The organism is aff. Roholtiella sp. LEGE 12411 (assembly GCF_015206995.1).
GTDB lineage: Bacteria > Cyanobacteriota > Cyanobacteriia > Cyanobacteriales > Nostocaceae > Komarekiella.
Window position 1 is genome coordinate 1 of record NZ_JADEXR010000005.1, and the last position, 84,121, is coordinate 84,121.

The window sequence follows — 84,121 nt, forward strand, 5'->3', positions numbered from 1 at the left end:
GGGCATTGGGCATGGGGCATGGGGTATTGGGCATGGGGCATTGGGTTGGGGATTAAAAGAATTCTTTCCCAGTCCCCAGTCTTCAATCCCCATTCCCTAACTAGTGATTGTCCCAGTCAGAGGTGAACTAGCGCTGGCGTAGTCTTTAATGGGCATTCTGCCAGCAAGGTATGCTAGACGGCCAGCAACTGTTGCCAAATTCATGGCACGAGCCATTGCTGCTGGGTTTTGGGCAAGGGCGATCGCACTATTAATCAACAAGGCATCTGCCCCCAATTCCATCGCTTCTGCGGCTTGGGAGGGGGAGGCAATACCAGCGTCTACTACCACTGGCACATTTGCATTTTCGATAATAATCTGGATATTAGCGGTTGTTTTCAGCCCTTGTCCGGAACCAATCGGTGAAGCTAAAGGCATGACGGTAGCACAGCCCACATCTTCTAAACGCTTGGCTAACATGGGATCAGCGTTGATGTAAGGTAATACGGCAAAGCCTTCTTTAACGAGTTGTTCTGCTGCTTGTAGTGTCCCAATCGGATCCGGGAGTAAATACTTAAGGTCTGGTATCACTTCTAACTTGATGAAGTTATTATCTTCCTGCCCCAATAATTTTGCCATTTCTCGCCCTAAACGAGCAACTCGAATTGCTTCTTCCGCAGTTTGACAACCTGCGGTATTGGGCAACATCCAGATTTTAGTCCAATCTAGGGCTTCAGCTAAACCTTCATGTCCCGGCGCTTTGGTTTGTACTCGCCGCACAGCCACAGTGACAATCTGGCAGTCACTGGCGGCGACGCTTTGTTGCATTTCCTCGATACTGCGATATTTGCCAGTTCCCGTTAGCAAGCGAGATTGGAAGGTTTTACCAGCAATAGTTAGTGCTGAGTCCAGAGTAGAAACTCGATTAATCGCGTCTGTACAGGAGAGTGCTGAATTTTGTATAGATCCGGTAGGAAGATGCCCGTTGGAAAAATTGGCAGAGTGAGTGAGCATGGAAGTGCGGGTAAATGGCTTAGCGTGGAAGCGCGAATAGTGGAAATCAGAAAGTAAAGGGTCAGACTTCTGCTGACAGATTAAATCGGTAATCAATGCTGCTGTTATGGGCGCCAGCAGAATCCCATTGCGGTAATGACCAGTGGCAAGGGTTAAATTTTTACAATGGCTAGTACCGAGAATGGGTAATTCATCGGGGGTGGTTGGGCGAAATCCCCACCAGAATTCCTGGATGGGATAATGCTGTAATTGAGGATATAGCCGGATCGCTGCTTGTAGTAGTGCTTGAATACCTTCTGGGGTGTTGTGGGGAGTAAAGCCAACATCTTCAACTGTTGCCCCAATCACCAGCGATCGCTTCTCTTTTAGAGACGCTGCGCGATCGCGTCTCGGTACAATGTAAATATCCTGCCCAAATAAAACCCGCTGCAAGGGTAACTCTGGCACCAATTCTGGTACTTGCACTCTCAGCATTTGTCCTTTTCGAGGACGCACAGCTATTGGTAATAATTCATTTGACCAAGCACCTGCGGCTAAAACATAATGTGCAGCCTGGATTACTCCAGCATTGGTTTGGATACCAGTAACTTGTCCTTGTTGTTGCCTAATTGCTTCTACTGTGATGCCTTGTTTGAGTTCAACACCAAGAGACTCTGCTGCTTTCCATAGCACATGCGCTAAAGCTCGGTTATCAACTTGTGCATCTTCAGGATACCACCAGCCCCCAGTTACTTCTGCTCCCAATCCTGGCTGATATTGATGAATTGTCTGTTTGTCTAACCAGTAAGCCGGGGAAGAGGAGGGGGAGGAAGCATTATTATCTCTGTTTGTCCCCATGTCCTCCTTGTCTTCTTCCCTCGTCTTTGCCTCTTCTTCAAAGACCGGTGCTAGGATACCGCAGGGCCAATAACCTGTATTTAAGTCAGTCAGTTCTTCTATTTTATGTGTCCATTCGGGATATAAAGCACGCGATCGCCAGCACAAGGAGCGCATTGCCTCATTAGAGATATTTTCTGCATCTGGTGCTAACATCCCAGCAGCGGCGTGGGTAGATGCGGCGGAGAAATCACGACAAAGCACGGTGACATGTGTCCCGCGCAGTTTTAGTTCAATGGCGATCGATAAACCAATAATGCCGCCACCAATAATTACAATCTCACTAGTCATTAGTCATTAGTCATTGATCATTAGCCACTTATTATTAGTACATAACTAATAACTCATAACTAACTAACTCACGACTGATAACTCATAACTTGTAACTAATGACTAGTACAGTACAGCAAGAATAACTAGACAGGTAGAAACAGACAAAAAATCAGATTTTATGAACGTTATAGCCTTTTATTTTTGTCTAGTCGCTTTTTGTACTAGTAACCACTACCATAAGGCTCGAATTGGTTCGTTGCTTTGATTTGCATCAGTTGATTGAGTATCTGTAGTGCTGTCTTCAGTTGAGTCATCGGCAGCGTTATTCTGGGCAACGCTAGTCCTGCTTTCATTTCTATCTGATGCAACACTACCCCTGCTTTCATTTGTTTGAGATGCAGCATCATCATTTCTGCTGCCTGCTGTGCTATTAACATTGATATTAGCTGGAAGGACTCTGGCTTTTTTGTCACTGGGAGCGTTAGCGCTTTGTTGTCCGCCCATTGGAAAGTTGATGCCTAGTAACGTACCGAGCAGAATTGCTAAGCCGCCAGCCATCAGAATTAAGGGTGTCCATCTACCCATCTTGTTTTGCTCCTTTTTAACCTTCTGGTGTCCACACTATTTGAGAACCTTAACCTAAAAATCCATCAAATTTTGTCACTTTCACATCGCCTAAACCTGAATTTGGCAGGCTAAAGGCAGGTCTGCTGTAGGAGAATGAGGAAGAAGCAATCGCATTCATTAGGTTTTGTGGCTTAACCACAGACCATTGCCGCACTTTGCTACGCCAATTTGCGGCTGATACTTTGCTTTCTACTTTAACTACGCAGGTAGCATAACTGTCGATTATGTGACAGTTTATTACCTTAGCACCGCCATTGTAGAGGTTGATACCATTTTGCTGCAAAATTGTTCGTAAATTTGCTCCAATCTCTTTCGTATGTGCCCCAAACCGTCTTTTTCTCAAGTGCAAACTCAAGGCAAGATAGGTGAATACTTGCTTTAAGCAAGTGTGGCTGAGTGGAGGCACTACGCTCTTGCATTCAATCGTTTTACCTTCAGCTAGAACCTTAGGCATTTTTAGATTGCCAAACTGGCTTTTTGTTGTATATTGACACATTGCCTTGAAAGTTGTCTCGTCGGTCCAGTTTTATGACCACAAATTTCTCACCTCAACTTTGGCTTTATGACACTACACTACGGGATGGCACTCAGCGCGAGGGGCTGTCAGTATCGATAGAGGATAAGTTACGCATTGCCCGGAGACTCGATCAACTGGGAATTCCCTTCATTGAAGGTGGTTGGCCGGGTGCTAATCCTAAGGATGTACAATTTTTCTGGGAACTCCAAGAAAATCCGCTTAAACAAGCAGAAATTGTTGCTTTTTGTTCAACTCGACGCCCTAACATGACTGCCGCAGATGAACCGTTGCTACAAGCTATTCTGGCCGCAGGGACTCGCTGGGTGACGATTTTTGGCAAATCTTGGGATTTACATGTCACAACAAGCCTCAAGACAACATTAGAAGAAAATTTGGCAATGATTCGTGACACGATTGAGTATCTCCGTTCTCAAGGGCGTCGCGTTATTTACGATGCCGAACATTGGTTTGATGGCTACAAGCATAATCCAGATTATGCTTTACAGACATTAGAAGCTGCGATCGCATCTGGTGCTGAATGGCTAGTTCTCTGTGATACCAATGGCGGTACTTTGCCTCATGAAATTAGCCAAATCGTTCAAGATGTGGTAGGAGTGACTGGGGAATGGGGAATGGGGCATGGGGCATGGGGAATGGGGAAAGACTCTTCCCAATCACCAATGCCCCAAATTGGCATTCACACTCATAACGATTCGGAAATGGCGGTTGCTAACGCCTTAGCAGCCGTTATGGCAGGGGCAAACATGGTACAAGGCACAATCAACGGTTACGGTGAACGTTGTGGTAATGCTAACCTCTGTTCGTTAATTCCTAATTTACAACTGAAGTTGGGTTACAGTTGTATCACAGAAGACCAGCTAACGCAACTTACAGAAGCTAGTCGTTTTGTTAGCGAAGTAGTGAACCTTGCCCCCGATGAACATGCTCCCTTCGTAGGACGTTCGGCTTTTGCTCATAAAGGCGGTATTCATGTATCAGCCGTGGAACGTAATCCTCTGACTTACGAACACATTCAGCCAGAACAAGTTGGAAATCGTCGCCGCATTGTGATTTCTGAACAGTCTGGACTCAGCAATGTTTTAGCTAAAGCTCGCAGTTTTGGAATTGAACTCGATCAGCAAAAGGCAGAGGCTAGGGAAATTCTTCAGCGCCTCAAAGATCTCGAAAGTGAAGGATTTCAATTTGAGGCAGCAGAGGCAAGTTTTGTACTGTTAATGCACGAAGCTTTGGGAGATCGCCAGCAGTTCTTTGAAATTAAAGGGTTTCAAGTCCACTGTGACTTGATTGAGGGAAAAGAAACTAGCAACGCTCTAGCCACAGTTAAAGTAGCTGTTGACAGTAAAAATATTCTGGAGGCAGCAGAAGGCAACGGCCCGGTGGCAGCTTTGGATGCAGCTTTACGCAAGGCTTTAGTGAACTTTTACCCTCAGATAGCGACTTTTGAATTGACAGATTACAAAGTGCGGATTCTCAACGGACATACAGGGACGGCGGCGAAAACCCGTGTGTTGGTAGAATCAGGCAATGGTTATCAACGCTGGACTACGGTAGGGGTTTCTACCAATATTTTGGAGGCTTCCTATCAAGCGGTAGTCGAGGGTTTGGAATATGGTTTGTTATTGCATTCCCAAGCAGAAGCTGCGGTGAAAACTTCTAGTTGACAAAAATCACCATATACTCATGGGTCATCTACGCTCTATTTTCTATGAGAATGGGAAGCGATCGCCAGCCAACAGCAGTTTCTAGACTCAATTGCTAAAAACGAGGCAGGAACATGAGGGAAACACTAACTCAAAAGATACAGACTGACTTTGACCGAATTGCATTACTAGAGCAGCCAACATGGAATCACAACAGTCACTATCACAGTTTCCTGCTGAAACAACTACCAACCCACTGTACAAACATTCTTGAAATCGGTTGCGGTACTGGAACATTCTCTGGTTTGTTGGCTCAACGCTCTAACAAGGTTATTGCGATAGACTTATCTGCCAAAATGATAGAAGTAGCTAAGCGCCAGTGTGAGTGTTATACGAATATCGATTTTCAAGTAGCTGACATCTTGCAGTGGGAGTTTCCAGTTGATCATTTTGATGCGATCGCTTCTATTGCAACTTTCCACCATTTGCCACTTGAGAGCTTACTGCCCAGTTTGAAGACTACATTAAAACTGGGTGGCAAATTATTAGTTTTAGACTTACTAGAACATGAGATTGTAAGGGACAGCTTGAGTGATGTGATTGCTGTCCCACTTAGCTGGATATTCCAAGTGTTTAGAAATAAGCGTATCAGACCAACACTGGAAGAAGTGGAAGCATGGAGAGAGCATGGTCGTACAGACAAGTACCTAACTCAATCACAAGCACAGCAAATTTATACAAAAGTGCTAACGGGAGCAATCGTCAGGAAGCACTTGTTCTGGCGTTATTCAGTTTTATGGGAAAAAGAGCGTATTGTAGGCAACCGAGAAACGCTATAATTTCAACCTCAGCTTTTTTTAAGCGTTTTAAACCCGTCGGACTCACCTTATAAGAGGTAAAAGTAATTCCTTTTGCTTTTTTCTTGACTAGTGCCTAGTACTGATATGGTTAAATTAGTGGCTTGTTTACTGTGAATGCAAAAATAGCAGTACAGTGTCCAATTCCAGACAAACAATAATTGTTACTCCCACACCGAAAACGCAACCGACAATATAGGCACAGATATAAAAAGCTAATGCTGCAAATACGTGGTCGATGCCTGCGACAAGGACTTGATTTTACCAACGTTCTAGGAGAAATTTTCCCAGGCTTGGGCAAGCAATTTGCTCAGCCAGCGTCGTTGTTGCCGATCCAGCATTGAGTCATCCGCTAGTACCTGAGCGGTTAATTCTTCCAAGGATTGACCCTGAGCGCGGACAATTTTAACGACTCCAGCGATCGCAGCGGCAACTAATTCTTCATCAACAGGCTTTTGTCGCAGGGCAACAATTTCTTGGGGACTGTCTGGAATGGGATAATTCATGGCGTGGGTTAACAGAAATAAAAAATGAACAATAAACTTGACAAACTCTTAAAATTTCTTTACTGAATCTTTATGCAACTAATAGGGCGGAGTGTAGCGTACTTTCTGCCTTTGTAAAATCTGTCTTAGTGAGTAGATTGATCGGAGATGTCAGGGAAAGATGAGAGAAATCCTTTATTTAGAAATTCCGACTCCGGATACGGCGTCTGTACGTAACTGGTTGCAAACAGATTTCAAACCAGCAAATGGGGAAAAGGTGCTGACCCCGGAAGGCTTTCGCCTGAGAACACCTGCTGGAACTACAAATGCTAGTGAGGCTATTCCCGAAAAATTACCTAGTGAACTTTCTGTATTTGTCTGGTCGGTGCAACGAACTACCTATCTGAAAGTGTTTCGTTGGGCAGATCAACCCTTTCCTGGAGAGGGACAAATCCTCCAACGTTTGGCCACAGAAATCAGGAGCCGTTTTCCGCATCACTACCCAGAACCGCCAGCGATTGATTTATCCCAACAATCAATTTTTGCAGCACTAAGCTCTGTCTATCCCCTCACCGTCAAGTATTTTCAGAAAATGCCCAATGGGGAATATGACCTCAAGCGTGCCTACTGGTGGGAACAAAGATGGCGTGAAGGGGTACGCAATCCCCAGCAGCCGCGACAGGTTGTGTTCTCACACAACAGAAGTACAGAGAAAAATTTCCCACCCTCCCCCTCTTCATCACCAACCTACGACATCATCTATATTGGCGGCGCGTTAGGCGTGATTCATGCAGCAGTGATGGCAAAACTGGGATACAAAGTCTTGCTACTAGAGCGAATGCCATTTGGGCGGATGAATCGAGAATGGAATATTTCCCGCGATGAGATTCAAAGCTTAGTTAACCTGGGTTTGGCAACGCCCGCTGAGTTAGAAACTATTATTGCTAGGGAGTACAAAGACGGATTCAATAAATTTTTTGATGCCAATAATCCGTCTAAACTGCGATCGCCTGTCTTACACACACCCACAGTGCTAAATTTAGGCTTAGATTCCGAGAAATGGCTACAGATGTGTGGACAAAAGTTACAAGCAGCAGGTGGTGAAATCTCGGATGAAACAGAGTTTATCCGCGCAAATATTGATAAATCACAAGTAATAGTTACAGTCAAGCATTTACCCAGCCAAACAGAGAAGCAAGTAAGTGGACGACTGCTAGTAGATGCAATGGGATCTGCCTCTCCAATTGCTTGGCAATTAAATGGTGGTCGTGCCTTTGACAGTGTATGTCCAACAGTAGGAGCAGTAATTGAGGGCGGATTTGAGTCAGGAGTGTGGGATTCTCAGTATGGAGATGTTCTTTATAGTCACGGAGATATCTCGCGGGGAAGACAGTTGATTTGGGAATTGTTTCCTGGAGCAGATGAAGAACTGACAATTTATTTATTTCATTACCACGAAGTTAATCTTGAAAATCCTGGTTCATTGTTGGAGATGTACGAAGACTTCTTCACAATTTTGCCAGAGTATCGCAGGTGCGATATGGACAAATTAGTGTGGAAAAAGCCGACATTTGGCTATATACCCGGACATTTTAGTATAGACAGTAGCGATCGCACAGTTGCTTTTGATAGATTGATTGCGATCGGCGATGCTGCATCACTCCAGTCTCCCCTAGTTTTTACCGGGTTTGGTTCTCTAGTTCGCAACTTAGAGCGCCTAACGACACTGTTGGATACCGCGCTCAAACATGACCTGTTGAGTTTCCAACACTTGAACCAAATTCGCGCTTATCAAAGCAATGTTTCTGTAACTTGGTTATTTTCCAAAGGCATGATGGTTCCGACGGGTAAATTTTTACCACCCCAGCGGATTAACGCCATGCTCAATACCTTCTTTGGGTTGTTAGTAGACGAACCCCTAGAAGTGGCAGATAATTTCATCAAAGATAGATGTGATTGGTTAACCTTTAATCGCCTAGCACTGAAAGCAGCTCGCAAAAATCCTACCTTGTTGCTATGGATTTGGGAACTTGCTGGGCCAAGAGATTTGCTCAGGTGGCTAGGTAATTATTTTAACTTCGGTCGTCATGCATTGATCAGTGCCTTGCTGAGTAAATGGTTCCCGCGCCTTCTAAACCGGATTAAACCTTGGCTGGAACCCCGCTATCCAGGATTGTGGTTGCGACTGCTGACTATTAATTATGCGATCGCAAGTGGTAAACCGCGATCGCGTAATCAGGTAGTAAAAGCTACTCCACCAACACTAATTCAAAAGTCAGAAGCGAGAATTTTGAATTAATCCAGAGTCAAGAGTCCGAAGTCAAGAGTCAATAGTCCAGAATCTAGAGTTTTTTGACCCTTGACCCTTGACCTTTGACTACTGACTATTTGGACGAAAATTCGGCAGTTCCACAGATGCTAACGACTTGCGCCCCTTGGGTGGACGTTGGGGATAAACCACTGGTGAAGGCGAATTAGCATCATTGGTGTTGTCATCTGATGAATTTTCAGATAAATTGATTGCGGATAGTTCCAACTGTGACCAGTAATCTTCAGTTTCTTCAGCATTCGTCTCGGTATGAGGTGAAGTCGCAGAAACTGGTAAGTTATTGGCTGGTGAGATTGCAACATCTGCTGTCCAGGAAATAGAGGTAGTTGCAGGAGGATTTATTTGTTCTGCAACTGGCTCCTCAAATTCCTGTTGTGGTGCAGTTTCTGGTTCTTCATCTTCCAAAATTGATGCTAAAGATTCCCAAGTAGGTGCACTAGCCTGACTGCTATCTACTGGAGTTTGAGCAATAGGCGGTGGCGGTGAGACAGATGCAGACTGAGAGGCAAAAAACATTTGGATCAGACTATCTAATTGCTGATCTAGGTTTGATGACCCTAAAGGTGAAACTTCAGGTGTCTCTGGAGAATCATCAAGTTCTGGGGAAGGGTCTGGTTGTGCTGGTGTTGGCGTGTCTCTCTTGACTGACCAGTTCCAAGATGATGGAGGAGTCGAAGCGGGTTCATTTATTTGATATGGCGGTGATGTTGACGATTCTCGCCAAGAACTATCTAAGTTGTCACTCAAGGATTCTGATTCTGCTGACCAAGGTTTGATTGGCTGTACGTCTGGAAATAAAGACCGAGCTTTTCTTGAAAATCTGCCTTGTCCGCTAGTTATGTCTTTGGGATGTTTTGCAGCATCGTCTAAAGAGTCATAGCTAGGAATGGGTGTCTCTAAACATTTTTCCAGAGCTGCTTTAAATTGCAGAGTCTGGCGTTGTTGTCGCATAAGTCTAGTACGTAACTCCCGACCAGTATTTTCTGCTTGCAATAGCTGCTGAGACTGTTCACTGTAGTTAGTTTGCAGCAACGCACATTCTCGCTCTAATTGAGCAAGGCGTTGTTGGCTAATTTGTAGCTGTGCTTTATAAGTTTCAATGAAAATCTCTTGGTGTTGAACAGTTTGTACCGCAGTCTCTAACTGTTGGAAAAGCGATTTTATTTGTTCTTGGGCGGCGGACAGTTCCTGAGTGTGTTGGTTGAGCATAGACTCAGTGACACTGGAGCGGGTTTTCTGCCACTGCAAAACCTTTTCAGACTCAGCTAAGTCGTCTTTTAGCTGCTCCACTTGCTCATATAAGCCATTATTAGCAGCACGTAATTCTTCATTCAACGCCAGCAGCTTCTGAAATTCCGAGTCAATAAGTACTTGTTTGTCTTTTTCAGGCTCTGCAACCCAGTCTTGTTGAGTGGTATCTTGTGAGAACTGTGGAACTTCAGTCTCGTAATGTCTATCTTCGGCTGGCTTGAGGAGTGGCAATTTTGTAACTGCCATATTTTCATTAGGCACAACTGAGTAAAAAGGACAACTCGCCTGCTCCAGTTGTGGCGAATTAGCAGAATTTAGGGATTCTATCACAGCCCTTTGGTTTAAGGTGTCAGCTTCATTCATTACTCTTGACCCACCTGCTTAAAAATATTCAGCAGTGCTGGCGTTAGCATTGCTGATCAACTGTGTCCGTTTAGGGTTTACTCTAGATGCCAAGTTTAACTCTCCCCAAGCATGAGTAATTAGTCATTAATTTAGAGTTTCCCATTTTGCATCTAGAACTGATGCCGTTATAACACTATGAGGCTCTGCCCCGTCAAGCTTCGGTACGAGAGGGCTTCTAGTTTAAATGCCGATGAAGGGTCTGATACTGCTTGACTTTAGTAAATAATTATGGTATTAATTAGCCGACAAATATTTACACGCTATATAAACTTTAGCGCTGTACATAATTTAGCAAACACTCTTACATCACTATCAATAAATTTGGGAGCAGAGGGGCAGTGTTTCCACTACACTTCGGCTACGCTCAGCGCTAGCGCTCAACAATCGGGGCAGAGGAGGAGGGAAGCACAAGAATAAATACTGACCCTTGACCCTTGACTCAGCACTATTTTCAAGATAGCCAACGAGGACGAAATCCAACTAAGGGCAATTGTTCTGGTCTAATTTCAACAGTTGCGGCGGCGTCGGCGATGGGTAATAAAGGCATTAACCACAGGCTACTGGTAGCGATCGCATCTCCATCATCAGTTTTCAAAGTGTTCTCAGGTAATGAGCCTGTAGAGTTTGTCTGTGGTACTACTTGGTCAAATATCAAACCCAAACCGTCGGGAGATAAACTCATTTGCACATTCCGTTGTTCGGGAGGGAGTACTAGCAGTGGTTTCTGTTGTTCAGTTTTCAGGTCAATTGCTACTACATAAGGCTGTTCTATGTATTGTTCCTTTGACACTAGCTGTGTCAGCAAACAGTAGAGGGTAGATGAAGCCGTATCAAATTGGCAGTTGATAATTGAGCCTGTTGTTTTTAATAATTGTTTCTGCACGCCTTGGTTTGTCACCAAAAATAAATCTCGCGTGTAATCTGTATTAAACTTTACCATTGCAGCTTGAGAGCCATCTTTGGAGAAAGCCTGTACTAAGCCAAACTGCGGCAGAAAATCCAGAGGTTTATTAGCATCTCCTTGCAGCGGTAGAATTGCTGCTCCCTGTCCTTGAGCAACTGCTACGGCTTTACTATCTGGCGTGATCATAAAGTCTCCCCCCGGTTGGCTTTGCAGGCGTTTAAGGGTAGGTTTTTCTCCTGAACCGTTGTTGGTTGCTGGCATAAACCATAGTCCAAAGTCACCGGGATTAGCTTTGTTTCCCCGCTGGACGACAATAGTTTCGCCATCGGGGGACAAATCAAATTTTAGATTTTGATAGTCTTTACTGTCTAAAATCAGGTCAACTTTAGCAGATGGTTCTGCTTGTTCTCCAGATTTTCCAGAAATGCCTGTTGTCGCTGTGTACAACTGAGCCGAAAGTAAATCTTGGTTCTTTGTGGTGCGAGCAGAAAATAAAATTTTCTCCCCATTGGGAAATGGCTCGAAGTCCATTACAACTAGGTCTTTGGGGGTAAGTACCCTTTTTTGCTCTTGGGTTAAGTTGTAGAGAACTAATTGCCCTCGTTCTTCTTGATTGGCTCCGATGTAAAGGATGACGCGATCGCGTGTGCGGAAGCTACCTGTAAAGGGCTGTATCACCCTATTTTTGCCTTCTTGTTGGACAAACTTATCTTTCGCTCCCTGCAACTTCACTTGATAATTGGTGCCATAGGGCGCTGGTGTCAACAATGTATATACCATTCGCCGCCCTGCCCAACTTACTTTACCTGCTAGAGGCGGATCAATCTTTAAGTTATCCTCTACGCTTTTTGTGTCCATTGGGCGGCTAAAGTTTAGGGTGAAGGAAATATCTTCTGCCCCGATTTGTTGGTTTTGCCAGCTAAAATTTCGGACGCGAGCTGTGACAACATCACCTTGTAATATCATGAACCCAATCAGCAAACTCAGCAGTAGCATCAGTAGGATTGCTATACGGTCTAGTGGTTGGGTAAATACTTTGGATTTGGTCATTGGTCATTGGGCATGGGGCATGGGGCATGGGGCATTGGGCATTGGGCATTGGGCATTGGGCATGGGGCATTGGTTCTCAGCAAAGGACAAGGGACAAATGACTAATGACTAATGACTAATAACTATAAGGATTTTTAGGTTGAGGAATTTTTTTTAGGGAGGTAGCAGCAATGGTTAGTTGGCGTTTACCTGCCAGATTTTCTGTCACCATTTGTCCTTCTACTTCTAGCCAATTATCAGCAGAGAAACGCTCTTGGTTATCTTGTAGTTTGACTGGCAATCCTATGGGGTAAGCGTCTGCTGCACAGCAAGTTAGAACAAATCGCGCCAAGAAGAAATATTCTTTTCCTATGTCTGGTGGGTACATGACAAATCCTTGCACTTTGACTTTTTGTCCTGTGTATGCATCTGGTTCAGGATAGACGTTGACAGTGCGTACCCAATCTACGAGCGATCGCTCCTCTGGACGAACAGTAGCTCGAAATGCTTGGGGTTTGATGCGTGCTGTTCCCAATAAATCGGTAACATCGCGTTGGAGTGCCTTATCACTGGCAAAGACTTGCGGTGTGATCATGAAACCCAAAATCGCTGTTGTCAACAATAGAGTACTACCCCAACCAGGAGGAAATAGAGTATTATGCTGGGCGCTTGGTGGCAAATCACGCCGCCGCCGTTGCCAAAGTTCCTGTGCTTTAAAAAAGCCAATAATGATTAAGCCAATGCTACCCACTATTGTCAACCCAAAGTAATTTGGGTGAATCAACAAATTCAGCTTGCCAGTCAGCCAGTATTTCAACATCAAAATACCCCAGGCTGTGATTGCTACTACATCCAGCCACGGGAGTAATTTATTGGGTATTTTAGATTTGCTGTTTTGGTTAGTCATTAGACAAGGGTCAAGAGTCAAAAGTCAAGAGTCAAAAGTCAATATTTGGACATTAGACTTTTGATTATTGACGAATTTTTTAAATTACGTGTAAGTTAATGAAAAGTGTGAACAAAAATGTCAGCTGGGCTGCTAAAGCAAAAAGATAAAAGATAGCTCTAGGCTTAAAAATTGATAGCATCAAGCCTACAGATTTGATATCAATCATTGGCCCAAATACCAGAAACGCTAATAAAGAACCACTACTAAAGGTCGAGGCAAAAGATAGGGCAAAAAATGAATCTACTGTAGAACAAATTGACACTACTGCTGCTAATATCAGCATGGCAACAATTGAGCTAATGGGCCCCGCACCTAGACTGAGGATCAGTTCGCGAGGAGCTAGCACTTGAATAGCCGCAGCGATCGCACTTCCGATAACCATCACTGCTCCCAGTTCCCGCAGTTCTTGAATGCTATTATCTACTAATAGGCGCAGTTTATCTGCAAGTGGTTTACTGGGGCTATAAGGCGAGGCATTTGTCTGGATGAAATCATTGTCTATTCGCGTGGGTATACCCGCTTTTTCTCCAATAAAATAAGTTCCCGATTGTAATAAACTGGGTGCTGTTGCTTCATGTTCTACCTGATAACGTCCCTTGCGGTGTTTGGGTTCAGGTTTTGAGGGTGGATTAAACTTCAAATAACGAGCGATCGCAGGTTGAACGATAGGACTTAAGTCTTTTTGAAAACTGAAAATAAAACCGATAATTGTGGCGATTAATAAGGAAAATACGACTCGTAACACCACTATTTCCGGCTGATCTCGAAATGCCGTCCAAGTTGACCAAATTACAATTGGGTTAATTGTCGGTGCTGCTAATAAAAAGCCAATTGCTACTGGTGTGGGTACTCCCTGCATCAACAACCGCCGCGCCACTGGCACATTGCCGCACTCACACACCGGAAAGAAAATGCCGATCATACTGCCGAATAAAGCACCTAGTAGCGGATTTTTGGGCATTTTTTCCACCAATTTGCGCTCATCCACAAAAAATAATAGCAAACTGGAGAATAAAACCCCAAGAAGCAAAAACGGCATCGCCTCGACTAGCAGACTTAAAAATAACGTAAAACCATTGTTCAGTTGATTCATGAGCGTCGCAGTCAAAAGCGATTTTGAGTTTTAGGGTTCTGCCTAGTCATTCTATCGAAATGGGGATCAAAAGCATGTAGGGACAATTAAACAACATTTGAACAGATCATTGCTCTTTATTTTCAAGTAACGCTTAAGCGCTATAAACCTTTCTTCTTCCTAAATATGGATTTTACCTGAGTGTATTTACTGTCGATGACTAGTCCTAAGATTGTCTAACTTCCGAAATTGTTCCGATGCTAAACCGCAAGTAGCTAGCTACTCATACAACATTTAATCACTTATGTTTATATTTACCGTAATTTGTTTGATAGTATGTTAGCCTAGGCGCATTTTCATCAAGGATTTACACTTATTCAATATTTTGGGATCGTTGGTACTACCATCATTGACTCTGCTTATTTCAAGCAAAATCTCCTCTGAGCTTTAGTTGATTTGCTACTACAAAAATCCTAAAACTGCAACAACAAAGTTTAGCCGGTACAATAACTGCTAATAAGTCTTTTGTCCAAAAATCGCTCAGTTGGGGTTATGGCAAATTCCATAATTTTCATTTGAATACCACTACCCCAATGCCCAATGCCCAATGCCCAATGCCCAATGCCCAATCCCCAACCCCCAATCCCTTTTACCTGTCTTTGTAAAAACCAGGGTGTCTAGTGTCAGAAGAATTCAGTTGCAAAATCTTACCACCATTTTTGTCTGAGGGTAGCGATCGCGATCTCGGTTTAGAGTCAACCCTCCAAGAATTATCAATGTACAATTTCCAAGTGGAAATCAACTGTACTGGTGCAGAGATCGCTAATTTTTTTGAAAGATATCCCTTGCTACCAGGAGCAATCTTGGTAGAACAGGGAAAGTTCACTGGGATGATTTCCCGGCGGCGACTGCTAGAGTTTTTGATTCGCCCGCATGGACAAGAGGTGTTTTTTCAGAAATCGTTAAGTGTTATCTACAGCTATACACGGACAACGATTTTGCTACTTCCTGATACAACATCTATTTTGACTGCGATGCAACTTAGCTTAAAGCGATCGCCTGAACTATTAGCAGAACCAATTGTAGTCAAGACGGCATCTGGTGTCTACAGATTATTAGATGTACAGGAGTTGAATATTACTTCTTGGCAAATTCAAGGAATCGAAAATTTGGTGCGGTATGAACGTAGCCAAGTTCAGATAATTCAAAATGATAAAATGGCTAATTTGGGGCGTTTAGTTGATGGGGTAGCACACGAAATTTTAGACCCCGTGGGTTTTATTTGGGGTAACTTAACTTATGTTTCAAACTACAGCCAAGATTTACTCAAGTTAATAGCAGCTTACGACCAAGAATTACCATCAGCTTCTGAAGAAATTCTTCAGATTAAAGAAGAGATTGAATTTGATTTTTTAGAACAAGATTTATCGCGATCGCTTGCTAGTATCCGCACTGGAGCAGAAAGATTAAAAAAACTCGTCACCAGCTTGCAAAATTTCTGTCATATTGATGAAATTTATCCAAAACCAGTAGATTTACATGCTTGTATAGATAGTATTATTTTATTAATTAATAGCCGTCTCCAAGGAGAAATTGAAATAATAAAATATTATGGTAAACTGCCACCATTGTATTGCTTTATAGGTCAGCTAAACCAGGTTTTTATGAATATTTTAAGCGAAGCTGTAGATACTTTACTGAATGAAGCAGTACGCCAACAATTGCATGTAGAGGACACAAAAACTGTTCCAAAGCCTCGAATTGAGATTACTACAGAAGTTATTTCACAGAAAGCAAACAATCCAAATGCACCAGATTCTCGCTGGGTGTTAATTCGCATTGCTGACAATGGCCCTGGAATGTCTCAGGAGTTACAACAACAAATTATTGAGTCTTTCTCTATAGAAAAAAGGGCTGGTAAAGAGACTAGTCTAACAGTAAGTTATCGGATTATTCTGGCAAAACATGGTGGTAAATTGAATTTTCGTTCCCAACTAGGTTTAGGTACTGAATTTGAAATACTTTTGCCTTTGGTATAGCAATATAGTAATCCGATTTGATTCGTGAACTGACTCGTAGAGATAGGGAATGGGGGATAGGAAAAAAGGGAGTTGCGCGATCGCTCCTGACTGGAAGCTTTGTCGAAAAGACTTTTAAAATCAGTCAGGAGATTCAAATCTCACGTTTTTTACGATTATTCTTTAAATGTTGATAACAGTAAATTTTCGCCACGTTGGTAGATATCGCGTGCGTAATCAGTCCAAGCGCCTTGTCCCCAATAACGAAAACAGCTTGTTTGCAGCAAAAGATTATGTAGCAGAAGACTGCGGTAGTGAGATTGTCTAGTAACAGATTCTGCTGAGTTAATTTGCGGTAAGGGATCAACCTTTTGATGAAATAAGCTGCTTAATTTATACATGGGAGTCAAAACATTTTCATATCCTTCTACCCAACTAATATGATTCGTCCACGAGGCTCCATCCATGTGAAAATTGGGGTTAATTTGCTTTAATTCTTTAATAGCAATCTCTACAGCTTCGGGTTGGCAATTGTCTGGTGAAACTCGTTCCCAAATATGATGTTGTCCTACTGGCTGACAAGTTGGATAGTCTTCAGGTTTACAACCAGCGGCTTCAATTAGTTCCAAATATTCTGTACCACATACCCCAACAACACCTGATTTTCCTCCCCCGTACTGCACCATATCGCGCCAAGCTTGGTTGAAAGCGCTAGGAAATTCATTCATCATGACGCCACCATTTTCGCCATCACCAATTTGACTAACTATTGGCGGCACAAATACACTTCCTATTTGTTGTTTAGATAGGGTTTTGGCTTCATAATAAGGTTGCATTTGTGCAACTAATTTAGTATCTGAACCTTGGGTTTTAATCAAAGCTGTGATGCTAATTGTTTCACCTTGAGAATTGCGGGCAATTAAACGGTGTGGTAAATGTTTGTGGGTGATAGATTGACCGTTAATTGTTTCGATAGAATGTTCTTGCACAAGTAGCCAGCGATATCCACATTCTTTTAGCGCTTTGACAAATTCAAATAGGGTATCGGGGTGGTTTGGCAAATGCATTTCTGGGGGTGAAAATCCTTTAACTCGCGCCAGTGCTTCCCAGCCAAAAATTGCCGCAAACTGATGTTGCCACGCGATGATATGCAATTTAATATCAGGTATGGGTGTAGAAGGAATAACGGCATGGCTCCACATTGTACCCAACCACTCTACATAAGGTTGATAAGTAGAATCGCAAGTAATTCGTTTGAGGTTATCGAGTACGTCGCTACGTCCCATCTGTCTGAGTCCCCACAGAAGATTACCAGAGTAATCCAACATCACGCGCGGATTGCAACCTTGATTGACGAGTTCGGGAATTAAGTCTCCCATGCGGCTGTAACAATAGGCAAAAGGCCCAGCATTGTGGTTATCCCCTTCATTGGGATGTTCAAACATGTATTGCAGATTGCTGATGAATGCACCATCATGTCCAGCGGGTATAGTTGGCTGGTGCATGTGTAAGGCGATCGCAAACACAGCATTTATATCTTTTAATCGGATATTCGTTGTTGGTAAAAATACAGGCTGATCATGGTTAACAACAGAGAGAACCTCTGTTTCCCAACCAGAAATATTCGGCAAGCCATCAATGATTTCGGGCAAAGTAGTAAGAGTTGTAGGGAAGGAAAGCATTTCTAGTTGCTCCGAAATAAAGGCTATTTAATTATCTAACCAATGCAACAGCCTCACCTGTTTAGTTGAGATATCTTTATTAGGTAGTTAGGAGAGACGCTATTAATCGCGTCTATTACGGACTCTGATAGTTGAAAAGAATACAAGCTTAAAAGTTTGCGTACTGTTTTCTAAAGAATAATCGTCTTATTACTGCTGCAAAGCTAGCGCCACTGCTTTGCTTGCAGCAGTTCCAAGACAACCTCAACCGTCTTGATTTACGAACTGAATCATCAAAACTTACGTGTCTGCACGAAAGTAATCATGTTCTTGACCAGAACAAATCACTGAAACGATGCATTTTCGTCGAAAAATTCAGTTTTGGTATTAGCTTCTTCAGTTTTTCGCCAGGCTGTTGTTTTCTCGGCGGAGTTGCTATTCGTAAAATCAGATCTAGCAACCAAGGAGCAAGGCGTTGACACCATACTGCTAAATGACATTGCCATCCAACTAAAATTTCTGGTGCATCTCTTTGCAGTCCGGTGACGAGTACTTGAGCCACTTGCTGGGGAGTCATGGGGATCACCCAGCGAAATAATTTCAAGTCGCGCACCATGTCTGTGTCTGTGAGAGAAGGCAGTAATGCGATCACTCGGATATTGTGTTCCGCTAATTCTCGACGCAGAGCTTGAGTAAACCCTAAGATTGCGAACTTGGTAGCTGAGTAAGTTGCCATTGTTGGTGCGGCGACTTTCCCCATCAGGCTCGACACATTCACGATTGTCCCTTGCTTTTGGCTGGCCATGCGTCGAGCTATCAGGCTTGTCAAGGTGTACATTCCTAATAAGTTCACAGAGAGTTCTTCTTGAACTTGGGGTAGTTTAGATTGCAAGAACGAGTTTTGGTATGCGACTCCCGCACAATTAACCAGTAGATGTATTGGGCCATAACTGCGCCAAAGCTGGGCAATGGCAATATTCACAGCTACTGACTGAGTTAAATCTAACGCTACGATCGCAGTCTCTACACCCATCGCCTCGATTTCGCTGGCTACCTCGACTAACTTTTGGCGATCGCGTGCTACTAATATCAGCCGCTGTATGCCTTGTTGGGCTAGTTGCAGAGCGATCGCTCTCCCAATACCACGGGAAGCCCCAGTAATTAGAGCAGCCTTACCTTGAATATTCATGGTTTTTAACCTCCAAAATCTAAGTCTTACCGCACTCTTTATTCTTCATTGCCTACAGACACAGTTAGAACTACTCGCATCCGGGCACAGGGTAAGACAAATAATTAGTTGTAATTGAAATCAAAAGGGCACTTAGCCTTGAGAAGCAAGATATTTCTGGGTTAATCTGCAATACCTCATCATTCATCCATACGAGGTAGAAATTTCTCGCTTTTAACCCCACAATCAGTTCTTAACACAGTTGGCTGAATGGATGTAGCTCATAGGTTTTACCTCTTTTAGATTCAGAGCGTTCATCAGCATCGTTGACATACACACGTTAGCAACTAAATCAAGGTATTGCAATATTTTTTAAATCAGCATTACTTAATACTTGTTAACATCCAGTATATATATAGAAAATTTTTTGTTATATAAGTTTTTATAAACACTGCTTGATAAATGTCTTAATTCCCTGACAAAAACTCTGATCATCCTCTATAACTGCAACAAACTTGGTTGCATTACAAAATTTTTATCAGAAAACCGTAGCCTTAGATACAAAAAAAGCATTTTATTTATACCCTCATTTCAAATTGCCAGTAATCTTCTTCGGTATAACTAGACGGGGATCATTGCCTAGTCTGCGGTGCAAAGATTTCAGTATTCCAAGTGCACACATATAGTAATCCGATTTGATTCGTGAACTGATTCGTAGAGATGGGGGAATGGGGGATGGGGAGTTAGAGGTGTAGGCAGTTTTTTCAAAAATCAAATAGGAATCCTATATATCAGGACTTACGCAACTGGCATATTATTTTAAGTTCGTGGTAAGGACTTTAGTCCTCACTACAAACAAAAAATTGAGATTTTTGTGACACTTGCGTAAGTCCTGTATATATATAGATATATCTAACTTCTAAGGCTATCTAAAGAAAACTTGCGATCGCAGGTTTTGATAAATTAAAGTCCGCTTATGCGGACTTCTTTTTTGTAGCCACGAATTCAGTCATCAGGCACTTTTGCTATTTATTTTCCCTAACCTAATATAACTAAGGCGGGACAGAGACAGGTTGAGAATTTGATGGCTCAAGTGATTGGGGAGTTGACCCATTCAAGATTTGATTTAACTGAAGTGTTGGAACCGATTGAAAAATACTAAGATTAAGAGGTTCTTTGCTGATGAATTGGGCGTAGGATTGCTGCAAATAAGAGCTGTATTCTGGGCGGTTAAGAAGATAGCTTTCTAAGAAAGCCACACTTAAGGCGTTGAGATAAGAATAAGCCGCAGTCCGGTCGGGGCCGAGCAAGGCTTGTGGCACAGGTAACACATTATTCTCAGCAGTAGGTTCGTCAATAGCAGTGAAGTGAGTGGCATTTTCAATCAAGACTAGGTACTTGTTGAGACTGGAAAGCCAGGTGAAGGGGCGAATCTGTTCTGATACGGCTGGGGCGAAAATATCTTGACTACCTGTCACCAACATTACAGGAACTTTAATTTGACTTATCCCACTTTCACCAAAAATAGCACTGCCAACAGGATTAATAGCAATAACAACCTTAATGCGATCGTCTTTGAGTTGATAACTTGCTGGAGGTAACTCAATTGCTTGACACTGCAAAACCAGGGACACATTTAAGGATGAATTATTGGAATTACAATCCCTGCGGAGTTGGTCAAAGTTAATTTTTGCTCCTGCCAAACTCAAAACAGTATAACCACCAAACGAATGACCGATCGCACCGACTTGCTGAAAATTGAGTTTCCCTTGGACGTTAGGATCAACCTTTTCCAAACGCTGGAGTTCATCAAGTAGAAATTTGATATCCAAGGGTCGGTTAATAAATTCTTGGGCTTCTGGTGGGCCTGCTAAACCTGCAAAATATTGCTCAAAGCGTTCTGCATTACTACCAGGGTGTTCCAGCACCGCAACAGCAAAGCCATAGGATGCTAGATGTTTAGCCAAGTAGACAAAGGTAGAGCGGTCTGAGGCGACGCCATGAGAAATTACCATTAGGGGAAAGGGCGGCGAGGATGTAGCTGGTGTGTTTTGTGGGGTTGCTACAGGTAAATAGAGATCCACCGGCATTCGGCGGTTGCGAGAAATGTCATTTAGCTCCAGGCTTTTGATATCCCAGCGGAATTTTCCGGGCGATCGCAAATCAAGTTTTTGCGAAAAGTCAACAGTTTGGCCGTTACGCGAAGCGGTACCAAGCGAAGTGCGAAGCGCTTCTTTTTTCAGAAAAGCCACAACCTGATCTCTTCTTTTAAGCAATTGTGACAAGTCATCGACTATCCTTAGTCCCTCTGCGAAATTCACCCGTATAGTATCGCTGGGAAACAGACGCAGCAAATTCACAACTGTTAAGCCTTCTTTATCAGCAGCAGCCAAAATTAAAGCAGCACGTATGGCATAGAAGCCATTTTTTCGAGACTCAGTGAGTAATAGCTCTCCTAAACGCTTCATAAGCTGCTCACCTACAGGTGAGTAGGTAACTTGAGATACTAAAGTAGGAGTGACATTGAAGCGTTGTTGGAGTAAATCCCGCAGTTGAGCGAGTTGTTCGGGAGTTGCACGACTGGCATAAAATGAAAGGTCTTCATCGATTTTGCCTTCTTTGGCAAAAGTTTCCAGCGAGTTAACTGACAAAGAAAATTCTCCAAAAGGAGGGTAATAAAAGCTGATGCGATCGGCTCCCAGTCCAGGAGTTGCCGTACAAACAGTAGATAGCAGCCCTAAACTCAGGTATTTCAGAAATTTTTTCATAGGAACAATCCGCTGTTTAACCCTACCAAATAAGTTTAGGCTGGGAGGAAAGCGGGGCGGGAGATGTACCACTTTCCGGTTTACCGAAAAACTGGGTCTAAAGCCTCGTCCTTATTAATACCTTCGCCAATTTACGAGGCTTAATTACAGGACAAACCTAAGATTTTACACGCTTGTTTTTGCCATCCGGCAAAAAACTGAGCCAATTCCTGTATGGTTTGTGTGGAAGTAATTTTGACTGCGTATACGTCTGGACTGGGGTTTGACGTTCTGCCTAATAATCAAGCATGGTCTTGTGTTGGGCTATTTCGGCAAAAACTAGACTACTTCTTTTTTTGGCTAAGATATTGCCTTATAGGACGGCTTTTTATTGTATTTTAAGGTATTGGGCGATTAAAACTCAAAGGTACTCGTGATTTGTACGTGGCTTCAGCCCGGAGAGTGTCAAAAAATAGGATTTGCAAATTTTTCAGCAAAATGATATTGGCAGCGCGATAATTAATATAGATATCAAAATACCTTTTATGTCAGTCAGTTCCTGCCCCTGTTGTGTCGTTGTCCTTAACCAACAACAGGAGCAAAATAACTTTCACCAAAACCAGTGCCAGGATGTGCCGGTCAACTACAGCAAAAGCAGGGTTAAAAATTGCACTGTGGTTGAAAATGGTCGGGTTGTTGTTAAACCATTACCAACACTGCTCAATGAAACTTCTGATACTCAAGAGCAGTCCTAACCGTAATTCATTACTTAATCTAACGAACGAATTTCGTTCGTTGGCAGATCACGTTAATCTAAAGGCAAAATATCGTGGAATTCATTGTAGTCGATGTAGCGATGTCCTTCGTCTGTGTAATGAATGATATCGACAAACCGATAGTTCCACAAAATATCATTAGCACTATAGTGATGACGAGCATGGACAACCTGTGCAACTGTTTCATCAATGCCACTTAGCGAGATTACAAGAGTAGTTTTTGTTTGAATTAGCGACTCAGGTGTCATCCCATATAGAGGACTATACTCATCAATTGGGTGCATCGCCGACCAACTTAACATGAAACTAGGGGTTTGGCTTCTCAGCAGTTTGAGATCGTGGAAGCGACGCATGAACTGCCCTTCTACCGTCACTTCGTCGCGCATCAAATAGACGCGCATCTGCGCCTCCAGAATCTGGTTGCGGCGCTCATTAGCGGCGCGAAACATCAAAGTCGGCACTCCCTCGTGAGGTGTAATCACTGCTACATGGCTAAATAGAACCCTGGCAGTTGGTCGAGAAAATCGGGCGAAAGCTAGTCCAGTCATCACAGCAATTCCCACCAAACCTGCCATCGCTTCAATCGTCACAATGGTATTGGCATAAGTTGTTTTCGGATACATCGCACCATAGCCAATAGATGCCAGCGTCTGCACACTAAAGAAAAAGGCATCTAAAAAATAGCCAGGTCGAGCGTTCTCAATACAATCGCCTCCTGCCAGGTAAGCTAAAGCAAATAGCGTATTAGTAGCCACATACAGAACAGCTATTAAAGCCAGAAAGGCAGTCCAAGGAATCGTTAGTAACAGATGGTAAGGGTCACGCCAGTAGGAATACCATACACCCATACCCATAATCTCAAATTGTCCATCTTGGATTTTGATATGAATTCGTGGGATCAAGCGCTGTCGTTGCTTCTGTGAAAGTCGCTTCAGTCGAAATTTCATTGGGAGTAGCCAAAAGAACGGCGAGTGGTAGTATGACTATTGAAAAGTCGCTGTTTTCAGTTGCAGTGCGAGCGATCGCAAAGTTACAACCTGGTGGTTATATATCGCTGATGAATCGAAATTTTTGGATTACTGCTTTAATTGCCTTTATTAATTCTCTTAGTTTTACAGTTTTAATTCCCATTATCTATCTTTATGGGAAACAATTTGGGCTTAACGATTTCCAGACTAGTTTGTTATTTTCGATTTACTCTATAGCTCAGTTTTTTGCGACTCCTGTCATTGGTAAACTCTCAGATCGCTTTGGACGCAAGCCCTTACTGATTATCAGTTTAGCTGGAACTGTCATTGCTAACTTAATAGCTGGAACAGCGACAACGGCAGTTGTTCTTTTTCTAGCTCGACTCTTAGATGGCATCACTGGAGGCAATACTTCCGTGGCTCAAGCGGTTATTTCAGATATTACCACTCCAGAAAATCGCGCTCGAGGATTTGGGATTTATGGAGCAGCATTAGGATTAGGCTTTGTATTGGGGCCAGTTACAAGTTTATTAGCACAGCAGATTTCTTTGGGTACTGCATTTTTAGTTTCGAGTGCAGTTGCATTTATAGCGGTTTTAATTACAGTCTTTTATTTACCTGAAACTATACAAAATAAAGCAGAGAAAGCACACAACATCTTTGATTTGGGTTTAGGGAATTTAATTAAGGGCTTCGCTATACCTAGAGTTGGTATTCTGCTAGTAATTAATTTTTTTATTGGCACAACTTTTACTATCTTCACTTATGCTTTTCAACCCTACTTTCTTAACGTGTTGGGTCAAAATAGCCAGTCTTTGACACTGATGTTTCTCACATTTGGAGTACTAAGTGTAATCATGCAAACTTGGGGAGTCTCAATTCTCAGCCGGAAATTTAATCTAGTTAGTATATTATTCTTAGGCTTATTTATCCGAAGTCTATCATTTGTTCTCATGCCAGTTTGGCCAAACATCGTTTATTTTGTAGGAGTTAGTATACTTTTTTCTCTGTTCAATTCTCTAGTTCAACCCATGATCAACACACTAATTTCTCTCAACGCTAAGCCACAAGACCAAGGAACAGCAATGGGATTGAACGCATCTTATTTAAGCATCGCCAATGGTGTTGGGCCTGTGATTGCTGGAATGCTGATTCATCAATCGAATCCTAAAACTTATAGCTATCCGTTATATTTAGCCGGAATGCTTACTTTTTTAGTATTGTTTTTGGCAATAGTTACTCGCAAAGGATACGCACAGCAAGTAAAATAGAAATTATTAAATTTCTACTAAAAAATGTAGGGTAAGCATTGCTCACCCTACTGCTAATTAATTTGCGAGATGCTTATTTTTCCGGTTTCGGTTGTTGACCTTTAGAACAGCGATCAAACCACTCCTGGTACTTTTTCTGACGTGACTCATCTTCAACAGCAATGGTTACTCGCACTTGCTTACATCCATGATTTCGCTCTAGGGCGATCGCATTTAATAGTAAACTAGCGATTTTAGGCGAATTAAATTCGCCACTCACTGTTAAACCACCAAAATTTGTAATTTCAAGTCTTTCCGCTTCAGTCAACTCAATACTAGAAATTTCCTCTTGTCCTAAATCAATTTCTGCAAGTTGTTTGTGTTCTGGGCTGATTTGTTCTACAATCAATTTCTCACGCCGGATTGGAACTTGTATCATCCGGGTTTCAATTTCTTTGCGAACAATAACCTCACCAACTTTTCGCTTACCAGTTTCAACGGTTAACCGTTCCTCTAGTAAACGAATAATCTTTTCTTCTCCGATATCTGCTAAATTTACTGGCTCAACCTGGTTATCTATAGTTTGACTATACAGTGTTTGCGTTTGCTCAGCTGAGTTTCCTGATAGTTTCTGTTCACCTGGTGTTTCTGTACCTAAATATTCAGGCATAAGCTCTATTTCTAAGTGGTCTAGATCTATGAAAACAGATTTAGTGGGCTTATCAATTTTTTTTATTCTCTGGCTATGTAATCGGAATAAAAAATGTTGATCTCCCAACTTGTGACTGTATTCTAAAGTCGATTGATTTGCCTGTTTAGATATAATTAAATTTAGCTGATGATTAACATCTACAACTAAATTCTGAACTTCGCCTACTCGCTGACCATGCCTGTCGAATACGGTAAAGTTTTTTACTTTGTTTTTCAGGTCTGCCAGCAAGTTGTTAACGCGAGATTTTAAGTTTGCCTGTCCAACGTTGTTTGCCATCGTTAGCTATTCACATATATACAAAATCTATGAATTAATTTTTACTCAGATATCTTAATTATTTACCATATTGAGTTATTACAAATACAGGTAAAGCTAATCAAACAGCCTCACCTGTACTATATTTAATTAGTAATTAGTAATTAGTTATTTGCTAAAAACTAATTACTATGTCGGTTATCGTTCTTCAATCGGAAGACCAGAAGCATCCACATCTAACTCTTCGCGACGCACGGTTTCTTGAGTCTCAACTGTGTCTTGATCCACAACTTTTCTAACTCTGACTTCTTCACGCAAAAATGCTTCTTTGCGAATCTCAGGAGTTTCTTCATGAATTTCCATACGAGCAACTTCGCCTTCCCGGAAGTCAGCTTCGCGCGAGGAAACAGTAGTCCCCGCATCTGTTGGAGTTACACGTTCAATTACAACTCGCTCTCTTTCCACTGGTACTGCAACTCGTGCAGTCTCGGTTTCAACGCGTTTGCCAATTGCTACTTCTCCAGCTTTTTGGCGTCTCTTATTGGCAACTAATCTTTCTTCATACAATCTCAGGGTTTGATGATCTCCCTCATTTAAACCGTATAAAGAAGGTTCATGTTCGTAAGTGTAATTATCGCGGTTATAAGTTGGTGTGGGGGTCGTTGTTGGCTGATAGTTTGTACCAATTGGTGCTGATGCTTCCAAGGGTGTTGATGCTTCCAAAGGTCGAGTGTTGTAGTCTCCGGAACCCCGATATACTCCACGCACCCGTTCTTCATAGTCATAATCAAGAGTTTGGCGTTCATCAAACTCAGGTAAAGCTTCTGCCTGTTCTCTAGTCATGCCAACAGCGTAGGCACGATCAGCATTGTAGTCAATACGAGTACGACCAATGGGAAGCAATACTTTCTTACCAAAAATCCAGAAACCTAGGTCAACTACTAGATAGCGAAAATGACCTTCTTCATCTACCAAAACATCACTGATAGAGCCAATCTTTTCATCAGTTCTTTCTGTATAAACACCAAGTCCCTTAATTTCACGACCTTCAAAGGTATCTCGGTAATTAGGCTCAAAATCTTCTAATTTGTAAAGAACCATTATATTATCCCTCATTTTTTTTGTATCTCATAATTACCAAGTTAGACATTTGTTTACTTTTTTACCTCCTTCTAACGAAGGAATTTTATTAAGAAATAAGCATCAAAAGTTATAAGTATTTTTAGCTACATAAATAATAAAAATATTTCAGTATTTATTTTTGAAAATGCAATTATTTTAGTGCATTGTTGCTGACAAAATTAAAAGTGCAGGTAGAGATATTTGACTCTGCCTGCATAATTTTTGAAGAGAAATATGTCAGTCAAACAAATTTTTTCAATAGTTACTTAAATAGCTTGATGTGGAGTCCCACCATTATCATCCACACGTAGCTCACCCGCCGTATGCACATCTAACTCTTCTCGACGAATTGTGTCTTGTGCTTCCACTGTATCTTGCTCTACTACTTTCTTTACTCGGATTTCTTCACGCACAAATGCTTCTTTATGAATGTCAGGCGTTTCTTCGTACACTTCTATGCGTGCTACTTCCCCTGCTTGGAACTTAAGTTCATTGGGATCTACTACCGTCCTTCCTGCTGTAGGCGGAACTCGCTCGATCAAAACACGTTCTTTTTGAATAGGTACTGCAACGCGTGCAGTTTCCGTTTCAATGTGCTTACTAACTGCTACTTCTCCGGTTTTTACACGGTGCTTATTAGCAATTAAGCGTTCTTCATAGAGTCTGAAAGTTTGATTATATTGCTCATTTAAATCATATAAAGCTGGTTCTTGCTGGTAATTATATGTCTCGCGTTCATAAGTCACATTGCTAGTTGATGAACGAAACACACTGCGTACTTTTTCTTCATAATCTTCATCAACGATCGCGTTTTCTGCGTACTCAGGTAAATTCTCTACTTGCTCTTTACTCAGTCCATTGACATAGACGCGTCTTTCAGGATAGTTGATGCGCGAAAGACCAATGGGTAGTAGTATTTTTTTACTAACATAGTCTAAGCTGGTGTCAAGAACTAAATACCGAAAACGACCGTCTTGATCAACTAAAACATCGGCAACTGAGCCAATTCTTTCTCCTCCTTGAGTATAAACGTCCAATGCTTTAACATCATCACCGCTAAAAGTTTCTCGATAGTTTGGATCAAAATGTTCAAGTTTGTGAAGAGGCATATCTGTTCCCAAGTTGTTCGGAATATATATTTACCAGCGTAGAAAATATTATGCTGGTTTTCCTCCTACTGACGACTTAATTCCAGTGAGATATTTCAGAATAGTAATCCGATTTGATTCGTGAACTGACTCGTAGAGATAGGGAATCGGTATGAGGAAGAAGTAATAAAGGTGTACTGAATTTTTTCCAAATCAAATATTAGTTCTATAGTTAATATGAACTTATTGATGCTCCTATAGGCTGTGCAACTTGCAATTTCACCGCGTCAACAATAGCATCGGCGTCAATTTTGGCAGCATGAAGCAATTCTTCTGGTGTGCCGGAACCTGGCAGATCACAAACTGCTAGTTTAATTAATCGCAGTTGGGGGCCATTGTAAGTGAGAGTATTATTATTACCAGCAAAGGCATCAAGCACAGCAGCACCTAATCCGCCTTCACTCCAGTGGTCTTCAACGACTACTAAATTACCATTTGTCTCGCGTGCAGCTTGATGAAGTGTCTGCACATCAATGGGTTTGACAGAATAAGCATCAATGACGCGTATGGTGATACCTTCATTTTTCAGGCGATCGCCAGCCTTAAGCGCTTCATGTAGTGTAATACCAGCAGCAATCACAGTGGCTTGATCTTTCTGCGAACCATAAACTACCTTGCTACCACCAATGGGAAATTCTTCATCAGCACTATAAATAACTGGTGTACTTTCCCGTGTGGTGCGGAGATAGACAACCCCATCGCGATCGCTCATTTGAGCTACTAGTTTAGCAGTCTGATTAGCATCACTAGGATAGAGTACAGTACTACCCCATACTGCCCGGAAGGCAGCTAAATCCTCCAATGCCATCTGGGAAGGGCCATCCTGACCAATCGACACCCCAGCATGAGAACCAACTAATTTGATGTTGGCGCGTGAAATCGCAGCCATCCTTATAAAGTCGTAGGCTCTACTCAAAAAGGCGGCGAAGGTGGAAGCAAAAGGTTTGTATTGTCGCACTTGCAAACCTACCGCAGCTGCTACTAGTTGTTGTTCAGCAATGTACATCTCAAAGTAGCGCTCAGGAAAGGCCTCGGCAAAATCTTCAACATAAGTAGAATTGCTCACCTCCGCATCAAGAGCAACTACATCAGGTTGAGCGGCTCCCAAAGCTTTAAGAGCATCACCATAAGCGCGACGTGTTGCTGTCTTTGCACCTTTCTCATAAGTGGGAAGTTGCAGTGGTTCAGGATTAACGATTGCAGCAGGTTGGCTTTGTTCTTCAGGTTTATCTACTTGGATTGTCATCTGGCGTTCACCACCTAACTCGGCGATCGCCTTTTTTTCCTGTTCTGGTTTCAGCACTTTGCCATGCCAACCACCTAAATCCTCTAAAATAGACACACCTTTGCCTTTTTTCGTCCGTGCAATAATTACTGTGGGGCGATCGTTGACGCTCAAAGCTGCGCTAAATGCTTGATCAATCTCCATCAAGTTGTTACCATCAATCTCAATCGCTTGCCAGCCAAAGACTCTAGCACGATTAGCGTAGGCTTGTGTGTTCCAACCCAGTTCAGTCTGACCACGCTGACCTAGCCGATTGACATCGATAATGGCAATCAGATTGTCTAGGGTGTAGTGTGCGGCATGATCAAAAGCTTCCCATACTGATCCTTCAGCTGTTTCACTATCACCTAGTAGTACCCACACATGGTACGGGAGTTGATCTAAATATTTACCTGCTAGAGCCACTCCTACACCAATAGGCAATCCTTGTCCCAAAGAGCCAGTCGCTACATCAACCCAAGGTAAAACTGGTGTGGGATGACCTTCCAAGCGGCTCCCCAATTTCCGCAGCGACAGCAATTCCTCATCGGTGATTACCCCCGCAGCTTTGTACATAGCATAAAGTAGCGGTGCAGCGTGTCCTTTTGAAAGGATGAAGCGATCGTTATTGGGGTAATGTGGATTGTCAAAGTCGTAGCGCAGATACTTGGATATTAAAACCGCTATCAGATCCGCAGAGGACATTGACGAGGTAGGATGACCCGAACCAGCAATAGTTGTAGCGCGAATACTATCTACACGCAATTGTTGTGCCAGCTCATGCCATTGGTGCAGTTGCTCCTGTGTGGTCATAGTTGTTTTCCTGAATGAAAATACAGGGAATTTATCAACAAGTAATAGTGAAGGAAACTGGGGATTGAGAACTAGGTTAAAAACCGAATAAGTTATGAAGCGTAAAAAGAGATAAAAATATGAGTATGAGCAATTTTGGTCAGAGTATTTTTTCTTTCTTCTTTGGTTAACTTTAGATAGTAGGAAGAAGAATAGCTTCTTTCTAATGGAATAATCGTTGTTTCTCTCTCAAGGCAGACAAAAATTACAACCGATTTTATTATTTTAGATGGATGTATTGATTAATACTAACTGTAATTAATTTCACCTGGAATTTTCTACTTAGTCTTGAGTTGATTACAAAAAACGCCAATAAAATTGATTAAATGCAAATTTAGAAATTAAGAAATAAGTTTTTCCATAACGAAATTGATGAATTTTTGACCATTATGTTCTACCTCTTGCTTTCTAACAACCATAAAATTTTTGCTTTCAAAGAAAGGTTTAGCTGTAATACTGGCTTCTGTAAATAGCTTTTTAATCTCTAAAGCCCTTGCCTTTGATTCAATCTGTTCTAAAATTTGTGTGCCAATTCCTTGCCTTTGAAAATCTTTATGGCAATAAAAGCAGTCAATATGACCAGTCGCTTCTAATTGCCCAAAACCAATAATTTTATTATCCTCCTCTGCCACATAAGTAAACTTATCTCCTAAACGCTTAATCCAAACTTCGGTATCTGTATTTTTTGGTGCCCAAGCATCTACTTGTGCTTTTGTATAATCGTGAATATTAACTTCATGAACGGTATCATAAAATAATTTGATAATTTCTTCAGTATCGTCTATTTTAGATATTCGCAAATGCATGATAAAGGTGATTGATGATCAAGAACTATATGAAAAATATTATCAGCGATCGCAAGTGAGTTCAGAGCTTCTCATCGTCAGCCGGGTATATGCTGATAGTCCTACGTCAGTTTTAGTTTCCACACTTAAGGCGAGGTTTTTATGGCTTTACCAACTGAAGAATTCTCAGTGCCAAAGCGCACACCAAGCACAGTTCAAGAAATTCCCTCTCCCGGTATAACTCCCAAAGATTCACTAATTGCTAAAGGCTGGCAACGTGAACAGTATATCGGCATTACAATTCTTTTGCTAAGCTTGGTCGCCGTTGTAGGGTTTTTTAGTCGCCGATTTGAATATGCGCTGTTGTTTGCTTTTGTCCTCAGCATCATGCTGATTGTGTTCTTTCTGACTGTTTAATGGTAGAAGTTTGCTGAAAGATCACCAAAGACACTGCGCCTCCAGTCAAGAGTTCCCTAACCGCGATACCCAATCTCCAGTCAGAGTCAAAATGCCTAATCAACTTTGGTTATCACAGTTGCAACAACACAGAGCGATAGCAGTTATCCGCGCCCCCAAAATGAAGTTGGGACAGCAAATGGCAATGGCTGTAGCATCTGGCGGAATGCAGCTAATTGAGATTACCTGGAATAGCGATCGCGCAGCGGAATTAATCAATCAATTGCGTTCAGAATTACCAGCCTGTATTATTGGCACTGGTACGCTGTTTAATGTGCAGCAGCTACAAGAAGCGATCGCATCTGGGGCACAATTCCTCTTCACACCCCATGTTGATCCGGCAATGATTCAAGTAGCTGTAGAAAAAGATGTACCCATTATCCCAGGAGCACTGACACCTACAGAAATTGTTACCGCTTGGACTGAGGGTGCTAGTTGTGTGAAAGTGTTTCCCGTGCAAGCGATGGGAGGAGCTAAATATATTAAAAGTTTACAAGGCCCGTTGGGTCAGATTCCCTTAATTCCTACTGGCGGCGTTACTCTAGAAAATGCCAAAGAATTTTTACAAGCAGGAGCGATCGCCGTAGGTTTAAGTGGTGAATTATTTCCCAAAAAGCTTGTCACAGATGGAAATTGGGAAGCGATCGCAACTCAGGCAAAAAACCTGATACAACAGTTAAATTAGATTATGATGCAATCACTGAAAACACATGTCTATTGCAGCAATAGACATGAAAATAAAGGTGAAACCTGACAACTTTCCCAAGGCTCCATTATTTGAGTGTATTTACTATGAAAACCATAAATTATGATCACTGGGCGCGTCGCTTAAAAATACTCCTCGCCAGTACAGCGCTTTCCTTGAGTGTTGTTAGTACTAGTTCAGGCGAAGTTTGGGCAAATTCCAAAAATCAGATGATTGCACAACAAGTCCAGACATTACAACAATCTGATCAGCGCTGGATTCAAATTAGTCTTTCAAAGCAGCGGTTAATAGCTTGGGAAGGTAACAAAGTTGTTTATGGGGCCAAGATTTCTTCTGGTAAAAAATCCACTCCCACACGGATTGGGACTTTTAAGATTCAATCCAAGTTGAGGTCTACCCGTATGCAGGGTAGGAACTACGACGTTTCCAACGTTCCTCATGCAATGTTTTACGAAGGAAATTACGGTATTCATGGTGCTTACTGGCATAAAAGATTTGGCACTCCAGTCAGCCACGGTTGCGTAAATCTTGCACCTAAACATGCTCAATGGCTATTCAAGTGGGCATCGTTAGGGACACCAGTAGTTATCCAGAAGTAGTTAAGTATAGCTAAAAGTCAGTTTTAGCAAAATCATAAATAACTACAAATCAAGACAATTGAGCAATTAAAAGTGAGATTTTCCGCTGTAAAACTCCGGGATCTCGATATTAAACTTGAAATAGAATATAGAAAGGAGCATTAATCCCATTTGCCCCACAGAAATAAGCGTAAATCCTGACATTCATGTGTGAAATTACAAATGCAAATATTAGTTTAGGGAAAGTTTGCATTTGCTGATATTTACAACTGTTCAAAAATACCAATAACGCCAAAATCGAGCTGAATACAACAGAGTTACATACCTCAATGGACGGGTGTAACTAAATCAATAAAAAAGATAAAGGACAAGGGGAAAATGCCGAAAAGCCATTCCTCCTGTCTTTTTGTACTCTGCGGATAAGTTGCGTAAATCCTTCATAGTAACTTAGAAGTAGCTCTGGAATTTGTAGCGTTCCAGAAAATTACTTCATGATTTTTGCGTAGTTTAGAAGGTGATGCATAATGCAAAGCTGGATTCGCAGTGGCGGAATTCGTGGCTCAAGGGCTTTTTGTACAAGCGTGGCGCTGATGGCGGCGACGTTGTTCTCCTGTTCGCCACCGTTAACGGGTGATCCCAATTCTGCTATAGCCAGAGCCGAGTCAGTAAACGAAAACAGCATCATAGCATCTGACATTAGGCAAATATCCCAACCTCGCTGGATTGAAATTGACTTGTCAGAGCAACGGTTACGTGCATGGGAGGGTAAAAAACTTGTTTATTCATACCGAATTTCCGGAGGTAAGCGCTCGACTCCCACACCCATAGGTAGATTTCGCATCAATTCCAAGTACCGTACTCATCGGATGCGAGGTAGAGGGTACAACATTCCTGATGTCCCTTACACAATGTATTTTTATAGGGGCTATGCCATTCACGGTGCTTACTGGCATAATCGTTTTGGGACTCCAGTCAGCCACGGTTGCGTGAATTTACCAGTCAAGCAAGCTCGGAGGCTATACAACTGGACAAAAATGGGGACTTTAGTAGTGGTGCGTAGGTAGAAACTAGTAGAGACGTTGAATTGCAACGTCTCTACCGTAGTCAATGTGGCAGATGTCACTTCCGTAGGAAAGTATCTGGTGAGATTTTTCTGTTTGTTCACAAGGACAAGCAATGAAAACTTGGTATAAAGTCACCCATCCAGATGAAGGCATATAAAATTCTTAACGGCTATGATGAAGTTAGGTTAAGTAAGTATTAATTTACCTACTCCTCTAGTTCCTAGCAGCTCAAAAATTTTTTAACTCTAAATCTTGCACCTTGCCCTCTTAAAGAAGGCTAATCAAGCAAAGGAGTATTCAAGTTGATATTTATGATTACGCATATAGAAATTCCTGTTATTGGCAAAGTTAAGCATCCACTACGCTGGCTAATTGGGCTGATAGCGGCGGGTTCTTTGGTTGTTGTTGGCACAACTACCGCCTACAACTTGGTCAACCGAGGGACAAGCAAACAGGATATTACACAACTAACTTTGCCTGTAGAAGCGAAAAACGTCACTTTGCAGATTACTACCAGTGGTAAGGTAGTGCCAGTTGAAAGTGTGAACATTAGCCCAAAAAACCCTGGAGTGCTAGGGCAATTATATGTGGAACAAGGCGATCGCATTCAGCAAGGGCAAATTCTCGCCCGAATGGATAGCGCAAATATTGATGCTCAAATCCGCCAGTACCGTGCAAACTTAACGCAAAGCCAAGCACAGTTAGCCCAAGCCGTGGCTGGTAGTCGTCCTCAAGAAATCGCTCAAGCTGAGGCGCGATTAGCCCAAGCCCAAGCCCAGCTAGCCGCAGCCCGTGCGGGTAATCGACCCCAAGAAATTTCTCAAGCTCAAGCCCAAGTGGATTCGGCTCAAGCAAAGGTGAATTACACAAGTGAGCAGGTAAAGCGTTACCAATACCTGTATCAACAGGGAGCGGAGAAAAAACAATTACTGGATCAAGCTATCAGCGAAGACAAAAGTGCTACAGCCGCTTTAGAAGAAGCACAAAAACGACTATCACTAGTGCAAAGTGGTACTCGTCAAGAGGAAATCGACCAACGCCAAGCAGCCGTTACTGAAGCACGAGCAGCCTTAGTACTGCTGGAAGATGGGACTCGTCCTGAAGAAATTCTTCAGCGCAAAGCAGCTGTTGCATCTGCTGAGGCTCAGTTGAAAGGTGTACAAGTGCAATTAGAAGATACAATTATTCGCGCTCCCTTTTCTGGGATTGTTACCCAAAAGTATGCCAACGTTGGCTCATTCGTGACACCTACAACTTCTGCTTCTACCAGTGCATCAGCAACTTCCAGTTCAATTGTCGCCGTAGCACGTGGTTTAGAAGTGTTAGCTCAAGTCCCAGAAGCAGATATTGGCAGAATTAAACAGGGACAGCAAGTGAAAATTGTCGCCGATGCTTATCCCGATCAAGTCTTTAAAGGTAACGTGCGCCTGATTGCTCCGGAAGCTGTAGTTGAACAAGGTGTGACATCATTTCAGGTGCGGGTTGCCCTCGATACTGGCATAGATAAACTGCGTTCTGGGTTAAATGTCGATTTGACCTTTTTAGGCGATCGCGTCAACAATGCCTTAGTATTACCAACCGTGACGATTGTCACCGAAAAGGGCAAAACTGGCGTACTGATACCAGATCAGAACAACAAACCCCAGTTCCGCGAAGTTACAATTGGGGCGCAGATCCAAGACCAAACTCAGATTTTAGAAGGAGTGCAGGCGGGCGATCGCGTTTTTATCAACCCACCCAAAGACTACAAAATTGAAAAGGCGAAACAACAGAATAATAAATAAATGAACTTCCTAGAAAGTGTCCAAATGGCGGGAAAAACCCTGCTGTCGAACAAGTTGCGTAGCGCCCTGACAATGCTGGGTATTGTCATTGGTAATGCCTCAGTGATTGCCATGATTGGCATTGGCGAAGGAGGACAAAAGTACGTTTCCAATCAGCTGGAGTCGTTGGGGCCAAACCTGTTGTTTGTGATTCCAGGTAATCGAGAAACTCAGCGCGTCTCAAGAGATTTACCAAAAACGCTGGTGTTGGAAGATGCTGAAGCGATCGCTATTCAAGTGCCAACTATAGCAGCAGTAACTGCGGAATTGAACAGTAGGCAGGTGGTCACATACCGCAACAAAAATACTGATGTCAATATCATTGGTACAACTCCCAGCTTTTTGACGGTGCGGAACTTTGAAATTGACAAAGGACGATTTTTTTCTGAAGTAGATATGAAGCGCAGCAATCAAGTTGTTGTGCTAGGTACGAAGTTAGCAGAAAGACTTTTTGGTAGTAGCAGCCCCATAGGCCAGCAGTTACGGGTTAAAAACGCCAGCTTTCAAATCATTGGGGTGTTAACAGCCAAAGGCTCAAACCTCGGTGTTAATTATGATGATGCGGTATTAATGCCCGTTGTCACAGTCGCAAACCGAATTGTCGGGCGAACTTCACCTTATGGACTAGAGTTAACATACATTATCGCCTCGGCGAAGAATGCAGATAGTGTCGATGCAGCAGAGTTTCAAATTACTAATTTGCTCCGTCTGCGACATAAAATTATTGGAGAAGATGATTTCACCATCAATACTCAAAAGGATGCTTTGCAAACTGTCGGTCAAATCACAGGTGCATTAACAATTATGCTAGCTGCGATCGCCGGGATATCTCTGTTTGTCGGCGGTATTGGCATCATGAATATTATGCTTGTCTCTGTCACCGAACGTACCCAAGAAATCGGACTACGCAAAGCGATCGGAGCAACTGAGCAAGATATTTTGCTACAGTTCATGATTGAAGCTGTGATTGTTTCAGCAATTGGTGGCGTAGTTGGGACGGCGGTTGGTATCAGTGGCATTCTATTAGTGGGAGCCTTGACTCCTTTAGAAGCGAGCCTTTCTCCCGTGGCGATCGCAATGGCTGTTGGTGTCTCTGGTGGTATTGGTTTATTCTTTGGCGTTGTTCCCGCACGTCGCGCGGCTAAACTCGACCCCATCGTGGCTTTGAGAAGCGCTTAGTGATGGAGATGGCAAAAATTAATCTTCCTGATTAGATTGAGGTAAAGAAATATTTCCTAAGTAATTCACTAAATCACTTTGATTGGAGAAATCCAACAGCGCCTCAGCTAACTCTTCTAGTTGAGTAATAGATAATGTCCGAATCTGCTGTTCTATATCCGCCTCAATTGCACCAAACCGACGTGTTAACTGACGCAGAATCAGTTGTAGTGCCTCCTGTTTCTTTCCTCGTTCTTCTCCTTGTTGCAACCCCTGTTGCAATCCCTTTTGCAGAATGTCTTGGTAAATTACAGACTCTTGCATAATTTCCTCTCTAAACAGCTGTTTAATCAAATTTTTGTCAAACCGCAAACCAGCTAAAACCTGTACGCAAGCTGATATATTCTGTCGCTCGTCTGTTTCCTCAATCATATCCACACTAGCAGCGACTTGCTCTAGTAAAGCTTGGGGTGAGTTGGTTTGAGTCAATGTCGCTAGTGGTAAGAGTGCAGGGTTAGCTAGCAGTGGTGTGGGATCTTCTTCCCATAAACGAATCACTCGATACGAGTGTCTGGTTTTCTTGTCTACATACTGAGTATTAAAAACAATTTCTGAGGAGGTGGGTTGTAAGAAAATCAACACCTGCTCAATATCACACCAGTATTCTCGCTTTAATCTGGTGTAGTAATCCAGCATCCGAAAATCAAGTGGGGTTTTGGATTTGGGTGTAGTTTGAAACTCTAAATGCAAGATTTGATTGGCGATTTGCAGGAACGTCACCGAATCAGCGCGAATAGGTTCGAGGTTGAGTTCGGTTTTGAGCACTTGGATATCTGAGGTGTTAATTGAGAGTAACCATCTGGCAAAATCGGCTGGGTAGTTTTCGGCTAGGTATTTGCAGGTGTTATCGTAACTCAAGGGCGATGTGTGATTAGTAGTGTATTATACTACTTTACTACTGAAGCGATGCTGACGACAGGCGTAGATGCAGCAAGTTTATTTTGTCGTGACCAACATTACGACATTAAAGACAAACATTACAACGTTGGTCATCAACATTACAACATTAAGGACAAATATTACAACATTGGTCACTAACATTGCGCTAATCGGCAACAAGCCATAATAAAAAAGGTGTTACATGATACTTGCACCTGACTATGAACGAACAGCGCCTACAGGTTTATTGCCAGCTGATCAAAAGCCTGCTAGATTGCCCTAATGGTGAAGAACCGGAGATATTAGCGGCTAATACAGAATTGCTTGATGCTGGTTTTTTAAAGGTTTTAGCAGTAGTAGCAGAGCATTTTGCAGAGCAGGGAGAAGAAAATACTGCAAACTGGTTGAGAAACCTAGCAACACAACTCACGCTGGAAATTACCCCCATCAGCCCAGAAGATATAGAAACTAACGGGCAATTTTTACAAGAAATACTGCAAGCAACAGCAGAAAGCAACGGTGATGCTCAAGTAATTTACCCATTACTGGCGGCAAATACCGATAAACTAGATCATATTTTTGCGGAATTATTGCGCCGTTGGGCAATAAATACCCTAGCAAACATGGAACACGATACAGCAATATACATTGTCGCAGTAATTGTTGTATTGAGTAATTTAATTAAGCAGTTCCCTTTGGGTAGTAAAGCCAGCAACATAGAAATTGCGATCGCTGGCTACGAAATTGCCCTAAATGTTTGCACCCGCAGCACTTTTCCCCAAAAATGGGCAGCATTACAAAATGATCTGGGGGCTGCTTACCGTCACAGAATACTAGGAGAGCGAGCCGAGAATATTGAAAAGGCGATCGCTGCTTATACTACCGCCCTTGAAGTCAGAACCCGCAAAGGCTTTCCCCAAGATTGGGCAGATACGCAAAATAATCTGGGGCTTGCTTACGGTGACAGAATAATAGGAGAGCGAGCCGAGAATATTGAAATGGCAATTGCTGCTTATACCGCCGCACTTGAAGTATACAGCCACAGTGCCTCTCCCCAATATTGGGCAAGTACGCAAAATAATCTGGGGATTGCTTACAGTGACAGAATACAAGGAGAGCAAGCCAAGAATATTGAAAAGGCGATCGCTGCTTATACTACCGCCCTTGAAGTTAGAACCCGCAGCGCCTTTCCTCAACAATGGGCAGATACACAAAATAATCTAGGGGCTGCTTACTCTGTCAGAATACTAGGAGAGCGAGCCGAGAATATTGAAATGGCGATTGCTACTTATACTGCCATACTTGAAGTATACACCCGCAGTACTTTTCCCAAAGATTGGGCAGATACGCAACATAATCTTGGGTATGCTTACTCTGTCAGAATATTGGGAGAGCAAGCCGAGAATTTGGAAATGGCGATCGCTGCTTATACTACTGCCCTTGAAGTCAGAACCCGCAAAGCCTATCCCCAAGATTGGGCAGGTACGCAAAATAATTTGGGGGAAGCTTACCGTAACAGAATATTAGGAGAACGAGCCGAAAATTTGGAAAAGGCGATCGCTGCTTATACTGGCGCACTCGAAGTTTACACACGTAGTACTTTTCCTCAAAATTGGGCAGGTACGCAAAATAATTTGGGGGAAGCTTACCGTAACAGAATACTAGGAGAACGAGCCGAGAATCTGGAAAAGGCGATCGCTGCTTATACTGCCGCACTCGAAGTTAGAACACGCAATGCTTTTCCTGTCGATTGGGCAGTTACGCAAAATAATCTGGGGATTGCTTACCGTAACAGAATATTAGGAGAACGAGCCGAGAATCTGGAAAAGGCGATCGCTGCTTATACTGCCGCACTCGAAATTAAAACCCGCAATACCTTTCCCCAAGATCATGCAGAAACTTTGTTAAATCTCGGCATTTTATACCAAGGTGAAAAACAATTTAACTCAGCCTATAATACCTTTATCTCTGCCATTGCTACTGTCGAAGGTTTGCGGAGTGACATTGTTTCTGGCGAAGAAGCCAAACGTAAACAAGCAGAAGAATGGAATCAGCTTTATAGACTTATGGTGGAAGTTTGCCTAGAATTGGGCAGAGACACTGAAGCCATAGAATATATTGAACGCAGCAAAAACCGCAATTTAGTAGAACTTATTCTCAACCGTGACAGCAGAACTATTTTCCCTCCAGGAGTTGTCACTCAACTAGAAAAACTTCGAGACGAAATAGTTAGTAGTCAGTATCAACTCCAAAATGGCAAAGCCGAAAATCCAACAGACTTAGCCCAACATCTTCAACAATTGCGACAGCACCGCCAAGAATTACAAGACAGCTATCTACCTGTTGGTTCTAGCTTTAAATTTGAGCAATTCCAAAAAACTTTAGAGAAAGGCACTGCAATTATAGAATGGTACATCACTACAGATAGAGTTCTCACTTTTATTATCCAACCTAATGGGCAAGAATTAACCTTTTGGCAATCACAACCAGAAGACTTTAATGCCTTAATTAATTGGATAAATAAATATCTAAGTGACTACTACAACCAGCAAGACCAATCTAAAATTCAATGGCAGAATCAGCTAGATGAACGGCTAAGAAAATTAGCAGAAATTCTGCATTTTGAGGAAATATTAACCCCATTATCCAAAGAATACAACAGATTAATCTTAATTCCCCACCGCTTTTTGCACCTGTTTCCTCTCCATGCTTTATCTGTCAAGGAATCATACCTAATTGACTTATTCCCCAACGGCGTAGGCTATGCACCTAGTTGTCAACTCCTGCAACAAGTGCAACTGCGTCAACGTCCTGACTTTCAATCTTTCTTTGCTATTCAAAACCCCACAGAAGACCTTTTTTATGCAGACGTAGAAATAGAAAGTATTCAGCATTATTTTCCGATTGCAAAAACGACAGTATTGCGTGGAAAAGATGCTGATAGGAATGCTTTAGATGCAAAAATAGCAAATCTAGCAGAAGTAAATTGTCTTCATTTTTCGTGTCACGGTTTTTTTAGTCCGAACACCCCTGCTAATTCTTGTCTACTTTTAAATGGTGCAATTGTTAATAAAAAACTTGATCTCAATAAATGCTTAACTTTGAGTGATTTATTCAATAAAGATTTTAATCTCGATCAATGCCGTCTCGTTATTCTTTCTGCATGTGAAACTGGTATGATCGACTTTGACAATATCAGCGATGAATATATTGGCTTACCTAGTGGATTTCTTTATGCAGGAAGTTCAAGTGTAGTCAGTAGTCTTTGGACAGTTGATGATGTTTCCACAGCATTTTTATTTATTAAATTCTATGAAAACTTGCAAAACTACCCAGAATTAAAACAGGGAGATATAGCAGTTGCTTTAAATAAAGCTCTAATTTGGTTAAGAAACCTTACCAGTGAACAAGGAGAACAGCTTTTACAGCAAATTCAGCCCTATATTGATGTTATGTTTCAAGGACAAAATGACATTCTTAAAGAATTATTTATTGAAGGGGCAAAAACTAAACTTAAATCTAATGCACAACCCTTTGCTAATCCTTTTTATTGGGCAGCTTTTACAGCTATTGGTTATTAGAATTAGATGAATTAGAATTACACCATGTTTTGACACCTTTTTTAGTTAAATAAATAACAACAGGTGTAGCAATAGCTTGTGGAATTTGACCTGTAGCCGTTAAACTACCGACAGCAACAGTTAATAGTCCAGTCATTAAATCATCAATAAATGTTTCATCACAAATAATATGACGGAACTTTTGCGCTAACTCATCTAAAATCGGGTGTGATTTAGTAATATAAATATTATATTTAGGAGCAAGTAAATTTACAGCTTTAGCTAAATCTCCATCAGATGCTTCTATGATTTTAACTGCATAGAGAGCATCATCTAATCCTGCAAATTTATCACGATATTCGGCAATTTCTTCTGAAGTAAGGATAATAGAGTCAGTAGTCATATTTTTTAAAATGATATTCACCGTTTTCCAAACTTACCATAATGTAGGTATGAGTGCAATCTTAGTAATTTACCTATTAGATTGGCTAATTATCAAACCTCCTCTAAAGTAGGTTCCTAATTTTTTCCTAATTGGTATAATTATGTGTATATTTACTTGCTCGGAGAGACTATGCAAAGAAAAGACATGATGACAGAACAGTTACAAAACTTGATCCGTAACATAGTAGATGAATACTTCAGTGATCCTGATGAGGGAAACAAAGTTAAAGAGTCGTTCAAGCAAAGTTTATTAGAAATACGGCACAACCGACTAGAAGGAAGACACTATTCCACCATTAGAGGTGTATAAAAGGTATGGGCTAGAGTATTAAATAAGTTACAAGGACAAGGAAGACAAGAAAGAAAGAAAGAAAGAATTAATAACTAATAAATAACAACCAAATTTTTATGACAAAAACTCTATCAATTACCGACTCCGATTTTTCTAATCCAGCCCATAAATCAGAAATCATTCGTCTAGAAAATATTTTTAAGGTTTATGGCAGTGGTGAAACCGAAGTAAAAGCGCTCAATGATGTAAATCTGGTTATAGAACAGGGCGAATATTGTGCAATTATGGGGCCATCTGGTTCTGGGAAATCCACAGCTATGAATATTATCGGCTGTCTGGATCGCCCGACTTCAGGACATTATTACTTAGATAACCTGGATGTGGCGCAAATGAAGGATGGAGCCTTAGCACACATCCGTAACAAAAAGTTAGGGTTTGTATTCCAACAATTCCATTTATTGCCCCAACTGTCAGCCCTAGAAAATGTGATGCTGCCGATGGTGTATGCTAATGTGAACCCTAGCGAAAGACGCGATCGCTCTGTGGAAGCACTGACACGAGTAGGTTTAGCAAATCGCCTCAACAACAAACCAACTCAACTTTCAGGTGGACAACAGCAAAGAGTAGCGATCGCACGTGCCATTGTCAACCGTCCTGTTGTACTTTTAGCTGATGAACCCACTGGCGCACTTGATTCGCGTACAACCCAAGAAGTATTGGATATTTTTAGCGAACTAAATACCAGCGGAATCACAGTTGTCATGGTAACTCATGAGCCAGATGTTGCCCGTCAAACCCGGCGCATTGTTTGGTTTCGTGATGGTAAAGTGATACACTCCAACCTGACTCCAGGCGATTTAAATCACCTTGCTGTGTCATAAGTAAGGGCACGGCATAAGTTAAATTAGCTGATGAACCAAAAGATTGCCGCTGCCGTGCTTCTACCACTTTAATATCTTCAGGTATGTGTTATTAATGCAGATTTGAATTAATTACAGACTTGATGTTTTACCAGTTTGGGCTTGCGTCTCAATCGGCTTGACATCGGTGTAGCCCATTTCTCCAACAATTGTCCGCAGCACCGACATTTGTTCTTCAAAATCTAGTCCTTCAACTTGGGAAAGCAAATCATTAATTGCTTTAATTGGCTCGTAGTTGTTCGGCATTCCAACTACTGTATCCCCCATCGCTACTGCCCAAGCATACCAAACTAACAGCTGGTTGTTTTCTTTGATCGCACCATAGGCACGAGAGTACTCTGTATCCTTGCGGTTTACTATATCTCGCATAATTTCTAGTTGCTGCTCATCTGACAATTTCAAATAGTCTCCTAGCAGAATTGGTGCTAATTCTGGTTCAGCAGCAGCGGGAGCAGCAGGAGTAATCGAGTTACCCATTTTTTTATAAACTAAATACAGCCAGCCTAATTTAGCATCAGTATCTAATCTATTAAAAGCATCTACTGCGCTTTGAGTTTCATTGCTCTGAGCTTGAGAAATAGTTTTATCGTAACTTGCAGCCATAATTTGTCTCCAAGGTCATTTAATAGGCCAAACTAAGGCTTACCAAAGTTTGAGAAACAAATTCTACTTCCAAAAGAAAGAGTTTTATTAAATAAATATTCCTTTCTTGATCTACCTTTTAATAGAGGTAAAAATATCTCCCCAGGGAGCAAGTAACTAACGAATAACCTTGGTACAATTGCCCCAACAATTAAAATGTTACTTAATTACCAAGGTGTTAGTTATGCCTGATGAAATAAAACCAAATGTTAATGAAGCCCCTACCCATGACGCACAATTAGCTGCTGATAGCATAGCTAGTGGTGAAGAGAAAGCGCCAACTGTTGATTTTGACGCTGATTATGCAGTTGCACAACAATTCAGCGTTAGTGAAATTGACCGCACAGGCGAAGGTGCAGCAGCCGCTGAAGCAGTAACTGCACCTAAATATAATGTTTCTACAGTAGAAGAAACCAAGACCATAACACAGCAAACAGGTAATCCTGACGATTTTTTAGAAGCAGCTAAAGAACTTGGAGGTTCTCAAACTGAAGGTGTAAGTAACGTCACCGATGATTTAGTGCAAAAAGCATTGGAAAAAGGTGAGCGAAAAAATTAATGTCTATATTGGACACGAAATAAATTATTTCAAAAAATATTTAGCCTGTTCTTAAGTTCAGAACAGGCTTTGTTGTGTTAGCCTCCTTTTTCAGGATGAAGGTAGTTTAAAAATGTTTGTGACAGCTATTTTTTTGAGCATTTAACAACTTTTGATTACTTCTATAAGTTCACTAGGTTGGCGGATCAAAAAATTTGGATTTTGGTTGGCTAGGACTTTTAGAGAATTAAATCCCCAAGTCACTGCAATCACCTTAATGTTTGCTTTTTTTGACGCTTCAATATCTCTGGTTTCATCTCCAACATAAATAACTTCTTCAGGCTTGAGTTGTTTTTGCCTTAGTACATTATTAATTATTGTTGTTTTCCCAAAAATTGTAATCCCAGAGTATATAAAGTCAAATAGATGATCTAAATTATTAATAGTGAGAAATTGAATAACATTTTCCTGAGAATTAGAAGTAATAATTCCCAGCTTATATCCTTCAGTTTGGAGTTCTATTAAAGCTTCTTGAATTCCAGGAATAGGTTTTAATTCCGGGATTTTGTTTTTTAATTCTGCTTTCACCTTTTTAACTAAAAAAGGTATTTTAAACAAAGAAACTCCTGAGTACTTAATAATTTCCCTTGATGTTAAATTTTTAAGGAAACCTAATTGCTCTGGAGTAATTTGTTTATAACCAAAGTCCACAGCTAAACGATTAGCAATACTTACAAGAGCATCTACTGTATCGGCGATTGTGCCATCAAAATCAAAAATAATTACTTTCTGGGTCATTCTTTCGCTTAGATGCGTCAAGATTAGCTAGGGCATTTCGTCTTAGCATTTCTGGTTTAATCCGCCGCAAGGCAGATGCCGGAAATTGCTTATCCCACTCCTCCTCTGAGATTTGGGCTAAGTCTAGCAGTTTGGGAGCAAGATTTTCAGGATAAGGCTGAAATTCTGCGATGTCAGTTGTGTGGGAAAAGCGCTGATTCCAAGGACAAACATCTTGACAGATATCGCAACCAGCAACCCAGCCTTGCAAATGTGGTGTGACAGTCTCTGGCAGTTTATCCGCCCGATTTTCAATCGTATGATAAGCAATACAACGATTAGCATCGACTACAAAAGGCTGAGTAATTGCATCTGTAGGACAAGCCTCAATGCAACGAGTACAGCTACCGCAGTGTTCAGTTGATGGGCGATCGCTCTCTAGTTCCAGATTTGTCAACACTTCGCCCAAAAATACCCAAGAGCCATACTCCCGTGTAATCACATTACCATTTTTGGCAATCCAACCAATTCCGGCTTGTTGTGCCCACACTTTATCTTGCACAGGGCCTGTGTCAGCATAGTAGCTAGCTCGAACGCCTTCATCAAGTGATTTTAGCCAGATGACTAGCTGCTTGAGTTTTTTGTGCATCACCTTATGATAGTCTCTTCCCCAGCCATAACGGGAAATTTTGGCGTACTCCTCACTTTCTCCTGACGCAGATGCTAGGCGAACGGGACGTTCATGTGGTGTGTAGTAATTTAAAGCAACACATACAAGCGATCGCACTTCTGGCATCACTAAGCGGATATCTTGACGCTTTGGGTTAGTCATCCATTCCATATCGGCGTGATAACCCAGTTCTATCCATGTTTGTAACCTCTGTGCTTCTGTGGTATCTACCTTATTTACAGCAGCAATGCCAACTTTGTGAAATCCCAAGCCTTTGGCTTTTTCTTTCACCACACTGCTGTTTGTTACCGAACAATGATTCATCTGAATTTTGCCCAATCAGAGGCATAGTAATTATACATTATGTAGTCAATACCTTTATTTAAAATATTTAAAATTTGTTAATCACTATAGATTTATAGCTGTCGCCAGATAGTTTAGGACAGAAGCTAATCACTTTTCAAGACGGCGAAAAGTCAGAGACTTTCAAGCCTATTCCCTATTCCCCATTCCCTATTCCCTGCTATATATAGCAATCTATTTCAACAGCAGCTTTCTTTTTGCCTAATTTTGGATTGAAATTAATACTTAGCTAGCGTAATCCAGGTAATTTCATGACAGCTGCTAAATTTATACCCTCAACACAGCCGCAAGAAAACTTCCAAATTGAGGGAATTACAGAACTAAGCATACTGCGTTATTTTGAAACTTTGAACGCAGGAGAATTTGATGTAACAGCGGCCTTGTTTGCTGAGGATGGTGTAATGCATCCACCATTTGAGTCTGACATTGTTGGGCCAGATGCGATCGCAACCTACCTGAAGCAAGAAGCCCAAAACATTAAAGCGCTCCCCCGCAAAGGAATAATCGACAGTTTGGAAAATCAGCAAATCCAAGTTCAGGTTACAGGAAAAGCACAAACTTCCTGGTGCGGCGTGAACGTATTGTGGTTATTTATCCTTAACCAACAACGCCAAATTATTTATACCAGAATCAAACTTTTAGCCTCCCCCCAAGAGCTACTTTCCTTGCGTCCTGAAAAGTAGCAAGAATTTAGCAGTTATACCAATTCAATTCATGATTGCAACAAATCTCTGAGTAGAGACATTGAAATGCAACGTCTCTACTGTCGCATTCTTTTTTCAAGATGGTATTACGTAAACCTGGTTCATTCAAAAAATTGTCTGTTCAGCCAGGTACTTACGCGCGTCAGTCCTGAAACAGGAAATATACTTAATTTATGATAAACAAAATAATTTTCATACAGTCTCTATTTAGTCAAGCTTATTTGACTAGTTCTGGTAGAGTGGCTTCTAACTTGAGACAGTTAGCACCATTAACTTTCAATTGGTACTCTACCTTATCCATGAGACGATTCATAATCAACCAGCCATAACCACCCTCTTGTTTTTCTAAAGGGTTCGGCGGATAATAGGTGGACATATCAAAGCCGTCGCCGTAGTCCCAAATTTCTATAGCAAGATCCCGGTTTTTCAGTTCCAAACGCAGTAAAACTGGCACATTTGGCTTGTCTTTGTGGGCATGACGTACTGCATTGGAATAGGCTTCCACCAAAGCTAGTCGCAAACGACTTGATTGTCGTGACCAATCTACGGACTCCCCTAGCTGGACTTTCAAGCATCCTAGCAACCAGTTTTCGACGATGTTAAGAAAATTCAAGTCACTTGGTACATGAAGCTCACTTTTCATTATTTACAAAACCTCCAATGAAAGTATAGTTTGATCATCTTCTTGAACGTGGTTATCTGCTTGGATGCGAGCTAGTAAATGGTTAAGAGAAAGAGGTTTGGGTGCTTCTTGTAAAAGTTGCCAAAGACCATCTTGATTCAGCATAGAACGGTTAACTGGCTCAACGCCACCCACGGCTTCTGCTGATACGCACAAATTATTTGATACCATTGCTTCCGTAATGCCGTCAGTCGTTAATAGCAATGTGTCTCCAGGGGTAAGAATCAAACGACCAGATTGTGCCTGCCACTTAGGTAAAATTCCCAAAGGAACGCTGCGTACTTTGAGGTAATTGGGTTCGTCCGCTACAGTGGCTTGACGTGACCACAACATTGGATAGATGTGACCAGCATTGGTGTAGACGAGTTCTCTAGTGCTAGGGGTATAACAAGCCAATACAAGGGTAATAAAATAATTGTTGCTAATCAGGTCATCGCCTAGAGTGTAGTTAAGATTTTGCATGACCACATTCGGCTCGGCTGGTGCTTCTTGAGATAATTCCCGTCGCAACACTGAAATGATACTAGCCATGAATAAAGCCGCTGGAACGCCCTTACCAGAAACGTCACCGACCGCTAACCACAAGTTACCTTTGGGATGGACAAAAACTTCAAAAAAATCTCCTCCGACTTCCCTAGCCGGGTAGCAGCAGGCTTGCACCTTTACACCTTTGATATCAGGTAAACTTTGGCGTAGTAGGTTGATTTGGATTTGGCGGGCAACTTCCAACTCAGCTTTGATCTGCTGTTGCTTTTCCTGAAGGCGCTGGTAGAGTTTTGCTTGGGACAGGGCTAAAGCTGCTTGTTCGGCAACACCTGCAATTAGTTGGATGTCTTCGTCTTGCCAAGGGCGATCGCGTCCCCATTGGTGGAGAGCAAGCACAGCAAGCAGATCTTGCTGGTAGCTAAGTGGTACGACCAGATGATGATATGGGTTGCCGTTGTGTGTATTTTGAGTAAGTTGATAATCACGGGTTTCCAGAACTTTTTCAATTAAAAGACTGGTGTCAAAGAAGCTATCAGATACATCTGATTTAGGATCATGGTACAAGAATCTATCTTGTGTCAGGCGATCGCCCTCTACTGGTCTAAGTAAGCAACTAGTTGCTTCAAATGTTTGTCCAATGGTTGCTACAGTCTTTTGCAGCATACTATCGTAGTCTAAAGACTCCCGAATTGCTGTTGTCACTGCATTAAACAAAGATTCTCGCCGCAGGGCCCGGCGCAACTCCCGCGTGCGTTTCTTAACTACGCGATATGTATCAGTGGCTTGCTCAACTAACGCTCTGAGCCGTTCTGGACTCCAGGGTTTGGTAATGTACTTAAATACCTGACCAGAGTTAATCGCGTCCACCAAATCTTCAACATCAGTAAAACCAGTTAACAAAATGCGAATAGTATCGGGAAAACGCTCAACTGTGCGACTGAAAAATTCTGTGCCATTCATTTCTGGCATTCTTTGGTCAGAGATAATTACAGCCATTTCGCCAACTTTCTCCAAGATTTCCAGGGCATCACGAGCATGATTTGCTTTATGTACCTCAAAATCTCGCCGAAAAGTACGGTAGAGTAAATCTAAGTTATCTAGCTCATCGTCTACCACCATGAGCTTAAGTTTTTGTACCTCTGTTTCAGTCATATCTGACTTTATTTTTTCAATAGTTGAATGGCGAGATAGTGCAATGTTTATCTCACCTGACAATCAACAAAAAATTAAGAACTAATCATTCTCAACAGTTATCAGTTATCGATAACTGTTCACTGAATTTAACCCTATCCCACCAAACCAGAACGCAAAGCACGGACTGCTGCTTGGGTACGGTCATCGGCACATAGTTTGTTTAAAATATTGCGGACGTGAGTTTTAACAGTCCCAACAGTGATGTAAAGTCTTTCCGCAATAACTGCATTACTACAACCTTCGACAATCAACTGTAACACTTCCAATTCTCTTTCTGTCAGGGTGTATGGCTCAATTCCTTCCAGATTGTCCACATAATCAGGGTTAGAAGCAATGGTCTTGCTATCCAAAAAAGCCGATTCCGGCTTAGGGGGATTTTGTTGAGCTTGTTGTAATACAATTCGGGCGATCGCTGGATCGATCCAGGCGTTGCCATTGTAAGTTACTCGCACTGCATCCAGCAAATTATCGAACTTAATATCTTTCATACAGTAGGAGTCTGCTCCAGCTGCAAAAGCTGCTAACACCGCTTCTTTGTTATCGCGCAATGTTAAGATTAATATCTTCGTTCTTAACTCTTGCCCATTAACGGTAGATTTCACCTCCCGTGTCAGTTCAATGCCATCCTTACCTGGTAAACCAATATCTATAATTGCAATATCTGGTTGTAGCATTTTTAACATCTTTAACCCTTCAGCAGCATTGGCGGCTTCTCCTACAATTTCAATTTCTTCTCTTTGCAGTAATGCTGTCCGAATACCCACACGAGTTAGGTCATGATCTTCAATCAGAGCGATACGAATTTTACTCATAGCCAACTTCAGCCCGTTACCCTACCTTAACTGTAAAATTGAGTTTACTGGAAAGTCTGAATAGACGCAGATTAAATGCATCTGTACAAATACGTAGAAATATGTTTTAAAAAAGCTAATACTTAGGGGCATTGCCAGTGCCACAGCCATTCATTCCCCTATGTGAACATTACACTTCAGTAATAAAATCAAGGTTTGTTTACCCAAACTACAAGCACCCAAGACCAATTAGTGTAATTCTGGTTTATACTGTTGCAGATTTTACTTACTCAAATAGCGAGATAGTACAAGCTATATTCGATAACTGTGTAAGCACGTAAAGAACGCCGCACCCTTAACACATGCCCTTTGGGGGGGCTGGTCGCATTAATTCTCTTATAGAGGCTGTTGTTCACCTCCTTCGCTAAGAAGAGTATACTGGCTCAGGTGAGGCGGAATTATATTTGTGAGAAATTTCTTGCCTACTTTCGATTTAACAAATGCGATCGCAGAGTCTCTCTAAAGGAAAATCGGGTTCTCAGACGTTTCTCAAAGATCAGCACCTAAGTATTATTTTTGAAAATCAGACAACGATTTTTACCAAAACAAACTGTATACAGTTTTATTCCTGCCAGTTAAATCACTTAGCGGAAATAAACTATATATATTACATTATGACCGTACCCAACTATCTGTTACTAAAATTACAATCTACAACAGATAAAAAAATTTGATAAACTAACGTTCGAGAGAATCTGGCGTGATGCTAATTAAAAAGTAGGCTATGTCTAAACCGCCTAAAGCGTTTTCGGTGTTGGGGATACCAGTTCATGTAATGACTAACTATCCAGGCTGGTTGTTAGAATGCCTGCACGCAGGCAGAGGAACTCATGTTGTAACGCTCAATGCAGAAATGACCATGCAAGCAGAGCAAAATAAATCACTAGCTCAAGTTATTCACAATGCCGAGTTAGTGATTCCTGATGGAGCAGGGGTTGTTTTGTATTTGCGGTGGCTGTTATGGCAAAAAGTGCAACGTTTTCCAGGGATTGAACTAGCAGAAAAACTTTTGCAAGAACTTGGGCAAAAAAAGGAAGGAACAAAAGTATTTTTTTATGGAGGAGCACCTGGAGTGGCTGCAAATGCGGCAGAATTTTGGCAGCAGCAGATTCCAGATTTGAACATAGTAGGTACTCACTCAGGCTACCATTCTTCAGAAGAAGAAACACAATTGCGACAAACTTTCACTCAATTGCAGCCACAAGTAATTTTTGTCGGCTTGGGAGTGCCACGCCAAGAGTTGTGGATTGCTAAAAATCGGCATTTGTGTCCCCAAGCGATTTGGATTGGTGTTGGTGGGAGTTTCGATATTTGGTCGGGAACAAAAACTCGCGCTCCAGCCTGGTTAGGAAATAATAATTTGGAATGGTTGTATCGACTTTATCAAGAACCTTGGCGTTGGCGGCGGATGCTAGCTTTACCAATGTTTGCTGTGAAAGCCTTTGTTTATCGCTTGACTGCAAGGGGTGCAATTGGTTAAGAGTGCTGAGTAATGAGTGTTATTACTGAGTTGTTAGTGAAGTCCTCAAAAAAATTTAAATTTTCGTTGTTAGATTTAAGATTCCCAGGATAAACCTGGGAATCCTTATTTTGGAGAGTTTAAATCTAAGCCCTCAAGCTATTTGGTTGTGGGTATGAGGAATATTTAAAAATGCCAGCATTAACAACTCCAGGAAGAACTAAATCTGTTCATCAAGAGGGCAGTGAAACTCAACAACACACTGATAGCACTACTGCAAAGGTACAATTGCTCTCTGTAACAAAGACTTATACTAACGGCTGTCACACTTTGTTGGATGCAAACTTGGAGGTAAAAAAAGGAGAATTTCTATTTATTACAGGAGCGAGTGGTTCTGGTAAATCAACGCTCTTGAAAATGCTGTATGGTCAAGAGTTAGCAACGCAGGGACAAGTAATTGTTGATGAATGTAACGTAGCAGCTTTAAGAGGCGATCGCTTATCATCATTACGGCGACGTATTGGCATTGTGTTTCAAGACTATAAACTAATTCCTCAACGCACAGTCGCGGAAAATGTAACTTTTGTGCTGCAAGCTCAAGGGTATACCCGTAAGGAAATTCAACGACGCTTAGAACCAACCTTGAAATTGGTAGGTTTGCTGACTAAAGCTGACTGCTTTCCAGATCAACTTTCTGGAGGAGAGCAACAGAGGGTGAGTATTGCGCGGGCGATAGTCGGAACACCACCGTTGCTGTTGGCGGATGAGCCAACTGGAAATCTCGATCCAGATAATTCTTGGCAAGTAATACAGATTCTCCAGAAGTTAAATTCTTTTGGAGCTACAGTAATCATCACCACTCATGATGAACAATTAGTCCGGCGTTGCAATCATCCAGTAGTGCAAGTTCGTAATGGGCGGCTGTCTCGAAAATAGTCAAGGGTTAAGGGTCAAGAGTCAAGGGTCAAAAATTGTGGACTTTTAACTTTGAGTAGCGGAATGGTTGTGCTAGATGCTAGTCCTTGCAAGCGATCCAAAGCTTGTAAACTCTCGAAAGCTGCCTCTCGAATTACTGTTTCTTCCTCTCGTCTGAGTAGAAGTTGCAAGCATTCAACAACACCTTGCTGTGCGGAGGCATCAACTTGCTTACGGGCGATAAATTTAGTTAGTTGACGCAGGGCTATCAAACGTTTTAAGGGGTCTTTTTCTGTTAAGTTGACCAACAATTGATCAAGGTGGTCTTCTTCTCGATTTCCATAAAGGCTGACGATTTGCCACACCAACAAAAATAAAGTTACCAGCGTCCCCACGCCTTGCACAATAGCACCAGCGGCAATCCAGGCACTGTGGGAATCAACCCAGATGGCAGCTGCCATATAAGTACTGACAGTAGCCAGTCCACCGCTACCTACGGCTAAAGCTAACCGACGGTTTGAACCGTTTAAAAATTTACGTATTTCGAGCCAGTGTAATTGCCAGTTCCACTCCTGCATCGAGTAAACGAATACCATTACCCCAACGCCAATTAAGAGTGCCAACAGCAGTTTCCAGTTCCACAACAGCATAGCAACGACGATTGACAGGAACCCAAGAACGCCTCCAGGCTCAGACAAACGCTTGAAAGTTCTTTGCTTTGTGGCTCCTCTTCCCGTCTTAAACTCTGGAAGCGACCAGTTGGGGATCTGGTTGAGCAATTGCCGCCAAGAAGACGAAGCCTGTGTCACAGTGTTTACCTACTTGATTACAAGACTACTAAATGTATAAGTTTTACCAGGAATTAGGAAAGGCTGAAAGATAAAGAGTGTTCGGCGTAGTTTTTGTAGGGTAAGTGTTCTCAAAGACTAGGCTGAAATCTAGTACTTCATGCTTTAATATTTTCCTAATACACAGGTATGTAATTGACAATCAATAATACTCTACAAGAATACCTGGACTGGGGCGAGTAAGAGCAATTTTGTGACTGAGTTTTTAGAGTTTTAAGTTAAAAACAAAAATGGAAGTCATCAAGGGTGAATTGACCATCAAAAGCACAGAAGGTAACACTGTAGATGTTGTTCGCTGTTACAGATAATAAAGTATTGGGTGGTATTGCCGAGTCAGAATTGGCTAGGTTCGCTGCTGGTAGCACAGCTTGGGTAAGCAATTGGCGATCGCGATCGTAGGCAGAAAGCACTAGCCGTTGCGAACTAGTAACAAAGGTACTAACCGAGTTAACAGGACGCAAGAAAGTAGCTTCTAAAAATCCGCTTTTGGGCGCTCCCATTAAGACTGTCAGCCCTGAATGGGCCGGAAACGCTGGATTCGATGGCTGTATTGCTAAAGAATTGTGAAAAATGATTCCCCAATGCTCATACTGCTGCTCCACGGCTTCAAAACATTTCAAATCTTCCAAGTTTAAACAAATACAAGAAGGTACAGCTACCTTAGCGCCCTCAACAGCTTGCTTAACCTGGCCTCGCCAAGCTGAAGTTATAACTTCGCCTTGCATATTACAGTTGCCAAGCGTAAATTTAGCCTTTTCAACCGTTGGCACTTTATTTGATTGAAGAGTAGCCTGTTTTACCATGACATCCCGCCTTAACCGTAGAGAATCATCAGATTAGTAATTACATCAAAAGATATTCTTTCTATATACATAACTAGAATTAATAACTTATCAAGATAAGCGTTTTGACTATTACTGATGCTTAAAACTAACCGTGAGGTTTCTGATAGATAGAGTACCATAAAAAGCTCATAGGCTATTCCCACCTTAGTAATAGTGGCTACTAGCATAAAACCTTGTAGCATAGTATTTACAACGTAAATTTCTGGTTTGTTGTGAAAAAAAATCGTTAAATCTTTACAAGTAATCGAGTGATTTTACATCTACTTAATCTAGACGGTAATGATAGGTTTGGGAGTAATAATTTGATCGATACAATGATTAGGGACTTTTAACTCAACAGGTAGTAGTCTGGAGTGATACAAGTATCACCTGTTCTAAATAATTACCGTAGTAAACAAAAAATACTTATGTTTCAGCCACAGGGATTTGAGCAACGCTCGATAAATACCTCACTAGGTAGAATGACGTATTATACTGCCGCTGGCTCACCTTGGCAGGATGATGTGACTGCAAAAGATGACCGAGAAACTTTGGTGTTTCTGCACGGCTTTGGTGGTGGGTCTTCTGCTTACGAGTGGTCGAAAGTTTATCCCGCCTTTGCTGCTGAATATCGGATTATTGCACCAGATTTAATCGGCTGGGGTAGGTCTGAGCATCCTCCCCGGAATTATAAAATTGAGGATTACATAACAACGCTTCGTGAATTCTTCGAGCAGACTTGTACAGGGCCAGTCACAGCGATCGCTTCTTCTCTGACCGCAGCGTTTACAATTCGAGTAGCGATCGCTCATCCTGATTTATTCAAGTCTTTGATTCTCGCCACTCCCGCCGGACTTTCTGACTTTGGCGAAGATTACACCCGGAGCTTTTTTGCTCAGTTAGTCAGCGTTCCAGTTGTTGACCGCTTGCTGTACAGCACTGGAATTGCCACTAGCGGGGGTATCCGCGGCTTTTTAGAGCAAAGGCAATTCGCCGAGCCTAATCGAATATACCAAGAAATCGTAGATGCTTATCTACAATCCGCTCAGCAGCCTAATGCTGAGTATGCAGCACTGTCTTTTGTCCGCGGCGATTTGTGCTTTGATTTATCCCTTTACATTCAACAGTTAACAACTCCCACCGCCATTATTTGGGGACAAAAATCTGAATTTACAGGGCCTTCCATAGGTCGCCGTCTTGCCGAAATTAATCCCCAAGCGATCCGATTTTTTCAACAGTTGGAAGATGTGGGTTTAACACCACAGTTAGAATTACCAGCAGTGACAATTGGGTTAATTCGCCGATTTTTGCCTTTGCTTAATTAGTGATTTGACAATGAGTTCATGGCAAATGATAACTGACATATTTTGAGATTTTGGATAAAAAAGACAATATCTAATGATGGGAAAAAACCCTAGTTTAAACTAAGGTAAAATAGTCAGTTCTCAAAACCAAATCCACATAAGTGGAGCATATTCAGCCTGGGTCGGTCGCCAGGCTTTGTTTGTTTAGCCCCGACTATAATCTCTGTGTAAGGTTTTAAGGGGCTATAACTGCTTACTAATAGCTCTCATTTAAGCTATTTTACTTATTTGTCCTTTAATCTAACATCAATAACAGTTGCATTGAAGTTGTAGTTAAAGCCTTCCAACTCAAATGGCATACCGATTTTAACTTTACTGTTACCAATAACTGGGCCGCTTTCAGTGACTTGGGCTTTACCATCTAAAGTCAAAAGTAAATCTGTACTAAAATTGTTACTTTTTGGATCTGGCAATTCTTTAACAGAACCATCGGGTTGAAAAACATTTATTGTTCTGGGTAGCTGTTGAATTGATTTAATCTCAATCTGACCATAAGGTTGATTGCGGATAATCACATTAGTTTTACCACCTTTTTTTAATCCGTTGTTGAATAATTGTTCAGGGTCGCGCACATTCAAACCACGAACGACTAAGTCTACTTCTATGGGTACTGTCTTTGTACCGACTTGAGCAACAGAACCAGAAGTACCAGGAAAGAAAAAGATGCCAAATATAACTAGCAGAATTATCAGTGCAGCACCTAAATCTAGGAGATTGATTTTACCGAACAGGCGACCTTTAGAATCTAATATAGCCATAACGAATTTTCCTAAATATGAGCCGAGTAATTGATTGTAGCAACAAGGTTTTTGAGGGTAACGGCAATATTCCCTACTTGGTAATATTCAAAGTGACTAGGCGTTGCGGTTATGCGACAGTTTATCACGTCTGTTGAAAGTTCGAGTGCAGGAAGCTGTCCCTCAAAGGTGGTAAAACAGACCATCCAAAATGTACCCTAGTCCCCAGTCTTTGCGAAACAAAGGCTTATCCATCTCTAAACAAACAAAGATAAGGGGTTTTCACAAAGACTAATCCTTGGGGCTATATCTGACAACAAGCTATTAGGCATCTTTGGTGTTATGTTTAAAATGCAACTTAGAATGCTCTAACTCCGTCTCATAATTTGTTTGATCATTTTATATTCTCCCAAGATTATCTTCATATCGGATTATGAGCAACTGGAAAGACTTTTTTGCAAATTACCCTTTGTGGCGGCGTCGCTGGTTCTATCCCTTAATTTCAGTAGTAGTCGCCCTAAGTCTATGTTTGAGTACACCTTTGCCTGGTAGAGCTATAGATTTATTTCCGCTTCTATTCCAGGGAGTTCAGGTACTTCAGCTTTCTAATATATCCCCACGCCAAGAAGCTGATCTTGGTAAGCAGATTAATCAGGAAATACTGAGTAGTAAAGTCAGGCTTTATCGCAATCCTGAGATTAATCGTTATGTAAAACAAATTGGTCGTCGTTTGGCAGATAATAGCGATCGCCCCAATCTCTCCTATACTTTTCAGATAGTTGAAGACGATGCTATTAATGCCTTTGCCACGTTAGGAGGCTATGTATATGTTCACACTGGTTTGATCAAAACCGCAGATAATGAAGCGGAACTAGCAAGTGTACTCGCCCATGAGATTGGTCACATTGGTGGGAAACATCTGGTTAACCAGATGCGACAAAAAGCGATCGCTAGTGGTATAGCAACGGCTGCGGGTTTAAATCGCAACGCCGCTGTGGGTATTGGTGTAGACTTAGCACTAAACCGTCCGCGCAGTCGCCAAGATGAGTTCGATGCCGATAAAAGAGGATTAAGAACTTTGACACGCACTGGTTATGCCCAGTCTGCAATGGTTTCTTTTATGCAAAAACTACTGACAAAGGGTTCGGTTCCAACATTTTTAAGTACGCACCCCGCAACTAGCGATCGCATCGATTCCCTGAAACGTGCTATTAATTCTCAACCTAGCAATGGAAGTTATGGCTTGGATAATGCTGCTTATAAAGCTAACATTCGAGTATTAGCGCGATCTTAGTACCACTCACTGTGCAAATTCCGAATTCCATAAACCAAACTGCTTCCCCTGCTCTGTTATCTAGTGTTATGCACTCTGCTTTTTGCGGCGTTCAGCTTTGATTTTGGCTGGATCAACGGCGATCACTGCTTCTTGCAAAGGTAGGGTGCGGAGATGGTGTTTATAAACATTAACTTGGTAAACCAGATTATTTGTAATATCCAATCCGGTTAACCAACCACTTTTGGGATGATAAGCACCAGTATCTATGTCTAACCATCCTTGTCCTTGTGCTAGTTTCCCAGGAGTAACGCCTGGAAAAGTAAAGGTGATGGTGTGACCGATAATAATCTGTTTATCGGGGAAGTAGGGCTTTTCAATACTGTGAAATTCGTCTCGTATCCAGCAAAGTTGATCGGCGGTTTGTTCTGCTACTGACTTGGAAGGGTCAACACCAGCATGAGTTAACCAAAAATCACCCAAATCAAGATATGTAGGCAAAGCTTTAAACCAATCGAGATGCTCGTCGGGGATTGTGGCTTGATTGTAACTGGCTACGGTTGCTTGCCCTCCACTGTACAGCCATGCTTGCATTCTTGGGGAGGAGACGCTTTTATTGGTCAGAATGCTTAATAACATCTGCTCATGATTTCCCAGCAAACATGGGTAGTTATTTTGCTTGACAAAATTTACTACTTGTGAACTATTAGGGCCGCGATCAATTAAGTCTCCCAGAAAATAGATTTGATCGTCTGATGTGGGGGCGATCGCCTCCAACAATGTCATTAGACCTTCATAGTGACCATGTACATCCCCAATGACAACTCGACGGGGGCTAATTTCGCTCATTGTCTCTCAGCTTGAATCATTTTGGCTAACACCTCTGCTACATTCTAAGCTGTTTAATTTCCGCAAATAAGGCTAAAAAATACTTAAAAAATTTTATTTCAATTTAGGACTTACGCAACTGGCACACAAGGCTTCTGGTATAAGAGTCAAGGGTCAAGGGGAGCCACTGCGTTGGGCGGCTCTGCCGACTTGAAGCAAGTGGCGTTCAAGGGTCAAGAATCAAGGTTTTTTGGACTTTTGACCTTTGACTCTGGACAACCTCTGGCGTTAAAAATATGACACTTGCGTAAGTCCTGTCAATTATTATCCCAGGAATTAAGAAAGTTTTGAATTAATAAATAGAAAATGGGATGAGCGACGTGCCCATCCCACAGAAAAAAGTTAAAAAATGGAGTGTGGCTTAAGCTCTACTGTTGGAGCTATGAGCAAATTCCAAGATTAGCTCAAGTTCCAGTAGTCCAAGAATTGGTGTATTCAATTTGATCTGGTGTTAGGGTATCGATATTAATTCCGATTGCCTGCAATTTCAACCGGGCAATTTCTTGATCTACCTCAGTAGGAATGGAGTGCAAACCAGGTTCCAGCTTACCCTTATTCTTCACCAAGAATTCGCAAGCCAAAGCCTGATTGGCAAAGCTCATATCCATCACTGCACTGGGATGTCCTTCCGCAGCAGCAAGGTTAATTAAGCGTCCTTCACCTAGAACAATGACTGATTTGCCATTTGGCAATTTATACTCTTCAGTGAAAGGGCGTACTTGTTTGACTTCTTTAGCTTGAGAAGCCAAATATTTCAGATCAAGTTCAATGTCAAAGTGACCGGAGTTGCAAATGATTGCGCCGTCTTTCATCACCTCGAAATGCTCAGCCCGAATCACGTGCTTGTTGCCGGTAACTGTGATAAATAAATCACCTACGCGAGCCGCTTCGGCCATTGGCAGAACGCGGAAACCATCCATTACCGCTTCAATTGCTTTGATGGGGTCGATTTCGGTGACAATCACGTTAGCGCCAAGACCCCTGGCCCGGAGTGCAGTGCCTTTACCGCACCAGCCATAACCAGCAACAACAATGTTTTTACCAGCCAGCAAGATATTTGTAGCGCGGATAATGCCATCTAGGGTTGATTGCCCAGTACCATAGCGATTATCAAAGAAGTGCTTGGTATCGGCATCGTTGACATTTACTGCGGGGAAGGTGAGAACACCATCTCGGAACATGGCGCGTAGCCGCACAATTCCCGTTGTGGTTTCTTCGGTAGTGCCAATCAAATCGGCAATTTGGTGTTGGCGTTCTTGGATTAAGGTGGCAACCACATCGCTACCATCATCAATAATGATGTTGGGGCGGTGATCTAGAGCAATTTGGACGTGGCGATTATAAGTTGCGTTATCTTCGCCTTTTTGGGCAAAGACAGGAATTTCATGATCAAGGACGAGGCTCGCGGCTACATCATCTTGAGTTGACAGGGGATTGCTGGCAATTAAAAGTGCGTCTGCACCACCAGCTTTGAGAGCGATTGCTAGATGTGCTGTTTCTGTTGTCACATGGGCACAAGCTACAAGGCGAAGCCCAGCAAAAGGTTTTTCTTGGGCAAAGCGATCGCGGATTTGCCGTAAGACTGGCATCTCACGTCCAGCCCATTCAATGCGCTGTCTTCCCAAGGGAGCTAGGGCGAGGTCTTTAACCTCGTGCTTTAATCGGGGAGAAGTTGCGGTCATTAAAAGTTACCTCAAAAAAGTAAAAAAAAGTCACGTAAGTATTTTACGTAGCTTACTAGATTGTTCCACGACTAGCTATTTTTGCCGGTAATTACCAAGCAGCTAGTCAATAGTCCTCAGCACTAGCTTGACGTTTGATCAGCTTAATGTCAACTTTATTTCTAGCTTTTTTCATTTTGACTGATCTTTGATGAGAGTGTTATCAAAGACTATTCCAGTAATTGATGAGGTTTCTTTAATACAACAACATCTGTCCAAAGATATAAAATAACTAAAAAATATCAAATTTTCATCATCCGAAGGAAAATACTCAACTTAAGACAGGTACATTTACTCAGATTGATTGAAGAGGATGGTTGTAGAACTTGACCGTAGATTTTGCTCAAGGAGGTTTTTTAGTGCGCTTTCAATTTTTGGCAATGTCAATCGACAAGCCCTTTGGGTTCGCAGCCTACGGAGGAGCCAGCGCGGTTTTGGGGGTATCCACGCCACTTCCTTCAAGTCGGCAGAGCCTCCCAACGGAGTGGGAGGCATTTTCACAAATACAATGCCTCGGTAACATCCCAAAGCCCATACTAAGCCTGAAGAGGGGGGTGCAACCCCAAGGTAGTCTGGGTAGGGGCATAATAGTGGCGATCGCTAGTTCAATGGTTATGGCACTTGGGTCTTTACCCACTACAGCCCAGATTCCCTTTTTGCCGCAATTACAAGCTCCCAGCAGTGTGAGTAATGACTACAATAACAGAACTGTTTCTGGCTGGGTTTATTTGGATGGTCGCCAGTTGTTTCAAATAGCGGCTTCAAGAACCAACTTTCCTGAGCGTTTAGAAGATATCCAAAAGAAGTTGCAGACAATTAGCCAAAATTACTTTGAGTCATCTGCAAAAACAGTCAAGGTGGAGGTTCGCAAAGTAAACCAATTACCAGTAATTTATGTCAACGACCAATATCTGATGACCGTCACTTCCGAAGATGCTGGACTGCGACAGGTAGATATATCGACATCAGCAAATCAAATCGCCGAGGCTTTACAAGAAGACTTGCAACGGGCAAACCAAGAACGACAAACTCAGTTTCTTATCGATCAAGGTAAAATTGCTGCGGCTACTGGACTAGTAATGATTATCATGAGTTTAGGAGTATACGGCTGGCAGCGCCGTTCTTCAAGAAAAGATTTATTACAGCCTAGCCCTGCATCACCAGCTACTAAACCAATTACAACACAACTGAATCAACGGCAACAGCAGCATCTCCAAGAAGTTAAGAAACGATTGTTCCAGCTAACACAAGCAGGAATCTGGGGTGGTGGAAGTTTCATCATCTTGGGTCTATTTCCCTACACACGAGCTTTTCAGCTAGGAATTCTCAACGCCGCCCAATTTCCTTTAAGATTAGCTGTTGTAGCGCTGGGAACCTATGTAGCTATTCGTTTGAGCTATGCTCTTATTGACCGCTTCGCCTCAACTCTAATCAGCAGTGGTGCTTTTCTAACTCCAGAGAGTTCTGAACGTCTACAACTACGAGTTTCTACATTTTCTGGTGTAACTAAAAGTATTGCTACTGCTGTTTGTGTAGGAGTTGGCATTTTGCTAGCTCTGGTTTCGTTGGGTATAGATATCGTTCCCTTGCTAGCTGGTGCTAGTTTAGTCGGTGTTGCGGTTTCCCTAGCTTCACAAAACTTAATTAAAGATGCGATTAACGGGTTTCTGATCATCTTGGAAGATCAGTATGCTTTGGGGGATGTGATTGCTGTGGGAAATGTGGGAGGCTTAGTAGAAAATTTGAATTTGCGGATGACCCAGGTGCGAGATTCAGAAGGAAGGTTGATCACCATTCCCAATAGTGAAATCAAAATTGTGGCGAATCTTTCTAGTCGTTGGTCACGAGCCGATTTAACAGTCCCAGTTGCCTATGAAGCTAATATTGACGAGGCTTTGAAGTTGATTGAAAATATAGCCTTGGAGATGGATCGAGATCCGCAATGGCAACGTCAAATTATTGAAACGCCCCAAGTTTTAGGAATAGATGTTTTTGGCGATCGCGGTTTGATAATACGTGTATGGATTAAAACACAACCCCTCAAACAATGGGATGTAGCGCGGGAGTATCGCCGTCGTCTAAAAGTTGCTTTCGACCAAGCAGGTATTTCCATCCCTGTACCTCAACAAGCAATTTGGGTGAATGATCCACAGTTGCTGAACTCTCATGGAAATGGCAAAGCTGATTAAGAATGCAGATTAATAAATCTGCAACTCATAAATCTAGGGTGAGTTCCTGCAAGATTTAGCCCTCTCTCTACTTTCTGGCTTTAGATATTGCCGCTTACCTAAAATAATACAAATGTACTATAATGGATCTAGCGTCCACAAAGCCTGATAAAGTGCAAAACGGCTCTGTGACAACCTTCTGGAAGATGGATTCACCGGTTAGTCCTATGATCAAGCATTACATTCTCAACCTCAATCCGACTGCCAAACACGAATGGGATCGGTGTATTCTACGCGACCCGCTAACTGCCAAACGCCCAGAGATTGCCAAATTAATTGCCGAAGCAGTTGGTGCTGACGCAGGTAGCTATTTAGTGAGTATAAACATCGAAGTAACAGTGTTAGAGCAAGCTGCGGTACCTCAAGCCGAACAGCTCTCGCTTTTGTTTACAGACGTAAGTATACCGTCATCACTACGGGAAGTTGCTTAAAACACAGTGCATAATTGAGTAATACGGAGTTGCATTCAAACAATATTACTTGTGGTTGGGATAAAGGATTGAGGAGCTAGGAGAAAGCATATTCTGACTCCCCAATTCCCTCTCTACTACTGCGATTAACGCAATTTTGTACAAACAGACATTAGATTGCAAAATTATTTGCGTTATTTAGAGAAGTAGCAGATACATCGCTGACAACCGTCAAATTAAGAGCACGACTCCTACCGGATGAACCATCTGGATCAATCAAAATAATGGTATCGCTTCCCTGAGTCTCAAAACGCAAGTAGCCGTCAGAAATTGCACTTGCAAAATTCAGGTTGCTTAAACCTAAACTCCGAAAAAGTTGCCTCAGAACAATCTTATCTGTGCCAATTTCCAAGTCCGTGATAGTATCTGCCAGATCTCGGATATTTGTATAAACAAACGCATCTGCACCTTTGCCACCCGTGAGGATATCTCTCCCTTGGTAGCCAGTAATAATGTCATTGCCAGGAGTACCCTTAAGAATGTTGCGACCAAATGTGCCATTAATAATATTTACTACTGCCTCAAATGCACCAATGTCCACTCTGCCGCCAGAGATGCGAGCAAAGCCAGAACCGCGCTGGTCAAATGGTATTTTTTCCGTAGTATTGCCGTCGCCATCTAAATCTGTAGTATCAGCAGGCACATCAGCATTTTTGCCACCATTAATGGCGGGGCTGGCTGTGATCAGGGCATGAGTTTTAACTGCGCCGCCATTGTCTCGCAGCGTAGGATCTAGAACCTCAGTGATGGCAACGTTTAGCTGTTCGCTAGACTTAAAGCCTGTACTGCCATTGAGGCTGCCGATGAGGTTATAACCGTTGCTGCTGAAGTTGCCTGCTACATCATCGGAATTAGAGCTAGTTTGACCATTGTCATTAGTAATTTTGACGTTACCAGCAATAATGCTGTTTTTCACTGTGGCAGAGCCAGAATTAGAGTTGTAGATACCAACACCACCGCTTTCTCCATCAGGGTAATCGAAATTGGAACCGTTGTTGAGCGTGATGGTGCTATTGAGCACGGTTACAGTACCAGCATTGTAGATGCCACGGCCAGAGTTGCCGCTAATAGTGCTGTTGCTGACGATCGCAGTACTAGTCTGATCATTATGAATACCACTACCAGCATTGCTATTAATAGTGCTGCTGATTATGGTCAAGATATTGTTATTAAAGATGCCGCCGCCAGCATTGCTATTAATAGTGCTGCTGATTATGGTCAAGATATTGCTATTAAAGATGCCGCCGCCGAAAATTGCTGAGTTGTTGTTGATGGTACTGTTGATCACAGTCAAGGTACCACCATTGGAAATACTGCCACCACTACCATCTGCATAATTGTCGCTAAGAGTACTATTGCTTATCGTTGCAGTGCCAATATTGAAGATGCCGCTTGCGACCTCTGTATTATTGCCACTAATGGTGCTGTTGTTTAGCTCCAAAATGCTAGTGTTGTAGATGCCACCGCCGAACCTAGCACTGTTGTTGCTGATGGTGCTATTGCTTACCTTTAGGTTCCCTGAGTTGAAGATGCCACCACTACCATCGCCATAAAGATCAGAGCCTCCGAAGTTGCCACTGATGGTGCTATTACTTAACGCTAGAGTGCCAGTGTTGTAGATGCCGCCGCCACCTGCGTATACTCCTGAGATGTTGTTACTGATGGTACTATTGCTCACCTTTAGGTTGCCAGAGTTATATATACCACCGCCTTGGTATCCTACTGAGTTATTCCTAATACTGCTGTTGTTGATAGTGAGAGTACCAGCGTTCAAAATGCCACCACCGCCGATATAATCGTCAAGAATACTACCATCGGGAGAAAAATTAGAGCCATTGGCAATGGTCAATCCTGCAATTTCTACTGTAATACCACTGCTAAGCTCCAAGACACGGCTTGTATTGTTACCACTAATAGTGAGTAAATCCGCGCCTGTGCCCTTGATACTGAGGTCGTCTGTAATACTTAGACTACTACCAGCAAGGGTGATGGTGTCAGCAGTGTTGTCGGTGAACAGGCCATTAAAGTTAATGATGTCTTTTCCAGTCAGGGCATTGGCACTCAGGATTGCTTGCCGCAGAGAACCACTACCACTGTCGTTGGTATTGCTAACGCCGAATATTGCCATTGATGATGTTGCTCCTATTTTTGATCAGGGGTATTCCCCTAAAAGGTTGTGCTTGTAGGGGTTCGAGTATTAAGTATGTTTTCTATTGATTGTTTGGTACTAAAAACTGAGTTTCTCAAACATTATGAACAAATAAACTGTTAGAAACAGGGTTTTATCAGGTTATTAAAAATCAGTCATAGCAATCTCTAAGGTAAGCAACTAAGAGTGGAATGGGGTTTTGCTACCACTAAATTCCAACTCTGAATTCTTAAAGCCAAAGAAAATTGCCAACTAATTTTGTATATGATTCCGAAAATTTACTTAGCCTTAAAAAAGGCACTTACAAGTAATTGTATACAAATACTAGGTTCATGTAAAAATTTTCTGGAGAGTTTACTTTAACTTTATATTTGACAAGATTAAGTAAAGTTGCTGTAAACAAGCAGGGGTAGCGATCGCCTACCGCCAAAAAGCAATGGACACCTTGATTCGATTAACTGCGGAAAAAGCACATGCGATCGCTCATTTAGAATATCTGCGTAAGCAGTTTAGCGATCGCCTTCAATTAACTCCTATTTATTGTTAACATCAACAACAAGCACGACTTTCAAGCTAAACCGTAATGACTGATGAAAAACATCCTATTGGTTAATCTACAACCACCACCATGACAGTTGTATCAAACGACGCTCGCTTTCAACCCATTAACTTATTGGAGTATGAAAAACTAGCCCAAGAGCATCTGTCTCAGATGGCGTTTGATTACTACAGCAGTGGCGCTTGGGATGAAATCACATTGCGAGATAATCGTGCGGCCTTTGAGCGAGTCAAGCTGCGACCTCGGATGTTAGTTGATGTTAGCGATCGCAATCTGAGCACCTCTATTTTAGGACAACCTTTGCAACTACCTCTGTTAATTGCACCGATGGCTTTTCAATGTCTAGCTCATCCAGATGGAGAAGTCGCAACAGCAATAGCTGCGGCATCAGCAGGTGTGGGCATGGTGTTGAGTACAATGGCGACAAAGAGCATGGAAGATGTGGCTGCTGTCGGTAACAAACAAAATGCCTTGCAGTGGTTTCAGCTTTACATTCACAAAGATCGAGGGTTAACTCGTGCTTTAGTAGAAAGGGCTGAAGCCGCAGGTTACAAAGCACTTTGTCTGACCGCAGATGCTCCTGTTCTCGGACAACGGGAGCGAGATCAGCGTAATGAGTTTGCTCTACCACCAGACTTACATCTGGCTAACCTCGCAACTATTTCAGGGCTAGACATTTCTCATAAGACAGGGGAATCTGGGTTATTTACCTATTTTGCCCAACAGCTAAACTCCGCGGTAACTTGGCACGACTTGGAATGGTTGCAGTCTATATCTCCATTACCTTTGGTACTCAAAGGAATTTTACGAGGTGATGATGCTAAGCTCGCTGTAGAGTCTGGAGCCAAAGCAATTATCGTTTCTAATCATGGTGGCAGACAACTTGATGGTGCGATCGCCTCTTTAGATGTTCTAGCTGAAATAGTGACAGCAGCGGATGGTAAAGCAGAAGTACTATTAGATGGAGGTATCCGTCGGGGTACAGACATTCTGAAAGCCTTGGCGTTAGGGGCAAAAGCAGTACTAATTGGGCGACCTGTTTTGTGGGGACTGGCGGTAGCAGGACAAGTCGGTGTATCTCACGTCATCTCTTTGCTACAAGATGAGTTAAATCTGACAATGGCACTAAGTGGCTGTGCCAAAATACAGGATATAGACTCTAGTTTAGTAAAACTCAGTTAATTCTGTAGATAGCAACTGGCATCCCGACCCAAGCAAGTACTCAAGCGTTGCAACGAGCGTTATCCAGTACTCAAAGCTTGAAAAAACTTACCACAAGGGCAATTAAGCTAATCACTATACTTGCTGCATTAGTCCCTTTTACGCTATTGTTTAGCAAGATTTCTAAAATTAAAGATCAATTTTTTTTCGTAAAATCACTGAATAGGCTATAATGGTTTAGTTGGATATTAAGGGCGGGTGGCGAAACTGGTAGACGCACCACACTCAAAATGTGGCGACCTTGCGGTCATAGGAGTTCGATTCTCCTCCTGCCCACTATCAAAAACGTTTTAGGGTATCAACAGTTGTATAACTAAAAATACTAAAGCGCTAGCTCTATCTATACTGGATAATTTTTTCTCTTAAAAATCATCTATCGCGCTCATGAATATGCTTCAAAAATAGTAAAAAATATTCTCTAGCGAGATTAAATCATTAATGTTCATGAGCAAGTAAATTTGTAATTTATTTAAGAGCCATTGTCAATCATTAGAAAATGTAAAGATTATGCAACTAAAAAGATGGGAATCTCCTCGTAAACAAGGTAGGAATGATAAAGGGAGAGGCGGTTCTGCAAGAAAACGGCAACTCAAAAAGCAAAGACAAATGCTACGGCAAAAACTTGAAGAAGGTAGTAAACCAGAAAATCACACAAACAAAGACAATACTAACAGGGGGAAGATAAATTTATTTTCCCCCTCTTTTTTAGGCTTTCTTTTTATAGGAAAATAATATTTATAAATTTTATAGTATGGTAAGTTTAAATTTTAAATTTGTAATAAATCTAACAATATATAAAAAATATATGACCTTATTTTTCAAAAGAAAATTTAAATTGAACTGCTTAAGCACATACTTACGTAATGAAATAGGCAGACTGACAGATTGACTTTCTAGGATTTAATTCAGCCAGATGATTCTTTTTATGTATGTAGATATAACTCTCCGAAAATATAGATCTATAGTAATTTATGGTAATTGTAACGCTTACATGAACTAACTGAAAAATAATTATGAAGTAAGTATGAATTTTGTCAACCACTATCTTAAATCCCTTGGTTAAACCAGTAAAGTACGATACAGTGACAAATAATTATACTATTATCGGAGAAGCAAAAAATATACTGCTAAAGTAACTGCATCTCCATGTGTTAATTTCCGACTATGACACAATCCTGAAAAAGTCAGAAACTATATAAGCTGACTTTTCAAATATTCGGAATGGTATAGATAATCTATAGATTCTTTTCTTGGACACAAGGAGTTATTTATGGTGGGAAGAGTGTTTCTACCTACTCAAAAGGTGCTTGATTTTCCTATTACTGCCTTACGTTTTGACGACCAAATACAAACAATATTGAAGTGGGCGAGTACCCGTGAGAGTAAAACCGTATGTATAGCTAATGTACACATGCTCATGGAAGCTCACTCTAATCCCGAATTTGCCAGTGTACTAAAAAATGCAGATCTAGTTACTCCTGACGGTATGCCTCTGGTGTGGATGATGCGGAAAATGGGAGCGCGTTACCAAGATCGTGTCGCAGGGATGGATATTTTTCTAGCATTGTGTCAGTTAGCTCAAAGCCAAAATCTCAGTGTTTTCTTTGTAGGTTCTCAAACAGAAATTCTTTCTAGAATGCGAAAAAGATTAGATCAAGAATTTCCTAATCTGAAAATTGCAGCGATGGAACCTTTACCCTTTCGTCCCATGACAGAAACTGAAGACGAAGCCTTGGTAAAAAAAATCAATTACAGTGGTGCTAGTGTTGTGTTGGTGTCTCTGGGATGTCCAAAACAAGAAAATTGGATGGCTCAACATAAAGGTAAGATTCAGGCTGTGATGCTTGGATTAGGGGGAGTTTTTCCAGTTTATGCAGGAATCCACAAGCGAGCACCCCGCATAATTCGAGACTTAGGACTTGAATGGCTCTATCGATGGGTTCAAGAACCACGCCGACTCTGGGGTCGCTATGCAACGACAATTCCACCCTTCATCTGGCTGGCGACTAAGCAACTGTTGTCATCTAGTCGTCTTGCAGGAGTCTTCCAGAATAGCAGTGGAGATTGACATATTTCTGGCATTCCTAACTCTAGTAATTTAACGTGTAAGTGCTTTTGTTTACTACGGTTTTGGTGTACAATAATACAAACATCATTGTATAGAGCATAGGCGCATAGCGAAGAAAATTATACACAACATAACTCTTTTAATCTGTTTTTCATTCAGGGGGGAATAATACTTCCCCCGCTTTTATATAAAGACTTAAATTAACTCAACAGAAAAGCGTTATATCCCTGCACATATCACTTTTGCAAATATGAAATTGAGAAAGAGCCTCTCTAATTAAAAGGTGGTATTGCTTTATTCTAAGTATAAAAATTTTCATCCGTAAATGTTCTCTAGGCATCACTAGAAGATGTTTTTAGGAATTTTTGCTCACAGTTACATGTTCTCAAGCTGAGGATAAGTGTAAAACTTACCTTAAATAAAGGTACTGAATATGCAATGACCATATATTTCCAGAGAGGCAACAATCTGTCTAGAAACAAAACTTTATATAAACTTAACATTTTTTTCTCAGGTTTCTCAAACTCTATGTGGATTAAAGCCTGAAAATATAAATATACAGGGAGTTTGGTACCAAAATTAATTATGGACATGAGTATATTTTCTGATAAAAGTTTTTTGAATTGCTGCCAATTTGCTAAAAAGTTATGGCAAGATGATTTGGAAGCCATTGCTGTAAAATTTCAACAAGATTAGTTATATTCAGTAACGTTAACTAGCTAAGTAGATTCACAGCTATATTGTAGTTCTGTTAGTAATTGCCCTTGTTTTAATCTTAATTGTCGGGTTCTCCTAAGACACTGTACTCGTGTTGGTTTTCTATTTCGTCGTTACTGAGTTGATAGCGACCTAATCAGCTGTAATTTAGCCGTATTCATGAAAAATCTCTTTTCCAATGACAAGAATGACAAGTACTTCCGCACAGATCATCTGAAAGCTGATCTCAAAGGTCGATCTGTTCGTGGTGGTGCAGTTACAATGGTTGCCCAAGTTTTGAAGTTCAGCTTGAACTTGGTATCTAACGTGGTATTGGCTCGATTGTTGACGCCACAAGATTATGGCTTGATAGGTATGGTGACTGCGGTTATTGGATTTGTCGGTTTGTTCAAAGACTTGGGATTGTCGATGGCAACTGTCCAAAAGGAGGAGATTAATCATGAGCAAGTTAGTACCTTATTTTGGGTGAATGTGGCACTTAGCCTTACAGCTGCCTTGGTTACTGCTGCGATCGCACCTGCAATTGCTTGGTTTTATAATGAACCCCGTTTGATTTGGATTACCCTAGCACTATCCGTGGGTATTATCTTTGGTGGCTTTAGTGTTCAGCACAGTGCATTACTCAATCGCCAGATGCAATATAAAGCGTTAGTGTTCAATGATGTTCGGGCTATGATCATTGGCATCATAGCTGCGCTCATTGCTGCTTGGCATGGATTAGGCTACTGGGCACTAGTGATTTTACCCCTTGTTTCAGGATTTGCTGGTGTTACTGGCCTCTGGATTGCCTGTGCTTGGCGTCCAGGGCTACCTGTTTGGCGATCGGGAATAGGATCAATGCTAGCTTTTGGAGGGCATCTTACTGGATTCACTACTATTAATTACTTTGCCCGGAATCTTGACAATGTTCTTATCGGGAAATACTGGGGCGCTCAACAGTTAGGTTTATATGCTAAAGCTTATCAATTGCTAGTTCTGCCGATTAACCAGATTAATGCACCAATTACTGCGGTTGCTATCCCTAGTTTAAGCCGCTTGCAACAGGAACCACAACAATTTCGCCACTATTACCTTAAAGCTATTTCAGTAATTGCTTTTCTAACCACGCCAACGATCATCTTTATGATTGTTGCATCAGAAGACATTATTGGATTTCTTCTCGGTTCTCAGTGGCTTGGATCTAGCACAATATTTCGATTATTAGCCATATCCGCATTAGTTCAACCGCTTTGTAACACTACTGGTTGGCTATATATATCCAGAGGTAGAAGCGATCGCATGTTCAAATGGGGTTTATTCTCTTCTTCCTGGCTGGTAACATCATTTTTCATCGGCTTACCGTATCAAGCATCTGGAGTTGCTTTATCCTATGCCATAGCAATGCTTTTACAGGCATTTCCCTGCATCTACTATGCAACAAGAGGCACATCAATTACAATGCTTGATGTATTTGGAGCAGTAAAGCAAACATTTATATCATCGGTAGTATCAGGTGCAGTAGTATTAAGCATTAAGATTTACATAGGTTCAAGTCTGCCGACATGGGTAACAGTGATTATTTATTCTGCTGTGATGAGCCTGGTATATATTGGGCTAATGTTCTATGTATTTAGGATGAAAAATTTTTATTTAGGCTTTTTAGGTGAATTCAAAAAATAATACTTTAGCATATTCTGCTTATATTAAGTTTTGCACCTTATTATTTTTCGTAGACAAAATCAAGATTAAGTATTATGCAAAATATAAACTTGTGGAAAGAAACAAAATTTATAAAAACTTCTAAAGGTTATAGAGCTTCCAAAGACCCGAAACATGTCAGTATTAGTTCTCGAATCATTGCAAATATTGTAGGCAAAGTTTGCGAAAAAATTATTAATCAGCACGCTAGTGGTTTGTTATTAGATTTAGGCTGTGGCAATGTTCCTTTATATGGAATTTATAAAGACAGAGTTATAGATAACATTTGCATAGATTGGAGTAATACTTTACATAAAAATATATATCTTGATTATGAAGTTGACTTAAATACTATAATACCTCTTGATAGTGAGCAGTTTGATACTATTCTCGTTACTGATGTATTAGAACATATCGCAAAACCAGAACTATTAATGAGTGAGATCAAAAGACTTTTAAAGCCGAATGGCAAAATCATTCTTACTGTACCTTTTTTATATTGGCTGCACGAACAACCTTATGATTATTTTAGATACACAGAATTTGCGCTGAGAATGTTTTGCCAACAAAACAATTTAACCATAATAGAATTGGAGCCTTACGGAGGAGCTATAGAAGTAATTCTGGATATTGTTGCTAAACAATTAATACGGATTTCAACACTATCATGTAAAATATTTTCCAACTTCAGTACAGGATTTATTGAATCCTCTATAGGTCAAAAAATCTTGCTGAAAACATCTAGCAAATTTCCTCTAGGTTATTATTTAATTGCACAAAAAGTCGAATCTGTGAATTAAGAAATAAATTGTAAAGCCGAAAGCTAAAATTTTATGTTTTTAAACTATTTTGTCATTCTATAATAAAATATTTGCCATGAAAATTGCATTTTTTGTTAATCAATTCCCAACTTTATCTGAAACTTTTATCTTGAACCAGATAACAGGTCTAATTGATCGTGGACATGAAGTTTATATTTATGCAGATCGTCCAGGCGATATGTCCAAAATCCACCCTGAAGTTGAAAAATATCATCTTCTGGCTCATACTCACTATATTGGAAAACCTAATAATCGCATTTTGCGGTTAATGAAAATATTTAAATTGTTGCCTAATTTTTGGCGAAATCCCATTCTTTTATTGCATTCAATAAACTTTTTAAAGTACGGAAAACGAGCAGCATCATTAACATTATTTTATACAGTTGCACAGTTATTAAATAAACCAAGAATATATGACATCATTCATTGTCATTTTGGGACGAATGGACTCAAGGCAATTCTTCTTAAGGAACTTAATCTTATTCAAGGGAAGTTAGTCACCACATTTCATGGTTATGATGTGTCGCAATATATTAAAAAGTATGGAACTAATGTTTATGCAAACTTATTTGCTACAGGAGACCTTTGCTGTCCAATTAGTATGCAGATGAAATTTAATTTAGCTGAGCTAGGTTGTAATGAAAATAAATTAATTATACATAGAATGGGAATAGATTGTGGCAAGTTTTTATTTAATTTACGTCAACAGCCACAAGATGGCATAGTCAGAATAATAACAATTGCCCGCTTAGTTGAAAAGAAAGGAGTAGAGTATGGTATTCGTGCAGTTGCTAATCTTCTCAAGTCTGGGATGAAGATTGAATATAATATTGTTGGTGACGGTTTTTTACAAGAAAAGTTACAACAATTAATCCAAGAACTAGATTTGATTGATAGTATCAGGCTACTTGGTTGGAAGCAACAACAAGAGGTCGTAGACATACTTAATAGCTCTCATATTTTACTGGCTCCAAGCATAACAAGCCAGGAAGGTGATCAAGAAGGCATTCCTATAGTCTTAATGGAAGCAATAGCAATGGGTCTACCCGTAGTAAGTACATATCATAGTGGAATTCCTGAGTTAATTGAAAATGGTAAATCAGGTTTTCTAGTTCCTGAAAGAGATGTAAATGCTTTAACTGATAAACTGCGCTATTTGGTCGAGCATCCAGAGAGTTGGGCAAGTATGGGTTTAGCAGGTCGAGTATTTGTAGAAGAAAACTATGACATTAATAAGCTTAATGACAGACTAGTTGAAATTTATAAAAATATATCTTATCCAGATACTGAAGAAAAAACTGCTTTAACAGCCTCAGCATACATCTGAATAGAGCATACATAAATAAGTTTTGGAGGTAAAAAACGATGGAATTTTCAGACAATACACAGACAAAACTCCAAAATCAACCCATTGTCAGTGTTATTATACCAACCTTTAATCGAGCTAACTTACTACCTAGAGCAATTTCCAGCGTACTTGCACAGACATTTTCCAATTTTGAACTAATTATTGTAGATGATGGTTCTACAGATAATACAGCCGAAGTTGTCAATGAATTTGCAGATCCCAGAATTAGATATATAGCTTTAGGGAAAAACTGCGGTGGAAGCCATGCACGCAACCAAGGTATACAATCAGCACATGCAGAGTTTGTAGCTTTTTTAGATAGTGATGATGAATGGTTGCCTAAAAAACTAGAATTGCAGTTAGCTCGTCTTCAATCTAGTGATGATCCTTATGCTACGGTAGTTTATTGTCTAGGCTATGAATATTACGAATCAGTCCAACGCAAAAAACTGCCAAATTTGATTGCTCACGAAGGAGATGTTTTTAATAATTTATTGAGAGGATGGTTACCTTCTACTACGTCCCTATTTCTGTCCAAGCGATCTTCTTTAGTAAATGTCGGCGGTTTCGATGAAAGTTTACCTAGTTTCCAAGATTACGATTTATGGCTAAGTTTAGCTAAAGCTAATAATCATTTTTTGGCTGTAAATGAACCATTAATTATCAGATATTTTCATGGAAATCAAATTATAAGTAACTTATCAGCAAATTTAACAGGGTTTCAAATTTTTGAGAATAAATGGGGGCCAATTATAAAGCAACGTCTTGGATACAAAGCATATCGTGAGTCTATAGGTTTAAAAATATCAATAATACAAGTTAATAGGGTAGGAAAGGCAGTTGATGCAGGACAAAGGCTTTTAGCTTTACGTTATACACTTAGTCTGTTACAATTTCTGCCAATGTCGGGAACTTACATCTTATCCGGATTGATATTAACAATATTTGGGCGAACAATGTTTGGACGTAAGGCACACGAGAATTTAGGTAAGTTGAAAAATGGTTTAACTAAACTAGCAAAGAAGATTGAAATTACATCATAAATATTATTGTTTATTCATATTCTATAACAATCAATATTTGTTCATTTTCAAATAGTACTGATATCTCAATTTAAAAACTTTGACTAACTAAGTATTATTGCTTTAAAAATGATTGCAGATGTATTTTGGTATAAAGTGTAATGAAGTTTTCTCTGATTCTTGCTACTTTAAATCGCACTGTCGAAGTCGGGTATTTTTTGCAAACCCTTAATACCCAAACTTACCGCAACTTCGAGTTGATAATCATAGATCAAAATCCTGATGATCGGCTTTTAAAATTCATCCAACCTTATCAAAATAGCTTTCCCCTTTTGCACTTGCGTTCTGCAAAAGGGCTGTCTCTCGCCCGTAATGTTGGGTTGCAGCATATTAGTGGCGACATAGTAGCCTTCCCAGATGATGATTGTGCTTACCCACAGGATATCCTTGAGCATGTAGCCTACTTCTTTACAAACCATCCTGAATGGAATGGTCTTACAGGACGTTCTATTGATCAACAAGGTAAAGATTCCGGTAGACATGGAGAAAGTCCACCCGGGCCAATCAACCGTTTTAATGTATGGCGAAGAGGAATTTCTTACACTATATTTCTCCGTCGTTCAGTTGTGATGCAGGTCGGTGTCTTTGATGAAAGTCTAGGAGTTGGCGCAAATACACCTTGGGGTTCAGCAGAAGAAACTGATTACTTGTTACGAGCTATCAACACAGGTTTGTATTACGACCCTATGGTAACTGTGACTCATCCAATAAAATTAATACAAACAGAACTTATTCAAACTAATATTAGCAAAGATAAAACCTATTCCAAAACTTATGCTTATGCTATGGGTAGGGGTCGGGTACTACGTAAGCACAACATTCCATTATGGTTTGTTATTTACAACTGGGGTCGTCCCTTGGTAGGGGTTGCATTATCACTACTTCAAGGTCGTCTAGACAGTGTTAGGTCTTATTGGGCCACTTTTCAGGGTAGAGTGCAAGGCTGGTTAGGTTGGACTAATGAAAAAGCTTTGAAGAATTAAGTTAATACTAAAGTTATAAACAATTAAACGTTGTTGAGCGAAGTAATGAAACTATATATATATACAAAGCGTTTTCCGCCAGATATGATGCTAATTAAGAGTGAGGGAACTAAAAAAGCCGTTCATGGTCTTGCCTCTGGACTCGTAAAATGTGGCGTAGAAGTTACAATCCTTTGCGAAGGAGAGAGTAATGGCTCATTTGAGATGCCAGAAGGATACAAAATTCAATGTTTTACAAATCCTAATCAGAATCAGTCTTTTAAGATTGCTACTGGTTTAAAACAATTCATTAGCCAGAATTTAGATCAAAATAACCTTGTAATTTTAAGTGGTATATTCCAACCTAGAATTTACGCCATATCCCGTTTATTGAAAAAATGCAATATACCGTATATAGTTTTCCCGCATGATCCCTATAATCCTGCAATTTTTAGCAAAAATTCTCAACTAAAGTGGGTATACTGGTATCTTTTAGAACGACAAGTACTGAGGCAGGCAAAAGCAGTACAAGTCTTAGATATGCGGCATACTAAATTTCTTCGTGATTTGAAGGTCAATACTCGTGTTATAGCAGCACCTAATGGTTTTTTGCCTAATGAAGTGTATCCTGAAGCTTCCTTAAACTGGAATACAGAAAGCATTCCCAAATTGTTTTTTATAGGTCGTATAGATACTCATAATAAAGGTCTAGATTTGCTGATTGATGCATTTGCTAAAATTGTTGAAACTACTGATGCCAAACTTATAATTCAGGGTGCTGACCAAGGAGACAAGAAAAATTTAGAGGATAGGGTAGCAAGGCTTTCACTGTCAAGTAGAACCTTATTTCTCCCTGCTGATTATTCAACACCTACACCTCTAATTATCAAGAATTACGATGTTTTCTGCGTTCCGTCTCGCTTTGAGGGCTTCAGCCTGGCTGCTCTTGAAGCAATGTTAGCTGGGAGAGTGCTGTTAGTTTCAGAAGTGGCTGGTATAGCGCCCCACATTAAAGCAAGTGGCTGTGGTGTTGTAGTTGCACCAGAGGTATCAGAAATTCAATCAGGGTTAATAGAGTTACTCGAACGTCGTTCAGATTGGAAAGAAATGGGGCTGAAAGGTCGGCGTTATGCATTAGAGCATCTTGATTGGAACAAGATTGCATCTAGTGCTTTAGATCAGTATCAACAACTAGTGAAGTCTTTTGATTGATTTTAGAAAATCAGAATAATATCCATACAAAATTAAAACTTTATAATTAAAAGCGAAGATATTTTGCCTAATTACCAATATCTTAGTTTTCAATCATTCTCTCAAGAAGTTAGGTTTAATTTTGCCCATTTAATTAACATTATCCTAATTCAATATTTCTTTATATGGATTGAACCAATATGTATTCCGTAGATAATGAAATCATAAATACTTCAATAGCCTGGGTTAGTCCTAGCATGAAACTAGGCTTTTACATACAGCCCGTACTTCGCAATCTTAATAACATAGTTCCCAAAATAGAAATATTTACTTCAGAATGGCCTGGATTTGTACCAGGCTGTGAAAATGCTTTTAAAGTCAACATAGTAGGTAAATACAGAGAAATTTCTGTTGGTAAAACGAATGCAGGGTACAAACGTATAATTCAATTACTACCTTTAGAAATAATTACTCACCTTCTAAAATTAAAACCACAAGTCATCTTTGTAACGGGCCTTTCCCTATGGACTCTTCTTGTACTCATGCTGAAGCCATTAACAAAATGGCGAGTCATTATTATATACAGTGGAAGCTCGCCCAACATAGACATGAGTGATTCGCCAGTTCGGATATTTAGTAGACGTTTAATGGCGGAGAATGCGGATGCCTTTGTTACAAACTCCCAAGGTGGAAAAGAATATCTTACGGACGTTTTAAAGGTTGACAAGGCTAGAGTTTTTGCTAGACCCTATCAAATTCCAGACAAGCAGGCACTTCTTCAATCTAGCATAGTTAATAATTTAGACTTATCTAACAATCAACATCCGGTTTTTCTGTTTATTGGTCAGACAATTTATCGTAAGGGTTTAACCTTTCTCTTGGAAGCTTGCTTACTACTAGAAAACCAAGGTTGCCGTGATTATACTCTGATCGTGATTGGTGATGGCGCACAACGCCAAGAGCTTGAAAACTGGACTAGGGAGCGTGGCTTGGAAAACAGAGTTAGGTTTGAAGGATGGGTTAACTACGGTAGCTTGGGAGAATATTTTCAGAATACAGATATTTTTATATTTCCTACTTTAGAAGATATTTGGGGTATGGTGGTGCTAGAAGCTATGCTGTTTGGTAAACCTATAATGTGTTCTAAATATGCAGGAGTTTCAGAAATGATTTTGCCTGGGGACAATGGCTATATTTTTGATCCATCTGCTCCTACAGAGATAGCTAAACTTATGCGTTGTTTTATAGATAATCCAAATTTGATTAGCTCTATGGGCTATAAGTCACAAGAGTTGATAGCACATCATACTCCGGAAGCAGCAGCAGAGTTTCTAGCTGGCGTTCAATCATTCGTTTTAAAGCATTAATTTAAACCATCCAATAAATAAGTTTGATGAATAAGGAACTCTTTATTAGCTACTTATAGTTTTGTGAACGTATCAAGCATGAAATCCATTAAAGTTTTGTTCTCTGCCTATGCTTGTGAACCAGGACAAGGTTCGGAGCCAGGAGTAGGGTGGAATGTTGTCAGGGAGGTGAGCAAGTATTGCCAAATTTGGGTACTGACATCAAACTGTCACCGCCAAGGTATTGAAACTGAGTTAGCACGCAACCCACTGCCTAACCTGCACTTTATTTACCTAGATCCTTTTGGCTGGGTATTAGATTGGAGTTCTCAGCGAAAAGGAAAACAGCGAGGGGTCTACTTTCATTATTACCTTTGGCAAATTTGGGCGTATTTTGTCGGCCGCTCATTCTACAAACATATTGATTTTGATCTTGTACATCACGTAACTTATGTGAGATATTCCAGCCCTAGCTTCGTCTCACTACTTCCAATTCCTTTTCTTTGGGGCCCTGTTGGCGGTGGAGAATCAGCCCCCAAAAGCTTTTGGAAAAACTTTAGTTATGGTGGGAAAGCGTATGAGGTTTTGCGAAATTTGGCTCGCTGGATTGGTGAGTTTGATCCCTTAGTTCGCCTCACTGCCCAACGAAGTGCTTTAGCCTGGGCGACAACTGAAGATACGGCTAAAAGACTATACCATATAGGTGCAAAAAACGTTAAAATTTACTCCCAGTTGGGTTTATCTAAGGATGAAATAACCAACCTTGCAGATTACGCAATTCCCGACAATTATCCAATTAGGTTTATTAGCGTAGGTAGACTTTTGCACTGGAAAGGATTTCATTTGGGATTAGCTGCATTTGCTCAAGCAAATCTAGTTGATGCTGAGTATTGGATTATAGGAGAAGGAAGTGAACGTAAACAACTAGAAATATTGACTGAAGATTTAGATCTTACTGAAAGAGTTAAGTTTTGGGGCAATCTTTCTCGTGAACAGACTTGGAATAAGATAGGGGATTGCCATATTCTAGTTCATCCAAGTTTGCATGAATCTGGGGGATTTGTTTGTTTGGAAGCTATGGCAGCAGGACGTCCAGTGATTTGTTTAGATTTAGGAGGCCCATCTGTTCAGGTTACAGAGGAAACTGGCTTTAAAATCCCAGCACATACACCTGAGCAAGCAGTACGGGATATTGCTAAAGCTATGACCCATTTGAGTAGTGATTCAGAGTTAAGAGTGCGTATGGGACAAGCTGGACATCAGAGGGTAAGAGAAGCTTTTAGTTGGGAAAGTAGAGGACGAGAGTTGGCTAAACTTTACGAAGAAATTTCAACCCAAGATCAATTATGCGTGAAATTGGTTAGAAAATTATGAGTTTTTATCAAAATATTTTATCTATAACGTTATTACTTTGTGGACTGACAGATTTCCTACGTATATTCCGCCTAGGCGGAATTACTGCTTTAGGGATACTGACGCTGATTGTAGCTCCAATCAGTTGGATTTTGGTGTTCACTCGTTCTAAGATTCCCAAGGCAGTGCTAGTAGTATCTTCGCTAGTTTTGTTTATCATATTTGCTTTGCTCGATTGGCTTTGGCACTACTCCACATTATCTACATCCATCGTCACTGTTGTCCAAAATCTGTCGTTATACATAGCATTCGTTGGATTTGTAGTACTTAGTACAATACAAAGTAATCGAACGTTCGATCCACCCAACTACATAAGTAAGAGTTTTCCAAGAGCGATTAAGATATCAGTAGGGCTGTATGGGCTGAGTCTTCTGATATTTGGTCCTGGTACAGGCTTGATCATGGGTCCGCGATCGTTTGCCTTATTTGCCATCATAGGTATGGCTTGGTATCTGGCAGTTTGGCGCTATCACTTGCCTGGAGGGTTATTGTGGGCAAGTTTTACAATCATAGCTATTGCTTTAAGTTTCTCGCGAACAGCACTACTCATAGCCTTACTCCTGTTCCCTTTATCTCAAATATCTTTGAAGGATCTCAAAGGTTGGATGCGTATGGGTTTAACTATTGCCTTAATAGCTACTGTTTCATACTTAGCATTCACCTATGTAGAACCCATACGTTCTCGTTTTACTTCCGTAGGAGATAATGCTACTGTTGGTGGAGTTAAAATTAATACATCTGGGCGAAATGTAGCATGGCCCGTTGCCTATGCCTCAGCCATGGAATCACCTTGGATTGGTAAGGGTCCTGGTTCCGTAGGAATCGTTTTGGGAGAACGTGTTGGTCCTGCTTTCATTCATCCACATAACGATTACTTACGAATTTTTCATGATTACGGTTTGATAGGTTTAACATTCTGGCTTTTAGGATATTGGCAATTAATAATCAAAACTTGGCAAAACTGGCAATGGGCAGACCAAAACGATAGAGCTAATGCTCATATTCATCTGGCAGCATTCCTTGCTTTGGTAGCTGTGTCCTTAGGGATGCTTAGCGATAACGTTATAGTTTATATCTTTTCAATGGCTCCTTTAGGGATACTGGTAGGTGCTTCCCTTGGAAGTGGGAGCCGTCGTAAAAAGATGATTAAAAAATCTACTAGCACATTGTCTTTAGTATCAAGCAGTTTAGAACAACTGAGTGTACAACCTTAAACATACGGTAAATACGAGTCGGATTGCCTTGGATTTACCATGCATGTATTCGTTTTTTTCTTCAACTATTGAGAGAGTTAACCTCATGAAAGTTCTACTGCTACATAACCGCTATCAATTTGCTGGCGGTGAGGACGGAGTAGTGAAGGCTGAGAAGTTATTGCTGGAAGCTAATGAGCATCACGTATCTTTACTGGAAGTTAGTAATCAAGACATCACAAACGCTTGGGATAAAGTTGCAACTGCTGTAAGTGCGATTTACTCATATTCAGCGAAAGAACAAGTCAGCAGAGAAATTATTCACTTTCGCCCTGATATTGTTCATGTACATAACTTTTTTCCACTGCTCTCTCCTTCTATATATGATGCTTGTCATAAACATGGAGTGCCTGTAGTCCAAACTCTTCATAACTACCGACTTGCCTGTCCCAAAGCAATGCCTTTTCGAAATGGTAAAGTTTGTGAGGATTGCATCGGTGAACTGATACCGTGGCCTAGTATTGTGTATGGTTGCTACCGTAACTCACGCGTACAAAGCTCGGTTGTAACAGCAATGATTACCTGGCATCGACTACGAAATACTTGGCAGGAACGGGTAGACGCTTATATTGTTTTTACTGAATTTCAAAAAGAAAAAATGGTTCAAGCTGGATTGCCGCGAGAAAAGATTTATGTCAAACCTAATTTTATTTTCTCTCCTGATGCTACAGCTAAAGTTTATCAACGAGATCAGTATCTGCTTTTCGTTGGCAGATTATCTGAAGAAAAAGGGATTTCCATCTTAATTGATACTTATATACAGGAGAATTTGCATATACCGCTAAAGATTGTTGGTGATGGCCCATTACGCCAGAAATTGCAGACAAAAGTCCAGAATTCAGGCTACTATCATGTTATTGAATTTTTGGGTTTTCAAGATAAACAAGTGGTTTTATCGCTAATGCAACATGCAAATCTTTTAGTATTTCCTTCTATTTGGTATGAAGGTTTTCCCTTAACGATCGCAGAGGCATTTGCTTGCGGATTACCCGTATTAGTTTCAAAATTAGGTGGTTTAACAGAAATCGTCGAAGATGGAGTAAATGGCTTGTACTTTGAGGCAGGAAATTCACATGATTTGGCACAGCAGATAAAATGGGCAAGTACTCATGATGAAGCTATGCTTAGTATGAGCAAGGGTGCTCTTGATTCATATAAAAATAAATATTCTTCTGAAGACAATTATCAGCAATTGATTAATATTTATCAACAACTTATACTTAAAAAAGCTGCAAGCAATACTTGACAACATCAAGTGTTGTGTTTTATTTTTCTCTTAATCTAAGTTTTTACCATAAAAAACGAGGTAAATTATGATCAAAAAAATCTTAATTTTATTAAAATACAAGTTAATAAATTTTACTAAATCTTCGCTGATTAAAAGAGTTTCAAATATTAAGACAGAAACTGAGCTTACTTATAATGAAAAGCCAAAAATTTCTGCCATTGTACAGTTTTTCAATAAAAGACAGAACATAAGTAGTTTGATCAACGCACTAAGACTTGCTCCTATCGATGAAATTATTGTAATTGATGATGGATCTTCAGATGGTTCATATAAAGATTGGATAGAGCATTTAACCCAACCAAATGACTTCCTCATAAGAAGCAATGATTTATACGAAGTTAGAACTTATTCCAGAGCAATCGATTTAGCTAGAGGTGAATATATTATCCTTTTGCAAGATGATGATATTCCACCAGCTTCTCCTGCTTGGGTAGAAGAAGCCATAAGTTTATTTGAAACTTTTCCTAAACTTGTAATTTTGGGAGGAAGGTTAGCATTAGATCTCTTAACACCTGACATAGTAAATCCAGGTGAAGATTCGGTTTATAAGGAGGAAGGAGATATTGCTGGAACTCCAGGAGTTAACAAGTACAGGATTATCAAAAAGCCTAAATTCTTGACTAGTGAAGCCAATCTGCCTTTTATGTTTGCAGAGTATGTTAATCGTGCCCCTATGTTCTTAAGAAGGAAAGAAGTTCTAGATTTAGGAGGTATTAGTCAAGAGTTTGCACCCTTTCAATGCGATGATGCCGATATTTGCATCAGAGCATGGCTGTCAGGCTATCAAGTTGGATTTTACAATTCGGATTTTTTACGGGATATAGGTGTAGGCGGAATGAGGCTATTTAATAAAGAAGTTGTGCCAAAGCAAGCTATGAAAAACTGGCAATTAATCTACTCTAAATACTCTGATGTTATCAAAAGCAAAACACTTAATGCTTTAGTTGCTGAGTCTAACTCAATTTTTGATAAACGTCTTGAATAAATATAAACATTGCATATTTTCAATTCACAGTAAAATCTCATACTTAGGTAGATAAGCGTTTTGCCCTTTCGGGGATAAAATATGACTTCTCAAACTTCTATATCCAGGCTGGGAATAGCCGATTGCTTCTAGCGATAACTAAAATCGACTGGTAGATACTGTACTGAACTTTATCTTGTAGACGTTCCCTAATTCTGATATCAAAAAAAGATTTATCAAAAACTTTTGGGATATCGTCATTTTGACGAAAAAGTTTTTCGATTACTTCTATAGTAAGTGATTTTATCTCTGGCTCCACCTGTATCCTTTGCAAAATCTCTTCTGGAAGCTCTATCCCTAATAAATCCTTAGCTAAGAGAATGCCCAGAAATAATCTCCTTTTACAACCCAACATATTGGCTTGCTTCATAACTAATACCCAATCTATATCTGGTGAAATGCAGATTAGTGTGGCTACATCGCTAATCAATTGCAGTTTTTTCCAGCGATCTCTAGAACCATGTACACAGAGGAATAATAGATTATCTTCTGGTGAGAGATTAAGTATTATTTTGCCTGCTAAGGATAAACTTTTTTGACGTTCCCAAAGGCATTCATGTTCAAGTGGAAATGATAGATATGTTTGCAAAAGTTTCCAGTGAAAATCTATATTAATTCCGGTATTCTTGTGATGATAGTTATTGTCCTTACAAAATGGAGATTTTAGCCGGGCGACTTCCTGCTGTCGAGTAAAGTTGTATGAACTCTCATATCCTTGAGAAACAAGAAGATCCCTAGCTCTTAAAGCTTCCTGGTGACGAACTAGGATGTCTATGTCGCTGAATTGTCGAAGTGCAATATTACCGTAGGCTGAGACAGCTAAAATAGCTCCTTTAATCGGAATCACGGAAATTCCCTGTGAATCAAACAGATTTAGGAGTTTTATCAGCTCGCCAGTCAAAGATAGGTTGCGTCTAACATTAGCTTGAAAATAACTCAGTAGTTGAGCTAAAGCAGGTTTGGGAACTAGTTCGGGGCAAGTATTACTCAAATTTTGATACAGCAGTGGCATAACTTTGTGAAAGACTGCTGTTGGGATGATATAACTCCAGTTGAGATCTTGTTGAACTAAGGCTTTGATTCGCTCAATAGTTGAGCTATCTAACTGAGTACGGGCACAACAAATAAGTAGCTCAACTTCCCGATGAGTTTTAATTTTTTGGTTTTCAGTATCGGGTTGAGATAAGATTTCCATCACAGTTATAGATCAAATTTGCATTCTTTTGCCCAGAATTAAAATCCAGAGCTTACTTATTCGACACTATGACCAGTCAACACTATAAGGTGAAACGGTTAAAACGACAACAGCAGAAGAGAGCTTTTACCATTCTGTGGAATCTACACGTCTATAGCGGTTATCAGTCTTCTGAAGTACAGTAGCAGCAGTGAGTAAACCAACCGAGTAAATTCTCTATCGTCACTTCTGCGAATGCCGCATCTAATGCCTGGAGTAAATCAGGGTATGTCCTTGCAC

73 protein-coding genes, 1 tRNA gene and 2 pseudogenes are annotated in these 84,121 nt (G+C 41.0%); 40 read left to right on the plus strand and 36 right to left on the minus strand.

Translation table 11 applies throughout. The features are described from left to right. Positions 1-96: 96 nt before the first annotated feature. The 4 genes and pseudogenes from IQ246_RS31170 to IQ246_RS02190 all read right to left on the minus strand — a co-directional run bounded on the left by IQ246_RS31170 (position 97) and on the right by IQ246_RS02190 (position 3,118). Positions 97-993 carry a thiazole synthase gene (locus IQ246_RS31170; RefSeq protein ID WP_370588446.1) on the minus strand — a complete coding sequence of 299 codons (897 nt, stop codon included), beginning with the start codon at positions 991-993 and terminating at the stop codon, positions 97-99. Further along, positions 975-2,160: pseudogene (gene thiO / locus IQ246_RS31175) on the minus strand (glycine oxidase ThiO); the annotation flags it as partial. The pseudogene thiO and the gene IQ246_RS31170, both read right to left, overlap by 19 nt. Before the next feature lie 213 nt (positions 2,161-2,373). Then, positions 2,374-2,727 carry a hypothetical protein gene (locus IQ246_RS02185; protein WP_193999697.1) on the minus strand — a complete coding sequence of 118 codons (354 nt, stop codon included), beginning with the start codon at positions 2,725-2,727 and terminating at the stop codon, positions 2,374-2,376. Between the two features lie 49 nt (positions 2,728-2,776). Next, positions 2,777-3,118, minus strand: a pseudogene (locus tag IQ246_RS02190) ((2Fe-2S)-binding protein). A gap of 179 nt (positions 3,119-3,297) precedes the next feature. Here IQ246_RS02190 and cimA point away from each other — a divergent pair. After that, on the plus strand, positions 3,298-4,968 hold the full coding sequence (gene cimA, locus IQ246_RS02195; RefSeq protein WP_193999699.1) for a citramalate synthase: 1,671 nt from the start codon (positions 3,298-3,300) through the stop codon (positions 4,966-4,968). Positions 4,969-5,081: 113 nt separating this feature from the next. Next, positions 5,082-5,786 carry a class I SAM-dependent methyltransferase gene (locus tag IQ246_RS02200; protein ID WP_193999701.1) on the plus strand — a complete coding sequence of 235 codons (705 nt, stop codon included), beginning with the start codon at positions 5,082-5,084 and terminating at the stop codon, positions 5,784-5,786. Between the two features lie 290 nt (positions 5,787-6,076). Here IQ246_RS02200 and IQ246_RS02205 read toward each other — a convergent pair whose 3' ends face one another. Further along, entirely contained in the window at positions 6,077-6,310 is a 234-nt protein-coding gene (locus IQ246_RS02205; protein ID WP_162399192.1) for a hypothetical protein, read from the minus strand. Positions 6,311-6,470: 160 nt separating this feature from the next. Between IQ246_RS02205 and IQ246_RS02210 the strand changes: the two genes are divergently transcribed. Continuing rightward, entirely contained in the window at positions 6,471-8,588 is a 2,118-nt protein-coding gene (locus IQ246_RS02210; RefSeq protein ID WP_193999702.1) for an NAD(P)/FAD-dependent oxidoreductase, read from the plus strand. A gap of 78 nt (positions 8,589-8,666) precedes the next feature. Here the strand turns inward: IQ246_RS02210 and IQ246_RS02215 are convergent, their stop codons facing one another. Together IQ246_RS02215 and IQ246_RS02220 are read right to left on the minus strand one after the other, a co-directional pair. Then, positions 8,667-10,232: a hypothetical protein gene (locus IQ246_RS02215; protein ID WP_193999704.1), complete on the minus strand. Its 1,566-nt coding sequence runs from the start codon at positions 10,230-10,232 to the stop codon at positions 8,667-8,669. 493 nt (positions 10,233-10,725) lie between these two features. Beyond that, entirely contained in the window at positions 10,726-12,228 is a 1,503-nt protein-coding gene (locus tag IQ246_RS02220) for a hypothetical protein (protein WP_193999706.1), read from the minus strand. On the opposite strand from IQ246_RS02220, the gene IQ246_RS30745 reads away from it, so the two are divergent. Further along, positions 12,215-12,340 carry a hypothetical protein gene (locus IQ246_RS30745; RefSeq protein WP_255515423.1) on the plus strand — a complete coding sequence of 42 codons (126 nt, stop codon included), beginning with the start codon at positions 12,215-12,217 and terminating at the stop codon, positions 12,338-12,340. The two genes, IQ246_RS02220 and IQ246_RS30745, sit on opposite strands and share 14 nt — an antisense overlap. Positions 12,341-12,343: 3 nt before the next feature. Here IQ246_RS30745 and IQ246_RS02225 read toward each other — a convergent pair whose 3' ends face one another. The 3 genes from IQ246_RS02225 to IQ246_RS30750 all read right to left on the minus strand — a co-directional run bounded on the left by IQ246_RS02225 (position 12,344) and on the right by IQ246_RS30750 (position 14,857). Further along, positions 12,344-13,114 carry a TIGR03943 family protein gene (locus tag IQ246_RS02225; RefSeq protein WP_193999708.1) on the minus strand — a complete coding sequence of 257 codons (771 nt, stop codon included), beginning with the start codon at positions 13,112-13,114 and terminating at the stop codon, positions 12,344-12,346. Between the two features lie 79 nt (positions 13,115-13,193). Beyond that, positions 13,194-14,249: a permease gene (locus IQ246_RS02230; protein WP_193999710.1), complete on the minus strand. Its 1,056-nt coding sequence runs from the start codon at positions 14,247-14,249 to the stop codon at positions 13,194-13,196. A gap of 473 nt (positions 14,250-14,722) precedes the next feature. After that, positions 14,723-14,857: a hypothetical protein gene (locus IQ246_RS30750; protein ID WP_255515424.1), complete on the minus strand. Its 135-nt coding sequence runs from the start codon at positions 14,855-14,857 to the stop codon at positions 14,723-14,725. A gap of 51 nt (positions 14,858-14,908) precedes the next feature. Between IQ246_RS30750 and IQ246_RS02235 the strand changes: the two genes are divergently transcribed. After that, positions 14,909-16,267, plus strand: coding sequence for an ATP-binding protein (locus IQ246_RS02235; RefSeq protein WP_193999712.1), 1,359 nt, complete (start codon positions 14,909-14,911; stop codon positions 16,265-16,267). 155 nt (positions 16,268-16,422) lie between these two features. Here IQ246_RS02235 and IQ246_RS02240 read toward each other — a convergent pair whose 3' ends face one another. The 3 genes from IQ246_RS02240 to IQ246_RS02250 all read right to left on the minus strand — a co-directional run bounded on the left by IQ246_RS02240 (position 16,423) and on the right by IQ246_RS02250 (position 21,843). Next, positions 16,423-17,928 carry a glycosyl hydrolase family 57 gene (locus tag IQ246_RS02240; protein ID WP_193999714.1) on the minus strand — a complete coding sequence of 502 codons (1,506 nt, stop codon included), beginning with the start codon at positions 17,926-17,928 and terminating at the stop codon, positions 16,423-16,425. 301 nt (positions 17,929-18,229) lie between these two features. Next, positions 18,230-19,096 carry an SDR family oxidoreductase gene (locus tag IQ246_RS02245; RefSeq protein WP_193999716.1) on the minus strand — a complete coding sequence of 289 codons (867 nt, stop codon included), beginning with the start codon at positions 19,094-19,096 and terminating at the stop codon, positions 18,230-18,232. Positions 19,097-20,127: 1,031 nt separating this feature from the next. Further along, positions 20,128-21,843, minus strand: coding sequence for an alpha/beta hydrolase (locus tag IQ246_RS02250; protein WP_193999718.1), 1,716 nt, complete (start codon positions 21,841-21,843; stop codon positions 20,128-20,130). Positions 21,844-22,367: 524 nt separating this feature from the next. On the opposite strand from IQ246_RS02250, the gene IQ246_RS02255 reads away from it, so the two are divergent. Next, positions 22,368-22,577, plus strand: a complete 210-nt coding sequence (locus IQ246_RS02255) for a hypothetical protein (protein WP_193999720.1) — start codon at positions 22,368-22,370, stop codon at positions 22,575-22,577. 53 nt (positions 22,578-22,630) lie between these two features. On the opposite strand, the gene IQ246_RS02260 is transcribed toward IQ246_RS02255, so the two are convergent. Further along, on the minus strand, positions 22,631-23,545 hold the full coding sequence (locus IQ246_RS02260; RefSeq protein ID WP_193999722.1) for an ion channel: 915 nt from the start codon (positions 23,543-23,545) through the stop codon (positions 22,631-22,633). 32 nt (positions 23,546-23,577) lie between these two features. Here IQ246_RS02260 and IQ246_RS02265 point away from each other — a divergent pair, with 32 nt between their 5' ends. After that, the gene (locus IQ246_RS02265) at positions 23,578-24,837 is read left to right on the plus strand and encodes an MFS transporter (protein WP_244141907.1); all 1,260 of its coding nucleotides are present in this window, start codon (positions 23,578-23,580) and stop codon (positions 24,835-24,837) included. 73 nt (positions 24,838-24,910) lie between these two features. On the opposite strand, the gene IQ246_RS02270 is transcribed toward IQ246_RS02265, so the two are convergent. The 5 genes from IQ246_RS02270 to IQ246_RS02290 form a co-directional block, all read right to left on the minus strand. After that, positions 24,911-25,804 carry a YsnF/AvaK domain-containing protein gene (locus IQ246_RS02270; protein WP_193999724.1) on the minus strand — a complete coding sequence of 298 codons (894 nt, stop codon included), beginning with the start codon at positions 25,802-25,804 and terminating at the stop codon, positions 24,911-24,913. A 177-nt stretch (positions 25,805-25,981) separates the two neighbouring features. Next, complete coding sequence (locus IQ246_RS02275; protein WP_193999726.1) at positions 25,982-26,884, minus strand: DUF2382 domain-containing protein; 903 nt, start codon at positions 26,882-26,884, stop codon at positions 25,982-25,984. Positions 26,885-27,171: 287 nt separating this feature from the next. Then, complete coding sequence (locus IQ246_RS02280; RefSeq protein ID WP_193999728.1) at positions 27,172-28,014, minus strand: DUF2382 domain-containing protein; 843 nt, start codon at positions 28,012-28,014, stop codon at positions 27,172-27,174. A 211-nt stretch (positions 28,015-28,225) separates the two neighbouring features. Then, positions 28,226-30,130 carry a transketolase gene (locus IQ246_RS02285; protein WP_193999730.1) on the minus strand — a complete coding sequence of 635 codons (1,905 nt, stop codon included), beginning with the start codon at positions 30,128-30,130 and terminating at the stop codon, positions 28,226-28,228. 380 nt (positions 30,131-30,510) lie between these two features. Beyond that, complete coding sequence (locus IQ246_RS02290) at positions 30,511-30,975, minus strand: GNAT family N-acetyltransferase (protein ID WP_193999732.1); 465 nt, start codon at positions 30,973-30,975, stop codon at positions 30,511-30,513. Positions 30,976-31,116: 141 nt separating this feature from the next. On the opposite strand from IQ246_RS02290, the gene IQ246_RS02295 reads away from it, so the two are divergent. From IQ246_RS02295 to IQ246_RS02310, 4 genes are all read left to right on the plus strand, one after another. Further along, positions 31,117-31,371 (plus strand): hypothetical protein, encoded by a 255-nt coding sequence (locus IQ246_RS02295; protein ID WP_193999734.1) that lies wholly within the window; start codon positions 31,117-31,119, stop codon positions 31,369-31,371. Between the two features lie 91 nt (positions 31,372-31,462). Continuing rightward, complete coding sequence (locus IQ246_RS02300; RefSeq protein ID WP_193999736.1) at positions 31,463-32,095, plus strand: bifunctional 4-hydroxy-2-oxoglutarate aldolase/2-dehydro-3-deoxy-phosphogluconate aldolase; 633 nt, start codon at positions 31,463-31,465, stop codon at positions 32,093-32,095. A 107-nt stretch (positions 32,096-32,202) separates the two neighbouring features. After that, positions 32,203-32,715 carry a L,D-transpeptidase gene (locus IQ246_RS02305; protein ID WP_193999738.1) on the plus strand — a complete coding sequence of 171 codons (513 nt, stop codon included), beginning with the start codon at positions 32,203-32,205 and terminating at the stop codon, positions 32,713-32,715. A gap of 503 nt (positions 32,716-33,218) precedes the next feature. Beyond that, positions 33,219-33,758 carry a L,D-transpeptidase gene (locus tag IQ246_RS02310; RefSeq protein WP_193999740.1) on the plus strand — a complete coding sequence of 180 codons (540 nt, stop codon included), beginning with the start codon at positions 33,219-33,221 and terminating at the stop codon, positions 33,756-33,758. Positions 33,759-33,761: 3 nt separating this feature from the next. On the opposite strand, the gene IQ246_RS02315 is transcribed toward IQ246_RS02310, so the two are convergent. After that, a complete protein-coding gene (locus IQ246_RS02315) occupies positions 33,762-33,911 on the minus strand; it encodes a hypothetical protein (RefSeq protein ID WP_193999742.1) in 150 nt (49 codons plus the stop codon). Positions 33,912-34,069: 158 nt separating this feature from the next. On the opposite strand from IQ246_RS02315, the gene IQ246_RS02320 reads away from it, so the two are divergent. Together IQ246_RS02320 and IQ246_RS02325 are read left to right on the plus strand one after the other, a co-directional pair. Further along, on the plus strand, positions 34,070-35,542 hold the full coding sequence (locus IQ246_RS02320) for an efflux RND transporter periplasmic adaptor subunit (protein ID WP_193999744.1): 1,473 nt from the start codon (positions 34,070-34,072) through the stop codon (positions 35,540-35,542). Next, a complete protein-coding gene (locus IQ246_RS02325; RefSeq protein WP_193999746.1) occupies positions 35,543-36,760 on the plus strand; it encodes an ABC transporter permease in 1,218 nt (405 codons plus the stop codon). It abuts the gene before it with no gap. An 18-nt stretch (positions 36,761-36,778) separates the two neighbouring features. Here the strand turns inward: IQ246_RS02325 and IQ246_RS02330 are convergent, their stop codons facing one another. Continuing rightward, positions 36,779-37,657, minus strand: a complete 879-nt coding sequence (locus IQ246_RS02330) for a DUF4351 domain-containing protein (protein WP_193999748.1) — start codon at positions 37,655-37,657, stop codon at positions 36,779-36,781. Positions 37,658-37,666: 9 nt separating this feature from the next. Here IQ246_RS02330 and IQ246_RS02335 point away from each other — a divergent pair, with 9 nt between their 5' ends. Together IQ246_RS02335 and IQ246_RS02340 are read left to right on the plus strand one after the other, a co-directional pair. Further along, a complete protein-coding gene (locus IQ246_RS02335; RefSeq protein WP_193999750.1) occupies positions 37,667-37,837 on the plus strand; it encodes a hypothetical protein in 171 nt (56 codons plus the stop codon). Positions 37,838-37,899: 62 nt separating this feature from the next. Then, complete coding sequence (locus IQ246_RS02340; RefSeq protein ID WP_193999752.1) at positions 37,900-41,259, plus strand: CHAT domain-containing protein; 3,360 nt, start codon at positions 37,900-37,902, stop codon at positions 41,257-41,259. Here the strand turns inward: IQ246_RS02340 and IQ246_RS02345 are convergent. Then, positions 41,246-41,641, minus strand: coding sequence for a hypothetical protein (locus IQ246_RS02345; RefSeq protein WP_193999754.1), 396 nt, complete (start codon positions 41,639-41,641; stop codon positions 41,246-41,248). The genes IQ246_RS02340 and IQ246_RS02345 overlap by 14 nt on opposite strands. 171 nt (positions 41,642-41,812) lie before the next feature. Here IQ246_RS02345 and IQ246_RS02350 point away from each other — a divergent pair, with 171 nt between their 5' ends. Further along, complete coding sequence (locus IQ246_RS02350) at positions 41,813-41,992, plus strand: hypothetical protein (protein WP_208491971.1); 180 nt, start codon at positions 41,813-41,815, stop codon at positions 41,990-41,992. Positions 41,993-42,090: 98 nt separating this feature from the next. Further along, positions 42,091-42,855, plus strand: a complete 765-nt coding sequence (locus IQ246_RS02355) for an ABC transporter ATP-binding protein (protein WP_193999755.1) — start codon at positions 42,091-42,093, stop codon at positions 42,853-42,855. A gap of 111 nt (positions 42,856-42,966) precedes the next feature. Here the strand turns inward: IQ246_RS02355 and IQ246_RS02360 are convergent, their stop codons facing one another. Then, the gene (locus IQ246_RS02360) at positions 42,967-43,497 is read right to left on the minus strand and encodes an orange carotenoid protein N-terminal domain-containing protein (protein ID WP_193999757.1); all 531 of its coding nucleotides are present in this window, start codon (positions 43,495-43,497) and stop codon (positions 42,967-42,969) included. A gap of 223 nt (positions 43,498-43,720) precedes the next feature. Here IQ246_RS02360 and IQ246_RS02365 point away from each other — a divergent pair, with 223 nt between their 5' ends. Continuing rightward, positions 43,721-44,095, plus strand: a complete 375-nt coding sequence (locus tag IQ246_RS02365; RefSeq protein ID WP_193999759.1) for a hypothetical protein — start codon at positions 43,721-43,723, stop codon at positions 44,093-44,095. Positions 44,096-44,236: 141 nt separating this feature from the next. Here IQ246_RS02365 and IQ246_RS02370 read toward each other — a convergent pair whose 3' ends face one another. Together IQ246_RS02370 and queG are read right to left on the minus strand one after the other, a co-directional pair. After that, positions 44,237-44,872: an HAD-IA family hydrolase gene (locus tag IQ246_RS02370; protein WP_193999761.1), complete on the minus strand. Its 636-nt coding sequence runs from the start codon at positions 44,870-44,872 to the stop codon at positions 44,237-44,239. Beyond that, positions 44,847-45,845, minus strand: a complete 999-nt coding sequence (gene queG / locus IQ246_RS02375) for a tRNA epoxyqueuosine(34) reductase QueG (RefSeq protein ID WP_193999763.1) — start codon at positions 45,843-45,845, stop codon at positions 44,847-44,849. The genes IQ246_RS02370 and queG overlap by 26 nt, the downstream gene beginning before the upstream one ends. Before the next feature lie 290 nt (positions 45,846-46,135). On the opposite strand from queG, the gene IQ246_RS02380 reads away from it, so the two are divergent. Then, positions 46,136-46,567: a nuclear transport factor 2 family protein gene (locus IQ246_RS02380; RefSeq protein WP_193999765.1), complete on the plus strand. Its 432-nt coding sequence runs from the start codon at positions 46,136-46,138 to the stop codon at positions 46,565-46,567. Positions 46,568-46,805: 238 nt separating this feature from the next. On the opposite strand, the gene IQ246_RS02385 is transcribed toward IQ246_RS02380, so the two are convergent. The 3 genes from IQ246_RS02385 to IQ246_RS02395 all read right to left on the minus strand — a co-directional run bounded on the left by IQ246_RS02385 (position 46,806) and on the right by IQ246_RS02395 (position 49,762). Then, positions 46,806-47,231: an anti-sigma regulatory factor gene (locus IQ246_RS02385; protein ID WP_193999767.1), complete on the minus strand. Its 426-nt coding sequence runs from the start codon at positions 47,229-47,231 to the stop codon at positions 46,806-46,808. A 3-nt stretch (positions 47,232-47,234) separates the two neighbouring features. After that, entirely contained in the window at positions 47,235-48,908 is a 1,674-nt protein-coding gene (locus IQ246_RS02390; protein WP_193999769.1) for a SpoIIE family protein phosphatase, read from the minus strand. A 134-nt stretch (positions 48,909-49,042) separates the two neighbouring features. Next, positions 49,043-49,762 (minus strand): response regulator transcription factor, encoded by a 720-nt coding sequence (locus IQ246_RS02395; protein WP_193999771.1) that lies wholly within the window; start codon positions 49,760-49,762, stop codon positions 49,043-49,045. A 763-nt stretch (positions 49,763-50,525) separates the two neighbouring features. On the opposite strand from IQ246_RS02395, the gene IQ246_RS02400 reads away from it, so the two are divergent. Next, positions 50,526-51,281, plus strand: coding sequence for a WecB/TagA/CpsF family glycosyltransferase (locus IQ246_RS02400; protein WP_193999773.1), 756 nt, complete (start codon positions 50,526-50,528; stop codon positions 51,279-51,281). Positions 51,282-51,452: 171 nt separating this feature from the next. After that, positions 51,453-52,196 (plus strand): cell division ATP-binding protein FtsE, encoded by a 744-nt coding sequence (gene ftsE, locus IQ246_RS02405; RefSeq protein ID WP_193999775.1) that lies wholly within the window; start codon positions 51,453-51,455, stop codon positions 52,194-52,196. Between the two features lie 14 nt (positions 52,197-52,210). Here ftsE and IQ246_RS02410 read toward each other — a convergent pair whose 3' ends face one another. The 3 genes from IQ246_RS02410 to IQ246_RS02420 all read right to left on the minus strand — a co-directional run bounded on the left by IQ246_RS02410 (position 52,211) and on the right by IQ246_RS02420 (position 54,050). Next, on the minus strand, positions 52,211-52,984 hold the full coding sequence (locus tag IQ246_RS02410) for an armadillo-type fold-containing protein (protein ID WP_193999777.1): 774 nt from the start codon (positions 52,982-52,984) through the stop codon (positions 52,211-52,213). Between the two features lie 257 nt (positions 52,985-53,241). Further along, on the minus strand, positions 53,242-53,826 hold the full coding sequence (locus IQ246_RS02415) for a hypothetical protein (RefSeq protein ID WP_193999779.1): 585 nt from the start codon (positions 53,824-53,826) through the stop codon (positions 53,242-53,244). 11 nt (positions 53,827-53,837) lie between these two features. Then, complete coding sequence (locus IQ246_RS02420; protein WP_193999781.1) at positions 53,838-54,050, minus strand: hypothetical protein; 213 nt, start codon at positions 54,048-54,050, stop codon at positions 53,838-53,840. Positions 54,051-54,275: 225 nt separating this feature from the next. On the opposite strand from IQ246_RS02420, the gene IQ246_RS02425 reads away from it, so the two are divergent. Next, the gene (locus IQ246_RS02425) at positions 54,276-55,172 is read left to right on the plus strand and encodes an alpha/beta fold hydrolase (protein WP_193999783.1); all 897 of its coding nucleotides are present in this window, start codon (positions 54,276-54,278) and stop codon (positions 55,170-55,172) included. A 263-nt stretch (positions 55,173-55,435) separates the two neighbouring features. On the opposite strand, the gene IQ246_RS02430 is transcribed toward IQ246_RS02425, so the two are convergent. After that, the gene (locus tag IQ246_RS02430) at positions 55,436-55,969 is read right to left on the minus strand and encodes a DUF4330 domain-containing protein (RefSeq protein ID WP_193999785.1); all 534 of its coding nucleotides are present in this window, start codon (positions 55,967-55,969) and stop codon (positions 55,436-55,438) included. A gap of 412 nt (positions 55,970-56,381) precedes the next feature. On the opposite strand from IQ246_RS02430, the gene IQ246_RS02435 reads away from it, so the two are divergent. Next, complete coding sequence (locus IQ246_RS02435; protein WP_193999787.1) at positions 56,382-57,242, plus strand: M48 family metallopeptidase; 861 nt, start codon at positions 56,382-56,384, stop codon at positions 57,240-57,242. A gap of 66 nt (positions 57,243-57,308) precedes the next feature. Here the strand turns inward: IQ246_RS02435 and IQ246_RS02440 are convergent, their stop codons facing one another. Further along, the gene (locus IQ246_RS02440; protein WP_193999789.1) at positions 57,309-58,070 is read right to left on the minus strand and encodes a metallophosphoesterase family protein; all 762 of its coding nucleotides are present in this window, start codon (positions 58,068-58,070) and stop codon (positions 57,309-57,311) included. A gap of 443 nt (positions 58,071-58,513) precedes the next feature. Next, positions 58,514-59,791, minus strand: a complete 1,278-nt coding sequence (ahcY, locus tag IQ246_RS02445) for an adenosylhomocysteinase (protein ID WP_193999791.1) — start codon at positions 59,789-59,791, stop codon at positions 58,514-58,516. Positions 59,792-60,438: 647 nt separating this feature from the next. Between ahcY and IQ246_RS02450 the strand changes: the two genes are divergently transcribed. Beyond that, positions 60,439-62,019 carry a mechanosensitive ion channel family protein gene (locus tag IQ246_RS02450; protein WP_193999822.1) on the plus strand — a complete coding sequence of 527 codons (1,581 nt, stop codon included), beginning with the start codon at positions 60,439-60,441 and terminating at the stop codon, positions 62,017-62,019. A gap of 206 nt (positions 62,020-62,225) precedes the next feature. Beyond that, positions 62,226-62,489, plus strand: coding sequence for a hypothetical protein (locus IQ246_RS02455; protein ID WP_193999824.1), 264 nt, complete (start codon positions 62,226-62,228; stop codon positions 62,487-62,489). 151 nt (positions 62,490-62,640) lie between these two features. Here IQ246_RS02455 and IQ246_RS02460 read toward each other — a convergent pair whose 3' ends face one another. Then, positions 62,641-64,656 carry a choice-of-anchor Q domain-containing protein gene (locus IQ246_RS02460; protein ID WP_193999793.1) on the minus strand — a complete coding sequence of 672 codons (2,016 nt, stop codon included), beginning with the start codon at positions 64,654-64,656 and terminating at the stop codon, positions 62,641-62,643. Positions 64,657-65,305: 649 nt separating this feature from the next. On the opposite strand from IQ246_RS02460, the gene IQ246_RS02465 reads away from it, so the two are divergent. The 15 genes from IQ246_RS02465 (at position 65,306) to IQ246_RS02535 (ending at position 82,608) form a co-directional block, all read left to right on the plus strand. Continuing rightward, entirely contained in the window at positions 65,306-66,418 is a 1,113-nt protein-coding gene (locus IQ246_RS02465) for an alpha-hydroxy acid oxidase (protein WP_193999795.1), read from the plus strand. Between the two features lie 231 nt (positions 66,419-66,649). Further along, positions 66,650-66,733: transfer RNA gene (locus IQ246_RS02470), tRNA-Leu, on the plus strand. A 231-nt stretch (positions 66,734-66,964) separates the two neighbouring features. Next, positions 66,965-67,189, plus strand: a complete 225-nt coding sequence (locus IQ246_RS02475) for a hypothetical protein (RefSeq protein ID WP_193999797.1) — start codon at positions 66,965-66,967, stop codon at positions 67,187-67,189. Between the two features lie 538 nt (positions 67,190-67,727). After that, positions 67,728-68,525, plus strand: a complete 798-nt coding sequence (locus IQ246_RS02480) for a WecB/TagA/CpsF family glycosyltransferase (protein ID WP_193999799.1) — start codon at positions 67,728-67,730, stop codon at positions 68,523-68,525. An 876-nt stretch (positions 68,526-69,401) separates the two neighbouring features. Beyond that, positions 69,402-70,901 carry a lipopolysaccharide biosynthesis protein gene (locus tag IQ246_RS02485; protein ID WP_193999801.1) on the plus strand — a complete coding sequence of 500 codons (1,500 nt, stop codon included), beginning with the start codon at positions 69,402-69,404 and terminating at the stop codon, positions 70,899-70,901. Positions 70,902-70,975: 74 nt separating this feature from the next. After that, on the plus strand, positions 70,976-71,719 hold the full coding sequence (locus tag IQ246_RS02490) for a class I SAM-dependent methyltransferase (RefSeq protein WP_193999803.1): 744 nt from the start codon (positions 70,976-70,978) through the stop codon (positions 71,717-71,719). A gap of 76 nt (positions 71,720-71,795) precedes the next feature. Beyond that, on the plus strand, positions 71,796-73,067 hold the full coding sequence (locus IQ246_RS02495) for a glycosyltransferase (protein WP_193999805.1): 1,272 nt from the start codon (positions 71,796-71,798) through the stop codon (positions 73,065-73,067). Between the two features lie 38 nt (positions 73,068-73,105). Then, positions 73,106-74,131, plus strand: coding sequence for a glycosyltransferase family 2 protein (locus tag IQ246_RS02500; protein WP_193999807.1), 1,026 nt, complete (start codon positions 73,106-73,108; stop codon positions 74,129-74,131). A 140-nt stretch (positions 74,132-74,271) separates the two neighbouring features. Continuing rightward, entirely contained in the window at positions 74,272-75,153 is an 882-nt protein-coding gene (locus IQ246_RS02505; RefSeq protein WP_193999809.1) for a glycosyltransferase family 2 protein, read from the plus strand. A 45-nt stretch (positions 75,154-75,198) separates the two neighbouring features. Then, a complete protein-coding gene (locus IQ246_RS02510; protein WP_193999811.1) occupies positions 75,199-76,344 on the plus strand; it encodes a glycosyltransferase in 1,146 nt (381 codons plus the stop codon). 179 nt (positions 76,345-76,523) lie between these two features. Beyond that, the gene (locus tag IQ246_RS02515; protein ID WP_193999813.1) at positions 76,524-77,690 is read left to right on the plus strand and encodes a glycosyltransferase family 4 protein; all 1,167 of its coding nucleotides are present in this window, start codon (positions 76,524-76,526) and stop codon (positions 77,688-77,690) included. Positions 77,691-77,777: 87 nt separating this feature from the next. After that, on the plus strand, positions 77,778-79,043 hold the full coding sequence (locus IQ246_RS02520) for a glycosyltransferase family 4 protein (protein ID WP_193999826.1): 1,266 nt from the start codon (positions 77,778-77,780) through the stop codon (positions 79,041-79,043). Then, positions 79,040-80,296 (plus strand): O-antigen ligase, encoded by a 1,257-nt coding sequence (locus tag IQ246_RS02525; protein WP_193999815.1) that lies wholly within the window; start codon positions 79,040-79,042, stop codon positions 80,294-80,296. The genes IQ246_RS02520 and IQ246_RS02525 overlap by 4 nt, the downstream gene beginning before the upstream one ends. Next, positions 80,283-81,581 carry a glycosyltransferase family 4 protein gene (locus IQ246_RS02530; protein ID WP_339379285.1) on the plus strand — a complete coding sequence of 433 codons (1,299 nt, stop codon included), beginning with the start codon at positions 80,283-80,285 and terminating at the stop codon, positions 81,579-81,581. The genes IQ246_RS02525 and IQ246_RS02530 overlap by 14 nt, the downstream gene beginning before the upstream one ends. 67 nt (positions 81,582-81,648) lie before the next feature. Next, positions 81,649-82,608, plus strand: a complete 960-nt coding sequence (locus IQ246_RS02535) for a glycosyltransferase family 2 protein (RefSeq protein ID WP_193999817.1) — start codon at positions 81,649-81,651, stop codon at positions 82,606-82,608. 97 nt (positions 82,609-82,705) lie between these two features. On the opposite strand, the gene IQ246_RS02540 is transcribed toward IQ246_RS02535, so the two are convergent. Next, positions 82,706-83,842 (minus strand): nucleotidyltransferase family protein, encoded by a 1,137-nt coding sequence (locus tag IQ246_RS02540; RefSeq protein ID WP_193999818.1) that lies wholly within the window; start codon positions 83,840-83,842, stop codon positions 82,706-82,708. Positions 83,843-84,121: the final 279 nt, after the last annotated feature.

Coding starts and splice junctions, on each gene's coding strand:
- IQ246_RS31170 (WP_370588446.1), bottom strand. CDS start 993: ATGCTCACTCACTCTGCCAATTTTTCCAACGGGCATCTTCCTACCGGA.
- IQ246_RS02185 (WP_193999697.1), bottom strand. CDS start 2,727: ATGGGTAGATGGACACCCTTAATTCTGATGGCTGGCGGCTTAGCAATT.
- cimA (WP_193999699.1), top strand. CDS start 3,298: ATGACCACAAATTTCTCACCTCAACTTTGGCTTTATGACACTACACTA.
- IQ246_RS02200 (WP_193999701.1), top strand. CDS start 5,082: ATGAGGGAAACACTAACTCAAAAGATACAGACTGACTTTGACCGAATT.
- IQ246_RS02205 (WP_162399192.1), bottom strand. CDS start 6,310: ATGAATTATCCCATTCCAGACAGTCCCCAAGAAATTGTTGCCCTGCGA.
- IQ246_RS02210 (WP_193999702.1), top strand. CDS start 6,471: ATGAGAGAAATCCTTTATTTAGAAATTCCGACTCCGGATACGGCGTCT.
- IQ246_RS02215 (WP_193999704.1), bottom strand. CDS start 10,232: ATGAATGAAGCTGACACCTTAAACCAAAGGGCTGTGATAGAATCCCTA.
- IQ246_RS02220 (WP_193999706.1), bottom strand. CDS start 12,228: ATGACCAAATCCAAAGTATTTACCCAACCACTAGACCGTATAGCAATC.
- IQ246_RS02225 (WP_193999708.1), bottom strand. CDS start 13,114: ATGACTAACCAAAACAGCAAATCTAAAATACCCAATAAATTACTCCCG.
- IQ246_RS02230 (WP_193999710.1), bottom strand. CDS start 14,249: ATGAATCAACTGAACAATGGTTTTACGTTATTTTTAAGTCTGCTAGTC.
- IQ246_RS02240 (WP_193999714.1), bottom strand. CDS start 17,928: ATGCTTTCCTTCCCTACAACTCTTACTACTTTGCCCGAAATCATTGAT.
- IQ246_RS02245 (WP_193999716.1), bottom strand. CDS start 19,096: ATGAATATTCAAGGTAAGGCTGCTCTAATTACTGGGGCTTCCCGTGGT.
- IQ246_RS02250 (WP_193999718.1), bottom strand. CDS start 21,843: ATGAAAAAATTTCTGAAATACCTGAGTTTAGGGCTGCTATCTACTGTT.
- IQ246_RS02255 (WP_193999720.1), top strand. CDS start 22,368: ATGTCAGTCAGTTCCTGCCCCTGTTGTGTCGTTGTCCTTAACCAACAA.
- IQ246_RS02260 (WP_193999722.1), bottom strand. CDS start 23,545: ATGAAATTTCGACTGAAGCGACTTTCACAGAAGCAACGACAGCGCTTG.
- IQ246_RS02265 (WP_244141907.1), top strand. CDS start 23,578: ATGACTATTGAAAAGTCGCTGTTTTCAGTTGCAGTGCGAGCGATCGCA.
- IQ246_RS02270 (WP_193999724.1), bottom strand. CDS start 25,804: ATGGCAAACAACGTTGGACAGGCAAACTTAAAATCTCGCGTTAACAAC.
- IQ246_RS02275 (WP_193999726.1), bottom strand. CDS start 26,884: ATGGTTCTTTACAAATTAGAAGATTTTGAGCCTAATTACCGAGATACC.
- IQ246_RS02280 (WP_193999728.1), bottom strand. CDS start 28,014: ATGCCTCTTCACAAACTTGAACATTTTGATCCAAACTATCGAGAAACT.
- IQ246_RS02285 (WP_193999730.1), bottom strand. CDS start 30,130: ATGACCACACAGGAGCAACTGCACCAATGGCATGAGCTGGCACAACAA.
- IQ246_RS02290 (WP_193999732.1), bottom strand. CDS start 30,975: ATGCATTTGCGAATATCTAAAATAGACGATACTGAAGAAATTATCAAA.
- IQ246_RS02295 (WP_193999734.1), top strand. CDS start 31,117: ATGGCTTTACCAACTGAAGAATTCTCAGTGCCAAAGCGCACACCAAGC.
- IQ246_RS02300 (WP_193999736.1), top strand. CDS start 31,463: ATGCCTAATCAACTTTGGTTATCACAGTTGCAACAACACAGAGCGATA.
- IQ246_RS02305 (WP_193999738.1), top strand. CDS start 32,203: ATGAAAACCATAAATTATGATCACTGGGCGCGTCGCTTAAAAATACTC.
- IQ246_RS02310 (WP_193999740.1), top strand. CDS start 33,219: ATGCAAAGCTGGATTCGCAGTGGCGGAATTCGTGGCTCAAGGGCTTTT.
- IQ246_RS02315 (WP_193999742.1), bottom strand. CDS start 33,911: ATGCCTTCATCTGGATGGGTGACTTTATACCAAGTTTTCATTGCTTGT.
- IQ246_RS02320 (WP_193999744.1), top strand. CDS start 34,070: ATGATTACGCATATAGAAATTCCTGTTATTGGCAAAGTTAAGCATCCA.
- IQ246_RS02325 (WP_193999746.1), top strand. CDS start 35,543: ATGAACTTCCTAGAAAGTGTCCAAATGGCGGGAAAAACCCTGCTGTCG.
- IQ246_RS02340 (WP_193999752.1), top strand. CDS start 37,900: ATGAACGAACAGCGCCTACAGGTTTATTGCCAGCTGATCAAAAGCCTG.
- IQ246_RS02345 (WP_193999754.1), bottom strand. CDS start 41,641: ATGACTACTGACTCTATTATCCTTACTTCAGAAGAAATTGCCGAATAT.
- IQ246_RS02350 (WP_208491971.1), top strand. CDS start 41,813: ATGCAAAGAAAAGACATGATGACAGAACAGTTACAAAACTTGATCCGT.
- IQ246_RS02355 (WP_193999755.1), top strand. CDS start 42,091: ATGACAAAAACTCTATCAATTACCGACTCCGATTTTTCTAATCCAGCC.
- IQ246_RS02360 (WP_193999757.1), bottom strand. CDS start 43,497: ATGGCTGCAAGTTACGATAAAACTATTTCTCAAGCTCAGAGCAATGAA.
- IQ246_RS02365 (WP_193999759.1), top strand. CDS start 43,721: ATGCCTGATGAAATAAAACCAAATGTTAATGAAGCCCCTACCCATGAC.
- IQ246_RS02370 (WP_193999761.1), bottom strand. CDS start 44,872: ATGACCCAGAAAGTAATTATTTTTGATTTTGATGGCACAATCGCCGAT.
- queG (WP_193999763.1), bottom strand. CDS start 45,845: ATGAATCATTGTTCGGTAACAAACAGCAGTGTGGTGAAAGAAAAAGCC.
- IQ246_RS02380 (WP_193999765.1), top strand. CDS start 46,136: ATGACAGCTGCTAAATTTATACCCTCAACACAGCCGCAAGAAAACTTC.
- IQ246_RS02385 (WP_193999767.1), bottom strand. CDS start 47,231: ATGAAAAGTGAGCTTCATGTACCAAGTGACTTGAATTTTCTTAACATC.
- IQ246_RS02390 (WP_193999769.1), bottom strand. CDS start 48,908: ATGACTGAAACAGAGGTACAAAAACTTAAGCTCATGGTGGTAGACGAT.
- IQ246_RS02395 (WP_193999771.1), bottom strand. CDS start 49,762: ATGAGTAAAATTCGTATCGCTCTGATTGAAGATCATGACCTAACTCGT.
- IQ246_RS02400 (WP_193999773.1), top strand. CDS start 50,526: ATGTCTAAACCGCCTAAAGCGTTTTCGGTGTTGGGGATACCAGTTCAT.
- ftsE (WP_193999775.1), top strand. CDS start 51,453: ATGCCAGCATTAACAACTCCAGGAAGAACTAAATCTGTTCATCAAGAG.
- IQ246_RS02415 (WP_193999779.1), bottom strand. CDS start 53,826: ATGGTAAAACAGGCTACTCTTCAATCAAATAAAGTGCCAACGGTTGAA.
- IQ246_RS02420 (WP_193999781.1), bottom strand. CDS start 54,050: ATGCTACAAGGTTTTATGCTAGTAGCCACTATTACTAAGGTGGGAATA.
- IQ246_RS02425 (WP_193999783.1), top strand. CDS start 54,276: ATGTTTCAGCCACAGGGATTTGAGCAACGCTCGATAAATACCTCACTA.
- IQ246_RS02430 (WP_193999785.1), bottom strand. CDS start 55,969: ATGGCTATATTAGATTCTAAAGGTCGCCTGTTCGGTAAAATCAATCTC.
- IQ246_RS02435 (WP_193999787.1), top strand. CDS start 56,382: ATGAGCAACTGGAAAGACTTTTTTGCAAATTACCCTTTGTGGCGGCGT.
- IQ246_RS02440 (WP_193999789.1), bottom strand. CDS start 58,070: ATGAGCGAAATTAGCCCCCGTCGAGTTGTCATTGGGGATGTACATGGT.
- ahcY (WP_193999791.1), bottom strand. CDS start 59,791: ATGACCGCAACTTCTCCCCGATTAAAGCACGAGGTTAAAGACCTCGCC.
- IQ246_RS02450 (WP_193999822.1), top strand. CDS start 60,439: ATGGTTATGGCACTTGGGTCTTTACCCACTACAGCCCAGATTCCCTTT.
- IQ246_RS02455 (WP_193999824.1), top strand. CDS start 62,226: ATGATCAAGCATTACATTCTCAACCTCAATCCGACTGCCAAACACGAA.
- IQ246_RS02460 (WP_193999793.1), bottom strand. CDS start 64,656: ATGGCAATATTCGGCGTTAGCAATACCAACGACAGTGGTAGTGGTTCT.
- IQ246_RS02465 (WP_193999795.1), top strand. CDS start 65,306: ATGACAGTTGTATCAAACGACGCTCGCTTTCAACCCATTAACTTATTG.
- IQ246_RS02475 (WP_193999797.1), top strand. CDS start 66,965: ATGCAACTAAAAAGATGGGAATCTCCTCGTAAACAAGGTAGGAATGAT.
- IQ246_RS02480 (WP_193999799.1), top strand. CDS start 67,728: ATGGTGGGAAGAGTGTTTCTACCTACTCAAAAGGTGCTTGATTTTCCT.
- IQ246_RS02485 (WP_193999801.1), top strand. CDS start 69,402: ATGAAAAATCTCTTTTCCAATGACAAGAATGACAAGTACTTCCGCACA.
- IQ246_RS02490 (WP_193999803.1), top strand. CDS start 70,976: ATGCAAAATATAAACTTGTGGAAAGAAACAAAATTTATAAAAACTTCT.
- IQ246_RS02495 (WP_193999805.1), top strand. CDS start 71,796: ATGAAAATTGCATTTTTTGTTAATCAATTCCCAACTTTATCTGAAACT.
- IQ246_RS02500 (WP_193999807.1), top strand. CDS start 73,106: ATGGAATTTTCAGACAATACACAGACAAAACTCCAAAATCAACCCATT.
- IQ246_RS02505 (WP_193999809.1), top strand. CDS start 74,272: ATGAAGTTTTCTCTGATTCTTGCTACTTTAAATCGCACTGTCGAAGTC.
- IQ246_RS02510 (WP_193999811.1), top strand. CDS start 75,199: ATGAAACTATATATATATACAAAGCGTTTTCCGCCAGATATGATGCTA.
- IQ246_RS02515 (WP_193999813.1), top strand. CDS start 76,524: ATGTATTCCGTAGATAATGAAATCATAAATACTTCAATAGCCTGGGTT.
- IQ246_RS02525 (WP_193999815.1), top strand. CDS start 79,040: ATGAGTTTTTATCAAAATATTTTATCTATAACGTTATTACTTTGTGGA.
- IQ246_RS02535 (WP_193999817.1), top strand. CDS start 81,649: ATGATCAAAAAAATCTTAATTTTATTAAAATACAAGTTAATAAATTTT.
- IQ246_RS02540 (WP_193999818.1), bottom strand. CDS start 83,842: ATGGAAATCTTATCTCAACCCGATACTGAAAACCAAAAAATTAAAACT.